The sequence below is a fragment of the Pantoea sp. DY-17 genome (assembly GCF_019795975.1).
Classification (GTDB): domain Bacteria; phylum Pseudomonadota; class Gammaproteobacteria; order Enterobacterales; family Enterobacteriaceae; genus Pantoea; species Pantoea leporis.
This window is the reverse complement of record NZ_JAIMIG010000004.1, coordinates 230,401-345,376: the sequence shown is the minus strand read 5'-3', so window position 1 is coordinate 345,376 and position 114,976 is coordinate 230,401. Positions and strand designations below refer to the sequence as shown.

Here is a 114,976-nt window from a genome sequence, read left to right as displayed (position 1 = left end):
ACAGCGGTTCCAGCGTCACCATCAATACGCCAACCGTTGGCCGCATTCCTAACGGCGCCTCGGTTGAACGTGAAGTGCCGAGTGATTTCCAGGACAACAGCGCGGTGATGCTGAACCTGAAGCGCCCGAGCTTTAAAACCGCTAACAACATTGCCGTGGCGCTGAATCAGGCATTTGGTGCCGGTACTGCGGTAGCGAAAAGCGGCACCAACGTTTCGGTCAACGCGCCGCACGATCCTTCCGCACGCGTGGCCTTTATGTCGATGCTGGAAGACGTGCAGATCAACGCCGGTAAACAGCCGCCGCGCGTAGTGTTCAACGCACGCACCGGCACCATCGTGTTGGGTGAAGGCATTGTGGTACGTGCCGCTGCCGTTGCCCATGGCAATCTCACCGTGACCATCGCCGAGCGCCCGAACGTCAGCCAGCCTGGCCCGCTCAGCAACGGTGAAACCGCGGTGACACCGGAATCGGATATCAGCGTCGATCGTGGTCGTGGTCAGATGGTTAACGTGCCGGCGGGCACCAGCCTGCGCAGCATTGTGAATACCATTAACAGCCTCGGCGCGGCGCCGGACGACACCATGGCCATTTTACAGGCGCTGCATGAAGCCGGCGCACTCGATGCAGAACTGGTGGTGATCTAAATGATTGATCGTATCTCAACCCCTTTTAGCCCGCTGGCCAACGGCATTGCGGGCGGCGCGAAGCCCAACAATCTGGAGCAGGCGGCCGAGAAATTTGAGGCGATGTTCCTGCGCACCATGCTGAGCGAAATGCGTAAAGGCACCGATGCGTTTGCCGGTGAAAGTGGCATGTTCAGCAGCCGCGAAGCGCGCAACCTGCGTGATTTTTATGATGATGCGCTGGCGCAGGAGCTGGCGAGTCAGCGCAGCACCGGCATCGCCAACGTACTCATTCAGCAGTTATCGCCAAAGTAGACTTAATAAACGCAGCATGAATGTCGCTCTGCCCAGGCAGAAACGGTGAATGCGAGAGGAAAACATGAGCATCATTAATATCGGTTACAGCGGCGCCAGTGCGGCGCGTATTGGCATGAACGTCACGGCGTTGAACATTGCTAATGCCGCTACCCGCGGTTACAGCCGTCAGCGCGTTGAGCAGCAGGCGATTGGCCCAATGGGCAATCAGCGCCTGGCGAGCGGCAACGGTGCGGAAGTCACGAATATCCGCCGTATGGCCGATCAATTTCGTATTGGCCAGGTTTGGCGTGCCAACACGCAAACCCGTTATTTCGACGAGGGTCAATCCTATCTCGGTGCGCTTGAGAAGCTGCTGGGCACCGACACCAGCGGCATCGGCGACGGTTTAGATAATTTCTTCAAGTCGTTGAGCGGCGCCAGTGAGAAGCCGGACAACCAGGCGATGCGCCAGGATGTGTTGACCGAAGCACGCGCGTTGTCGACGCGTTTCAACAATATCCAGTCGTTCCTGCAGAAGCAGCGCAGTAATAGCCAGCAGCAGCAGCGTGATTTGACCGTCTCAATCAACAGCGTGAGCGGCAACATCGCGGAGTACAACAAGCGCATCAAAGAGACCGAAGCGATGGGCGGCGATACCAGCATCCTGCGCGACCAGCGTGATGAACTGGTGAACGAGCTCAGCGGCTACGTCGACGTGCGCGCGCAGGAGAATGAGAAAGGCGAATACAGCTTGATGCTCCCTTCGGGTCAGCCGTTGGTTAGCGGCAGTGATGTGGGGAGCTTGTCGATGGAGAAGGACGCCAGCGGTGAGCCCTTCCTGCAGCTGAATTTTGCTGGCAGTAGTTATCAGGTGGATATGAAAACCGGTGGTGCGTTTGGCGCGCTGCATGATTATCAGGTCAATACGCTGAACGGCATTGAACAGAGCATCATTGGCATGGCGGAGTCGATGGCCAGCGCCTTTAACGATCAGTTGGCTCTAGGTTTCGATCTGAAAGGCAATGCAGGCAAACCGCTGTTTGATTTCGATATCAGTAATCCTAACGGCATGCTGCAGGTTAACGATCTCGCCTGGGATGAGCTGGCATTCTCCAGCGATGCAACCGCCACCGGCGACAATAAAAATCTGCTGGCGTTGATTGGCATTAAAACCAAAACCTTCACCATTCCGGGCATCGGCGAATCAACGCTGGATAGCGCCAGTGCGTCGCTGATCAGCACCGTCGGCATTAAAAGTCGCCAGAACCAAACCGAACTCACGGCGGCGGCTGCACTGTTAGAAGATGCGGTGATGCAGCGTGATAGTTATAGCGCGGTGAACTACGACGAAGAGTACGTTGGCCTCACTAATTATACCCAGGCCTATCAAGCGAATATGAAAGTGATTGCCACTGGCGATCAAATCTTCACCGATCTGCTGGCCCTGTTCTAAGGAAAATACCATGCGAGTGAATAGCTTCAGTTTCTCCAGCACCATGTTAAACAGCATGGGGCGCAATACGACCCAGCTCAATAAACTGATGATGCAGATTACCGAGCAGAAGCGGGTGCTTAATCCTTCTGACGATCCGATTGCCAGCACGCAGCTGTCGCAAATCCGCCGTGAACAAGTGGCGATTGGGCAGTACCAAAGCAATATCGAGCGTTTAGGCCATAGCCTGGGCCAGCAGGAAACGCTGGTCGATTCAAGCAGTAAGCAGTTACTGAACATGCTGGATAAGTTGCGCGAAGCCAACAACAGCAGTCACGGTGCAGTCGATATGGCCGGTTACGCGACCGAGCTAAGCGCCATGAAAGAGATGCTGGTAGAGCAGATGAACAGCCGTGACGAAAGCGGACGCTATCTGTTTGCCGGTACCAAAACCAATCAGCAGCCGGTAATGCGTGATGCGACGACGGGTGAATGGATTTTTGCCGGTAACCACGAAAGCAACAACACACCGGTCGCGAACGGTGTACTGATGAAATCCAACACCGATTTAGCGGCGGCCTTTGGCGATGATCTGAAGCTGCTTAACCAGCTTGAGACATTGTTAGAAAAAATGTCCGATCCGACCGTCGCACCAGAAAGTTATGCCGACGAAATGACGGCGATGATTGGTCAGGTACAGAGTACGTCCGATAATGTTGCCGCGATTTTCACCGAACTGGGTGGACGTCAGAACAATATGGCGTTGCTGCAGGATGTGCATCTGGATAGCAAAATGATCCACGATGAAGTGGCGAATGGGCTGGAAGGACTGGATATTGCCACCGCGATGACCAATCTCAACAACTACACGATGGCCACGCAATACTCCTATAAAGCTTATGGTCAGATCTCCTCACTTTCACTGTTTAACCTGGGGTAATCGACATGATGCAGGTGGAGAATCGTCTGGCGCCGGGATTGCGCGCTCCCGCGCTGCACAGCGCACCGCTGACGGCAAAAGCGCCGGTCAGCAACGTGGCCAACACCCCCCCGCGCCAGAGCAGCAACTTTCCCGATGCGCCGCTGATCTCTTCTCAGCCGCTGCGCTACAACGTTCAACTGAATCAACAGCTGACGCGCGTGCAGCAGGCCGATCATTTTTTGCAGGCGACCGAAAGTCAGCTGCTGAAGGTGAACCACGCGCTGAGCCGTCGCGGCGATCGCCAGACGGCGTTAGCCGAAACGCAGACGTTGCAGTCGCTGCTGGCACAGCGTCAAACGCTGTCCGGCGGCAGTGTGAATCGCCAGCTGCAAGTATCGCTGGAGGGGAAATCACAGGTTAATTTCCAGCTGCGGGATGGTCGGGCATTAGTGAATAATCCCCAGCCGGAACTGCTGACGTTTTCCCTTGCAGGCCAGCAGCGCGAAATCAGCGCGGCGGCGATTGCCGCCGACAGTACGCCGCAGCAAACGTTACTGAGTCTGAACCAGGCGCTGGGCAAGTGGGGCATTCACGGCAAGCTGGATGCGCAGCGCGACATCCAGTTTCAGGTCGACGAGCAGCAATGGTCACGCGTGAACCAGCATCTCAGCGTGCAGGGCGGCGGCGAACGTTACCCACAGAGCCAGTTTTTTCCGGTTAAACCGCAGGCGGAAACCACACTGGAGGATGAAGTGGCACGCGTGCTGGCGAATCCGGCACAGCTGGAATCGCTGCAGCCCACGCTCGATAGCACGCTGGAGCAGCTGACCCGGCAGCGTAAGCAGCTCGTCCGCACGAAGGCGCTGGTGCAGCAACGTGTTGATAGTATGTCGAACTTCAACAGTGTGCAGGCGGATAGCCTCGCACAGGAAGTGGCGCAGCAGTTAGGGCAGCGTAATTATGGCCGTGTTGCGGATGCGCTGGGCGCACAAGCGAACGTGCCGCGCGCCACCGTGAAAAACGTGTTGGGCAGCGCAGCGTTGCTGCGCGCCTGAGGTTAATGTTGCTGGTTGATCATCAATCCTGACGGCATCACCAGCATGCGATTGCCTTCAAACTCCACGCTATTAAAAGTGACGCCGTTGTGAGCATTAAAGTTAAAGATGCTTTTAACCAACGGCTTATCTTTACTGGCGTGCACCATCAGCGGTTGATAGCTGTAAACCACGCCGTTCCGCGTATTCGCTTGAGGAGTCAACAATATTTTGGCGAGAAATTGCCGGGTGGCGATTTCGCTGGTCAGCGTCATTAATACACTGTCAGATTTCACGGCAAAAAACGGCACATACAGCTCTCGCTGACCGTCTTCCACATCGTAAATACCCATCTCAATACCGCTACCGGTAAAATCTTCATCAAATATCGTATGACTTGACCACGGCAACCAGCCACGTACTGCTGCGGTAATCAGCAGTAACAAGGTCAGCAGCGCCAGACTAAGGGTTGCAAGACGCCATTTCATTCAGCTTTCTCTCCATCTCTTCAGTGAGCAGTTTGCTCAAGGCTTGCTGGTTATCTTCGGCATTGAACACGGTCATCACTAACTGCTGATGTGTGCAGGCGCTTTTAAGATTCAACGTCAGATTGATCACATCGCTGCTGGCGGAATAGTAGATATCCATGCGGGTAGCGCGCTGCTGCAGCGTGGTGTTCAGCTGACGCAAGGTGTTGCCAAGGAGTTCGGAGATATCTTTTTGCCGGGTGCTGGCGTCGCGCGCGGTATTGGTCAGTTGCAACAAGCGGATTTGCGTTGCGCCTTCCAGCGGCAGCTGCGCCAGATAAGGTTGCTGCTGCAGTGACGAACGCCATATCCCCACCGCGAGCGCGATGAAAATCACCAGCGTTACGCCGAACAGCGCCATCCACAGATGAGGAGGTTTAGCGGCTGGCGGCGCTGCAGGAGTAGGCGCGGCTGACGGCGTCTCGGCGACAACGATGGGGGCGTGTTCGGCAGGTAATTCCGGCGGTGCGGTGGGCGGAGGTGAAGGCGGTGTCATGCTCAGTAGCTGTAGATCGCTCTCTTCGTCATCCTCTTCATTGACACGTCGCTGGAAATGGCAAAACTCGGCTTCGAGAATATAGCCTTTCTTCGGCACGGTTTTGATAATCAGCTGCTGCTTACCATCATCTTCCAGCGCCACGCGCAGTGCATGAATGGCATTCGGCAAGCTATTGCTGCCAATGACACGACGTTCCCATACCAGCTGATTCAGCTCTTCACGCGATAAAATCTGCCCGGCATGCTGAATCAGCACCACCAGCAGTTTCAATTGATATTCACCGAGTCGCCGCTGTTCGCCGCTCTCCTGGTGGATTAATGAAGCACTGGCAATATCGAGTAACCAGTGATTGATAATGCAATCTGACGTCATCGTTACTTTATTTCCCTTGGTATGGCGGGCATTGTTATCACCATCGTCGTCGCATCGAAAAAACGGGGTTAGACGTTAGTTATTTTATTATGCAAGACTAGTCTCAAAAAGAAGTGATTTCAATGCGTTGATTTAAGAACGATGAGATTTGTTGCAGAAAAAACCGGGAAAAAGGCTCTTAAGAAAAAGCATCATTCCTAAAAAATGATGAATAATAGCTATCAACACGATCCATTTTTAAATAAGTCGATATTTATTAGTGCGTTATCTATTTTTATCTTGTGCTTGTTTATGGTTTAATTTATTGGGTTACTCTGCCGCCTTTATTTCCCCTCTATATTTCATTCGCAAATAAATAATATTTTTTTCGCGAAAAGATTTTAAATGCATTTAAGAGATTCTATTAGCGTGCCGTTTTCTCCTGTTACTTGAAACGGAATCATCGGATTCCAACCTTTGGAGATAAACCTCATGTTAACTATGTTTACAAACTCAGCAGCTATGTCCTCAACTAACTCCATGAACCGTGCAAACTCTGCACTGTCCACCGCAATGGAGCGTCTGGGTACCGGTTACCGCATCAACTCTGCAGCTGACGACGCAGCTGGCCTGCAGATCGCTACCCGCCTTGATGGTCAGGCGCGTGGTATGGGCGTTGCGCAGAACAACATCTCGAAAGCCACTGCCATGATGCAGACCGCAGAAGGTGCTTTTGATGAAGTGAACAACATTCTGTTCCGCATGAAAGACCTGGCTACCCAGGCTGCGGATGACACCAACAACGCCGATGACCGTGGTGCGCTGCAGTCTGAGTTCGATGCACTGAACGCAGAACTGGGCAACATCATGAGCAACACCTCGTACGGCACAGAAAAACTGTTTGCCAGGGATGCAAGTGGTAATGGTGTTGGCAAAATGACGGGTGAGTTGCAATTCCAGATTGGTGCTTCTAAAGATGAAACGCTGAAAATTAACCTGAGCGGCGCGCTGGGTAAAGTCAGCAACGCACTGACTAAACTGTCTGCGTCAGGCATTTCAGGTGGCGCTGCTGCCGGTAACGCCATGCTGGAGAACGTAACGGCTGCACTCGATTCAGTGGGTTCAATCCGTTCAGATCTGGGTGCCAACATCAACCGTCTGGGTCATACCGCGGCTAACCTGGCCAACATGAAAGACAACACTGAGCTGAACCTCGGCATCATCCAGGACGCTGATTTCGCTGCAGAAGGTGCAAAAATGAGCCGTCAGCAGATGCTGATGCAGAGCAGCCAGCAGATGCTGAGTCAATCTAAAGGTATGGGCCAGATGGTTCTGGGCATGCTGGGCTAATCCTCCCTCATTAAGTATTGAAAAACACCGCTCTTGAGGCGGTGTTTTTATTTCCGCCTGCACAGGAATCGTCTTCCTGTATAGCGGAAAGGTTTTTTCCCTCATTTTTGCGTAACTATTTGAATAAAAACAAAAATAAAAACTGGCATGCTGTTTGCTATTAACAAGTCATTCGTAGGAGAAAAAAGATGAACATGAGTATGGATCCTTCCCAGTATGCGGAAATCCTCGCCCAGAACAGTATTGCTGCGATGCAGTCTCGTTTGGTGGCGCAGCAGAAAAAAGTCACTAGCGAGCAGAGTGCGTTAACGGAACTGAAAACGGCGCTAACGGATTTCCGTACTGCGCTGAAAGGCTTCGGTGCCAAGGGCGAGTTGGTGAAGAACAGCGCTAAGCCAAACATGGAAGGCTACGTCAACCTCAAAGCCAGCGCCAATGCCAGCAAAGGTCTTTATCAGGTTGAAGTCAAGGAGACGGCTGCCGCAAAGCAAGACTCGTTTAAGGATTTAACCGATGAGTCAGTCAAAAATGCCACCGGCACCATGAAGATTGAAGTGGGTGAAAAAGAGATCGTAATCGATCTGACTGACGTTGAGACCATGGCAGATCTGCGCGATGCCATTAACAAACACCCGGACAATCCGGGCGTCACGGCATCGCTGATGAAGGTCAACGGTGAAACCCGCATGTTGATGGGCAGTGATAAAACCGGCGATAAAAATAAATTTGAAATTACCGTTTTCGGTGATGAGGCTTTTAAGGAGGCGCTCAAGCCAACCCCTATTTCCCCTGCGCGTGATGCTCAGATCTCGATTGGCAGCATGGTCATCACGAGCGACTCCAACACCTTCAAAGACGTGATCCCCGGCGTTGAAATCAACGTGGTGCAGAAGACCGATCCGGCCCGTCCACTGGTAATCAGCGTGGAGAACGACGAGACGCAAACCAAAGAGCAGGCGCAGAAATTTGCGGATGCCTACAACGCGCTGTTCACCAAACTCGGGGAACTGACCAAAAGCGGTGGCGATAAAGATAAACGCGGCGCGCTGGCGGGCGATTCCGGCCTGCGCGTGCTGGAACAGCAGATGACGTCACTGCTGCGTCAAACCACCAATGGCAAAAGTCTGGGCGACTTCGGTATCTCAGCGGATAAAGCCGGCAAGCTCGAAATCGACAACGAAAAATTCCTTGAAGCGGTGCGTGATAACCCCGCAGCGCTGGATGCCATGTTCGGCGGCGCTGACGGCATCATCAAGAAGATGGACAAAAGTCTTGATAGCTTCCTCAGCACCTCGACCGGTTCCATCAAGAGCCGTCAGGAGTCGCTTGACCGCAAAAACACTCAACTCACTAGCAAAGCCGATCAAATCCAGATGCGCTATGACAGCAGCTATGCCCGCTACCTAAAGCAATTCTCGCGGGCACAGGCAGCCATGTCGCAGATGGAGAACACATTGGCGAACTTCTTCGGTTAATGAAGGTGACATATGTACGGTAATACTTCCGAAATTCATGGCTACAACGATGCGGATCTGGCGATCCGCACCGCCGCCGCCACGCCGCATCAGCTGGTGCTAATGCTGTTCACTGGTTTGCAGGACGAGCTGGTGCGTGCCAAAGGGCACGTTGCCGCGAAGCGTTTTGAGCGTAAGGCCAGCAGCATTTCTAAATGCATCGACATCCTCAATGCGCTCACCAGTGCGCTGGATTTTGAACGCGGTGGCGAACTGGCGCTGCGTTTGGCCTCCCTCTACGACTATTGCGTGTATCGCCTGTACGACGCCAGCCACAACTTGTCTGTTGCACAGATTGAAGAAGTGGAAGGCGTGCTGGTGACCTTGCGCGAAGGCTGGGAGGGCATGCAGCCATGAAACAGCAGTTTGTGGCGTTGGGTACGGCATTAGAGCAGGCCGCGCAGAATGATGATTGGCTGCAGGTCACGCAGATTGATAAGCAAATCAACGATCTGTTGTTGCAACTGCGTCAGCAAAGTCTCAGTGAAGCCACGTTAATGCAGGTAAAAATGCTCCAGCAGCGCCATCAGCAGGTTGCGGCGCAGTGCCGTGCGCGTGTGGAGGTGTTACGCCACAAACTGCAACAGCATCAATCGCAACGTCAGGCTCGGCAGGCTTACAGCCTGTTTGGCGATGAGCCAGGAGGGGCATGATGATCCCGTCACTCGCCTTTTTCGTTTTGCCAAACCGCGGTGCGCCCGCTGTTGCACCGGGTACGCCGGGCGCGACAGATCTGGCGAATGCGCCGCTGCCGCTGGTGCCGACCTTCATGCTCGGCGGCAGTGTGCCAGCGCCGGTTCAGGCTCCGCAGCGACAGCAGGATGAAATGGCTGCGCCAGCGGAAAGCAGCGATCCCGAACAGCTGATGCAGCTGTTGCTGGACCCAACGCTGACAGCGCCGATTGCCACGCCGCTGCCTCCGGTTATCACGCCACAGCCCGCGGTGACGACGCCGCAGCCCGCGGATACCCCGCCAACGCCTTTGCCGTTCAGCGCACCACCGCAGGCGCCTGAACAGGCTGTGGTGCGTCCCGTGGCACTGCCGCAAAGCGCCCAGTCTCCTCAACCGGCGATGCTGGCGGGACAGATGACGCCGCCGGCTGAAACGGCGCCGAGCCAACCGGTAAAACTGCGCTCGCCGCAGGATGCGCGCGATGCCAGCAAGCAGGTTGTGGCGATGATGCAGGCATCACCGGATGAGCCGCTGGCAAAAATGTTGCCCGCGCAAGTGATTGCACACAGCCAACAGCTGATCGCCGCTAACCAGACGAACGTCCAGCCAGTAATCAAAATGCAGGCCCCGCTGACATTACCTGAGGCCGCACACGAGAAAGCCGCGGTACTGCGTGAAGCCCTGGGCGATCGCCTGCAGATGCAGGTCGATCAACGCACGCAAAAAGCCACCATTCGTCTCGATCCGCCGAATCTCGGCAAGCTGGATATTTCCCTGCATTACGAGGGCGGCAAATTGCAGGTTCAGATTCAGGCGGCACAGCCTGACGTCTACCGCGCTTTGCAGCAGGTGAGTCAGGAATTACGTGGCGCACTGAGCGAGCAAAACCAGGTGGCGGTCAACGTACAGATTTCGCAGCAGCAGGGTGAACAGCGCCAGGCGCCGCGTCAACAGCCCGAACAGGACGTGGTGCTGAGTAACAACATTGCAGAAGTGACGGAAGAACAACGTCACCGCGATCTTTCCATACTGACAACGGTATAACTTAATGAAAACTAAAAATATTGCTCGCAATGTTGCGATGGTGCTGGGCAGCTCCGTGCTGACCGCCGCGCTGGTTGTAGCAGGCACTGAACTGATTCATCCCGCCAGCAACACCGGCGAATCCCAGGGCTTCTCTTCTCTGTTTGAGAAAAAAGAGGCACCGACACAAGTGCTTTATCTGGAAGTCAAAAACCAGGTCATCACCCTGAAAGGCAACGGCAGCAAAGAGCGTTATCTGCTGCTCGATCTGGCTTACGTCGCTAACAGCGATGAGAGCCTGAAAGCCGCTGAACACAACCTGCCGAAGATGAAAAGCGTGCTGGTCGCGATGTTCTCTGGCATGGAATATGACGCGGTGCGCACCATGACCGTTGATGACATCCATATGCAGATGATGGCGCGTTATGAAGGCGTGTTCGGCAGCGATCAGCCGTTCTCCGACGTGATGATCTCCAAAATGGTTTTCCAGTAAGGGGGATGTCATGAGCGTATTTAATGAAGTGACCGAACTCACGCCCGTCGAAGAGAGCCGCTATCTGCAGCAGTGGCTGCCGCTGGTTAAGCGCGTGGTGCGCCAGCTCTCGGCGCAAACCGATGCGGTGATGGATCGTGAAGATCTCGAGCAAATCGCCTTGATGGGCCTGCTGGAATCGCTGCGTCGATACGGCCATCCCGACGATCATTTTGCCGGTTACGCCTTACAGCGCGTGCGTGGCGCAGTGCTGGATCAACTGCGTCTGCACGACTGGCGTCCACGTCGTCTGCGTCAGAAAACCCACAAAATCAATGATGCGGTGCGTGAACTGACGCGCCGTCTCGGTCACGAGCCGAATGAAGAAGAGTTGCGTGTGCATCTAAAGCTCAGTGCCGAAGAAGTGCAGGAGTACCTGCTGCTGGAATCGGCCAGTGCGATGGAGAGCTTTGACGAGCTGCTGGCGGGCGAAGGTTTAGGTCTTGGCCAGGCGCTGAGCGGCCGCGCGTTAGAGGAAGAAGTAGGGATCCAGCGCACGCTGAAAACGGCACTGGCATCACTTTGCGAGCGTGAGCAGCTGATTCTGAGCCTCTATTACCAGCATGAAATGAGCCTGAAAGAGATCGCTCTGGTGCTGGAACTGACCGAAGCACGCGTTTGCCAGATCAACAAAAAGATCGGCGAAAAGATTAAACAATTCTTCGAGTAAAACATCATGCAAAAACTGATTGGATTAATTGTGGTGCTAGGCAGCGTGATTGGCGGCTATACGCACGCCGGTGGTTTGCTCAGCGCTTTCTGGCAGCCCGGTGAGCTGCTGATCATCCTCGGCTCAGGGGCCGGTGCGTTGGTGATTGGTAACTCCAAAACCGTATTAAAAGATATGTGGTCGCAGGTACGCGGCACCGTTAAAGGCAATATCTACACCGCAGAATTCCAGCAGCAGCTGCTGATGCTGCTGTATGAACTGCTGGAACTGGTGCAGGACGGCGGTCTGAAAGCACTGGATGCGCATATCGAAGTGCCGGAAAACAGCGAGATTTTCCAAAAGTATCCGCTGATTCTCGCCGATCGAAGCTTCATTTCCTTTATCTCGGACAACTTCCGTTTGATGGCAATGGGCAAGATTAACGAACATGAGCTGGAAGGGATTCTCGAATCTGAACTGCATGCGGTAGAAGAAGAGTTGCTCAAGCCGTCACGCTCCATGCAGCGTGTTGCTGAAGCGATGCCGGGCTTTGGTATCTGTGCGGCGGTACTGGGCATCATCATTACCATGCAATCCATCGACGGCTCCATCGCGCTGATCGGCGTGAAAGTGGCGGCCGCATTGGTCGGTACTTTCCTCGGCGTCTTCTTCTGTTACTGCCTGCTGGATCCGCTGGCGAATGCCATGGAGCAGAACCAGAAAAAGCGTCTGGCGGTGCTGGAGTGCATTCGTACCGTGCTGGTGAATCAGGTGGCGGGTAAGCCAACGCTGCTGGCGGTGGATGCGGGACGTAAAATGTTGCCACTCGATACCAAACCGACATTTGCCACGCTGGATGGCTGGGTCAATCAACTCACTGAAGGTGCGTAATGAAACACAATGCGCATCACACCACCATCATCAAACGCGGCGGCAAAAAGGCACACCATGCGCATCATGGCGGCGCGTGGAAAGTGGCCTTTGCGGACTTCACGTTGGCGATGATGGCGCTGTTTATGGTGCTGTGGATCATGGGCGCGGTGAGTGAAGAGGAGCGTAAAGAGATCGTCGCGCAATTGAACGGCACGTCGGTTTTTGATGGCACCAATTTCAATCCTTTTGACGTTGAGAACTCCGGCGGATCGGCGATTATCGGCGAAACCATGGCAATTTCCCCGCCGACGCAAACAGCGACTGTCAGCCAAGGTAAGGCTGACATCAGTTTGAACGCCGGCAGCAAGCCACAGGAAGATTTAGACAGCGTGCTGTCACGCTCGGATGCGGAGTTGGTGTTGTTACACAACCAGCTGCAACGGATGATCAACAGCTATAACGCGCAAAATTACCTGATGCTGGAAACCTTGCCACAAGGGCTGCGCATCCTGATTCAGGACGATCAGGATCGCATGATGTTCCCACGCGGTAGCGCGGTACTAACGCCATTCTTCCAGAAACTGCTGACCGAGCTCGGCCCGGTGTTTAACCGCATCGACAACAAAATCATGATCAGCGGCCACACCGATGCCGCGCAGTACAGTGGCAACGCCGCCTACAACAACTGGAATCTGTCGGGCGATCGTGCGCTGGCGGCACGCCGCGCGCTGGAGCGTGGCGGGCTGGAGAGTGCGCGCGTATTGCAGGTTAATGCCATGGCGTCACGCATGCCGCGCGATCATGACGATCCCATGAGTGCGCGTAATCGCCGCATTGAAATTCTGGTGTTAACCGATGCCGCTGCAGAAACCCTGTTCCAGTTTTATGGCCGCGAAGGGGAGAACGTTGTGAAACCTATCGCTGAGCGCCTGCGATAACCTGTCAGTGCCTTTGAATCGCTTTTTTTGATTCGGCCGGTGGCGAAATCCACCGGTTTTTTTTTGCATTAAATTCATGCCGCTTTGCGGCCTGGTGCGCATAAATGCGCGCCAGTTAGGGCGACCCTCATTCACCCGCACGAGATGTTAATTATGTTGCTAATAAATTTGGCTTTAGTTAGCTAAATCATTCTTTTTTGTGAATTTTGTTGGTGGGCGCACATTGCAATGCCACTTTGGTAAGCCACAATTAAGCATCGTGATTAACCGGAGAAAGAGTATGACTGCCAACCACTCCAGCCTGCTGTTACTGATGTCTTTCGCCGCCGGCACCTTTTCCGCTGGATCCTCCAGCAATCCGCAACATCTGATGTTATCGCTGCCGTCGGGCGGCGTGCCCAACAGCCCGCTGCCGCTGATCATCTGGCCCGGCATTGTGCCGTATGACGATGAAAATCCTACGGAAGACAGCGCTGCCTGGTTTGAAAAAACCTTTACCCGCAACGGCTGGCCCGCCGCATGGCGCGCGCCGATCTTCCCCTATACGCATTACCATCCGAACACCCATGAAGTGCTGGGTGTTGCGGCTGGTTGGGCGGAAGTGCTGTTCGGCGGTGATAGCGGTCGCATGGTGACGCTGCGTGAAGGCGATGCGGTACTGATCCCGGCGGGTGTCGGCCACAAACAGGTATTTGCCTCCGAGGATTTTTTCACCGTTGGCGCCTATCCTGAAGGCATGTCCCCGGAAACCGTGCGTGATGAGCCGTCGCGTTTACGTACGTCGAAGGAGAAGATCCAGCAGGTGCCGCTGCCATCCCGCGATCCTTTTACCGGTGGCGAAGGCGCGATGACGGAGATCTGGCTGCCAATCGCGCAGCAGCTAATGCACCAGTAAAGTGCAAAACAGCCATTTCCGTTGACGCGGCGCGTGTGCCTTACCGGGGCAAGCCTCTGGCACAGTTTGTGCAGGAGAGAGTGAGGTCCTCTGACAAGCGCCGGGTAAATCATGAAAGAAAGCTACCAGATAGCATCACAATTCTATGATGAGATGTGGCTGAGCGATGGCCAACACCGCGCTCACTACCAGCAATACTGGGAATGGTTACAACAGGCGGACAAAGAGGCAGTGGCGCGCAAACGTGAAGAAGCGGAACTGCTGTTTCATCGCGTCGGCATCACCTTCAACGTCTACGGTGATGACGGCGGCGCGGAACGTTTAATTCCTTTCGACAGCGTGCCGCGCATCATACCTGCCAGCGAGTGGGCGATGCTCGATCGCGGCATTCGCCAACGGGTACAAGCCCTTAACGCCTTCCTGCACGACATCTACCATCAGCAACTGATCCTCAAAGCCGGCATCGTGCCCGCTGAACAGGTGCTGGTGAACGATCAATATCAGCCCTGTATGCAAGGCGTCGATCTGCATCGCCACATCTACGCGCACATTGTTGGGGTAGACATGGTGCGCAATAACGACGGCGAATATTACGTTCTCGAGGACAATCTGCGCACGCCGTCTGGCGTCTCCTATATGCTGGAGAACCGCAAGATGATGATGCGCCTCTATCCGGAACTGTTCGCCGGGCAGCACATCGCGCCGGTAGAGCGTTATCCTTCGCATCTGCTGCAAACCCTGCGCGAAAGCTCGCCGGTCAACGATCCGGTGGTGGTGGTGCTGACGCCGGGCCGCTTTAACAGCGCCTACTTCGAGCACAGCTTCCTCGCGCAGCAGATGGGCGTTGAGCTGGTGGAGAGCGCCGATCTGTTCGTCAAAGATGGCGCGGTGATGATGCGTACCACCGCCGGGCCGTGCAAAGTCGATGTGATCTATCGTCGCGTTGATGATGCCTTCCTCGATCCTCTGGCGTTCCGCCCGGATTCGATGCTCGGCGTGCCGGGCTTGTTGTCGGTGTATCGATCCGGCAACGTGGTGCTGGCGAACGCGATCGGCACCGGCGTCGCCGATGATAAATCGATCTATCCCTACGTCCCGGACATGATCCGTTTCTATCTTGATGAGGATCCGATCCTCAATAACGTACCCACCTGGCAATGCCGCAAACCGCAGGATCTCACCTACGTGCTGGCCAACCTGGCGAAAATGGTGGTGAAAGAGGTGCACGGCGCAGGCGGTTACGGCATGTTGATTGGCCCGGTGGCGAGCCAGCAGGAGCTGAGTGATTTCCGCGATCGCCTCAAAGCGCGCCCGGAAAACTACATCGCGCAGGACACGCTATCGCTCTCCACGTGTCCAACCTTTATCGATAACGGCCTCGCGCCGCGCCACATTGATCTGCGCCCGTTTGCGCTGTGCGGCGCGGATATTCGTCTGGTGCCCGGCGGCTTAACCCGCGTGGCGCTGAACGAAGGTTCGCTGGTGGTGAACTCGTCGCAGGGCGGTGGCACCAAGGACACGTGGGTTCTGGAGGATGACGCATCATGCTAAGCCGCACGGCCAGTGGCCTCTATTGGATGGCGCGCTATCTTGAGCGCGCAGAACAACTTGCTCGCGTGTTAGACGTGACCAACCGTTTGTCGTTAATGCCGGTGCGCGGTGACCAGGGCGACGATCTGCTGCTGCCGCTTAATCTCACCGGCACGCGTGAACTGTTTGAAACCCTCAACGGTCGCTTCACCATGCCGCAGCTGTTCAACTTTTTCGCCCTCGACGATCGCAATCCGTGCAGCATTTTCAGCTGCTGGCAGGAGGCATGGAACAACGCGCATGCGGTGCGCGGCAGTTTGTCGTCGGAAGTGTGGGAGAGCATCAACTCGACGTGGATTGAGATGCGCAATACGCGGCGGCGCGGTATTACCAGTGCCAACGCCGATAGCTTTTTCGATTGGGTGAAAGAGCGCTCGCACCTGTTTCGTGGCGCGATGTTCGGCACCTTGCTGCGCGGTGATGCCATGAGTTTTATCCGCATCGGCACGCTAATGGAGCGCAGCGACGGCACCGCGCGTTTGCTGAGCGTCAATCAGCAACTGCTGGAACAACAGTCCGATTCGGTGCGCGAATATTATCGCCTCGATACCTTGCTGCGCGCGGTGTCGGCGCGTGAAGCCTACAACGCCATCTTTAAGCAGCAGCTGTTGCCGGATCTGGTGAATGAGATGCTGATCCTGCGCAGTGAAAGTCCGCGATCGCTGCACTCCTGTATTGATGAGATCGCTACCCAGCTCGAGCAGATCGGCAGCAGCGGCGAAGATCGTCCGCGTTATCTGATCACCGTGCTGCTGGCGGAAATCAGGTTTAGTACCTGGGAAAGCCTGACCCAGGAAGGGTTAACGCACTGGCTCAATGCATTCCTGACGCGCCTGAACGCGCTGGCAGACAGCATCAATCACACCTATCTGGAGGCGAAATGAGACTGAACATCGAGCACAAAACCCGTTACGCCTACGAGCAGCAGGTGACACTCAGCACCCAGTATCTGCGTTTGACGCCGCAAAATTCGGTGCATCAGCAAATTATCTCGTGGGATTTGGAGCTGCCCTGCGCAGCCACCTGCACGCAGGATGCTTACGGCAACGTGATGCATGTGCTAACGCTGGATACGCCGCATCAGCAGCTCGATATCGCCGCGCGCGGTGTGGTGGAGATCCTTGATGCCGGCGAGTGGGCACCCGATCCGGAGTGCGCGTTGTCGCCGCTGGTGTTTCTGCGCGCCACGCCGCTGACGCTGCCCAATCCTGAGATCCGCGAGTTTGCCCAGCGCTACTGGCGGCCGGAAAAGCCGCTCGCCAGCCTGGAAAAGTTGATGGATGAATTGCTGCTGAAGATGCCGTATCGTCCCGGCAGCACCCAGGTAACTGATACCGCCGCGAAAGTATTTGCCGCCGGCAGCGGCGTTTGCCAGGATCACAGCCACGTGTTTCTCGCCTGCTGTCGCACTCTGGGAATTCCGGCGCGCTATGTAAGCGGCTATCTCTATACTGAAAACGTTGAGCACGTCGCCACTCACGCCTGGGTTGAAGCCTGGCTGGATGGCAGTTGGCACAGCTTTGATATCACCAATAATACCCGCAGCACACGCCAGCATTTACGTCTGGCGGTTGGTGTGGATTATCTCGATGCCTGTCCGGTGCGCGGTATGCGGCTGGGCGGCGGCGGTGAAGATATGCTGGCGGTGGCTGCGGTGCTTCAGGTGCATGCGCAGCAGTAATCAGAACAGGCGTAACTATGACTTATTGTGTGGCAATGCGTTTATCGTCAGGGATGATTTTTGTCTCTGATTCGCGGACCAATGCGGGCGTCGATCATATTTCCTCATTCCGTAAATTGCATGTGTTTCAGGTCGATGATGAACGCACGCTGGTGCTGCAAAGCGCTGGCAATCTGGCTACCACGCAGAGCGTGCTGAGCCTGCTGCGACGGCATAACGGCGATAACGATCAACCCAATTTGCTGAATGGACGATCGCTGTATGATATTGCGCTGATGGTGGGTGAAACGCTGCGCGAGGTGATCAAGCGCGATGGCGAGGAGTTTGGCGGCACGCTGCTGCTGGGGGGACAGATTCGTGGCGAGGAGCCGCGTCTGTTCCAGATCTATCCGCAGGGCAATTTCATCGAAGCCAGCGTTGATACGCCTTATTTCCAGATTGGTGAGAGCAAGTACGGCAAACCGATTATTGATCGCGTGCTGCGCTATGAAACGCCGCTCAGTCAGGCGATGCAGTGTGCGTTGATTTCAATGGATTCCACGTTAGCGAGTAATATTTCGGTGGGATTACCGCTCGATGTGATGGTCTATCGCACCGACAGTTTCAGCGATAGCGAGCAATATCACATCACCGAACAGCATCCCTATTTTTCACAAATTCGTCAGCTGTGGAGCAAAGGATTGTTGAGCGTGTTTTCGCAGCTGCCACCGTTAAATCTCTAATTGAGTGGGGTCGCCATTTATGGCGACCCGATCTTTCACACCAACTCATTCAATTTTGCTGTCATATTAATGCCACTAATCCCTTTTAAACCTAATTTACGCAGGATTTTTATTTTATAGGTACTCACCGTTTTACTACTGAGTTGTAATTGTGAGGCGATCTCTTTATTTGTCATTCCCGACGCCAGTTTCACCAATACCATCAGTTCCCGGCGCGTCAGGCTCATCAATTTTTCACTCTCAATTAACTCGTTTACCTCGGCCGCTTCCTCCGTTACCGGATAAAAACGCTTACCACATTCCACCTCTTTTATTGCGGTAAGGAGAGTGTCTAAATTGCCGCGTTTACACACATAGCCTTCCACGCCTAATTGCAAACAACATCGTTGATAAAAAAGGCTTTCTGACGCGGTATAAACAATGATTTTGAGGTCTGGCAACGCGCGCTTAATGTCCGTAATCAACGGAATGCCAGCGCGCCCAGGCATGGTGAGATCGAGCAGCAAAACGTCCGGACGAGTCCTATGCAGCTCGGTAATTAACAGATCGCTTTTATTAGCAGTGCCAGCGATGGCGTAGTGATATGACTGCAGTAATGCCTGAATGCCCGTACAGATTAACGGATGGTCATCAACAATAAATACCGAATGAATCATATGTGTAGCCCAGAGGAAAAAATAAAAAATAAACGCAAAGTTAAAACACCCTTTAACAAACTATTTAACTGGTGTGACCAGATTAATTCACGCTGCTTAACAATAAGCTTTAAGTCATGTCTTGAATTTGGGGTTTTAAGGTGAGTTTTTGTTTTTTATGCGCAAGAACAATGCAAGTGGCTGCTTTTTAGGCTTTCACGGCGCCTTAGTCATAAATCTGAAAACAAGCCGTTTTAACGTCGAAGCGATAAACCGCTGCGTGTAAAAGGTGAATGATGTTTTCCGTTGATCAGCTTCTCGATACCTACTGGCCAGGTCATCAACCGGCAAACTGGCAGAAAAGCGCCCTGAAATGGGCCGTTCGCGAACATGAATTCCAGGCGTTTGCCGCCCGCTATCGTCATCTGAAAGGCGTGGATATGGTGGAGCAGGTACTGGAGCATCTTGATGTGCGCTGTGAACTGAGCGAGCGCGATTTGGAGCAGATTCCCACGCGTGGCCCGGTTGTGATAGTTGCCAACCATCCGCTCGGTGCACTGGATGGTTTAGCATTGCTGGCGGCGGTTTCGCAGGTGCGACGCGATGTGAAAATTGTTGCCAACCGCATGTTGATGATGCTGGAGCCGATCAACAACATGATGTTGCCGGTGGATAACATGGGCAATCGTACCAGCCGCGAACAGCTAACGCGCATGCAGCAGCATCTCGATAATCAGGGCGTGCTGATTATCTTCCCGGCGGGTGAGGTGTCGCGCCTTTCCAGCCGAGGCGTGCGCGATCGTCACTGGCATCACAGCTTCTTACGCCTCGCGGCCCGCGCTCGCGCGCCCATCGTGCCGGTGCACGTGGTGGGGCGCAACAGCCTGGCATTTTACGCCGCCACAAAAATTGCCTCGCCGCTCGCGTTACTGATGCTGGTACGCGAAATGTTTCGTCAGCGTGGTTCGCGCATTAAGTTGCACATCGGCGAACAGATCCCGTTTGCCAACTGGCATGATGGCCACACGCCGGGCAAAGAGCTGGCGAAGCGGCTGCGCAAACATCTGTATCGCATTGGTCAGGGACGACGCGGCTTGTTTCAGACTGAAGCGGCGATTGCGCGGCCGGAAGATCGCGCCGAACTGAAAAAAGCGCTGATGGAGAGCGAGCGACTCGGCACGCTGCCGGATGGCAAGCAGATCTACCTGTGGCGACGCAACGGTGCCAGCTGGGTGCCGCTGCTGCGTGAGCTCGGGCGCTTACGGGAAGTGGCATTCCGCGCGGTGGGTGAGGGCAGCGGGCGTCGTCGCGACCTCGATAAATACGATGACGATTACTATCACCTGATTCTGTGGGACGACGATACGCTGGAGATCGTCGGCGCCTATCGCTTTATTCCGGGCGCTGAGCAATTGGAGCGTCGTGGGCTGGAAGGCATCTACAGCGACAGCCTGTTCCACTACGACGAGCGCATGTTGCCGATCATCAATCAGGGGCTGGAGCTGGGCCGCAGTTTTATTCAGCCCGCCTATTGGGGCAAACGCGGCCTCGATTATCTGTGGATGGGCATTGGTGCCTACATCGCTAAATATCCCGAAACCCGCTACTTATTTGGTCCGGTCTCGATCTCGGGCGGCATGCCGCTGGCGGCGCGCGATCTGCTGGTGGCGTTCTATCGTCTCTATTTCCCTACCGAACTGCCGCTGGCGACTTCACGCCGCCCTTATCCAGCCTCGTTACCGGAAGTGCTGGCGCAGTTCACCGGCGATAACTACAGCGAAGATTTACGCCGGTTGAAACATCTGCTGGCGAATCTCGGCACCGCCATTCCCACGCTCTACAAGCAATATTCCGAGGTGTGCGAGCCGGGCGGCGTGCAGTTTATCGATTTCGGCAGCGATCCCGATTTCAATAACTGTATTGATGGCTTAGTGCTGGTGGATCTCACGCGGGTGAAGCCCGCACGTTATGAGCGTTATATCGGCATGCATCTGTGAATCGGTCGCGATGAATGGCGACCAGCTTCAATGTCATGGAATCGTCATCACGGTGTCGTAGGGTCTTAGCCGGACGGTTAGCGAAAGGCCAGAAACATGGCATCAATCACACTGCGCGGGCTGCGCAAATCCTTTGCGGCGCAGCCGGTATTACAAGACATCTCGCTGCAGATTGCGCAGGGAGAATTTATCGCCGTATTAGGCCCGTCGGGCTGCGGCAAAACCACCTTGCTGCGCCTGCTGGCCGGTTTTGAAACCGCCGATGCCGGAGAGATCCACGTGGGCGAACGCTGCTTCGCTGCGCCGGGCGTGCATCTGCCGCCGGAAGATCGTCAGCTTGGCGTGGTGTTCCAGAGCTACGCACTGTGGCCGCATATGACGGTGGCGGAAAATGTTTCCTACAGTCTGAAAGTGAACGGCGTCGCGCGTGCCGAGCGCGAGCGCCGCACGCAGCAGGCGCTGGAGCTGGTGGGATTGGAAGCGTTCGCCGCCCGTCGTCCCGCCGATCTCTCCGGCGGTCAGCGTCAGCGCGTGGCGCTGGCGCGCTGTTTAGTGGCGCAACCGACCTTAGTTCTGCTCGATGAGCCGCTCGCCAACCTCGATGTCTACCTGCGCGCCACCATGGAAGAGGAGTTCCGCCGCTTCCATCATCACAGTCACGCCACCTTGCTCTACATTACCCACGATCAGCATGAAGCGATGGCGCTGGCCGATCGCATCGTGGTGATGGATGCCGGCCGTGTGATGCAGTTCGCCACGCCGCAAACGCTATGGCGCGAACCGGCGAACGCCATGGTCGCGCGCTTTATTGACGACGGCAAAGTGCTGCCGATCAGCGATATCGAACCGCTCGGCGAGGGCCGCGCTTATGCCACCCTGTGCGGCCTGCGCGTGTCGTTACGCTGCGCGCCGCATCAGCGCCCGCAGCCGCAGGCGCAAGCCAGTTTTCACGCAGTCGATTTCCACTTAGCCGCGCCGGGCGAACCACAGTTTGCTGCACGCGTGCAGCGGGTGATCTATCGCGGCGGCCACCATCAGCTCAACGTGACGCCGCTGGCCGCGCCCGAATGCAGCATCACGCTGCTGCTGGCCGATCAGCCTTTACCCGTTGTCGACGCCACCGTGGGTGTGGCGCTGCGTGACGGCTGGATTCTTCCTTCTTAATCTTCTAAACCTTCAGGGAAATGCTATGCGTACGACGTTAAACGTGTTGATGTTAGCCAGTGGATTCGTGATCTCTGCCGCCAGCTTTGCCGACGAGGCGCCAGCAGGGAAATTGGTGGTTTATACCTCGCAGGCACCCGAAATTGCCCAGCAAACCATGGATGCGTTTAAAGCCGCCTATCCCAATGTGCAGGTCGAGTGGACGCGCAACGGCACCACGCAGTTAATGAACGTGCTGCGCACCGAAATGATGAGCGGCGAAGCCAAGCCGGATGTGCTGCTGATTGCCGACGCCATCAACCTCGGCGCGCTGAAAAACGAAAACCATCTCTACAGCTACAGCGATGCGCCGCTCAGCCACATCAATCCATCGTTCTACGACAAAGACAAAACCTTCTTCGGCACCAAAATCATCGCCACGGTAATTGCCTACAACACCCAGCATGCGCAGCCGATTGATAGCTGGAACGCGCTGGCGGTGGAAGCCAACAAAGGGCAGATTGCGGTACCAAGCCCGCTTTACTCCGGCGCGGCGCTCTACAAGCTGCACACCGATATCAACACGCCGTCGATTGGCTGGAGCTTCTACAAAAAGCTGGCGGCCATCGGCATCGCGCCGCAGGGCGGCAACGGCCCGGCGCTGAAGGCGGTCGCCAGCGGGCTGGATAAGTACGGCATCATCACCGACGCCGACGTGATTCTGGCGAAGAAAAAGGGTTCACCAGTGGATCTGGTCTATCCCAAAGAGGGCGTGTCGTATGTCACCGAACCGGTTGCCATCATGAAAACCGCGCACAACCTGCCGGCTGCTAAAGCCTTCGTTAACTTTATGCTTTCCGAGCCAGGCCAGAAGCTGGTGGTCGAGCAGGGCAACCGTCCGGTGGATGATCGCGTCTCAGCACCGGCAGGCTTCACGCCGATCAATAAAATCAAGCTGCTGTCGCCGGACGTGGCGAAAGCGATCAAAGAAGATGCGGCAGTGCGCGATCGGTTCAGCGCGCTGTTTGGTGGCTAAGCATGAGCGTGTTGAGCAACGAATGGCGTAACGCGGCGCGCAAAGCGCCGCGCGTTAACAGCGAACAGCTGATTCTGGCGCTGCTGGTGCTGCTGATTGGTTTGCTGTCGGTGGCGCCGCTGATGCGGCTGGTGTGGACCGCCATTGCGCCCAGCGGCGTGCCGGATATCGCACGCTTAACGCGCCTGCTGGCGAGCGATCGCGTGTTGATCGCCAGCGGCAATACGTTGCTCATCGCGCTCAGTTCTACTTTGATTTCCGTGGTGCTCGGCACCGCCGCTGCGTGGCTGGTGGCGCTTAGCGATCTGCGCGCCAAAACCGCGTGGGTGTTTGCGTTTATCCTGCCGCTGATGATTCCGCCGCAGGTGACGGCGCTGGCCTGGCTGCAGGCGCTGGCTCCGAGCAGTCCGCTGGCGCTGCTGTTCGCCACGCTTGAGTTGCCGTGGTTTGCGCCCGGCGAGCAGCCGCTTTACTCCTTAACCGGCATTGTGCTGCTGCTCGGCACGCACAATGCGCCGTTGGTGTTCCTCACCGTGCGCGCCGGTTTGCGCCGTTTGCCCGCCGATTTGGTGGAAGCGGCCCAGGCCAGCGGTGCGTCACGCGCGCGCATCCTGTTCACCATTGTGCTGCCGCTGGCGCGCCCGGCAATTTTTGCCGGTGCCGCGCTGACCTTCGTTGCGGCGGCGGGCAACTTCGGTATTCAGGCGATGCTGGGGATTCCGGCGCGCGTGCCAACGCTGATCACGCTGGTGTATCAGCAGTTGAATGGCATTGGTCCGAGCGCGCTGCCAAACACCGCGGTGTATGCGTTATTGATTGCGGTAATTACGCTGGCGGGCATGGCGGCCAGCGCCTGGTTGGGCGGACGCCATGATGTGCGCGTCAACGGTGCACCGCGCCTGTGGCAGCAATCGCTGGGGCGCGGGCGTATGGCGGTTGAGGGCGTCGCCTGGCTGTGGATGGCGCTGACCTTGCTGTTGCCGCTCAGCGCGCTGTTGATCACCGCGCTCACCAGCGGTTTTGGCCAGGCGCTGAGCTGGCAAACGCTGACGCTGGAGAACTTCTGCGCCGCGTTGTGGGGTTATCCGGCGGTGCGACAGGCGTTTCTCACCAGCCTCGGATTGACCACGCTGGCGGCGCTGATTTTAACGGTTTGCGCGCTGTTTCTCGCCTATTTCCTCAGCTGGCGGCGAACCAAATTAGTGCGCGGTTTGTGGCTGGCGAGTGAACTGACTTACGCGCTGCCGGGCATTGTCACCGGCGTAGCGGCGATGCTGTTCTTCCTGCGTCCGCTGCCGATCGTCAATGTCTCGCTGTATGGCACTGTGTGGATCATCCTTGCCGCCTATCTGGCGAACTTCCTCGCGCTGGTGCTGCGCCCAACGCTGGCCGGATTCGCCCAGCTGGAACCGGCATTAGATGAAGCGGCACGTTTGTGCGGCGCCGGTTTTCTGCGCCGCATGCGCGACATCTTATTGCCACTGGCGGCACCGTCGGCGCTGGCGGGCAGCGTGCTGGTGTTTCTCACCGCGCTGAATGAAATCCAGGTTTCGGTGCTGCTGGTCACCTCGCAAACGCAAACCATCGGACCGACCATCGTATTCCTTGATGAAGGCGGATCCGCGTCGCTGGCGGCGGCGGTGGGCTGCCTGATGATTGTGGTGGTTTGCTTATTAATGGCGGTTGCCACACGCCTGACGCGACGCTTGCCGCACGGCATTTTACCGTGGCAAGCGTAACGCCAGCCTGCCGTCAACGTATGATGATTTGTGAAGTATCCTACTGAACATTTTCTCGCCACTGCCGATAACTTACCTACCAACATTTGTCTGCGGATGAATAGCGCTTGTCAGCGCTGCGTATTTGCGCTTAAGTCTGCTTGATAATTAAGAATTTTCTTAAGTTTCGACGATACCAGCCCAGCAATAGGCGAATAACAATGAATAATAACTCTGACGTCATGTACCGACTTTTGGTACAGAGCGTGGTGGATTACGCCATTTACATGCTCAAACCCGATGGCACGGTGGCGAACTGGAATAGCGGCGCGCAGCGCGCCAAAGGTTACACGCCCGATGAAATCGTAGGGAAGAATTTTGCGCTGTTCTACAGCGAAGACGATCGTAAAAACGGCGCGCCACAGCGCGGACTGGCGACCGCGACAGCAAACGGGCGCTTTGAAACCGAAGGCTGGCGTTACCGTAAAGATGGCAGCGCGTTTTGGGCGCATGTGGTGATCGACGCTATCCGCGATGAGTTTGGTGAGCTGCTGGGTTTTGCCAAAATCACCCGTGACTGCACCGAGCAGCAAGAGCAGCAGCGCAAACAGCGCGAGCAGGAACAGCGCTTTCGCATGCTGGTGGAAGGCGTCAGTGATTACGCCATCTATATGCTCGATTTGGACGGCAACGTGGAAAACTGGAACGTAGGCGCACAGCGCGCGAAAGGCTACGTTGCCGAAGAGATTGTTGGACAGCACTTCTCACGTTTCTACAGCGCGCAGGAACGTAAAAACCACATCCCGGAAAAAAACCTCACCACTGCCTTCAAAACCGGTCGTTTCGAAGACGAAGGCTACCGGTACCGCAAAGATGGCAGCGCGTTTTGGGCACATGTCATCATTGACGCAATCCGTGATGATGCCGGCAAGCTGATTGGCTACGCCAAAATCACCCGCGACTGCACCGAACAACAGGCGCTGCTGCGTAAACAACACGAGCAGGAGAAGAACTTCCGTCTGCTGGTGGAAGGCGTGCGCGATTACGCCATCTATATGCTGGATGTGCAGGGCCGCGTGGTGAACTGGAACAACGGTGCACAGCGCGCTAAAGGTTATCTGGCTGACGAGATTGTCGGTCAGCACTTCTCGGTGTTTTACAGTTCAGCGGAACGTCATGCCAATGCGCCCGAAGCTAACCTCGGCATTGCGTTGAAAACCGGGCGTTTTGAAGATGAAGGCTGGCGCTACCGCAAAGATGGCTCGGCATTTTGGGCCCACGTTGTTATCGAAGCGATTTATGATGAAAACGGCAAACTGATCGGCTTCGCCAAAATTACCCGCGATATCACCGAACGGCGTGAGAACGAGCAGCAACTGCTGCGCGCACGGGATCTGGCGCAGTCGCAGAGCGCGAAAATGTCGGAGCTGTCGGGTTTTCTCGACACCATCATCAGCAATATTCCCTCATGCGTGATCGTTGAAGATGCCATCAGCCGTGAAATCCTGATGGTGAATGACAAAGCTGAGCAGCTGTTTGGCATTAACAAAGCGCTGATCATGCACAAGCGCCCGCACGAATGTATGTCGGCGGAGCTGGGTGATTACTTCAACAGCCTGGCGGATGTGGCGCTGCGCAGCGAAGGCATCCACTCGCGCGAACAGCTGCTGCTGACGGCGGGCGGCGAGCGCATTCTGCATACGCGTGCCACCACCATCAGTGGCAAAGATATGCGTCAGAACTACGTGATGCTGATTGTCGAGGACGTGACCGATCAGCGCGAAGCCGATGCGCGCATTCGTCATATGGCGCATCACGACAATCTCACCAGCCTGCCGAACCGCGTGCTGTTCCGCCAGAAGCTGAGTGAAGCGTTGCGCGTCGATAGTCAGAACCACCAGGTCAGCGCCACGCTGTGTCTCGATCTCGATAACTTCAAAAACGTCAACGATGCACTCGGCCACCAGATTGGTGATGACCTGCTGCGCGTGGTGGCGAAACGCCTGCGCAGCGCGCTGCGCGATCACGATACGCTGGCGCGCATTGGCGGCGATGAGTTTGCCATCGTGTTACCCAATGTTCGTGCTGCCGATGAAGCGGCGGTGGTGGCGCAGCGGCTGATCGAGGCGATTCGTCCGCCGATCAACGTTGAAGGGCATAATCTGTCGGTGGGCTTGAGCGTTGGCATCGCGCTCACCTCGCAGGCCACCAACACGCCGGAGCATATGCTGCGCTGCGCCGATATGGCGCTGTACGAAGCCAAACGTAATGGCCGTAATCGCTTCGAACACTTCACCATTGAGATGGACAATCAGGCGCGCAGCCGTCGCGTGATTGAGAACGATCTGCGTGATGCGATTTCTGGTCGTCAGCTCAAGCTTTACTATCAGCCGATTACCAACGAGCAGGGCATCATCGGCTATGAAGCGCTGATGCGCTGGCATCACCCGATCAAAGGGCTGATTATGCCGAGCGATTTTATCCCGATCGCTGAAGAGACTGGTTTGATTCACATGCTCGGCGCCTATGCGCTGTATGAAGCCTGCCGCGAAGCGCAGAGCTGGAACACCGAACAATCGGTGTCGGTGAACCTGTCGCCGCTGCAGTTTAAGAACAGCTCGCTGGTGTCGGTGGTGGAAGGTGCGCTGCGGGAATCCGGGCTGGCGCCGCATCGGCTGGAAGTGGAGATCACCGAATCAGTGCTGCTGGACGACACGCTCGGTAATATCCGCACCTTGCAGAGTTTGAAAACGCTTGGCGTGCAGATTGCGCTGGATGATTTCGGCACCGGCTACTCGTCGCTCAGTTATCTGCGTTCATTCCCGTTCGACAAAATCAAAATCGATAAGTCGTTTATCAACGATATGGGCGACAGCCGCGAGGCGCTGGCGATTATCCGCGCTATTACCGGCATGAGCCGCAGCCTCGATATTCAGATCACCGCTGAAGGCGTGGAGAACGGCGAGCAGTTTGCGAAGCTGCGCGAAGAGGGGTGTACGCTATTCCAGGGTTATTTCTTTGGCCGTCCGCAGCCATCGGAATTGCGGTTGAAAGAGTTGGAATAGGCATAAAAAAACGCCCGACATGTCGGGCGTTCTCTATTTTGCTGTGTGTAATCTTTATTATTATGCGCCGTGGCCGTCGACGGACATGTGGCCGAGATCTTTGTCCACCAGGAACAGGCCTTCGCCTTTGTTGCCGACCATCGCCAGTTTATCCAGCACGGTTTTGAACAGCTTCTCTTCTTCATGCTGCTCGGCAACGTACCACTGCAGGAAGTTGAACGTTGAGTAATCCTGCGTGGTTAAGGCGGTGTGCACCAGCTCGTTGATTTTTTTGGTAATCAGCTGCTCATGCTTCAGCGCTTCTTCCAGCACGTCGTTCAGTGAAGTCCAGCTAATCGCTGGCGCCGCAATGCTGCCCAGCACCGGCAAAGCGCCGGCATCGCTGACGTAATCGAACAGCTTCTGCATGTGCTGCATCTCTTCGCGAGAATGCATTTTCAGGAATGAAGCGGCACCTTCATAGCCTTTATCGCTGCACCAGGCGCTCATCTGCAGATAGAGGTTGGCAGAGAAGAATTCGAGGTTCAGTTGGTCGTTTAAACGCGAGGTCATTTCAGCAGTTAACATGGCTGAGTCCTTTTTAATTTGTCAGGTGAAGTACGGCGAATTATGCATCAATCTATACTTTTTTGTGAAGGGTTTTTCGCAAAAAGGTTGAATTTATCTTATTGATTGTAAATGGAATTATTCCACATGTTGAATGCGAGGAGTTCTCATTTTTGACTAATTTTCATTCACGCTGGATTGATTATAGCTGCGCATCGGGCGATGCTGAGGCTTGCCTTTACTTGTCAGGAGCTTAGCGGTGTCGAACGTCTTAGAGCATTACCATTTTCTGCATGAAATTCCCGAACTGGGTTTTCAGGAATTCAAGACCTCTGCTTATATTGCCGATCAGCTCGAGAGCGCCGGAATTAAGGTGACGCGCGGCATCAATAACACCACCGGCATGGTGGCGGAAATCGACAGCGGCGTGCCCGGTCCGGTGCTGGCGCTGCGTGCGGATATGGATGCGCTCGGCCATATCATTGATGGCGTAGCCTGTGCGCGTCACACCTGCGGCCACGATGGCCATTCGTCGGTGGTGCTGACGGCAGCGCAAGAGCTGATGAAAGAGGGCGCGATCAAGAAAGGGCGGCTCAAGCTACTATTCCAGCCGGCGGAAGAGCTCGGTGCGGGTGCGCTGGCGATGATTGAGGGCGGCGCGCTGGAGGATGTGGAGATGATTCTCGGCTTCCATGTGCGTCCGCTGGAAGAGTGTCATGTGGGACAGGCGACGCCAGCGGTGATTTACTCTGCCTGCAGCACGCTGGAAGCCACCATCAAAGGTGCACCGGCGCATGCGGCGCGTCCGCATTTGGGCGTCAACGCGCTGGATGCGGCGGTGCAAGCGGTACAGGCCGTCAACGCCATCCATCTGCCGCCGGGTTTGACCTGGAGCGTGAAAGCTACACGCTTTCTGTGCGATGCGGGCGTGACCAACTCGGTGCCGGATGAGGCGCGCGTGGTGTGGGATCTGCGTTCGCAGGAAAACGCGCCAATGGCGGTGCTGAAAGAGAAAGTCACGCTGGCGATTCAGCACAGCGTGGCGGCGCTGGGTGCCACGGCCGACGTGGTGGTGCTAAAAGAGATGCCAGCAGCAGAAATTCATGAAGAAGCCACGGCGGTGATTCGCGCGGCGATTGTCGACGTGCTGGGCGACGCCGGTTTGCTGGATACCAAAACCACGCCGGGCAGCGAAGATTTCTTCTATTACCCGGTGAAAAACCCGCAGGTGAAAGCCGGTTTCTGGGGATTGGGAACCAATCTGGTGCCGGGTTTACATCATCCTGAGATGCGCTTTGAGCTGAGCTCGCTGGAGATTGGGGTGAAGATCTTCAAGGCGGCAGTGGTGCGGGTGTTGGGGTGATTAGAGGGTTAGGGTGAGGGCTATTAGGGCACCGATTCCCCCTTTCTGCGAAATATTGTATGCTATGCCGCCTCAATGCTGACGGGATTCAGGACTGCCGCCAATGTAGATCGCACACCTCTTGCTGTGAACCGACGCCACTGCGTCGCCATTGGCCGCGTTATCCTGCGGAATGACCTCGAAACGATTTATTCGCAGCGCGCTGTCCGCGTGTTGCCCTTGAAGAAGAATTCACTCAATGTCTAATGCCTCCTTTTTAGAAGAAGTGGCGCGCCGCCGTACCTTTGCGATCATCTCGCATCCGGACGCCGGTAAAACCACAATCACCGAAAAAGTGCTGCTGTTCGGACAGGCGATTCAAACCGCCGGTACCGTCAAAGGCCGCGGCTCCAACCAGCACGCGAAATCGGACTGGATGGAGATGGAGAAACAACGTGGTATCTCCATCACCACCTCGGTGATGCAGTTCCCGTATCGCGACAGCCTCGTGAACCTGCTGGATACGCCAGGACACGAAGACTTCTCTGAAGATACTTACCGTACGCTGACGGCGGTTGACTGCTGTTTGATGGTGATCGACGCCGCGAAAGGTGTTGAGGATCGCACCCGCAAGCTGATGGAAGTGACGCGCCTGCGCGATACGCCAATCATCACCTTTATGAACAAACTCGACCGTGACATCCGCGATCCCATGGAGCTGCTGGATGAAGTGGAGAGTGAGCTGAAGATCGCCTGCGCACCTATTACCTGGCCGATTGGCTGCGGCAAGTTGTTCAAAGGGGTTTATCACCTCTACAACGACGAAACTTACCTGTATCAAACCGGTAAAGGCCACACCATTCAGGAAGTGCGCATTGTTAAGGGGCTGGCGAATCCAGAACTGGATGCCGCAGTAGGCGAAGATCTGGCACAGCAGCTGCGCGATGAGCTGGAGCTGGTGCAGGGCGCTTCGCACGAGTTCGATCAGGAGCTGTTCCTGAGTGGCGAGATCACGCCGGTGTTCTTCGGTACCGCGCTGGGTAACTTCGGCGTTGATCATATGCTGGATGGCCTGGTTAGCTGGGCGCCGCGTCCAATGCCGCGCAACACCGACGCGCGTTTGGTGGAAGCAAAGGAAGAGAAATTCAGCGGCTTCGTGTTTAAGATCCAGGCAAACATGGACCCGAAGCACCGCGACCGCGTCGCCTTTATGCGTGTGGTATCCGGCAAGTACGAAAAAGGCATGAAGCTGCGTCAGGTGCGTACCGGTAAAGATGTGGTGATTTCCGATGCACTGACCTTTATGGCCGGCGACCGTTCGCACGTAGAAGAAGCCTATCCGGGCGACATCATTGGTCTGCACAACCACGGCACCATTCAGATTGGCGACACCTTTACGCAGGGTGAAAACATGAAGTTCACCGGCATTCCGAACTTCGCGCCAGAGCTGTTCCGCCGTATCCGTCTGCGCGATCCGCTGAAGCAGAAACAGCTGCTGAAAGGGCTGGTTCAGCTGTCGGAAGAGGGCGCGGTGCAGGTGTTCCGCCCGGTACACAACAACGATCTGATTGTGGGCGCGGTCGGTGTGCTGCAGTTCGAAGTGGTGGTGGCGCGCCTGAAAAGCGAATACAACGTTGAAGCGATCTACGAAGCCATCAACGTCTCAACCGCTCGCTGGGTTGAGTGTGATGATGCGAAGAAATTCGACGATTTCCAGCGTAAAAATGAAGTGAACCTGGCGCTCGATGGCGGTGATAACCTCACGTATATCGCGCCAACCATGGTGAACCTCAACATCACTCAGGAACGCTATCCTGACGTGAGATTCCGCAAAACGCGCGAGCACTAATCGCCGTTGCCAGCAGGGCCTGTGATTTTCACTGGCCCTGTTTTGTTTGTTACAGACTCCTCCTAATTCCGCTGTTTTTTTCTCTTTTTGGCGATATATCAACCACAAGAGCCAGCAAAAGCTGTAATCCCTACTACTATTATCCTGTCGGACGAGAAAAGAGACCTTTCGGGTTTCATTACGTCCAGTAACTCAGCAACGCCGTTCGTTGCTGGCGCATCCGCGATAACGGATGAGTTAACTGATAGAAGGATGATATCGATGAATAAGACTAAGATTGCTAAAACCCTGATTGCTGCCCTGGCCGGTTCTGCTCTGCTGAGCGGTGCGGCGTTTGCAGATGAATCACTGTCGCAGAAAGCACAGCAAACCTCCGACAGCGCGGGTGCGAAGATCGATAGCTCTATGAAAAAAGTCGATGGCTATATGGATGACAGCGGCATCACGGCTAAAGCCAAAGCGGCGCTGGTGGATGATGACGCAATTAAAAGCACGGATATCTCCGTCAAAACGCACGATGGCGTGGTGACACTGAGCGGCTTCGTGGCTTCTCAGGATCAGGCTGAAAAAGCCGTCGCGCTGGTGCAGAAAGTCGAAGGTGTGAAATCCGTCAGCGACAAACTACACGTTAAAGACAGCAAAAATGCTTCTCTGAAAGGTTATGCGGGCGATACCGCAACCACCAGCGAAATTAAAGCTAAGCTTTTAGCAGATGATATCGTGCCATCACGCAACGTTAAGGTTGAAACCACCGACGGCGTGGTGCAGTTATCAGGGGAAGTGGCGAATCAGGCACAGTCCGATCGTGCTGAGAAGATCGCCAAAGCCATTGAAGGCGTGAAAAGCGTGAAGAATGACCTGAAGGTGAAATCTTAACGCGAGCGACTCGGCACCAGCAGGTGCCGTTTCGTAATAAAAACAAAGGTGTAAATAAGCAGTTCGATTTTCACAATGGTAAAGGAGAGGCTTATGTTTCGTTGGGGTATTATCTTTCTGGTCATCGCTCTGATTGCTGCGGCATTAGGTTTCGGCGGTCTGGCGGGTACGGCAGCATGGGCAGCTAAAATTGTCTTCATTGTCGGTATTATTCTGTTCCTCGTGAGCCTGTTTACCGGGCGCAAACGACCCTGACTACTTGCGTCTCAATAGACGCTAACCCGCGAGTCACCTAAAGCGGAGACCGGTCTTGTGCGGCATACTACGAAGCCGCAACGATTGCAGAAGCAATTGGTCAGGGAACGACAATGACTGGTTCTCCGGGATGCTGCTTCGGCGACTCCCTCAGAGCAAGCAACACTGAGGGACATCCATTGGGCACACGTATACCGTTGACATTAGGTTCATTCGAACCGCTGGCTTTAACTCCTTTCAAATCAAATAAAATTGCCTTGGTGTGCGAAGGCGGCGGTCAGCGCGGCATCTTTACCGCAGGCGTGCTGGACGAATTTCAACGCGCAGGCTTCAATCCTTTTCAACTGTTACTCGGCACCTCGGCCGGGGCGCAAAACCTGTCGGCTTTTGTCTGTGGCCAGCCTGGCTACGCGCGACGCGTGATCTCCCGTTACACCACCAGCAAACTGTTCTTTGATCCGCTACGATTCGTGCGCGGCGGGCATCTTATCGATCTCGATTGGCTGATCGATATCACTAAACAGGAATTCCCGCTGGCGCTCAACACCGCCGAAGGGCTGTTTGCCAAAGGCAGCGAATTCTATATGTGCGCCTGCCGCAGCGACGATTACCGCGCCGAGTACTTCAACCCGATCAGCACCAACTGGCACGACATCCTAAAAGCGTCCAGCGCGATCCCCGGTTTTTACCGCAGCGGCGTGCAGATGGACGGCGTGAGCTATCTTGACGGCGGCATCAGCGATGCCATTCCGGTACGCGAAGCTGCGCGCCGTGGCGCGGATACCATTGTGGTGATCCGCACCGTGCCGTCGCAGGTGTCGTACACGCCGAAGTGGTTTAAACGCATGGAACGCTTTTTGTCCGACAGCGCATTGCAGCCGATGATCAACATCCTGCATCAGCATGAAGAGAGCTATCGCGAAATTCAGCAGTTCATCGAGCAGCCGCCGGATAATCTGCGCATCATCGAAATCTGTCCGCCGAAACCGCTGGCGAGCATGGCGCTTGGCAGCCGCTTGTCATCGCTGAATCAGGATTACCATTTAGGCCGCCGCAGCGGGCGCTATTTCCTCGCCACGCTTGGTCAATGGCTAAGCGATGCTGAGCCGCTGGTGCGTTCAACCACGGTTACGCCGCCGGCAGCGGTGGCGAATGCGCCTGACAATCGCCCGCTGATTACGCCCGCGCTGGCGGAAAACGATGCCGATTTTGATAAAGGCTCGCTGGCATGAGGTTTATCGACACGCATTGCCACTTCGATTTCCCGCCGTTCGTTGATGATGCGCACGCCAGCATTGCACGCGCTGCGCAAGCCGGCGTGGAACGCATCATTGTACCGAGCGTGGATGCCAGCCGTTTCGCGCTTGTGACGCAACTGGCGCAGCAGCATCCGGCGCTATATGCCGCGCTGGGTCTGCATCCAATCAATATTGCTGAGCATCAGGAAGATGCGCACCTTGATGAATTAGCGCGCTGGCTGAAAAAGCCGGATAGCAAGCGTGTGGCGATCGGCGAGATCGGCCTCGATCTTTATATGGACGATGCGCAATTTGCCAAACAGACGCGGCTGCTCGATAAGCAGCTCAAGCTGGCGAAGCAGCACGATCTGCCAGTGATTTTGCACTCGCGCCGCACCCACGATCAATTAGCGCTGCATTTACGTCGTCACGATCTGCCACGTCGCGGCGTGGTACACGGTTTTGCGGGTAGCCAGCAGCAGGCGGAGCGCTTTATTCAGCTTGGCTATGCCATTGGCGTTGGCGGCACCATCACCTATGAACGCGCCAGTAAAACCCGCAACACCATCGCCAACCTGCCGCTCAAGGCGTTATTACTGGAAACCGACGCGCCCGATATGCCGCTGCACGGTTTTCAGGGCCAGCCCAATCGTCCGGAGCGGGCGCGCAATGTGTTTGACGTGCTGTGTCAGTTACGCAGCGAATCCCCTGAAGAGATCGCCGATGCGCTTTGGCATAACAGCCAGCAGCTGTTCGCCTTGCCTGCCTGATTCTCACCCGACAGATTCTGCATTTACGCTGCCTTACGCCTGATTAGCTACATTGATAAAGCTGAGAGTACACTTTTGCGTCCATTTTTGTGATAATAATAACAATGGCCATCACGGCGCATTCCCGCCTGGTTAGCGATTATTTGTGATAATCATCACTAAATAATTGTATTTAAATGACAGGTTTTCTTTTTCGTGTGACGTGAAGCGCAATTCATTGTCACGGTAGTTGTTAGAATTATCACATTTCCCGGTGGGTTGTGCCCGCCGATCTGAATTTTGGAGAGCATCATGACCGACTTGAAAGCAGCAGCACAGCGCGCATTGCAACTTATGGATTTAACCACCCTGAACGAAGACGACACCGACGAGAAGGTGATCGCGCTGTGCCGTCAGGCGAAATCCCCAGCCGGTAACACCGCTGCCATCTGCATCTATCCGCGTTTCATCCCGGCAGCACGTAAAGCGCTGCGCGAGCAGGGCACGCCGGAAATCCGCATCGCCACCGTCACCAACTTCCCGCACGGCAACGATGACGTTGAGATCGCGCTGGCCGAAACCCGCGCGGCCATCGCCTACGGCGCTGACGAAGTGGATGTGGTGTTCCCGTATCGTGCGCTGATTGCCGGCAACCGCGATATCGGTTTCGAGCTGGTAAAAGCCTGTAAAGAAGCCTGCGCGGCGGCGAACGTGCTGCTGAAAGTGATTATCGAAAGCGGCGAGCTGAAAGACGAAGCGCTGATTCGTGCCGCTTCGGAAATCGCTATCGATGCGGGTGCCGATTTCATCAAAACCTCCACCGGTAAAGTGCCGGTCAACGCGACGCCAGAAGTGGCGGCGATCATGATGCAAGTGATCCGCGACAAAGGCGTGAAGCAGCAGGTTGGTTTCAAACCGGCGGGCGGCGTGCGCACTGCAGAAGACGCGGCGCTTTATCTGCAGCTGGCGGACGACATTCTGGGTGAAGGCTGGGCGGATGCGCGTCATTTCCGCTTCGGTGCCTCCAGCCTGCTGGCAAGCCTGCTGAATACGCTGGGCCACGAAACCGCGACCAGCAAAGCCGGTTATTAATCTCTTTCGCTGATGGTTCTGCGATTCGTAGCGGCGCGATTTATCGCGCTGGTTTTTACGCTTCAGCCCCGACTTAACATCGCGCGATAAATCGCGCCGCTACGGCAGGTGCAAGCTGCCGTATCATTTCAATTTCTATCCCTTCAGGGAGGCAACCGTGTTCCTGCCACAAGAAATTATTCGTAAAAAACGCGACGGCCAGGCGCTGAGTGAAGCGGAGATTCGCTTCTTCATCAACGGCGTGCGCGACAACAGCGTTTCGGAAGGTCAAATTGCCGCATTGGCGATGACCATCTATTTCCATGATATGACGCTCGACGAGCGCGTGGCGCTGACTATGGCGATGCGCGACTCCGGCACGGTGCTGAACTGGAAATCGCTGAATCTCAACGGCCCGATTGTTGATAAACACTCCACCGGCGGCGTTGGCGATGTCACTTCGCTGATGCTCGGCCCGATGATAGCGGCGTGCGGCGGTTATGTGCCGATGATCTCCGGGCGCGGCCTCGGCCACACCGGCGGCACGCTGGATAAACTGGAAGCGATTCCGGGCTTTGATATCTTCCCGAGCGACGATCGTTTCCGCCAGATTATCAAAGACGTCGGCATCGCGATTATCGGTCAGACCAATTCGCTGGCGCCGGCCGACAAACGTTTTTACGCCACGCGCGATATCACTGCCACCGTGGACTCCATCCCGCTGATCACCGCGTCGATCCTCGCCAAAAAACTGGCGGAAGGATTGGATGCGCTGGTGATGGATGTGAAAGTGGGCTCCGGCGCCTTTATGCCGACCTTTGAAGCCTCAGAAAATCTGGCGCAGGCGATTGTTGGCGTCGCCAATGGCGCAGGTTGTAAAACCACCGCGCTGCTCACCGACATGAATCAGGTGCTGGCTTCTACCGCCGGTAATGCGCTGGAAGTGCGTGAAGCGGTGCAGTTCCTGACAGGCGAGGCGCGCAATCCGCGCTTGCTGGAAGTGACGATGGCGCTGTGCGCGGAAATGCTGATCTCCGGCAAACTGGCTGAGAATGACGCCGATGCGCGCCAAAAGCTGCAGCAGGTGCTGGATAACGGCAAAGCCGCTGAAGTATTTGCCCGCATGGTGGCGGCGCAAAAGGGTCCGGTAGATTTCATCGAGCGCATGGACAGCTATCTGCCCGCGCCAACGCTGAGCAAAGCGGTATACGCCGATGGCGCCGGTATCGTCAGCGCAATGGATACGCGTGCGCTCGGCATGGCGGTGGTTGCGCTCGGCGGGGGGCGCCAGCGCGCCAGCGACAGCATTGATTACAGCGTGGGCCTGAGCGACATGACCACGCTCGGCACGCAGATTGACGCACAGCGTCCGCTGGCAATTATCCACGCCGCGTCGGAAGCGCAGTGGCAGCAGGCCGCCGCCGCCGTTAAAGCAGCCATCACGCTGAGCGACACTGCGCCAGCGATCACGCCGGTAGTTTATCGTCGCATTAGCGAATAACTGGCGCTTCTTCGTGCCAGGCAGCGGCCGTTCGGGTATACTGATCTGATCGCTTTTTTTTGACTTGTCATCGCGCATTGCGCAGGAGACTTGCATGAAACGTGCTTTTATTATGGTTCTCGACTCCTTCGGGATCGGCTCCAGCAAAGACGCCGATAAATTCGGTGATGAAGGATCGGACACGCTCGGCCATATCGCCGAAGCCTGTTTCGAAGGCCGCGCCAATGAAGGTCGCGAAGGCCCGCTGCACTTACCGAACCTGACCAAACTGGGCCTCGGCAAAGCGGCTGAGCTCTCTACCGGTCGTTTCCCGCCAGGCCTCGATCCCAACGCGGAAATCATCGGTGCGTATGCTTACGCCAGCGAATTGTCGTCCGGTAAAGATACGCCGTCGGGCCACTGGGAAATCGCTGGCGTGCCGGTGCTGTTTGATTGGGGCTACTTCAGCGATAAAGAGAACAGCTTCCCGCAGGCGCTGCTGGATATTCTGGTGAAACGTGCCGATCTGCCGGGATATCTCGGTAATTGTCACTCATCGGGCACGGTGATCCTCGACCAGCTCGGCGAAGAGCACATGAAAACCGGCAAGCCGATTTTCTACACCTCGGCGGATTCGGTTTTCCAGATTGCCTGCCATGAAGAGACCTTTGGCCTCGATCGCCTGTACGAACTGTGTGAAATCGCCCGTGAGGAGCTGACCAATGGTGGCTACAACATCGGTCGCGTGATTGCGCGTCCGTTCGTGGGCGACAAAGCGGGTAACTTCGAGCGTACCGGCAACCGTCATGATCTGGCGGTGGAGCCGCCTTCAGCGACCATGCTGAAAAAACTGGTTGATGAGAAGGGCGGTGAAGTGATTTCGGTGGGTAAAATTGCCGATATCTACGCCGAGCAGGGCATCACGCAGAAAGTCAAAGCCACCGGCTTAGACGCGCTGTTCAACGCTACCATTGAGCAGATGAAGAAAGCGCCAGATACTTCGATTGTGTTCACTAACTTCGTTGATTTTGACTCAACGTGGGGACATCGTCGCGATATCGCCGGTTATGCGGGCGGACTGGAGTTGTTCGATCGTCGTTTGCCAGAGCTGATGGAGTTGGTGCAAGAGGGCGACATTCTGATCCTCACCGCCGATCACGGCTGCGATCCAAGCTGGAAAGGCACCGAGCACACGCGTGAGCACATTCCGATTCTGATCTACGGCCCGAATGTGAAGCCAGGATCGCTGGGATACCGCGATACCTTCGCGGATATCGGTCAGACCATCGCAAAATATTTTGGCCTGTCCAGCATGGACTACGGCAAGAGCATGCTGTAAAACAGCGCCCCAAATTTAATAAGGAAAATAACCATGGCAACGCCTCATATTAATGCAGAAATGGGTGATTTCGCGGACGTCGTGCTGATGCCAGGCGATCCGCTGCGCGCAAAGCACATTGCGGAAACCTTCCTCGAAGATGTGGTGGAAGTGAACAACGTGCGCGGCATGCTGGGTTACACCGGGACTTATAAAGGCCGCAAGATTTCGGTGATGGGTCACGGCATGGGCATTCCATCCTGCTCGATCTACACCAAAGAGCTGATCACCGATTTCGGCGTGAAGAAGATTATCCGTGTCGGTTCTTGCGGCGCAGTGCGCGCAGACGTGAAACTGCGCGACGTGGTGATTGGTATGGGTGCCTGCACCGATTCCAAAGTGAACCGCATGCGCTTCAAGGATCACGACTTCGCGGCGATTGCTGACTTCGACATGGTGCGTAACGCCGTTGATGCCGCGAAAGCGCTGGGCGTTGATGCGCGTGTGGGTAACATCTTCTCCGCCGATCTGTTCTATACGCCAGATCCGCAGATGTTCGACGTGATGGAGAAGTACGGCATTCTGGGTGTGGAGATGGAAGCGGCGGGTATTTACGGCGTGGCAGCAGAGTTTGGTGCGAAAGCGCTGACCATCTGTACCGTGTCGGACCACATCCGCACCCACGAGCAGACCACGGCGGCAGAGCGTCAGACCACCTTTAACGATATGATTAAGATCGCGCTGGAGTCAGTGCTGCTGGGCGATTAATCTCTTTTCCCTCACCCTAACCCTCTCCCGCACGCGGGAGAGGGGACCAGTCGGCGCTTTTTTTCTCCCTCTCCCGGTGGGAGAGGGCCGGGGTGAGGGCACCATACCGCACCATCCCGTAAACATCTGACACACTTTTACCCAGGCTTGTGCATCTTCGTGCTGGCTCTGAAACAATCTCTGCTTATCATTAGCGTGATAACAAAGAGACTAAGCCCACCTGATGAATTTCCGTAATTTCGAAGCAGAAGAAAAGCTGTTTGCCCGCCGTGCGATTGTCGCTTTTGCCCTGGTTGTCATCTGCTTTACCATTTTAGGCATCAACCTGTATCGCCTGCAGGTCGATCAGCACAGCTATTACCAGACGCGTTCCAACGAAAACGACATCAAAATGATCCCCATCGCGCCCACGCGTGGATTGATCTTCGATCGCAACGGCATTCCGCTGGTGCGCAACGTCAGCTGGTATGACATTCACATCACGCCGTACAAAATCGACAACATGCAGGAAACGCTGAAAGAGCTGACGCCGATTGTCGATCTTACGCCGGAAGAGATTGAAACCTTCGAGCACGAGCTCAAACAGAACAGCCGCTACAAGCCGGTTGAACTGAAAGCGGAACTGACTGACGAAGAAGTTGCGCGCTTCGCCGTCAATCAATTCCGCTTTAGCGGCGTCACCGTCGATACCTATCAGGACCGTGAATATCCTTACGGTGCCGACCTGGCGCACGTGCTTGGCTATGTTTCGAAAATCAACGATAACGACTACAAACGCCTGAACGCAGAAGGCGTTGGCGAGAACTACGCGGCTGACCACAACATCGGTAAGCAGGGCATTGAAGGCTATTATGAATCGCTGCTGCACGGCAAAACCGGCTATCAGGAAGTGGAAGTGGATAACCACGGCCGCATCGTGCGCGTGCTGAAAGAGGTGCCGCCGGTGGCCGGTCAGAACATCACGCTGACGCTCGATCTGCATCTGCAGCAGTACGTCGAGAGCCAGCTAGCCGGGCAACGTGCGGCGGCGCTGATTGAAGATCCGCACGACGGCAGCGTGCTGGCGATGGTTTCCGCGCCGAGCTACGATCCCAATCCGTTCGTCAAAGGCATCAGCTACAAAGCCTATAAAGCCCTGCTGCAGGATAAAGATCTGCCGCTGATCAACCGCGTTACGCAAGGCTTGTATCCACCGGCGTCCACCGTGAAGCCTTATATGGCGATGTCGGCGCTGCTGACCAAAGTCATCACGCCGAGCTTTACCCTATTTGGCGCGCCGACCTGGACGCTGCCGGGCACCGATCGTAAATATCGCGACTGGAAAAAAACCGGTCACGGCATGCTGGACGTCACCAAAGCCATCGAAGAGTCGGCGGACAGCTTCTTCTATCAGGTGGCGTTTATGATGGGCATCGATCGCATCCACACCATGCTGAGCCAGTTTGGCTACGGCAAATCGACCGGCATCGATCTTAACGAAGAGTACGCTGGATTGCTGCCGAGCCGCGAATGGAAGCAGAAGGTGCACAAACACGTGTGGTATCAGGGCGATACCGTTTCAGTGGGCATTGGGCAAGGTTATTGGGTGGCGACGCCGATTCAAATGGTGAAAGCGATGGTGGCGCTCATCAACAACGGGCGTGTGATCAATCCCCATCTGCTGGAGAAATCACAGCGCGGCAAGGAGGTGCAGCTCTACCAGGCAAAACTACCGCAGCCGCAGATTGGCGATGCTAAATCGCCGTATTGGTCGCTGGTGCGCCACGCGATGTTCGGCATGGCGAATGCGCCGAACGGCACCGGCTACAAATACTTTCACACCGCGCCGTACGGCATTGCGGCGAAATCCGGCACCTCGCAGGTATTCAGTCTGAAACAGAATCAGGTGTATAACGCCAAAATGACGCCGATGCGCCTGCGTGACCACATCTTCTACACCGCGTTTGCGCCGTTTAACGATCCCAAAGTGGCGGTGGCGTTGATTCTGGAAAACGGCGGCAACGAAGGCGTCACGGCGGCACCGCTGATGCGTAATATTCTCGACCACATCTTTATGCCGGAAGCCTCACCGCCGCCGGTGGCGACGGCGGCGCAGTAAACCATGCGGCCATGGCAGGTTATTGTCATGCCGCATAGTTTGTGGGGTCGCGGTGCATTGCGACCTGCAACGCATCACTCCTCTCGCAATGTCGCGGTAACATGCCCAATCGCGCGTACCACTTCGCTGGAACTGTCACGAATATCCGCCATCATGCCTCCAGCTTCCTTCGCCAACCCCACGCCCTGATCGGCGCGTTTCAGGTTGGAGGCGATACCTTTCAGCGCTTTCTCGGCCAGCGTATGGTTCTGCTGCACCATGTTCTCAATTTCGGTGGTGGCGCGATTGATGTTGGCCGCCAGCGTGCGCACTTCATTGGCCACCACGGCAAAGCTGCGACCATGCTGACCGGCACGCGCCGCTTCCACCGCGGCGTTCAGCGCCAGCAGGTTGGTTTGATCGGCAATCCGGCGAATACTCTCAACAATGGCGCCAATGCGATCCGACGACTGACTCAGATCGTTGATATCACCAGAAATGCCGTGCAGCTCGCCCGCCAAATCATTCATGGTCTGCACGCTGTTCTCAATCACCGTGGCGCCAAGGCGCGTGCTTTCGCTGGTTTGCAGTGCGGTTTGATACGCCTGCTGCGCCGCGTCGCGCTCTTGCTGATTCTTCTCCACCTGCGCGGTGACATCGGTAGCGAACTTCACCACTTTGTACAGCTCGCCGGTTTCGTTAAACACCGGGTTGTAAGTGGCGCGCAGCCACACCGTTTGGCCGCGTTTATTTACGCGCTGGAACTGGCCGGAGATAAATTCGCCCTGATTCAGCTTGTGCCAGAAGCGGCGATATTCGTCGCTGTTGCGCATCTCCGGCGGGCAGAACTGGCTGTGATGCACGCCGATCACTTCTGACGCGTTATAGCCCATGGTTTTCAGGAAGTTGTCGTTGGTCATCAACACTTCGCCCTTGAGATTGAAGGCAATCACCGCCATCGAACGCTCAATCGCGGTGGTCATGGCGCGCTGCTCTTGCGCGTCCATGATGCGCGCGGTGATATCGCTCGCCAGCTTGACGATTTTGATCACGCGGCCGCTGCGATCCTGCACCGGCACGTAATTCGCCTCCAGCCAGATAGGACGGCTGTGTTTCGCCACGCGCAGGAATTTATCGCTGAAGCCTTCGCCGCGATTCAGGCGTCGCCAGAAGTCGCGGTATTGCGGTGAGTTAAGCATATCGGCGGTGCAGAACATGCTGTGATGCTGACCAACAATCTCTTTGAGCGTGTAACCCATGCGCTCGAGAAACAGCTCGTTGGCGGTAAGGATCTTCCCCTCTGGGGTGAATTCGACCATGGCAATGGCATCTTGTAATGAACTGAGCGTTGCCTTGCTGTGACCGCGTTTTTGCCACGCAAGGCGTGACAGTATTCCTGATGTAATAGTGCTGAACATGGTGGACCTTATTATTGGTATCGGTTGTCAGCAAGGTTATCGGCACAAGCGACTAAAAATTCACCTATACCAGCGATAGGCGAATGAATTTTTACCGGTTGGTCTGGAGGTTGCTGTAAAAGGCATCAGTCAGCTGATTTTTGCCGAAAAGCGTTTGACGGTGCCGCGCGAGTAGGGTTTAATGCGCCCCGTTGCCCGGATAGCTCAGTCGGTAGAGCAGGGGATTGAAAATCCCCGTGTCCGTGGTTCGATTCCGCGTCCGGGCACCAACATTCTGAAAACCCAGCTTATGGCTGGGTTTTTGCTTTTCTGGGTTTCATCACTCTTCATACAACCTTGCGACGATTACGGCTCGATGCGGTGCTTGAGTCTCTGTATCTCAAAAGCAGGAAAGTTTGTTCTAAGCGGTTGGACGCTCGTTCCAAGCATCGGTGTACTGGATGTTGCCATCCACAATTCGCCACGTGATTTTTTCATACTGCAAACTGACGCTTTCCGTATGGTTTAGTTTGTCATTGCCTGCAAGCTTCACATTTGCCACGCCGCAGTTAACGCCGGTGACTTTCACGTTTTCCATCAGCACTGTGTAATAGCAAACCTCCTGGCCAGCATCGCTAATGTTATAGAAGCGAAGTTCAGCGCTTTTTAGCGTCTGCCCGGTGGCTGCTGCCTTGTACAGATAAGGCGTGGAGCTATCCACTTCTTTCTCAATCATCATTGATGAATGCTGGCGCGTACCGGTGATCCAAACGTTAGATCCGTCCACTGGCAGGTTAATGCCATGGCTCATGCCGATAATTTCAATGCTGCCTTCACGATCATGAACATCAACAGATCCTCGAATATCTGCGCCACCATCATCTTTAAGCCACATATACGGAGGGATTGGTATTTTACTTGCTCCTTATTTTTTTGATTAACTTCATGGTTATTAAGTAAACAGCCGTGGTGATGGACACCACGATGACAACATCAATGTAGAAATAGGCGTCGTAGAGAGTTTCAATGTTGGATTCGCCGCTTATTAACACGGCAACCTTTCGGGCGAAATTCTGTGAGATGTACGTTTCAGCGCCACCGAGCGATCTGCCCACAGCCAGCGTTACTAGTATGAAGAAAACGCATTTTGCGGCCCTACGGGCAAGTGTTTGAGCCATTGGCAACAACCTCAATTAATCCTCGGGCCATCAGCGAAGGCTTGCCTGGCACGGGCACCATTAATGTGTTCATAAACGCCTGGCGGATACGCGCATAATCGGAGTTGTGGGGGATGGTGATGCAACCTTCTGACACGGTTCCCGGATGAAGCCGGAACAGTTCGCGGCGCACGCCCTCATACCAGGTTTCGTCGTCAATGGCTGCATCCTCCCGATAGAGTGCAAACCATTCACTTCGGCCAAAGGCCACGCCTTTCGTGTACTTGTTCCAGGCGTCCTGTAATTCCGCCTTTCGCTTACCAAAGAAACCACCCGCGCCGCGATCGACAACCCAGTATTTCCCGGGTGGCAAAGGGCCGTCCCCCGAAACTGCGCCGCATCTACCTCGATTTCGATAAGCACCATTACCAGAAAATGCCATGAAAACGCCGACGCCATAGATGTTTAATGGTGCGTATTCCGCGCCGTTCAGAATAAGTGTTCCATTCAGTGCCATCGTTCCCTCAATATCCATGTAATAACTTTGGGTGATAGTAACAATGAATGGAATATAGTGCCAAAAATTGTTAGGGATTCTTATGGGTTGATCTAACGTTTTGAACTAATGATTTTTTGAATGGTGCGGTTGGGGTTGTTTAATATGACCTATAAATCAATATTTTAATTGAGTTAATGCCAGGGGAGGGTTACTTAAACTAGCACTGCTACTTCAAGTGCCAGTGGTGATATCGCCAGATTGATAACAGGAGCTTTTGTAACTACAGCAACTTTGGCTAAAAGAAATTCCTGAAGAGCGGATGCAAATCGTGGCATCCGGTGTTTTAAACTTTCATCCAATGCATGACCGTAAATTGCAGGTGCTGAACATAGGCTTTGATTTCTACCAGTTAGATAACATCGTGAAGTTCATCAGTGAGAACATTGGACTGTTGGGCATCGCAGCGCTGGCAATCCGCTTCGCGCACGAACAGCGCTAAGCGACCACCTGAATCATGCGCGATACCTGCGGCATTGCCCTTGTTGACCGGCAGAATGTTGGGCATCAGGCGCTTCCAGGCAGCATCAACTTCGCGCTGGAATTTGAGCTCTTTTTGGGTGCGCTCGTATTCTTGTTTTACCCAGAGTTCGGCGTAGCGACGGCGTTCGGCGTCGTTACGGGCTTTAATACCTAGTGTGGTGACAGGGTCTAAATTAGTGGAATGAACTCTTCGGATACTTTCCTTCAAAAAAAGATATCTATCATACTCACTATTTGATAATCCCCATTTTTCACATAACATTTCGAAAGATATTTTTTTGTTTCATTTAAATATGCATGTTCCTTATAAGTTGTTTTCTCTTTCGCTTGAATAACACCAGAGTGGATTGTAGTTAATATGACTAAGTATGCTATTCATACTCGCATGAATATCCTTATTTTTTATATTGTTTACTTGATTCATTTTTAATTTAAAAAAGAAATTCAGTTAAGGATTAAGTGATTGCCGAAAAATAAATAGAATCTGGGCAGGTATTGCACTAAACCCACCAGTCATTGTGTTGTTGATTGTCTTTGAAATCTTTAGTATTTATACATGATTGCCTAAGTTATGGTTGAAAAACAGACTCGCTGGAGGACATCAAAGTGCATGTAAGTAGCTTAAAAATAGAGAATTATAGGAAGTTTGGGGATTCTGATAACCTTATAGGGCTTGTCGACTCTAACAGTAGTAATGCTAAAGATAACATCGTAGCATCATCTACAACTCTAGTTATCGGAAAAAATAACTCTGGGAAAACTACCGTCACAAAGGCTCTTGAGTTAATAATATCAGATTCTGATCGAATTACAGGTCATGATTTTAATTATAATTACATTAACGCAGTCGTAAATAAGCACATTTCACAAGACTTCACAGTATCACCTAAAATGAGATTTGAAATTGTAATAAACTTTGACAACAGTGAAAATGATTTTACTGGTGCTTTAGGGGCATTTATAAATGCTAAGGCGGCGAAAGAAAATGGTATAAAAGTAGCAAGGGTACTTATAGAGTATCAAGTTAAGGAAATATCATCATATAATGAAAGGGTAAAGCAATTATTTGAAGGCATTAGCAGTGGAGAAGTAAATCATGCTGTTCTTTTTAGAAAGTATATAGATATCATTTCTTCGCTTCAATTCAAAAAAATTGTAAGGAATTCAGCTGGCAGAGTTATTGATAAGGTATCCCCAAAAAATATAATTGACTTGAGAGTTATTTCTTCTGCAAAGAACATACACGACAGAAAACTTTTGACGAGATCTTTCAATAAAATAATTAAATTTATGTATGAGAATAATAAAGAAGATTATAATGCAATACTAAATTTAGTTGAAAAAAATAATGATGCCCTAACAGGAGATATTAAACTCAAGCATCAATCGGGAGTTGAGAGCGTTCTTGAGCAAATACTATCTGATAAAAAAATTGGTATTGACCTACGCTCAGACCTGACTTTTGACAAGCTAATGACTGATCTTGTGACCTATGAACATAAAGATGGCGACTATATGGTGCCTGAGGGGCAATTTGGTCTTGGATATGCTAGCTTAGTTAGTATTATTGGAGAGATTATTGACTACGCCAATCAAGGGTTAAAATCAAATAAGCAAAGCAGGATTCGACTGTTGTGCATTGAGGAACCAGAAGTGTTTATGCACCCACAGATGCAAGTAAATTTTGTAAGGCACATTCAAGAGGCATTATTGGCGATTTTTGAACTGGCACAAAAAAGTATCAATTCAATAAAAACACAATTACTAGTCACCACTCACTCATCTCATATACTTAATAGCATTATTCATGGAAGCAATACCTTCGACGAAATCAACTATATATATTTGAAAGAGGGCAATGCAGCAAATCTAATACTTAAAGATAATGACATTTGTGATGGTAAATCTGTTGAAGAAAAAGAACATTTCGAGTTCATAAAAAAACACATTAAACATCAAGTTCCAGAATTATTTTTTTCAGATGCAATAGTTTTAGTTGAAGGTATTACTGAAGAGAGAGTCTTAAATTATTATATTGAGTCGGATAAATTACTTAGCAGAATGCATATATCTGTATTTAGAATAGATGGTGCTCATGGTAAGGTTTATGAAAAATTGCTGTCAAGGTTAAAAATCCCAACATTAATAATCACTGATGTTGATTATAAGTATGATACTGGCGAGGATTTAATTGGTGACGAATCAAGTGATGAAACAATTAGTCAAGAAATAGGTCAGATAACCAATATTGATAATAATTGGATTACAACTAATGCAACACTAAAGCATTTTTTTAATAGCAACAAAATTAAGGAGTTTAACGAGTTTTATTCAAAAGACAAATTGATGGTTGTTTACCAGAAAGATGGTGTAACTATCACTGATAAGGGTGAAGAATTTACTTATTTCGCAAGGAGTTTTGAAGAGGCTATATTACTTGAAAACTTTGAAAATGAAATGCTATATGATGTTTTGGAGGGGATCTCTAAAAAAGTTATACGTGAAATGGTTGGCATGCCAAAAGATTACATAAAGCTGGCACACAATTCTAGTAAGATACAAAAGTTACTCACGTCGAATAAAAGCGACTTTTCAAACTCAATGATATATTCGTTGGTTACTAAAGAAATCAATAGACCTGTGTTGCCTGTATATATAAACGAAGGCTTAAAGTGGCTTAGCAATACATTAGCGAGCAGGGAGGTTGATGATGTCCTATAAAATTGATAAGACTCAAAAAGATATCGAAGATTCAGTAAGCTGTAAGCTTCTCAATCACGTCCGAGACTTTGAGTCATTTTATTTTATTGCTGGCGCTGGCTCTGGGAAGACGCATGCATTGATCGATAGTGTCAATGAAATTATTACTTCCAAACATAATGAATATGGGGTGACGGGCCAGAAATTACTATGTATAACTTACACTAATAACGCTGTGGATGAGATTAAAAGTAGGATTGGTGACGTCAATTATGTGGTCATTTCAACAATTCACTCATTCCTTTGGGAATCGATTAATGTACATATGCAGGAATTATTGGAAATTCATGTGGATTCTATCCAGCTTGAAATCGATAGAATTGAATTTGAAATATTCCAAAATGAAGACTCATCTCCTTCAGTCCAAAAGTTGCGTGATTTGGGGCGCGATAAGTTAGACGAAATTATTGAAGTCCTACTCCTAGATGAAAGCCGTTTTTATGAATGTTATTACTCTAAGGCTAGTGTTTTTTGGGGGTACTTGATTGAAAATTTCGGGGAGAACTTAGTATCAAGCATTAAAAAAGATTACAGGGAAGTAGGTCGTGCTTTAGCTAGTCTGTTAAAAGTTAAAAAATTTACAGGTTGTATTACTAAAATCAAATGCAATGATTTAGAGTATCAAGAGGTAAAGTATTTCAGTAATAGAAATCTTGAGGTTTTACACAAAAACATAATTGGTCACGATACCCTGCTTAAATATTCATGCGATATCTTCAAAAAATATGAGTTGCTGTCTGAAAAAATAATAGACGCCCATCCGTTTGTGTTTATAGATGAATTTCAAGATTCAAAATGTGAAATATTAGATATATTCATCGATTTAAATAAATATGCCAAAAAAAATAATAAAAAATTCTGCCTTGGCTTCTTTGGTGATCCACTTCAAGCTATCTATAATAATGGAAAGCACATTTTAAATCCTGATATGTTCTTAGTAGATAAAAATATCAATCGAAGATCTCATCAAAATATTGTGTCTTGTATGAATAAGATAAGAGGTCAAAGTCATTTAATTCGTCAGGAACCTATAAAAATACATAACAACACTTGTGATCTTTCATTGAGAATTGAAAGTGAAGTAAATTATCAATATGATTTTGTCCTAAATGAGATTAAAAGTGGCATAGAGAAATGGAATATAAATAAAAATAATAAACTGACTTGCTTAGTGCTTAAAAATAGTATGTTGGCCGAGTTATGCGGCTTTAAGGATATTTTCAACTTAATGTATGAACTCTACTGCTTGGAGTCACCTAAGGGCTTTGAAAAAGTCAGTTCTGAGTTTTTGTTCAATAACAAAAAAAATGCTGGAAATCTTCCTCTATTGATATTCGAAATGCTTCTTCCAGTTTATATTATTAAGCATGACGAGAGCGCATCCCTTGAAGAGGTTTTTGAAACAAATCTGACTAATACCATCAGCCTAAATGAATTAATAGATAGCGTTCGATTTTTTAATGAATTAGAATTTAATAATTTATATGAATACATTCACAATGCTTTATCCAAAAAGAATGGGTTGTTATCTCCTAGCAATAATTTAGTGAGTGTAATTGAGTTTGTAGTGGGTTATAAAACCCAAGACTTGAATGAATTAATTGATTGTATATATCAGAAAGTTAAGCTACGGAAAGGAGATGAGGCCAAAAAAATACTATCCAATATTTTCATGGTTGACATAAAACAAGTTTATGCTTGGATTTCATATGTTTTACAGGACTCGGTAAATCAAGATGTTCAATTTATGACATGCCATGCATCAAAAGGATTGGAGTTTGATAACGTAATTGTTTTCCTGGATGATACATTCAATAGGAAGCGCGGCTATATTTCAAACTTATTCAATTCGGACCTTGATGTTATTTCCAATGATGATATTGAGGCAGCAAGGAGACTGTTTTATGTTTCATGCTCAAGAGCGATAAAAAACCTTCAAGTGATATTGTATACTGATAATGAGATATCAAACACTTCAATTTATGACATTTTTAAATGTTAAGAAAGATTTTGTTTTATCCTAAAAAGCCCCGTCAGGGGCTTTGATTAGAAAGAATTACCTGCATAGTCGCTATTTTTTTCTTCACGAGGAGGTGTTGAATCACTCCTTTCTGACCTATAAACCATCGCCTGACCAATCTTGAATCAATCGACCTTAATCAGTCTGTCTTTAAGGCTAACCCGCTGTTCGCCTGCATGATCACCTTTATTAAGGGTGAAAATGTCAGACGTCAGGTTGCTGAAAGTAAGTCCAAGCAGCACTTTTGATCCTCATCTACGGCTTTCTGGCAGCGGCTTATAAGATCCGTTGTTCCTTACCAACGACAGTGGCAACAAAGCGCACATAGGTTGGGCTGTCAGTGGGGCCCCTCAGCGCATTCATCCCTGAAGGATAAATGCTTCCGTCATGAAGCGCGGATAGCTATGCCGCGCTAGCTGGTTAGTACAAAGAACCTCAACACAAAGGTGATATCCGCATTAAGAGGTTGAGCGGATCGACCAAAGGTTAACTCCAGAAATCAGCCTAACCACAGCAGCTATGTCCAAATAAAGAATCGCTTGTCGCCCACAACCATCCTTCATAAATTCTCTTACACCCCAACCCAATTATCGTAGGTCGCAGAGATGAGTGAGTTCGTCATAGAAGAGTGGAACAAAGAGGGTTATCTCATCAGCACGGATGAAAATAAACTGGACCTCGCCGCCATACACCGTTATCTCACCACTTCGACATGGGCAGCAGGCATTGATGAAGAGACGGTTTATGCTTCGGTACAAAACAGCCTTAACTTTGGTCTTTACCATCAGGGCGAACAAATTGGTTTTGCGCGGCTCATCACGGATTACGCCACCTTCGCTTATCTGTGCGATGTTTACGTGCTCGACGCGTATCAGGGAAACGGCCTGGCACGCTGGTTGATGGCGTGTATTCATGCGCATCCGGTTTTTGCGCGGCTGCGCAGAATTACGCTGTTCACCAGCACGGCGCCGTGGCTGTATGAAAAGTTTGGCTATCAACCGGTTAACCAGCCGAATTACGCGTGGACGATTACCCGGCCTGATATCTACAAAAATAAAGCGTGATAAATCTCACAGCGCCAGCTGAATCGCCTGCACCTCATCCTCCTGCTGCGCCGGCCGCGCGCAGCAGATCAGCACTTCATCATCCGCCACTTGCGCGCTCGGTGGCGTTGGGTAAGTCACCGCGCCTTGCAGCAGTTTGGTTTTACAGCTGCCGCAATGTCCGGCGCGACAGCTGTACGCTGGGCTCAGGCCACGCGCTTCAGCCAGCTCAAGCAGCGAACCGGTATCCGGCGTCCAACGCGCCTCTTTCAGTGAATCCGTGAACTTCACCGGCACCGATTGGGTTGCTATCGGCAACAGCGGTTTTGCTTCTTTAACAATATCGTTGGTGCGCTGCAGCGACGACGGCCCAAAGGCTTCGGCGTGAATGCGATCGTCGGCGATATTCAAGGCGCGCAGCCCGTCGTACAGCGCCTGGGTAAATTGCGGTGGACCGCATAGATAGAAGTCGTAATCGTTAAACGGCAGCACCCGCGAGAGCAGCGCCATATCGATGCGGCCGGCAAAATCGTAATCAACATCCGGTTCTGCATCCGCCGTCTGGCTCAGCACGCGCACCAGTTTCACCGCGCCGTGCGCCGCCGCCAGCAACTGGTCGATTTCTCGCACAAAAGGGCGCTCGGCTTTGCTGCGCGCCGACTGGAACAGAAACGTGGGGCGCAGGCGCTGTTTGCGCTCTCCTTCGTATATCAGATGTCGCAGCATCGCCAGCATCGGCGTGATGCCCACGCCAGCGGCAAGCAGCACCGCCGGACGCGGTTCGCTGGCGTCGAGAGTAAAATCACCCGCCGGCGCACGCGCTTCCAGCGTATCTCCGGTGTGGAGATGATCGTGCAGGTAGCACGAAACCACGCCATCGCGCTTGACGCTGATGCGGTAAAACCCATCCGATGGCGCGACCGAAAGCGTGTAGGCGCGCATCAGCGGCTTATCCGTACCGGGCAACTGCAGGCGAATCGGCAGATGTTGACCGGCCAGATGCGGCAACAGACCCGCGCCATCATCCGGCACTAAATGAAACGAGCGGATCGTGGCGCTCTCATCCACCACCTTAATCACCTTGAACGGACGCCAGCACGAAGCCAGATCTGCTGCACGCAGGCGTTCGGCGGCGGCTTGCCAGTCGCCGGTCATCAGCGAACTGGGTGCGACGCCATCCGGCGGCGTTAACCAGCGTAAGGCGAGGGCGGCACGACGACGCACGATACGGCGCGGGCGAAACGTCCACAGCCGCTCGGCACCCTGAAAAGCGGCGATCTCGGGCGAGTCGAGAATCACTTCGGCATCGCCGCTCAGTTGCAGCGTGTCGCCGCTGGCGTAATCAACAAACAGCAATCCCGCTTTGCCATTATGGTGAATGTTGCCCAGCGTGGAGAAAAACAGATTGCCGTTGAAGTCGGGAATGGTCAGCAGACCACTTTCGCTCACGCGCACGAAACCCGGTTTGCCGCCGCGATGCGAGGCATCAACCTGGCGTTCGGCATAGGTGGCGACGTAGAAGGTATCCGCCGCGCCGATGCTGGCGCGCGCGGCATCATCCAGCGCGCTCAGGGTTTCCACCTCACCGCGATAAGGTTCGGCGGGATGGTGCGCAAAGTGAAAGTCACGCAGCTGGATATAGCGCGGGCAGTTGCCAAAACTCTGTTCCACTTGCACGCGAAAACCAGCGCCAATCGCCTGCAGCACGCCGTTCATGCGGTTACGTCGCCGCGTGTGCAGTTCGATGCCGAGCAGCCCAATCGGCGCGCCATCCTGCATGCCCGCCGCCGCGGGATCGCCTTGATGCGGACGCGCTTCGATATCCAGCGTGGTGGCATTCGGCGAGAAGATAAAACCGGGTTGGCCTTCCAGCAGCGTGGCCCACGCATCGCCGTGCGCATCCACGCTGCCCGCCACAATAAACGGCAGCTGCGTGTAGAAGTCGCGGTGTTGATCGGGCATGTGATCGCGGATCACGCGCTGGCCAACGTCCGCCATGCGTTCCGCCACGCCCGCCTGTTGCTGAAGTGCAATTTCACCCTGATGCCAAACCGGCCGTTTCTTGCTCATGATGGTGGACTCAGGCGATGCTGCGCAGGCCAGCTGCAGTTTGAGGGAAGGGCACAAAGCCCGGCAGCGCTTCGATGCGACGCAACAGCGCGTTCACCGCCGGATAGCCGGAGAGATCGACATTGCCTTCTGGCGCACCCACGATATAGCTGTACTGCGCGACGTCGGCGATAGTCGGGCGATCGCCAACCAGCCATTCACGGCCTTCAAGATGCTGCTCAATGCGTGACAGCACCAGATGCGCGCGGGCAATCACCTCTTCTGGATTGAACGGGCGGCCAAATACGGTAATCAAACGCGCCGCAGCCGGACCAAAGGCGATATCACCGGCTGCCACGGTGAGCCAGCGCTGTACCGCCGCCGCGCCCAGCGCATCTTCCGGCAGCCATTCGCTGCGACCGCTTTTCTTCGCCAGATAGACCAGAATGGCATTGGAATCGGCAATAAACACGCCGTTATCTTCCAGCACCGGCACCTGACCAAACGGATTCATGGCGAGGAATTCCGGCGTTTTGTTTTCGCCAGATTTGAGATCAACATCGATGACTTCATGCGGTAAATCCAGCAGCGACAGGAACAGACGTGCGCGGTGAGCATGACCAGAAAGCGGGAAGTGATAGAGTTTCATGTTGCGGTTCCTTAGGTGTTGCTCGGGATAATCCCGAGCCTTGCCATAAGGTTCGCACAGACAATTTAGCGGCAGAATAGCCGGGTTAGCGAAGTCATTGTTGCGAAAAATGGAAGAATCGTGCCGGAGCTACTTCTTAGCTTCCACGCCTGGCGTAGCGGAGCGAATCAAATACTGTTCGGTCACGTCCGGCAAATGCGTCAAGGTCCAGTCGGCCATGGCGATTTCCTGCTCGCGGATGCGCGAGAAGATATCGGCACTTTCGTGATCGTTGAGATGCTGCGCCGCCGCAATCAGTGAGGTGTAGCTGGCAATCTCAAGGTGCTCAAACACGTGGCCGCTGATCGCGCCTTTCACCACTTCATCTTCCACCATCACGCCGCCAATCGACTGACCGAAAGCGGAGATTTTGCCGGCGAGGTCTTTCAATACCGATTGAGAAGTGGAGTAGCGATCGATCACGCTCTGCACCAGCGTCTGATGTTCACGGGTCTCAACAATATGCTGCTCGATACGCAGTTTAAGGTCGGGATAGTGTTCAAGGCGCGAGGCCATTTTTTCCAGCATGCTTTCAGCCTGTTTTTCCATGGCATGGGCATCTTTTACCCAATCGAGAAAGTGCTCTTCGCTGTTGTGGCTCATAATATTTTCCTGCCAAATAAATAAAAGGAGATTGCGGCTGTTGCCGAATTACCGGCCAGCCGCAATAACGTTATGCGGGAGATTTATCGACGACTCGACGGCTTTTTTTACCGCCTTTTCGTCCCGCTTCAATCGCACGCTCTGGATTATTACGAAAATTGCCGCCGCTTAATTGGCCGCCTTTTTTACCCGCTTCGCGGGCTCTTTCCGGGTCCATGGCAAAATTGCCAGAACCGCCACGTGGTGCTGTCATAATGAATACCTCAGATAAAGGGGATAACGCATATTTCATTTGCTACTTAAGGTTAGCTCTAAAAGCCAAACGTACAACCAGTTGCAATTAGGAATTATCCTAATAGGATTGAAATCGTTAAGTTATTTTACATACTTAAAATAATTTGATTTGGCAAAAAAGATAATTAAAGCTTCGCGATTAATGGGTGAGAGAAAATAATTGACCGCTGCGCTTATAATTTTTTTCTCTTCCAACGTGATGAAATGAATTAAAATTCCTGATGCTTTTATTTTTTTCTTAGAGAAAGAGTGGCGACCAGATCATTAGCCATAATCTTAAAAGGGGTTTTATAAATATAAATGCTAATAAAAAAGGGATTATTTTAAGCGAAGCGCACTATTTCTGCTTTTTAACCATAAATAGTGCGTTGGGATTATTTTACCAGCACCTGCGCACCGGCGTTTTTCTCCAGTCGCATTACATCAAATAGCGACAGCAGCACCAACAGCGCCACACCGGCGAAGGCGATATGAACATCGCTTTGCGCAATTTCGCTATGCTCCTGCCACAGCATGGATGCGCGCAGGAACAGCGCCGCCAGCGCAATACCCGCGCTCATGCTGAACTGGAAGAAGATGCTGAACACCACCGAGGCATCGCTCATCTTGTTTTGCGGCACATCGGCGAAGCCCAAGCTGTTGTAACAGCTGAACTGCAGCGAGCGCGACAGCCCGCCAACAAACAGAATCGCGGCAATCGCGAAGTAGCCCAGCGACGGATTGAGCAGCAAGCAGCCGAGCATCGCCGCAAGGCTGATCATGCCATTGAACATCAGCACGCGACGAAAGCCCCAGCGCTTCATTAACCAGGTTGTCGCTGGCTTCATCGCCAGGTTTCCGGCAAATACCCACAGCACCATCGCACCGGCCTGCGCCGCGCTCCAGCCAAAGCCAAGCTGAAACAGCAACGGCAGCAAATAGGGCACCGCGTTGATTGAGGCGCGGAACAACGAGCCGCCAATCACCGCATTGCGGAAGGTGGCAATTTTCATCGCGCTAAACGGCAGCAGCGGCTGCGCATGGCGGAAGCTGTGACGATACGCCAGCCAGCTGCACAGCATGCCCAGCAGCAGCAACGGTATGCCAAAACTGAGATGCATCTGCCCGAGCGCTTCCAGCGCGATAATTAATGAGGTGCAGGCGGTGGCGGTAAGCACAAAGCCGCGCACATCAAACGGCCGCCGCTGTTCGCTTTTAAACTGCGGCACCAGATAAGCGGTGGCGATAATGGCGAGGATGCCGAGCGGAATATTGAGCCAGAAAATCCACGGCCAATGCCCGTAGGTGACAATCAAACCGCCCAGCGGCGGGCCGAGCACCGGCGCAATCAAACCCGGCCAGGTAATAAAGGCGATGGTTTTCACCATGTCCTTTTTCTCCGTGACGCGCAGCACTACCATGCGACCGACCGGCACCATCATCGCGCCGCCAATGCCTTGCAGAATGCGACTCAGCGTGAACATCGCGAGCGTGTCGCTCAATCCACACAGAATCGACGCGAGGGTGAAAATCAGGATGGCGCTGGCAAACACCGTACGCGCGCCAAAGCGCTCTGCCAGCCAGCCGCTCATCGGAATAAATACTGCCACCGCCAATAAATAGGCGCTGACGCCAATGTTCAGCGCCACCGGGCTGGAAGCGAAGTCGCGCGCCATCTGCGGAATCGCGGTGGTAATCACCGTGGCATCGAGGTTTTCCATAAAGAAGGTCACGGCAACCAACAACGCTAACAGCAGGGTGCGATGGGAATTCGGTCTGGCTTCTCTGCCTGAGTCGATCATGCGAGGTCCTGCGAAAACAGAAGGATGCAAAGACTTTTAATGAAAAGCGCAGCAGGTGCAAATCAAAATCACAGAATGCATGAGTCGTAGCGGCGCAATTCATTGCGCGATAAATCGCGCCGCTAAGCAATGTGCGATGACAGGATGCGCACTGGATAAAATCAGATGGCTTCTGCCACAGTAGCTTTTGCCTCAATAAACGCTATCACCGCTTTCGTCACCTCTGCCGTATTCGCTGTGCCGCCAACATCCGGTGTCAAAATGCCCTGAGCACAGACATATTCAATACCTTGCATAATCAGCGCCGCAGCATCCCGCTCGCCGAGATGCTCCAGCATCTGCACCGCCGTCCAGAAAGTGGCGATCGGGTTGGCGATGCCTTTGCCGGTGATATCAAACGCCGAGCCGTGAATCGGTTCGAACATCGACGGGAAGCGACGTTCAGGATCGATATTGGCGGTGGGCGCCACGCCTAAACTGCCCGCCAGCGCGCCGGCCAGATCCGACAGAATATCGGCGTGCAGATTGGTGGCGACAATGGTATCGAGGCTCTGCGGATGCAGCGTCATGCGATGCGTCATCGCATCCACAAGCATCTTATCCCACTGCACATCCGGGAACTCCTGCGCCACTTCAGCGGCAATCTCATCCCACATCACCATGCCGTGACGCTGGGCGTTGGATTTGGTCACCACCGTCAGCAGCTTGCGTGGGCGTGACTGCGCCAGTTTGAAGGCATAACGCATAATGCGCGTCACGCCAACGCGGGTGAAGATCGCCACTTCGGTGCCGACTTCTTCCGGCAAACCACGATGCGCGCGCCCACCATTACCGGAATATTCGCCTTCTGAGTTTTCCCGCACAATCACCCAGTCGAGATCGCCGGGGCCGCGATTGCGCAGCGGCGAGGTGACGCCCGGCAGAATTTTGGTCGGACGCACGTTGGCGTACTGGTCAAAGCCCTGACAAATTGGCAAACGCAAACCCCACAGCGTGATGTGATCCGGCACGTCGGGCGCGCCGACCGCACCAAAGTAAATCGCATCAAACGTCTTCAGCGTTTGCAGGCCATCTTCCGGCATCATTACGCCGTGTTGCTTGTAGTAATCCGAGCCCCAGTCAAAGGTTTGCACCGTAAACGTCAGCTGCGGATCGTGACGCGTCAACGCGTGCAGCACGGCTACGCCAGCAGAGATCACTTCCGGGCCAATACCATCCGCAGGAATCGCGGCAATTGAGTAGTTACGCATGATGTTTCTCCAGTTAGGTCAATGTGTATGAGGATGAGCAAGCTCTGCGGGATGCGGTGTTTTGCCGCGGGCAGAGAGAATCAGAACTACAATCGCCGATAGCACCAGCAGCCCGGCAACAAAATAGAGTCCCCACGTATAGCTGCCCGTTTGCTGACGGATCACGCCAATCATCATCGGGCCGACAAAACCGCCAAGGTTGCCGATAGAGTTGATGGTGGCGATGCCCGCGGCCGCCGCGGGACCGCTCAGGAACAGCGTCGGCATGCTCCACAGCGGCGGTTTGGAGGCGCTGATGCCGACGGTGACCAGCGTCAGGGCGATAATCACCGTAAACAGCGTGCTGACGTTCCCGGCATAAATCAGTCCGGCAGCCGCCAGCAAACAGGCACCGATAACATGCCAGCTGCGCTCTTTGGTGCGGTCCGAATGGCGCGCCCACAGAATCATGCCGATCACGCCCAGTACCGCCGGGAAGGCGTTGAGGAAACCAATTTCTATTGAGGACGCGCCGAAGCTGCGGATGATTTGCGGTGACCAAATGCCCAACGTGTACAAGCCTGCGGATGTGCCGAAATAGACCAGCGCCAGCGCTAACACACGCTTATCGGCCAGTCCGCGCCAGGCGCTGCTGTGGCTTTGATTGGCCGCGCGCGCCTGTTCTTCGGCCTGCATGGTCTTTTCCAGCCACGCCCGTTCTTCATCGGTGAGCCACTTGGCTTTCGCCGGGCGATCGGTGAGGTAAAACAGCACCACGATGCCGAATATCAGTGCCGGTATTGCTTCCAGCACAAACATCCATTGCCAACCGGCGTAGCCAAGCAGGCCATGCATCTCCAGTAATGCGGCGGAAATGGGCGAACCTAACGCAGTGGAAAGTGGGGCCGCAGCCATAAAGATGGCGGTGACCTGCGCTCGTTTCGCCGCCGGGAACCAGTAGCTGAGATAGAGGATGATGCCGGGGAAGAAACCGGCTTCTGCCACGCCAAGCAGAAAGCGCAGCAGGTAGAAGCTGGTGGTGCCCTGCACAAATGCCATGCAGCCGGACACCAATCCCCATGTGATCATGACGCGCGCAATCCAGATGCGGGCGCCGACTTTATGCAGAATTAAATTCGACGGTACTTCAAATAGAAAATAACCGAGGAAAAAGATTCCAGCGCCAAAGCCAAATACCGTGGGCGAGAAACCTAAATCCTGATTCATAGTTAATGCAGCAAAACCAATATTGACGCGATCGAGAAAAGCGATGAAGTAGAGCAGCATGATGAAGGGCACAATGCGTAACGTCACTTTACGCATCACCCTTTTTTCGAGGTGAGAGTTCATATTAAAGTGCTCCAGATTGTGTAGGGTGGTGTTATTTTTTGTAATCGAGTTCAGTATGCAGTTTTACTTTGGCTTATCATCAGATGTGGATTATATAAACTATTTGCATAATCAACGGGTGAGGGGAATGTGGATATAAATCAATTGCGTTGCTTTGTTGCGGTCGGTAAAGAACTGCATTTTGGTCGTGCCGCACAAAAGATGGAAATGATGCCTGCGTCACTTTCTCGCTTCATTCGTTTACTGGAAGAGGACCTCGGCGTGCGTCTGTTAAATCGATCGACGCGTAATGTTTCATTAACTGCCGAAGGCGCGCTCTTTTTTGACGACGCCAGCAAATTAATCGATCAATTTGATGCGCTGGCGAAACGTTTTAAAGTGGGATTAAAAGATGAACGCCGCACATTACGTATTGGCGCGATTGATAGTGCCGCGCGTGGATTAGTTCCGGCGTTACTTAATTTATTTGTTCCGCTGCATCCGCACAGCGATATTCATATTATTGAAGACAAAACCATTAATTTAATTCCGAAATTAAAGTCGGGTTGGCTGGATATGATTTTTATTCGCGAGCCGCAAAGTATTGATGCGTCATTAGCGGTGCGCTTTATCACGCGCGAAAGCTGCGTGCTGGCGGTGCCGATTCAGCATGTGCTGGCGGATCGTGAACGGGTGGCGGTGGCTGATTTTCAACACGAAGCGATGATCATTCCAGACCGGCGCACACGCCCGCACAGTCACGATCTCACCATGAGCTTGTTTAAACTGGCGGGATTCACGCCGCACATCGCGCAGTTTGCTGAAGAGAAGCAAACCATCCTGAGCCTGGTTGCTGCGGGGCTGGGATTGGCGGTGGTGCCCGCCTCGTATCGCACCATGAACAGCGACAGCGTTAGCTATATTGCGCTGGATCTGCCGGAGCAGATTAAAGGATTGCCATTGAGCATTGCCTGGCAGAAGGGCAACGAAGATCGGTTTCTGCGCGAGATGCTGCGCCTGTTGCATGAGCATCAGCGTGAGCTGACGGATAAGTTGTGATTTCCCTCACCCTAACCCTCTCCCAGAGGGAGAGGGAACTGGCCGCTGCGGAGTCTAACAATTCCCTCTCCCAGAGTGAGAGGAAACTGGCCGCTGCGGAGTCTAACAATTCCCTCTCCCGCCTGCGGCAGAGGGCCAGGGTGAGGGGCAATGCGCACTTTCCACCCTGTGGCTAATTCCCACCACTCTCTCTATGATGAAAACTTTCCCGCGCCAATGTCGGGAACGATCAATGAGTTAGGGAAAAATTGCGCGATGACCATTTTAAACGACCTGGATTTGCGGCAGCTGGAAGCCTTTTCGGCGGTGATCTCTGCCGGTAGCGTCACGGCGGCGGCGAAGGCGCTCAATCGCTCGCAGCCGGCGGTGTCGCGTTTGATTCAGGAGCTGGAACAATCGCTGGGTTATCCGTTGTTTATCCGCAACGGGCCGCGCATTCATCCTTCGGAAGAGGCGCTGCAGCTGCATCAATACGTGCAGAAAGCGCTGCTCTCACTGCAGCAGATTCGCCTGCGCGCGCAGGAGATCGCCCATCAGCAGCATCGTCCGCTGAGCATCGCCGCCACGCCGGCACTGGCGGCGGGTTTGCTGCCGCAGGCGCTGGCCGCGCTGAACCTGCAGAATAAAGTGCAGATCATCAGCGAATCCGCCGTGCAGACGGCGCATGCGGTGATCACTGCCGAAGCCGATCTCGGTTTATGCAGTTTGCCGCTGGAGCATCACGCGGTGGAGCTGCACTGGATTGGCCAGTCGCAATGCGTGGTGGCGCTGCCAGAGCATGACGAGCTGGCGGCGCAATCTCAGCTGTCGTTAAGCAGCCTGGCGGGACGCCGTTTGATTGCACCGTGGAGCCCGCAGCGGTTGCGCGGGCGCTACGAAAAGGCGCTGAAAATGGTCAAAACGCCGCTGCACGAAACCATCGAAACCAACTCCTCCGCCAATATTCTTGGCTGCGTGCGCGCCGGGCTGGGCGTGGCGATTCTCGAACCGGTCACCGGTTGGGGCATGCCGCTGGCCGGTGTGGCGATTCGTCCAATTGAGGAGGATATTCCCTACTACTTTGGCGTGATCACGCCGCAGGGAAGACAGATTTCAGCTGCCGCGCAGGCGCTGGTTGAGGCGTTAGCCAGCGCGGCCGCCGATTTGCTGCCGGGTTTTGAGCGTCTGCCCGCCAGCGAGCATCCGCGTATTATGCGGTTGATTAATCAGGATTAAATATCTCACCCCAATCGTATTTTGTAGCGGCGCAATGTTTTGCGCGATAAATCGCGCCGCTACGGAATGTACGTGATTTCAGTCATCAGCTTGCGTATGAAAATCTTCTTTTAAAAGCCTTATAACATTTCCGGCATAAGATATAAGAAATCCATTGGTCAAAAGCTGAGCGCGATTATTGACTCTGTTTTAGGGCAAGAGGATTATGCGAAACCTTAGCTCTTACTATGTGATTTAGTGATTAATGACCATTAACTATGTGTTATCAGGATAATGGAAATGCACAATCACTTACGCGATTTGGTGGTTTCGTCCGCACCCTGGCCGCCGCTTATTTCTGGGAAAACATGTATGACTTATGCCGCCGATGGCCTTGCCGCGCTGGAAGCTCAGCTTCAGCAGGATCTGGAATATCTTGAACTGCCCGCTAAATCCTGGGTGCCCGAGCGCACGCAGGATGGCGCACCCGTGCGTGACGTGGTGGTGATCGGCGCGGGCATGTGCGGGCTGGCGGCGGTGGCGAAATTGCAGTTCAGCGGCATCAGCAATGTGGTGGCGTATGACGCCACACCCGCTGGGCTGGAAGGTCCGTGGGTGACCTTTGCGCGCATGGAAACGCTGCGTTCACCGAAATCTCTACAAGGCCCGGCGCTCGGCATGGCGCAACTGACGTTCCGCGCGTGGTTCACCGCGCAGTGGGGCAAAGAAGCCTGGCAAGCGCTGGATAAAATTCCCAAAGCGCAGTGGATGGATTATCTGATTTGGTATCGCAAGGTGCTGAATCTGCCGGTGCGCAACAATGTGCGCGTCACCCACATTGGCTTTGCTGGCGATCTGATTGCGCTCGATGTAAGCGGTGCCGAAACCGGCCGCATATACACTCGCCGCTTGGTGCTGGCCACCGGACGTTCTGGTCTTGGCGGCTTCGCCGTGCCGGATTTCCTGCAAGGTATTAGCCGCCAGTTCTGGGCGCACTCCGCCGACGACATTGATTTCGCTGCCCTGCAGGGCAAACGCATCGCGGTGATTGGCGCAGGTGCATCGTCAATGGATAACGCCGCCACCGCGCTGGAAAACGGCGCGGGCGCGGTGGATCTGCTGATTCGTCGTAAGCAGATGCCGCGCATCAACAAAATGACCGGCATCGGCAGTCAGGGCGTGGTGCACGGCATGCATCAGCTGCCGGACGCGTGGAAGTGGAAGTTTGTCGATTACACCGCCACCACGCAAACGCCGCCGCCGCGCTCATCGACGCTGCGCGTATCGCGTCATGCCAATGCTCGCTTCTTGCTTGATTGCGGCATCAAAGCGGTCAAGCAAGAGGTCAATGGGCTGCTGATCGAAACCACGCAAGGCGCGCTGCGCTACGACTACCTCATTGCGGCTACCGGCTTTAGTAACGATTTCCACGACCGCCCGGAGTTTGCCGCGCTCGCGCCACATATCCGCAGCTGGCGCGACGGACGTTATCAGCCCGAAATGGGCGCGCCGCGGGCCAATCTGCTGGAAGCGCCGGATCTCGGCCCCGCCTTTGAATTTCGCGAACTGACACCAGGCGCATGCCCGCTATTGGCGCACATTCACTGCTTCAACGATGCCGCGATGCTGACGCACGGCAAAGTCTCCGGCGATATTCCGGCGGTGAGCGCCGGTGCCGATCGTCTGGTGCGCGGCATTACCGCTTCGCTGTTTGCTGAAGATGTCGAGCAGCATTACGCCAACTTACAGGCTTTTGACACCCCTGAATTGCAGGGCGATGAATGGGTGGATTCCACGCCCTTACTCAACCAGGAGAACGCGCAGTGAGTGACGCAATTGATCGCGCAGTCGGCTTAAACGCTGAAGATGTGCTGTACGGCACGCGCCGCCTGCGTCCGGAATTTGTTGACGGCGCGGAGCAGTGCCGCATCTCGGTGCTGGCACCCAACGACGATCAGGGTTTAGCGCCGGATGTACGTTTTGCGCTGGCGCAGCGCATGGCGCAGCTGAATAACGATGCCGCGCTGCAACAGGATTATCAGACGCAGCTGGCGGCGTTGCAGCCGTCAGAGGCGCTGCTGGCGCTGGCGGCAGGCGCCACCGATCTGCCAGAACCGCTGGCGAGCATCGCGCGCCACGCCGATCTCATTACCCAGCAGCCAATGCACGCCACGGAGCAGCACATTCGCCTGCTGGAGCAGACCGGATTGAGCAATCCGCAGATTGTGGCGCTCTCCGAGCTGATCGCTTTTATTAACTTCCAGACGCGCGTCGCGGCCGGATTACGTTTGCTGAGGTCTGCATGATTCCGTCGGTTAATCTCAAGCCGCTGCACTGGCATCCGTATATTGCGCCGGTTGAGGTAGAAGAGGCCACGCCCGCGCAGCTCGATGCGATGAAAGTGACGCCATCCAACAAGAAAATCTCCGAATATGTGCGCACGTTAGCGCACGATCCCGACAGCTACGTGGCGCGTACCGTGCTCTTCAACGCCATTATGTATGTCGATGGCGGGCTGGATCGCGCGGATCGTGAACTCGGCGCGCTGGGCGCGTCGATCGTTAACGGCTGCAAATATTGCGCGGTGGTGCACGCGCGTCGCCATGCGCAGCTGGCCGAAAGTGATGCAGTGGTGAGCGCCATCTACTTTGATCGTGCGGATGTGCTCGGCGAGCGTGATGCGGCGATCTACCGTTTTGCCCGCCGCCTGTCGGTGACGCCGTCAGAAGCCAGCGCCGAAGATATGGCGGCACTGCACGCGGTCGGCATGAACGATCAGGAGATTATCGATCTGATCCACGCCATCGCCATTTTTGGCTGGGCTAACCGTCTAATGCATGTGCTTGGCCATGCTGACCTGAACAAATAAGGGCTGCTGCATGTTAGAACTCAACGATATTAAGCTCTCTTACGGCAGCACGCCGATCCTGAAAGGTGTCGATTTGTCGGTGAAACGCGGCGATGTGGTGTCGATCATCGGGCCAAGCGGCACCGGTAAAACCACGCTGTTGCGCTGCATTAACTATCTGGCGAAACCGGCGTCGGGCACCATTCAGCTCGATCAGATCCGCATGGATTATCAGGCACCGGATAAAGCGGCGATCCAGGCGATCCGCCTGCGCACCGCGATGGTGTTTCAGCAGTTCAACGTGTTCAAAAACATGACGGTGCTGGAAAACGTGATGGATCCGCTGATCGTCATTCAACGCAAAAGCAAACAGCAAGCGCGCGATATCGCCGTGCAGGAGCTGGAGCGCGTCGGATTGGGCGCCAAACTCGATCACTATCCGTCGCAGCTTTCCGGCGGTCAGCTGCAGCGTACCGGCATCGCCCGCGCGCTGGCGGTGCGTCCTGATGTGATGTTGTTTGATGAACCGACCTCATCGCTCGATCCGGAGCTGGTGGGCGAGGTGCTGAAAGTGATTAAAGATGTGGCGTCCTCCGGCATTACCTCGCTGCTGGTGACGCACGAAATGCAGTTCGCCAAAAGTATCTCGAACCGCATCGTCTTTATGGATCAGGGCGTGGTGGCCGCGCAGGGCAGCCCGACTGAGATGTTTGATAATCCAACCCTGCCGCGACTTGCTCAGTTCCTCAATTCAGAACGCGTATTCTAATAATTAAAGGAATCAACGACATGCCTGCAATCAAAACCACTTTACGTCGCCTGGCCGCGCCTGGCATCATCGCGCTGGCACTCATCAGCGGTAACAGCTTCGCCGACGCGGTGCGCACCATCAAAATCGCCACTGCGGCGGAGTCTAAACCGCTGTCGTGGGGCGCGATTGGTCACGAGCCGCAGGGCTACGAGCCGGACGTGCTGAAAGCCATCAACGCTAAACTGCCGCAGTACAAATTTGTGATGGAAGGTGCGGCGGATATCGCCCAGGAAACGGGCCTCGCCACCGGCAAATATGACATGGCGACCGGCGGTTATTACAAAGCGCCAACGCGCAGCAAACAGTTCCTGATTCCGGATGCGCCGATCGGTGCCAGCCTGATGAAGATCTACAGCCGCAGCGATAGCACCATCAACAGCATGAAAGATCTGGTCGGCAAGAAGATTGTGCCGGTTACCGCCGGCGGCGGCGTGTACAAATTCGTGACGCAGTGGCAGCAGGACAACCCGAACGACAAAGTTGAGATCAAAGCTTCGAGCGCTGGCGTGCCTTATCCGGATCGTCTGAAAGAGGTGCAGCGTGGCAAATATGATGCGCTGATCCTGCCTTCGAACCTCGGCGAGCAAACGGTGATCGACAACCAGAAACTGGCGATCAAAGCCAGCGAGCCGGTTGCCATCAACAACACTTACGTGCTGATTCACCGTTCTGCCGAGAACCAGGCGCTGAACGATGACATCAACAAAACGCTGCAACAGCTGAAAGCGGACGGCACGCTGGATAAGCTGGCGCAGAAGTGGTTTGGCGAAGACGTCACGAAGTACATGAAGTAAGGATTCACTAAAGCTGCGCCCGGTGCTGAGCCGGGCGTTGCTTCATTGTTAGCAGGAGTGTTTCACCGTGAATCTGACTTCGATGATTCCCGAGCTGCTCTCGGCGCTGCCGTTGACGCTTGGCATAATGTTTGTCGCGATGATCGTCGGGTTCTTCCTGGCGCTGATCGCCACCGTGTTCCGCGTGCGCCGCATCCCGGTTATCAGCCAGTTTGTGGATTTGTACGTCTCATACGCGCGCAGCGTGCCGGTAGTGCTGCAGCTGTTTGTCGCGTTTTATGGCTTGCCGCTGGTGGCCGAGCAGTTTGGCTTCAGCGATTTTGTCACTGCCAACATCGCGGCGATGATTGGCCTGAGTCTGTATCACGGCGGTTATCTGTCGGAAGTGATGCGCCCGGCGTTTCTAGCCGTGGAGAGCGGCCAGCATGACGCCGCCGACAGCATGGGCTACAGCTTCCGCCAGAAAATGCTGCGTATTGTCGGTCCGCAAGCGGTGCACTATGCGCTGCCGGGTTACGGCAATGCGATTATCTATCTGATTCATAACGTGGCGCTGGTGATGTACATCGGTGCGGCGGATGTGATGGCGACTGCGCATCTGATCATGGAACGCGACTACAACCAATATCAGTTCGGCACTTATCTGGTGCTGGCGGTGCTCTATTCGCTGCTGTGCGGCGTGGCCTGGTTGATTATCCGTTTCTTCGAACAACGTCACGCGAAGTACAGCTCGAAAACTGCTGCACGCGTCAAATTCACCAGCGTCTGATAAGGGAGAGAAACCATGTTTGATCTTGAGGTTTTACTGCCGGACTTCTGGAGCATTCTCGATGCGGTGCCGGTGACGCTGCTGATGGCGGTGACGGTGTTTATCTGTTCAACGCTGCTCGGCGGGCTGTTTGCCTTTATTGAACATCGCCGCATTCCTGTGCTGCGCCAGTTGGTGATCGCTTACAAGATCGCCTTCAAAGGCGTGCCGATGGTGGTGGTGATTTTCCTCGCCTATTACGGTTTGCCGCCGGCGCTGGATTTCGTCGCCACGCTGATTGGCGTGAAAGTGAATGCGCACTCGCTGCCGAACTGGGTGATCATCATCGTCGCCCTGAGCGCCTGCGTCGCGGCGTTTCAGGCGGAAGTGTGGAAGGGCGCGCTCAACTCCTTTGATAGCGGACAATCGGATGCGGCGCTGTCGCTCGGTTACAGTGGCGGCCAGCTGTTCCGCCGCGTGATGTTCCCGCAGATTATCGTGGCGGCGATTCCCGATCTGGCCAACGCCTTTATGGTGATCATGAAAGCGCTGTCGCTGGCGTTTGCCATCGAAGTGGTGGATATCTTCGCCCAGGCGCAACTGACCGCGGCGCTGAATTTCTACTACCTCGAAGCCTTCCTGGTGGCGGTGGTGTTTTACATGGTGATTGCCTATGTGGTGACCAAGATCGCCGATAAGATTGAGGCGAGATTGCGGGTACGGACCTGACCAAATCCGCGCGATAAATCGCGCCGCTACGATCAAGTGCGCCCAACCGTAGCGGCGCACTTTGTTGTGCAAAGAAGCCATCGCCAAATCACTTTCATTCTGCAAGTTACTTGCAAAATGAAAGTCACTCTGCAACAGTATCCGGCATCAAACCGATGCGGGATAGCCAACCTTGAAAAACCAACCGCTCTACAACATGCCTTGTCCCATCGCGCGCAGCCTTGGGCGCATTGGCGATGGCTGGAGCATACTGATTATGCGCGATGCGCTGGCCGGTTTTACGCGCTTCGATGAGTTCCAGAAAAGCAGCGGTGTAGCGCCCAACATATTGTCGCGGCGGCTGAAAGAGCTGGTGGACGATGGCTTGCTGGAGAAGGTGTGTTACAGCACCAGCCCGGCGCGCTTCGAATATCACCTGACGGCCGTCGGTCGCGATTTTCGCGGCGTAATTCTGGCGCTCACCGAGTGGGGCAGCACGCATTTCTCGCCGGAAGGTCGCCAGATGCAGCTGGTGGAAAGCGCTACGCAGCGTCCGGTGAAGATGCAGCTGGTCGATAGCGAAAACGGCCAGCCGCTGACGCTGGATAACTATCAGATGGTGCCCGGCCCGGCAGCGGAGCCGATGATGCACTATCGCCATGATTATCTGCAGAAAAAACGCGCTGGAGATAACACCCAGAAATTTGCGCCGCCGCCGCTGCACCAGCCGCAGTCATAACGCTAACGCGCAAGTAAGCATCCGCAGATTAAGGAATGAAAAATGAAACGAATTGTCATTACCGGCATGGGGCTGGTATCGCCGCTGGGCTGCGGCACGGAAGCGGTTTGGCAGTCGCTGCTGGCGGGAAAATCGGGCATCAGCGCCTTGCCGCCAGAGATGGTGCAGGATATCGCCTGCAAAGTGGCGGGACAGGTGCCGACGCTGGAGCAGGATCCCCAGCACGGTTTTAATCCCGACGGCATTATCGCCGCCAAAGATCGCAAGAAAATGGATCGCTTTATCGAGTTCGCGCTGGTGGCGGCGCATGAAGCGCTGACGCAAGCCAACTGGTTCCCGCAGGACAGTGCGCAACAGCAGCGCACCGCCACGGTGATCGCCACCGGCATCGGCGGCTTTAACGAAATCGCCAACGCGGTTGAAACCACCGCCGAGCGTGGGCCGCGTCGCTTGTCGCCGTTTACCATTCCTTCGTTTCTCGCCAATCTGGCTGCCGGACACGTTTCGATTGCACATGGTTTTCGTGGGCCAATTGGCGCGCCGGTGACGGCGTGCGCGGCGGGTGCGCAGGCGATTGGTGATGCGGCGCGCTTGATTCGCAGCGGCGAAGCGGATATTGCGCTGTGCGGCGGCACCGAAGCGGCGATCCATCGCGTGAGCCTGGCCGGATTTGCCGCAGCGAAAGCGATGTCGGGCAGCTTTAACGATCGTCCAGAGCAGGCTTCGCGTCCGTTTGATCGCGACCGCGACGGTTTTGTGATGGGTGAGGGCGCGGGATTGCTGGTGATTGAATCGCTGGAACATGCGCAGGCGCGCGGCGCGACACCGCTGGCGGAGCTGGTGGGTTACGGCACCAGCGCAGATGCTTACCATCTCACCGCCGGCCCGGAAAATGGTGAAGGGGCACGCCGGGCAATGGAAACCGCGCTGGCGCAGGCGGGCATTACGGCGAGCGAGGTACAGCATATCAATGCACATGCTACGTCGACGCCGGTCGGCGACAAGGGCGAACTGGCAGCAATTAGCTCGCTGTTTGCTGGCAGCAAGGTAGCGATCACCTCCACTAAATCGGCCACCGGACATCTGCTCGGTGCGGCGGGCGGCGTGGAAGCGATCTTCTCGATTCTGGCGCTGCGCGATCAGGTTGCTCCGCCGACGCTCAATCTGCAGCATCCGGATGAAGCGGCTGTTGGGCTGAATCTTGTGGCACTCAAGCCACAGCCGACGGCAATGACCTATGCGCTTTCCAACGGTTTTGGCTTTGGCGGCGTGAATGCCAGTTTGTTGTTTAAAGCCTGGCAATAGGTTTCCTATAATGGACCGACGATAGCGCGCAGGAATCGCCCCTTTGAGCACTGAAAATGAAACCCAGCAGCTGGCGGAAGAGCTCCGTAAGATGGTCAGTCATTTGGTACGTAACGTCCGCGTCAGCACCGCGACCGTGCGCACCTCGCAATATGAAACCTTAGATCTGCTCGACAGCCATGACGCGCTTTCTATCGCCGATCTCGCGCGGCTGCGCGGCGTGAAGCATCAAAGCATGCGATTAGTGATTAACGAACTCGAGGCGCAAGATTTGGTGCTGCGACAAAAAAGCGCGCAGGACGCGCGGGCGCAGGTGATTGTGCTGAGCGATCAGGCGCGCGCTGCGTTGGCGGCCGCACGTCAACAGCGTGCCGACTGGCTTGCGGTGCGCATCAATGAAACACTCGACCAGCAGGATCGCGACGATCTGCAAAAAGGGCTGGCTGCGTTACGCAAACTGCTTTAACTGCGTCATCACCGCCGCCAGCGTGTTCATGCCCCAATGTTCCGCGTATTTTCCCTCTTCAATTCGCACCATATCGATCACCGCGATCGTTACAGGTAAACCGGTGGGTGCGATGCCCATCAGCGATCCGCTGTGAACGCCGGTTATTGTTTTGCGCGTGGTGACCCAATCGCGCTCGGCGATTTGATCTTCAACGTGCACCTGAAGATGGGAGAAAGCGGGGCGCAGGATCTGATCGAAGGTGTGCCAAAGACTTTCGCGATCGCTGGGCGCGCCGGCTGGCGCTGAGCGGTTAATGAAGTTTTCGCCGACGAGCTGATCGAAAGCCTGGCGATCGCCTTCGGCAATCACCTGCTGATTGAAACGACGCACAACGGCTTTGTTATGTTCTGACATGGTGAGCCCCCGCTGAATATGTACAGTTTGACTGTATATATTTAACGGCAAGTGGGGAAGGCGAGTTTGTCAGGTTGTGCGGTGATTATGCTGCGCGCTGATGCCCTCACCCCGGCCCTCTCCCACGGGGAGAAGGAGCAAAAAGTTCCTCGCCCGCTTGCGGGAGAGGGCTAGGGTGAGGGAAAAAGCGCACCCAACTCAGCGCTTACTCAGCGCTTCCCACAATCCCAGCAGATAGGTGGTGCCTAGCGCGCGGTCGTACAAACCGTAGCCCGGACGGCCGGTTTCGCCCCAGATAAAGCGGCCGTGATCCGAACGGATGTAGCCATCGAAGCCGTTGTCATGCATTGATTGCAGCACTTTATACATATCCAGCGAACCGTATTCGGTTGGGTGCGCGCACTCGTAGAAATCTTTATCCTGGATAATCTTGATGTTACGCACATGGGCGAACGGAATACGTTTGCGGCGCGAGAACTCCGCCAGAATGGCGTACACATCATTACTCGGATCTTCGGCAATCGATCCGGTACACAGCGTGATGCCGTTAGCCTCGGAATCGACCACGTTACAGATCCAGTCGAGATCGTCGCGGTTCTTCACCACGCGCGGCAGGCCGAAGATCGAATACGGTGGATCGTCCGGGTGGATCGCCATCTTCACGCCCACTTCTTCACATACCGGGATCACCGCTTTCAGAAAGTAAGCGAGGTTTTCACGCAGCTTAGCGTCATCAACATCTTTGTATTGGGCAAACAGATCCTGCACTTTTGCCAGACGTTCCGGTTCCCAACCCGGCAGGGCGAAACCATTGGCGTTGCCCAGCACTTCCTGCACCACTTCGTCGAGGCTCTTATCAATGCCTTTCTTCTCGAACGCCATGGTGAGCGAGCCGTCTGGCAGCACGTAGTTCATGTCGGTCTTCATCCAGTCGAACACCGGCATGAAGTTGTAGCAAATCACTTTCACACCCGCTTCGGCCAGGTTACGGATGCTCTGCTGATAATTTTCGATGTAACGATCGCGGCTTGGCAGACCGATTTTGATGTCGTCGTGAATGTTGACGCTTTCGATCACTTCCACGGTCAGCCCGGCGGCATGCACCTGCTTAACCAGCGCGTTAATTTTCTCTTTCGGCCAGGTTTCACCTACCGGCACGTCATACAGCGCGCCCACGACGCCGCGCACGCCCGGCACCTGACGAATATATTCCAGCGAAACTTTATCTTCTTTCGGACCAAACCAACGCATTGTCAGCTGCATAATGTCATCCACCGTTATCGTGTCTGTGATAACTGATAAACTACCATTCTAGTAAACATCATGACAGCACAGCGCGGCCACTAAGCCTTGATCCGCGTCACAGAACACAATTTATGCATCAGTGATGCAGCACAATTTCACCGAAATGCTCTTTGTATTTAAATAATTCCAAATCAGATCGCAGACCCAATTTACGCAGTGCAGTCTGTTTTTGCCCGCTGATGGTTTTACGGCTGCGCGCATATTTTCCGGCGATTTGCGTAATGCTTAATCCATCCAGATAGCAACGGATCACCTCGATCTCACGTGGGCTGAGATTGCGCAGCAGCAGCGTGATATCTTCGCCAGTTTGACGCGGCAATAAATAGTCATGCATTTCCCGATCGCTTTCCTGAAACTTATCCATCTCCAGCAGCATATCGGCGGTGAGAAAACGCTTGTTACGGCATACCTGATGCAGGGCGGTAATCAGCACTTCCTGGTCTTCACTTTTACCCACAAAGCCATGCACACCCGCTTTTAACAGCAGTTGCACTATTGCCGGTTTTTCTACTGCCGAGGAGATCAGGATTTTCAAATCGGGATATCGCGCGCGCAGCTGTTTCACCATCTGCAGCCCGTCGAGTTCGTCCTCGCCAAGCATGTAGTCCAGCACCAGCACGTCCACTGAATGACGCTGCAAAAATGCCATCAGCTGCTGGCGTTGCGAAAAGGCGCCAGCCAGCTCCAGCAGCGCTTCCTGCGCCAGACGATACTGAATTGCTTTGCCGATCAGTGGATGATCGTCTAATACGACAACCTGCCAGATTGCATCTTGTTTCATGGTTTCACCTCATTATCAGGATTATTTTTTAGTGCGTGGAGGAAGATCGCTTCCAGTTCGGCCACTGCTGTAGCGACTGCGGGAATCAGCTGCTGCAGAAACGCACTCTCTCGTTGTTCGGCTGCCTGCTCGGCGGCAAGGCAACTCTGTTGTAAGCTTTCAGCGCGCAGTAATTTGGCGCTGCCAAGTAATTGATGTGCAGCGTGGTGTGCACCAGGGAAGTCCTCCGCCATGGCCGCTTGCTCCAGTTGTGCAAGATCGCGCGCATTTTGCTGCTGAGCGGTGGTGACCAGATCGCGCCAGGCTTGCGGATCATTGGCCGCGAGGTTTTCCAGGGTAAGCAGGGTTTCATTACGCATGCTGCTGGCAGCGCTGCCGGTGACCACTCGCAGCAGCTGGGTGCGCTCCAGCGGTTTAAACAGGCAACCATCCATACCAGCCTGCGTCGCGAGTTGTGCAACACGCTCTTCTGCCATCGCCGTCAGGCCATAAATCGGGACTGCGCGGCGATTCATTAGCTTCTCCTCAATACGTAACTGGCGGGTAAATTCAAAGCCATCCATGCCTGGCATATTGCAATCGGTGATCACACGATCAACGTCATGTTCGCGCCACAGTGCCAGCGCCGCTTCACCGTCCTCTGCCACTAACACATGATGCCCGGCGTAACGCAACTGTTGTGCCAGCAGCAGGCGATTGGTGGCGTTGTCATCCACAACCAGCATTCTTAAGGATGCGTGCACAACGTCATCAACTGGCTCAGCTTCTGCTTCAGTCAGCGTGGCGGGCTGGGCGATGAAGCGCAGCATAAATACGCTGCCCTCATCGGGCTCGCTCTCTACATGCAGCTCGGTTCCCAGCATCACCGCCAGACGGCGACAGATATTGAGACCCAGTCCGGTGCCACTGACGCGATTAGTGCCCTGATCCACCTGAACAAAGGGCTCGAAAATCGCCTTTTGCTGTTCTGGTGTGAGACCAACCCCACTGTCGCAGACTTCCAGTACGTATTCGGGTTTAGTGATATCTGCCTGGTAAAGCGCCACTTCAACTTCACCCCGCGCGGTAAACTTAATGGCATTGCTGACCAGGTTCGCCAGGATCTGCTTCAACGCCACGGGATCAAACAGCACGCTGTCCTGATCGATATCCAGCATGACATTGAGCGCCAGCCCTTTATTTAGCGCCACCTGACGGAATAGCGCTTCAGTGTCGTAAACCACATCGCTCAGTGACATCGGCATGTGGCGAATGCTGAAATGACCGGATTCGATTTTCGCCAGGTCGAGAATATCGCCGACCAGCGAGAGCAGTGAACGGGAAGATTCCCACGCCAAATCGATATTCTTTTGCCGCTGCGCTTCGTCGCTCTGACCTAAATGTTCAATCTCCAACAGGCCAATCAGTGCCGCCAACGGCGTGCGGATTTCATGGCTCATATGTGAAAGGAAAGTACTTTTCGCCTCGCTGGAGCGCAGTGCCGCACGCTTCGCTTTACGCACGTCTTCTAACAACGTTTCGATCGTGTGCAGTTGGTTGCTGATTTCGCGCTCGTGCTGGCGCTGCCTCGCCAGCGACGATTTCAGCAGATGGTTGCGCCACAGGAAAAACAGCAGGCAAATGCCGGCCACCGCAGCAATACGCAGCACGTAACTGCGATAGCTCTGCCAGGACGTGCTGGTGGCGGGCGGCGTGTACTTGATCCAGCGCTCCATCAGTGACTGCATGGTTGGCTGCGGAATATCGGACAGCGCTTTATTCAGGATGGAATTCAGATGCTCATCTGCCACATTGGTGGCCATCGCCATGCGAAACATCGGCAACGGTGCGACAAACGCCACTTTGAAGCGATCGTTGAAGTGGTTATTCAGCAAATATTGCGCCGATTCGTAGGGCACGATAAAGCCGTCAACCTCTTTGTCCTGCAGCTGCCCGAGGGAGTCGAGCGAAACCGCATTTTCACTAAAATCGATGGTTGGCCAGCGGCGACGCAGATCAAAGCGATAATAAGAACGCTCGTAGATGCCGATGCGTTTCCCTGTCATCTCATCGAAACTGTGCCAGTTACTGTCGCTGCGGGTCATCACCACCCAAGGCGAATAGACATAAGATCGCGTGTATTGAATCTGCGGGCTCTGCTTTGACGCGCCGTCACTCACCACAATCAGGGAATCGCGTTGATTAACCAGCGCATCGCGCATATTGCTCAAGCCCCGCATTGGGTTGTAATGAAAACGAATACCGGTGCGTTGCGAGATGAGATTTAACAAATCAACGCTGAGTCCGGCGACACGCTGTTTGCTGTCGAGAAAGGTGAAAGGCAGATGTGTAGGGTCGTAATTCACCGTGATGTCGCGGTGCTCCGCCAGCCATTTTGCTTCGGCTTCGCTAAGGTCCAAAGGATGATTCTTCACCACCGACCGGTAATCAAGCCCCCAGGCTTCGGCAATTTGTACGGCATTACGTAGCGGGATATTTTTAAGAATTTCATTAATGGCGTCGATCAGCTCAGCATTGTCCGCGCGGGCGGCAAAGCGTGCATCCACATCGTTCATGTAAGGCGTGCTATGGCCTTCAATGATGTTCTGCAAGCCGCGCTGCGACAAATAGCGCTGCGTGGCGGAGTTACTCCAGAACACCATGTCCTCATTAAAAGCGGTATCGGTATAGGCCCAGAGCGGCGGTGAGGCGGGCGCTAATGTGGCTTCGGGATAGCGTTTATGCAGCAGCGCTTTCAGTTCGTCGTCACCGTAGTACATCAGGCGGTAGCGGCTGTCATTCAGCTGACGATCAAATTTTGCCTGGCGGCGGCTAATCAACACGCTTTGCGCCAGCGAATAGGGAATACTCAGCGCCAGTTTGGTTTCATGATTAGCAGCCTGCGGGTAGTAAGGAATTAAATCGACTTGCTTGTTATTGAGCGCGTTAACCAGATCGAGACGGGTGTTATAGCGCTTAACTTCGACCGGGCGATTCAGCGTTTTCGCGATGATGGCCAGATAATCGGCGGACAGTCCTTCAAAGGTGTCCTCTTCGAATTCAACCGAATAGGGCGGTAACGTGTGGCTCCATACGCCAACGCGCAGCACCGAATGACGTTTTAGCCACTGTTGGCTCTCTGCATTCAGCGTCACTTCAGGGGAAACCAGACCGTAACGCGGCGTGAATTTTAAGGTGGTGGCGCTCCAGGCCGACAGGCAAAAGCCCAACAAAAAAATCATGCTAAAAATGCGTTTGCCCACGAATTGATTCTCAGTTTTCTTTGCTGCTTTAGGCACTGCCGTGCGGCGGTGCGGCCCTCTGGCTGCGCTTTAATGCGCCAGTGACCCTTCACAGCGGCACGAAGCTCAACGGTTATTAAATGCTTTTTAAGAAATTTCTTACGTATGTAGGCGGGGCTTACTACAGGCTGGTACTTAAGTAAGTTAAGTCAGCTGTTTTGACAGGAAACTTTCGACGTAACTCCTGAAGTTTCTCCAATTTGCCGCTGCTAATCGGCTTTTCATTTGTTTTATTTACAGAAACTTCCCGGCAGGCAAAATAGCGCTTATTTCCTCTCCTTCAGCCAACCATGTCAGAAGAAGCGCTGCGTCAGCAGATTCAGAACCTGAAAAAGCATAATGCGCGGTTAAAGCGTATAGCGCATGACGCGCGTAATAAGCTGAGTGCAGCGCTGGATGGAACCGGTTTATGTTTGTGGCAGCTGGATATTCCCAGCGGCAAGCTGGTGATTTTTAATCGTCGCTGGGGTGCGATGCTGGGTTTTCAGCCGAAAGAGACCAAAGCGCAGTTCGATGTGTGGCGCGAACGCCTGCATCCGGATGACGCCGACGAAGTGCTCAAAGCTTTTTACGATCACATTGAAGGGCGTGCGCCTTATTACGAAGCGCTGCACCGCATGCTGGGCAAAAACGACAACATTAAATGGGTGCTGGATCGCGGACGCGTTACCGAATGGGACGCAGCGGGCAATCCGCTCAAAGTCACCGGCACGCACATCGATATGACCAAAGAGAAGCAGTACGAAGCGCAGCTCTCATCGCTGGCGCATCACGATCCGCTAACCGGACTGACTAATCGCCATGCGCTAAATACGCAGTTCGGCAGGATGAAAGCGCTGGGCCCGCTGTGCGTGGCGTTTATCGATCTTGATAACTTCAAACACGTCAACGATACCTTGGGACATCGCAGTGGTGATGAGGTGTTGATTCAACTGAGCCAGCGCATCATCGACGTGGTGCCGCCAAACGTGGTGATTGGCCGACTCGGCGGCGACGAGTTTGTGCTGCTGATGCCGTTCCTGATCGACTATCCGAAAGTGCGCATTATGATGCAGGCGGTGCTGGATGCTGCGCTGACGCCGTTTGATATCGATAACGGCCATGCGCAGATTGGTGCGTCGATTGGCATTGCGCAGGTGCAGGAACGTGACAGCTTTGATGAAGCGCTGACGCGGGCCGATGAGGCGATGTATCAAATTAAGAAGAATGGTAAGCAGGGGTTTGGGTTGGCGGGGTAGTTTTTACCCTCACCCGCAGGCGGGAGAGGGGACCGATCAAGCGAATACGTGTGGATATGTGGCAGCGTTTCCCTCTCCCCGGGCCGATCGAGCTTACATGTGGCAGCGTTTCCCTCTCCCTGTGGGAGAGGGTCAGGGTGAGGGCATCAAGCCGCACCAATCTCAATCCGCCAGCAAATGCCCATACATGGTCATCAATCTGCGGGTGACGCCATTAGTCCAGCCGAAGCCGTCCTGCAGCGGATATTCGCCGCCGCCACCCGGACGGGCGCGATCGCCGCTGATGTCATACTTCTCCACCAGCTTATGATGCAGTGAATAGAAATTATTTACCGTATTCAGCCAGTTAACGGCAATTTCTGTCGCCAGCGTCTCTTCACCGTAGTGATTCAAACCGACCACCGCCATCCACTGCAACGGCGCCCAGGCATTGGGTTTATCCCATTGTTCGCCGCTCTCCACCATCGAGGTTAACAAGCCGCCTTGCGTCAGTAACAGATGGCGCAGCGCAACGGCCTGCAGGTGCGCCTGCTCAGGCGAGGCGAGGCCGAGGAACAGCGGCACCACCGCAGCAGCGGTGAAGGCGCCAAAGCGTTCGCGACGCCAGTCGTAATCGCGGTACACCCCGGCAGTGTTATCCCACAGATAGCGATGAATCGCCTGCTTACGCGCATCGGCTTTTTTCTGCCACGCCAGCGCCGTGAGCTCTTCACCTTTAGCGTGCGACAGCGTCGAAATCATCAGCTCCAGCTTGTAGAGGAACGCGTTGAGATCGATCGGAATAAATTGCGTGGTACGGATACTCGCCAGACGCTGCGGATCACGCAGCCAGCGTGAAGAGTAATCCCAGCCCGATGCGGCACCGGCACGCAGATCGCGATAAACCTCGTTGGCCGGACGACCTGATTTCTTCGCGGTTTCAATATCTTCCAGCCACGACTCATCGCGCGGCGTGTCGCGATCGTCCCAGTAACGGTTGAGCAGCGAACCATCTGGCATGCGCACCACGTGGCGATAGGCCTGATGCGGCATCAGCTCACCCGCGCCGTCCATCCAGAACTGGTACTCTTTCATCAGCTGATCGAGATAGCGTTTCGCACCGCGAATGCCATCCTCTTCAAACAGTTCCACCATCAGCGCAAACACCGGCGGCTGCGAACGGCTGAGGTAGTAAGTACGGTTGCCATTCGGCACGTGACCGTAGTTATCAATCAGCCAGGCGAAGTTATCCGCCATATGACGCAGCAGATCGTCACGGCCTGCATCGGCGAGGCCGAGCATGCTGAAGTAGGAGTCCCAGTAATAGGTTTCTCCAAATCGGCCTCCGGGCACCACGTAAGGTTTTGGCAACGGCAGCAGCGATGAGTGTGCCAAATGTTGCTGTGGCATTTTGGTTAACACCGGCCACAGATCGTCAATATGTTCGGTTAAGGTTTTATCTGGATTGGAAACATAAAAACTCTCATTCACCTGAGGTGAATAAAAATGTTCGTGCACGAATGCTTCCAGATCAAAATCCGCTGCGCGTTTACGGCGACGAAAACGGATTAAAATATCCAGCGGATCGAATTTTGGTGCGCAGTCCGGAAACGTTTTGCTGTCAGCAAATATGTGCGATGTCTGTACCTGCTCAAACAGTTCCATGTAGCGATCGGCAGGCGTCAGCGCATCCGGCGCGGGCAAACCTTCAATCAGCTCGGGTTCCGGCTCCGAATCCTGCATACCTTCGCGAACGAACTCGTGAGGATTATATTGATACTCCAGTTCAGCATCAGCGCGTCGATCCTCGAAAGCGTTATATTGCTGTTGGTTAGTATTAATAGCAGCCTCCTGGTAAATTCTTGAATGCGTAAAGAACAAATTATAGAGCTCTGAACGGGCGAAACAACAATGCGATTTATCTATGAACGTAATAAATCATGTCGATGGATCCGGTGTTTTTATGATTTTTCAGTGATTACAACGGACTATATTTCAGGAAATGAAAGCGGCTTTTAGGATGGATGTTTAGATAGCTGCACAGAAATATCTGTATTTAAGAAAATCGCTAAAATTTGCGCAAAAAAGCGTGGGGTGGCTTGATCAATTTATGGCAAACGCAGCGGAAATAGAGCTGTATTTCCCTCACCCTAACCCTCTCCCGCAGGCGGGAGAGGGAACCGATCGAGTTAACATGTGGCAGCGCCTCACTCTCCCACCGGGAGAGGGAACAGATCGAGCTAAAATGTGGCAGCGACTCCCTCTCCCTGTGGGAGAGGGTCGGGGTGAGGGCATCAGGCCGCACCTTACTTCTGCAACGCCGCCTTTATCACGTCCGCATACGGCGTGGTGGGGCGGCCAATCAGTTTGCTTAGCGTATGGCTATCGTCAAACAAACCGCCTTTTTCGGCGCCGGCATCTGAATCTGCCAGCATCTCTGACAAGCCCTCTGGCAAACCGGCACCTTTCAGCGCGGCGGCAAATTCGGCTTGTGGCAGATTGATGTAATCCACTTGCTCGCCAGACTGTTTAGCAATCTCGGCGCTGAACTGCGCCAGCGTGTAGCTGTCGTCGCCAGCCAGTTCATACACCTTGCCCGCCTGATCGTCACGGCTGATCACTTCGGCCGCTGCCGCCGCATAGTCAGCGCGCGCCGCGGAAGCGATGCGACCTTCGCCGACCGCACCAATAAAGGCATGATGCGCCAGCGCGGGCGCAATACTCGCCGCGTAGTTTTCGGTGTACCAGCCGTTACGCAGCAGCGCGAAAGGAATGCCCGAGGCTTTCAGCTGGGCTTCAGTCGCACGATGCTCAACGCCTAAACCCAACGGCGAGGTATCGGCATGCAGTAAGCTGGTGTAGGCGATAAAGCCAACGCCAGCGGCTTTTGCCGCATCGATCACCGCCTTGTGCTGCACTTCACGCTGGCCGACTTCACTGGAAGAGATCAGCAGCAGTTTATCGACACCGGCAAAGGCGCTTTGCAGCGTTTCCGGTTGGCTGTAATCCGCCGCTCGCAGCGTTACGCCCAGCGCCTGCAGATCGGCTGCTTTCTCGGGCGAACGCACCGCCGCAATGATTTCGCTAGCCGGCACTTTTTTCAATAACGCGTTAATCACCAGACGGCCCAGTTGGCCTGTGGCACCTGTAATCGCAATCATGTTGTTCTCCTTTTGAACTGGTATGAAAACAGCCTAAGCGATAAACTAACTTTTAGTAAGTACTTACAGATTTGTTAGTTTGGAGAAGCTGAGTTAAATGTCTGAAAAGTTGAGTGAAAAATTTACGCGCGGTGAGTTGCTTAACGTGAATTGCCCGTCACGCGACGTGTTGAAGCGCATTACCAGCCGCTGGAGCGTACTGATTTTGCTGGCGCTGCGCGAAGAAACCCTGCGTTTTAGCGAACTGCGCCGCAAGATTGGCGGCGTCAGCGAACGTATGCTGGCGCAGACGCTGCGCTATATGGAAGAGGATGGTTTTGTGGAACGCATTGCCTATGACGTGGTGCCACCGCACGTTGAGTATCGTTTGACGTCGTTAGGCCGCGAAGTGGAAGGGCAGGTGACCGGACTGGCGGATTGGCTGGAGAGCAATGTGCATCGGATTTTGAAGGCGCATTGAGAAGGGCCGCCATTTATGGCGACCGCCGCACCCTCAAGCGCGTAAATACTTCTCAAACCAACCCAGCGTGCGGCTCCATGCTAATTCGGCGGCGGTTTTGTCATAACGCGGCGTCGAATCATTGTGGAAGCCATGATTCACACCGGGATAAACATAGCCTTCATAGATTTTGTGATTGGCTTTCAACGCCTCTTCATAGGCTGGCCAACCTTCGTTGATGCCTTTATCCAGCGCGGCGTAGTGCAGCAACAGCGGCGCTTTGATGCGCGGCACATCTTCCGCTTTAGGCTGACGGCCGTAGAACGGTACCGCGCAGGCCAAATCAGGAAACGCGACGGCCGCCGCATTGGCTACGCCGCCGCCGTAGCAGAAGCCGGTGATACCCACTTTGCCGGCGCCCTCTTCGTGGTGCATCAGGAAATCAATCGCGGCGAAGAAGTCATTCATCAACTTGGTGGGGTCGACTTTGGCCTGCATCACTTTGCCTTCGTCATCGTTGCCCGGATAACCGCCCAGCGAGCTCAAACCATCGGGCGCCAGCGCGATGTAACCGGCTTTCGCTACCCGTCGCGCCACGTCTTCGATATAGGGATTGAGGCCACGATTCTCGTGCACCACTACCACCGCAGGCACTTTGCCGGATGCATTGGCCGGTCGCACCAGATAGCCGCGCACCTCGCCGTGACCTTGCGGTGACGGATAGTGAATGTATTCCGGTTTGATCGCCGGATCGGTAAATTCCACCTGCTGCGCCAGCGCATAATTGGGGCTCATGGCGCTGAGCAGCGTGGCGCCGGTCATGCCGGCGATGGTGAATTTCGCCGCCATCGCGATAAATTCGCGTTTGCTGATTTTGCCGTGCGCGTAGTAATCGTAAAGCTCGAGCAGTTCCTGAGGGAAATCCTGTGCAGTAAGACGGGCCATAACCTCTCCTTCGCTGTTTAACTGGTTGATTACTGCTCTAAAAAAGCACAGCTTGTCGCCGCTGGCAAATACCATGCCGCAGTAGGTTAACGTCACTGCGTTTACATCACCTGTTTAATAAACAGCAGAAATATATCTTTTTGTTCTAAAAATATTAGCTTTTAATTAACAATCCTGATCGTCCTGCGCTGTCCGGAAATATTTACATGCTCAACGTATTTACCGTAAATAACGCCATTTTTCTTCGCACTAAAAAATAAATAAATGAAGTGCTTACCTGATAAGCACAGCGGGAATAGGCGGAAAACAATAACAATATTGTCACAATGAATGAGGGTGATTAACCTTAACGTCGTGATTTTTAAAGTATTAGTTTCTGCTGAAAACAATGATCGAAATCAAAAAACACTGTTATAGTTTTACCGACTTCCCCTGTATCTTTTTGTTCGCATCACTTCCTTTTACATTGGCGCGACATTTCTTTAAGCACGGCGAAATAACCGCTGCGCTCTGCTTGTTAATTATAAGTAAAAATTCGGTGTAATTTGTGGCAATGAGGTAAGCAATGTTTGGATTAGACGCCTTTCATCTGGCCAGGATTCAGTTCGCATTTACTGTTTCCTTCCATATTATCTTTCCAGCCATCACCATCGGTCTCGCCAGTTTCCTGGCGGTGCTTGAAGGGATGTGGCTGAAAACCCGTAACGAGACCTATCGCGATCTCTACCATTTCTGGTCAAAAGCGTTTGCCGTTAACTTCGGCATGGGCGTGGTATCCGGATTGGTGATGGCGTACCAGTTCGGTACTAACTGGAGCGGTTTCTCACAGTTTGCTGGCAGTATCACCGGCCCGCTGCTCACCTATGAAGTGTTAACCGCCTTCTTCCTTGAAGCGGGCTTCCTTGGCGTGATGCTGTTTGGCTGGAACCGCGTCGGTCCAGGCTTGCACTTCTTTGCAACCTGCATGGTCGCGCTCGGCACCATCTTCTCCACCTTCTGGATTCTGGCGTCAAACAGCTGGATGCATACGCCGCAGGGCTACATCATCCAGAACGGCATCGTGGTACCGGAAGATTGGCTGAAAATTATCTTCAACCCCTCGTTCCCTTATCGCTTGTTCCACATGTCGGTCGGTGCCTTCCTGGCCAGCGCCTTCTTTGTCGGCGCGTCGGGCGCATGGCATTTACTGCGCGGTAACGACAATCCAGCGATTCGTAAGATGTTCTCGATGGCGCTGTGGATGGCGCTGATCGTGGCGCCGATTCAGGCGATGATCGGTGATGCGCACGGCCTGAACACCCTTGAGCATCAGCCTGCGAAAATCGCGGCAATTGAAGGACACTGGGAAAACAAGCCGGGTGAAGCCACGCCGCTGATTCTGTTCGGTGTGCCGGATATGGAGCAGGAGCGCACCAAGTACGCACTGGAAATCCCGTACCTCGGCAGCCTGATTCTGACGCACAGCCTGGAGAAGCAAATCCCTGCGCTGAAGAGCTTCCCGAAAGAGGACCGTCCAAACTCCACCATTATCTTCTGGTCATTCCGCGTGATGGTGGCGCTGGGCCTGCTGATGATTACGCTCGGCGTGGTGTCTTTGTGGCTGCGTTTCAAAGGCCGTTTGTATCACTCGCGTCCGTTCCTGTGGTTCACGCTGCTGATGGGTCCATCGGGTTTGATCGCCATTCTGGCCGGTTGGTTTACCACCGAGATTGGGCGTCAGCCGTGGGTGGTATATGGCGTGCAGCGCACCATTGATGCGGTCTCGGCGCATGGTGATATGCACATGAGCATCAGCCTGCTGGCGTTCATTCTGGTCTACTCGTCGGTGTTTGGTGTCGGTTACCTCTACATGATGCGTCTGATCAAAGAGGGTCCGGTGACCGGCGAAGGTAAAGAGGTTGATCACGGTGGTCCGGGTCAGCATCACACGCCAGCGCGTCCGTTGTCGGCGGCCAAAACCCATAGCGAAAAGAGTGGGGAGCACTAAGATGATCGACTTTTCAATTATCTGGTTTGCCATCATCGTGTTTGGCACCTTGATGTACATCGTGATGGATGGTTTCGATCTCGGCATTGGCCTGCTGTTGCCGTTCAATAAAGATCCCATCGAACGCGACATGATGGTTAATACCGTTGCTCCGGTTTGGGATGGCAACGAAACCTGGCTGGTGCTGGGCGGCGCGGCGCTGTATGGCGCGTTCCCGCTGGCCTACTCGGTGCTGCTGGATGCATTGTCGATTCCTTTGACGGCGATGCTGATTGGCCTGATCTTCCGTGGCGTAGCGTTTGAGTTCCGCTTTAAAGCCACGCTAGAACACCGTGCGTTCTGGGATAAGTCATTCATTGCCGGTTCACTGCTGGCCACCTTCAGTCAGGGCGTGGCCGTGGGCGCGATCCTGAATGGTTTCCCGGTGGTTGGCCGTGAATATGCGGGTTCAGCGATGAGCTGGTTAGCGCCGTTCCCGCTGTTCTGCGGCGTCGGTCTGGTCATCGCCTATGCACTGCTGGGTTGTACCTGGCTGATCATGAAAACCGAACACGATCTGCATCGTAAGATGTCTGCGCTGGCGACGCCGCTGACGCTGACGTTGCTGCTGGTGGTGGGCATTATCAGTATCTGGACGCCGCTGACGCACGCGGATATCGCGCAGCGCTGGTTCTCGCGTCCGAACCTGTTCTGGTTCCTGCCGGTTCCGGTACTGGTGGTGCTGTGTTCGTGGGGGATTGTGCGCGCCATCAAACGTGAAGCGCATTACTCGCCGTTCATCCTGACATTGGCGCTGATTTTCCTTGGCTTCTCGGGCCTCGGTATCAGCATCTGGCCGAACATCATTCCACCGTCGATCACCATTTGGCAGGCGGCGTCTCCGGCGAGCAGCCAGGCGTTTATGCTGGTGGGCGGCCTGCTGATTATTCCGGTAATTCTGGGTTACACCTTCTGGAGTTACTACGTGTTCCGCGGAAAAATCAAAGCCGACGAAGGATACCATTGATATGAAAACCGAGGTCAGCAACATGAAAACTCACTCTGAAACGAAGATTCCGTGGTGGAAGCAGGTGATGTGGCTGGTAGTCATTTACGGCGCGAGCGTGCTGGCACTCGGTGTGGTGGCATCACTGTTTCGTATGATGATGACGGCAGCGGGCATGCGTTCGCACTGAGCCCGCGCACCGCTTCAAGCAGTTGATATCACCGAAAGGTCTTCATTCGTGACGACCTTTTTTCTTTTCATGCGCGATAAAAACGTTAGTAACCTAAGCAATTAATGCTTTTCCCGTTGCGCTACCTTTACTCTTCCTTACGTTGGTAATACGTTTTTGTTATATTTATGTGACGAATAACGCAAATTCATGACGTTAACCACCTCATTCGATTATCAAAATCATGCTCAGCCTGAATGTAAAAAAACAGTACATCAACGATCTGGTGGACTGGATAGAAGCGAACCTGACCGACGAGCTCAACATCGATCTGATTACCCTGAAATCCGGTTACTCCAAATGGCACATGCAGCGCATGTTTAAAGAGATGACCGGACAAACGCTGGCGTCCTACACGCGCAAACGTCGTCTGACCATGGCGGCGATGGCGCTGCGTCTGACCAGCATGCCGCTGATCGATATTGCGGTGCGCTTTGGTTTTGATAATCAGCAGAATTTTACCCGTGTGTTTAAAAGTCACTTCTCGATGACGCCGGGTGCTTATCGTCGCATTCCGGAAATGCTGATGAAGGATTTCCACAGCCGCATCTCCACGCAGCGTGAGTGGGTCAATGCGCGTCTGGCGCAGAAGCCGGAGATTCAGCTGTGTGGCGAAGTGATTGAGTGGGAATGCCGTTTCGGGGAATACATCGATCATCAAAATCATGTGGTGGCGCAGCATACGCGCGATTTCATCGCTTTTGCCGGTCAGCATGTGAACCGCGGCTGGCTGGGCTTTCAGTTCAGTCCGGGCGTGCATTCTGCCGACCAGCAACACATCAGCCTGTTCCAGGCGCTGGAGAGTCAATACGCCGATGTGCTGCCGCGTAACGTGCAGAACTGGACCGGCGAGAGGGGTTTGTATGCGGAGATTGACTGGCACGGCGCGCCGGAAGAGATCAACTCATTCACCGCGGAGATTTACTACAACCATTTGCCAGCGCTGGGCGTAGCACGCCGTGCGGGCAAAGATTTGCTTAAGCTGGATCTGAAATACAGCACGCCCGATCTGCTGCAAGGCACCTTCTATATTCCGGTGACGGATAAGTAATGCATAATTCGTGCGGTAAACCGTGACAAACCGCACGATTTTATAAACTCACTGGCGTAATGAGCGTAAAATTCTTCATCGAAACCTGATTGGCCGCGTAAATCACCAGCCGCCACACATCAGGCTGGATAATCACCTGCATTTCTGGTCCATTCCGGGCCGCTATAGTGAACAGACAAAAAAATTATGCGACTTCTACCGTTGTTCCTCATGACAGCGCTTGTAGCGTTTTCTTCGCTGGCAAGTGCACAAATGGCTGAGCCTTTTTCACCGCCGGGCGGACTGCATCCGCATCAACCGCATTGTGCGCAGCATGAAATTCTGGGCGACAATGTGCTGCCGAAACATAGCCAGGATGATGGCAGTTTCGTGACCTGCGGCAATCACCAGGCGTAATCCGGTTTTAAAATCCGTGACCGCTGCAATCTAAGCGCGGTCTCGGCAGTCAAACGCATCTATGTATTGCGCAATAAATTGCGCCGCTACACTTCCTGCTTGTCATTTGCACCTTATCCCTCACAGCTCTTCATCGTAGCGGCGCGATTTATCGCGCTGTTTTAACATGCCAATTTTCCAATAGCATTTTTCGGCATTGCGTCGAAGATATATCATAACTATTCTCTCCCCATCAGATGAGAATGACTTTCACTATCTTTTAGGGAGACACCACTTGCAAACTCACCCTTCCGAACGCGCGCCACGTCGTGTGCGCAATGAACTGCGTTTCCGCCACATCAGCGTGGTCAGCAAGACGCTGATTGCCGGTGAATTCTGGCGCATTGTTTTCAACGGCAGCGATCTGGCCGGCTTCAACTCGCCATCGTTTGACGATCACATCAAAGTGTTCTTCCCGGAACATGCTGGTGCAGAGCTGGCGCTGCCGCAGATCACCGATGAAGGCATCGTTTGGCCGAATGGCGTGCGTCCTGCCGCGCGTGATTACACGCCGCTGGAATTTAACGGCGTCGATTCTCTGACCATCGATTTCTACATCCACGACGGCGGCGTTGCCAGCAGCTGGGCAAGCCAAGCCAAAGTGGGCGATCGAATCGCGATGGGCGGTCCGCGCGGTTCGTTGGTGATACCGGCGGATTACGCCTGCCAGATTTACGTCTGTGATGAGACCGGTCTGCCCGCCTTTAAACGTCGTTACAGCGAAATCCAGGCGCAGGAAATTCATCTGCTGGCCTATGCCGATGAAGCCACCGGCCGCGATTATCTCGGTGATCTGCCAAATGTGCAGGTGAGCTGGTTGGGCAGCGGCACCATGCAGGCCGATAACCTGGTATCAATAACGGCACAGCTGGATAAGATTGCGCTACCCGCCACTGAATACTTCATCTGGCTGACGGGCGAGGGCGAAGCGGTGAAACTGCTGAGCGATTACTTCACCCAGGGACGCGGTGCACATACCGATTTCGTGCGCGCCGTAGCTTATTGGCATCAGAAATAACGCCAACGCCGCGCGCGCTGCCGCCTGTGTTGAATTTTGCCAGGTGGCAGACTACTATCAACCTCCCTTAATTAGCGCTCAGGAAGGCAATGAAACAGCAGCGGGATTTTCCATGGCAGTCCGATCACGCACAGCGCACCGTCTGTGCAGGCGCACGCAAGAAGCGTCGGGAGCGGATGCTGGATGCCAGCGATATCCGCTTGTTAATGCTGCACTTTCTCGCCATCAGCTCTGCGCACGGGTATGAGCTGATCAAATCGGTTGAAGAGCTCTCCAAAGGGGAATATTCACCCAGCCCCGGCATTATCTATCCTAACCTGACGCTGCTCGAAGAGATGGATGCGATTCGCGTGGTCGATGCGCAGGCATCGCGTAAAGCCTATGCGCTGAATGAAGGCGGCGAGGCGCTGCTGGCGGAGAATCGTGACAATGTGAATGCGATTATCGAGCGCTTAACCTCGCTGGCGATTCTGGTGAATAACCGCAGCATTCCGCAGGTTGAACAGGCGATTCATCTGATCAAACACACCTTGAATCATCGTCTGGCGCAGGAAGATATTTCGGATGAGGCGCTGGAGATCGTGATCAGCGCGCTGCAGGAAGCGGCGGAAAAGATCGCTAAAAGTTAGCAGGTCGCCATGAATGACGACCTTAGGTGCGTGTACATCCGTTTATTCCGATAACGCACGAACCCCAAATCAACTCTTCTTCTTATCCACATGCCCCAACGCGCGATCCGGCCAGCAGAGGTCGCGCACGCGCTGCTTCAGCGCTGCCGCATCCGGGAATCCGCCTTCCTGCTTACGCTCCCAAATCACCTGACCATCAATGGTAATCTCAAACACGCCGCCGGTTCCCGGCTGTAGCGTTACCGCGCTTAAATCCTCGGCAAAGGTATGCAGCAACTCCTGCGCCATCCAGGCGGAACGCAGCAGCCAGTTACATTGTGTGCAGTAATGAATGGTAATCGCCGGTTTCTGTGACATAACGTGTCTCATTTAGATAATGAAGTTAACAAAATGTGCGGTCCAAGATACATCTTAGCTTACTGCTAGTTGATAATGATTACCACTTGCATTACATTCCTTTCGACATCATTTATTACAAAAAATAAGTCCATAATTTTTACGGTCTTTTAACCAAGGCCCGTACTTTCCGGCAGCAAGCAAGTGAGCGAATACTAACAATTAACCAGGTATTTCGCGCATGTCTTCACTCTTTCAGGGAACGGCCCAGCAACGTCTTTTCAAAGTTGCCATCTTATCTTCAGCTATTCATGCCGCTTGCAGCTTTGCCGCCAGCGATAGCACCAGCAATGAACCGGTTCTCACCGTCACCGCGCCAAAACCGCAGGCCGGCAATAAAACCACCATCACAGCACAAGAGCTGCAAAAACGCGGTGCGAACGATTTCGGTTCGATCATGCGTTATGAGCCGCTGATCAGCGCCACCGGATCCAGCGGCGGATCCTCTGCCGGCAAAAGCGGTTTCGACCGCGCGGGTTACACCGGTTACAACATTCGTGGTCTGGAGAGTAATCGCGTCGGCATGGATATCGACGGCATTCCGATTCCGGATGCCACCGGCCGCCCTTACGTCAGCCGCACCGGCAACAACACCTTTGGTATTGGCCGCGATTACATCGATCCCTACCTGTTCGGCAGCGTTGATATTGAGAAGGGCGCCACGGCGGTGGATCAGCCGAATACCTCGATTGGCGGTAACGTCTCGTTCCACAATAAAACTGCTGACGATTACCTTAGCAGCGACAAAAATACTTATTTCGGTTACCAGAGCGATTACGACTCATCGAATCGCAGCTGGCACAACGGCATCACCGCCGCTGCTGGCGATGACGAGCTGCGCGGCCTATTTGTTTACAGCCGTCGCGATGGCCAGGAAACCCGCAACAACAGCGACGTGAAACAGGCTTATCCGGCCAACTGGCACTCTGACGCCTTTATGACATCCGGGATCTGGCAGCCGAACGATCAGCACAAGCTGAGCGCCACCTTTGATTACTATCACAAAACCAACCACAGCCATTACGATACCTGGGACACCAGCGGCAACACCGTTTGGGGCACCGCGCAGCAGCAGAGCGATACGCGCCGTTGGGGCATCAATCTGGCGGATGAGTGGACGCCGTATAACGACTTTATCGATACGCTGACCACGCGCCTTTACTGGCAGCAAACTCAGGCGCACGACAATACCTATCTGCCGACCAGCGCGAGCGAGTACGGCTTTGTCTATTCCGATTTCAACGTCGATAGCTATGGCTTCGACACGCGCGGCACCAAAACGCTGGGCCGCCACGAGCTGAGTGCCGGTGTCAATGCGCGCCTGGACTACAGCGAGCGTCCGTTCCGCCAGGAACCAGCGCCGAGCGCCTTTAGCGCCATCACCCAACCGCAGTCTGACAGCCGCACTTTCGCGGTGGCAGGATACCTGCAAGACAAGATCAATTTCGATCTTGATAGCCACAACTTCGCGGTCATTCCCGGCGTGCGCGTAATGTATCAAAGCACCAAGCCGAAAAATCTCGGCGATCTCACCACCGGCAGCACGGTGCTGACCGAAGAGCAGGTTGATGCGCTGTATGGCAAAACTAACTCCGATACGCAGGTGCTGCCATCGCTGACCTTCCAGTACGATTTAACGCCAGCGCTGACCACCTATCTGCAATACAAACGCGGCGTGCAGTTCCCCACCACCAGCCAGCTGTATGGCTCATGGAACCTGGGTTCCAGCTATGCGGGTAGCGCGCAATATGCGCTGATTGGTAACACCGATCTGAAAACCGAAACCAGCAACAACTTCGAGTGGGGCCTGAAAGGCCAGGCGACAGAAGGCGTAACGGTCAACACCTCGGTGTTCTATAACCAGTACAAAAACTTCATCGCCTACACCCGCTATCGCCGCGCCACCAATCCGGAGATGTTCGTCAACGTTCCGAGCAACATCTACACCAGCTATCAGGCTGAAAACCGCGATAAGGCCTACATTTATGGTGCTGAGATATCCACCAAAGTGAATTACGGCACCTGGTTCCCGCAGGTCGATGGCCTGAGCAGCACCTTTGCGCTGGGCTATAACGAAGGTAAATCCAAGTCCAGCTACGCCGGTGACAAGTACATCGATCTCGATAGCGTCGCGCCACTGAAAGCGATTGTTGGCCTGGCGTGGGATGACAAAGCGCGCGGCTACGGCGCCGCGCTAACCGCCACCTTCGTGAAAGGCAAGCAGGCCACGGCGACCAACCGCGAAAGCTACACCAACACCGGCACGGCGATCACCGATTCCACCACGGAATATATGCGCGTGCCGGGTTACGGCATGGTGGATGCAACGGCTTACTGGCAGGCGACGAAAAGCGTCAAGCTGAGCGGCGGTATCTACAACATTACCGATCGCAAATACTGGGATTACACCAGCAGCCGCACGCTGACCAGCAGCAACGCCCAGGAACGCAACGACATCAACCTGGCGGTGATGCCAGGCCGCACCTTCCAGTTGGGTGTGAACGTCGATTTCTAATCCCTTTTCGCCCTGCGGCAGCGCAGGGCATTTTCATGGAGCAAGGCAATGAACTCACGTTACGATCACTATCTGGCGCTGAAAGGCGAGCATCCGAAAAAGTACGCGCGCGATTTCGCCGCGCTGATGGGCATTGGCGAAGCGCAGCTGTGTGAAGCGCGTGTCGGCCAGGATGCAAAGGCGTTAAAAGCCGATTTCCCTACGCTGCTGGCAGCTCTGGCGGCAGTAGGTGAAACCAAAAGCATCACCCGCAATGAATATGCGGTTCACGAGCAGGTGGGCAAATATGAAAACCTGCACCTTGGCGAACACGCCGGACTGATTCTCAACCCGCGCGCGCTCGATCAGCGTCTGTTCCCGCATCAGTGGCACAGCGCGTTCTTCTTGCGTGAGCAGAGCGCCCACGGTGAACGTCAAAGCATCCAGATTTTTGATCGCCACGCTGATGCGGTGCTGAAAATCTACACCACCGACAACACCGATTTCGCCGCGTGGGATGCGCTGATTGCGGCGTTTGTGTTGGAGAACGCGGCGGCGCTAGATCCGCAGCCCGCCAGCGCGCCGCAATACAGCAGGATGGTTGATGCCAGCAAAGTGGAAGCCGAATGGCGCGCCATCACCGATGTGCATCAGTTTTTTGGCCTGCTGAAGCGCCACAACATCTCGCGCCCGCAGGCGTTTCGCGCGGTGGCGGACGATCTAGCGCGTCAGGTGAGTAATGACTCGCTGGCGCAGCTGCTGGATCTGGCGCAGCAGGATGGCAATGAAATCATGATTTTTATCGGCAACCGTGGCTGCACGCAGATCTTCACCGGCGCGGTGCAGAAGCTGATGCCGATGGATAACTGGATCAACATTTTCAATCCCACCTTCACGTTGCATTTGATGGCGGATCACATCAGCGAAAGCTGGGTAACGCGCAAACCGAGCGGCGACGGCTTCGTCACCAGCCTGGAACTTTTTGCCGCCGACGGCACGCAGATCGCGCAGTTGTACGGTCAGCGCAGCGAAGGCACGCCGGAGCAGGCGCGCTGGCGCGAGCAGGTGATGTCGCTGGAGGCGTTAGCATGAGAAAACTTCTGTTGCTGCTAACTGCGCTGGCGCTGCCCGCTGTTGCGGACGAGCGGGTGATCTCGATTGGCGGTGACGTCACGCAAATTATCTATGCCTTGGATGCGCAGCAGGATCTGGTAGCGCGTGACAGCACCAGCCAGCATCCAGCGCAGGCCAACAAGCTGCCGGATGTCGGTTATATGCGGCAGTTGAATGCCGAAGGGATTCTGGCGCTGAAACCGACGCTGGTGCTAAGCAGCGAGCTGGCAAAACCGTCGCTGGTGCTGCAGCAAGTGGCGCAAGCTGGCGTAAAAGTGGTGGATGTCACCGGCAAAAACAGCCTCGACGCCATCGCGAAAAAAATCGCTACCATCGGCAAGGCGCTGCATCGTGAAGAGGAAGCCAACGCGCTGATCGAGAAGGTCAACAAGCTGCGCGCGCAGATCCCACAAAAACCGTTGCCGATCAAAGTGCTGTTTATCATGGCGCACGGCGGTATGCGCACTCAGGCGGCGGGCGCACAAACCGGCGCGGACGGCGCGATTCGCAGCGCGGGTCTGATCAATGCGATGGCGGCGGTGCCGCACTATCAGCAGCTGTCGCAGGAAGGTGTGATTGCGGCGGCACCGGATTTGATCGTGGTGGGTGAAGATGGCCTGCGTACGCTGGGCGGCGAAGAGAAAGTGTGGTCGCTGCCCGGTTTGGCACTGACGCCAGCCGGTCAGCATCGCGCGTTGCTGGTGGTGGATGAGATGGCGCTGCTGAGCTTTGGTCTTGATACGCCGGGCGCGATTATCAAACTGCGCCACGCAGCCGAAGCGGCTTCCCCGTCATACTTCGAGCCGCAGGCGCGTTAGCTGCGTGTTCTCACCCCAGTCACTTACTTGTGTAAGCTCCTGGGGATTCGAACACTTGCTGCCTTCCTGCACCTTGAATTATTTAGGGGAAAAATATGGCAACTACATCCGTGATGCGCTGGCTCGGTTTGATGGCCATCAGCACGCTGATATTAATGCTGATGGCGGCCAACTTCGGCGCGATGCCGCTTTCAATGCGCACTTTGTTGCGTGCGCCGCTCAGCGATATGGCGTGGCAAATCTGGATCAACATCCGCCTGCCGCGCGTGCTGCTGGCGGTGCTGCTCGGCATGGCGCTGGCGGTGTCCGGCGCGGTGATGCAGGGATTGTTTCGCAATCCGCTGGCCGATCCCGGTTTGCTCGGCATCAGCAGCGGAGCGGGTTTAGCGGTAGCGATATCGATCGTTATCCCGCTCGGCTTGCCGCCGCTGCTGGCGCTGTGGCTGCCAACACTCGCCGCCTTTATGGGCAGTTTGGTGGTGACGCTGCTGATCTTCAGCTTTAGCCGTATGGCGCTGGGCAATTTGTCGCGCTTGCTGCTGGTCGGGATCGCCATCAACGCCTTATGCGGTGCGGCGGTCGGCGTGCTGTCGTGGCTGAGTAACGATCAGCAGTTGCGTCAGTTGGCGTTGTGGGGCATGGGCAGTTTGAGCGCGGCGCAGTGGCCGAGCCTGGCGGTGTGCGCGGTGCTGATTCTGCCGGCGCTGATAGCGATTCAGCTGCGCGCGCGTCGTCTCAATTTGCTGCAACTCGGCGAAGAGGATGCACATTACATGGGCATCGACGTTAAGCGTACGCAGCGTCAGCTGCTGGTGCTGAGCGCATTGCTGGTAGGCACCGCCGTGGCGGTGAGTGGCATTATCGGCTTTGTCGGTTTAGTGGTGCCGCACCTGATGCGTTTCTGTCTCGGCAGCGATCATCGCTGGATGCTGCCCGGTTCGGCGCTGGCGGGCGCGATTTTGCTGCTGCTGGCCGATACGCTGGCGCGCACCGTGGTGGTGCCGGCGGAAATGCCGGTGGGCCTGTTAACCAGCCTGCTGGGCGGCCCGTGGTTTCTCTGGCTGATTCTGCGTGAGCAAAGGGGGATGAATGAATGACTGCATGCAGGCGCGCGGGCTGCGATTTAGCCACGGCTCACGCGCGTTGATCGACGACGTTTCCCTGACTTTGCAGCCTGGCGAAATGATCGCGCTGATCGGCCCCAACGGCGCGGGGAAATCCACGCTGCTGCGCTTGCTGACCGGCTTTCTCACGCCGCAAGCGGGCGAGTGCTGGCTCGGCGATCGTCCGCTAAACAGTTGGCCGCGCGAACCGCTGGCGCAGCGCCGCGCGGTGATGCGTCAGCAAAATAGCGTCAGTTTTCCGCTGCCCGCCGCCGATGTGGTGGCGATGGGCCGCGCGCCCTGGCCGCGCGCTCAATCCAGGGCGGTGATCGACGAGGTGATGCACATTACCGGCAGCCTTGAGCTGGCACAGCGCGATTATCGATCGCTTTCCGGTGGTGAACAGCAGCGCGTGCAGCTGGCGCGCGTGCTGGCTCAGCTGTGGCACGATGACGGGCCACGCGGCTGGCTGTTTCTCGACGAACCCACTTCCGCGCTGGATCTGTTCTGGCAGCAGCACAGTTTGCGTTTGCTGCATCGTCTGACGCGCAACGGACGCTTCAGCGTTTGCACCGTGCTGCACGATCTTAACCTCGCATCGCTGTGGTCGGATCGCGTGCTGTTGCTGCATCAGGGCAAGCTGGTGGCGGAAGGCGCACCCAATGAGGTGATGACCGAACACACGCTGACGCGCTGGTATCAGGCGGAGTTGGATGTAGTGGTGCAGGATGAGAAGGGCAGGCCGCAGATTCAACTGCGTGCCTGAGACCGTAGCGGCGCGATTTATCGCGCTCTGTGAAAAGACGCGCCATAAATTGCGCCGCTACGTAATGTGCGATTATCTGCAATCGACGATCAATCTGCCGCGTACTTTACCGGCCAGCAGCTGCTCGGCACCTTCGCGCGCTTCGCTCAGCGGAATCACCTTGGTTAACTGCTGCAACAGGTCGCCATCCACCAGTTCCGCCAGGCGCTGCCACGCCTGCTGCCGCAGCGGTTTTGCGCACATCACGCTATCCACGCCCGCCAGCACCACGCCGCGCAGTATGAACGGCGCGACGCTGGTCGGCAGATCCAAACCTTGCGCCATGCCGCACGCCGCGACCACGCCATCGCGCTTGATGCCCGCTAACACATTGGCCAGCGTGTGGCTGCCGACGCTATCAATCGCCGCCGCCCAGCGCTCTTTCGCCAGCGGTTTGCCCGGCTCGCTCAGCTCTGCGCGATCGATAATCGACGTCGCGCCCAGCGTGTTGATCAGGTAATCGCTGTCGCTGGCGCGACCGCTGGAAGCAATCACCTCATAGCCGAGACGTGCCAGCAAGCTGACGCTGAAGCTGCCAACGCCGCCACTCGCGCCGGTGACTAAAACCGGGCCGTGCTGCGGCGTGATGCCCTGTTTTTCCAGCGCCAGCACGCACAACATGGCGGTGAAGCCCGCGGTGCCAATTGCCATGGTTTGTAGCGGGCTGAGTGCGGCCGGCACTTTTACCAGCCAGTCGCCCGAGACGCTGGCTTTCTGCGCCAGTCCGCCCCAATGCTTTTCGCCTACGCCCCAGCCGGTGAGCAGCGCCACATCGTCCTGCTGCCATTCAGCATGGCGGCTGCTGATCACCCGACCAACAAAGTCGATGCCCGGCACCATCGGGAATTGCCGCACAATCGGGCCTTTGTTGCAGATGGCGAGCGCGTCTTTGTAGTTGAGCGTGGAGTAGCTTACTTCGAGGGTGACATCCTGATCGGGCAGTTGTTTTTCTGACAGATCTTTCAGGGATGTGCGATATCCCTGTTCATCATTTTCAATGACCAATGCCTTGAACATGCAGCCTCCGGCTGGTTGAGGAAAGTGGGGGTATAGTACTCCTTTTTTGCCCTCACCCTAACCCTCTCCCACAGGTGGGAGAGGGAACCGATCCAGCTCACCTTTATACCGGCTCGGACGGCGCCCTCGCCCGCTTGCGGGAGAGGGCTGGGGTGAGGGGCCGCGCAGCGGTTGTTCCGGCAAAAAAAAGATGACATGATTGCGCCCCAGTTAGTGTTCAACTCCCAGATTGACTTCGCCGAGGAAACCTCCTCATTGCTGTGCCATCGGCACCCACTCATCCTCTCTCAGGGATTTGTGTTATGAACCCATTGAAAATTGCTGCCAGCGTTGCTGTAGCGCCAACCCTTAGTCTTAACACTGCGCGCGACGTGGTGACGCTGGACAATACCGACTTTACCGATGTCGCTGCGGTCGTGATCACCTTGTCGGACACGCGCAGTGGCGTGCTGACGCTATTGCGCAAGGTCGGCTTTAATCTGCCGGTGTTTGTCGCCAATGCGTTCGATGAAGAAGTGCTGAAGCTGCCGGGCGTCACAGGGGAAATCAACGGCGCGCCAGAAGAGTGGGACGCGCTGGAGGACGCCGCGCAGGCGTATGAAGCCGAGTTGCTGCCGCCATTTTTCGACACGCTCACGCGCTACGTCGATATGCAGAACAGCACGTTTGCCTGCCCGGGACATCAGGGTGGTGCCTTCTTCCGCAAACATCCGGCGGGACGTCAGTTTTATGAGTTCTACGGCGAGAACGTCTTCCGTTCGGATATGTGCAACGCCGACGTAAAGCTCGGCGATCTGCTGATCCACGAAGGCTCAGCCAAAGATGCGCAGAAGTTCGCGGCGAAAGTGTTTAACGCCGACAAAACCTACTTCGTGCTTAACGGCACCTCCAGCGCCAATAAAGTGGTCACCAACGCGCTGCTGACGCGCGGCGATCTGGTGCTGTTTGACCGCAACAACCACAAATCCAACCATCATGGCGCACTGATTCAGGCGGGCGCCACGCCGGTGTATCTGGAAGCGGCGCGTAATCCGTTTGGCTTTATCGGCGGCATTGATGCGCACTGTTTTGACGATGCTTATCTGCGCGACCAAATCGCCAAAGTGGCGCCCAATCGTGCCAACGATCAACGTCCATTCCGCCTGGCGATTATTCAGCTCGGCACTTACGACGGCACGGTGTACAACGCGCGTCAGGTGGTCGATCGCATCGGACATCTGTGCGATTACATCCTGTTTGATTCGGCGTGGGTTGGCTACGAGCAGTTTATTCCGCTGATGGCCGGCTGTTCGCCGCTGACGCTGGAGTTGAACGAGAACGATCCGGGCATTTTTGTCACGCAGTCGGTACACAAGCAGCTGGCCGGTTTCTCACAGACGTCGCAAATCCATAAGAAAGACAATCACATCCGTGGGCAGCAGCGTTTCTGTCCGCACAAACGCCTCAACAATGCGTTTATGCTGCACGCCTCAACCAGCCCGTTCTATCCGCTGTTTGCCGCGCTGGATATCAATGCCCGCATGCATAAAGGCGAGGCCGGACGCAGCATGTGGCACGAGTGCGTCACCATCGGCATTGATGCGCGTAAAGCGATTCTTGAACGTTGCGAAATGATTCAGCCGTTCCTGCCGGAGAAAGTGCACGGCAAGCTGTGGCAAGCGGTGGAAACGGAAGCCATCGCCATCGATCCGGCATACTTCAGCCTTGAGCCGGGCGCAAAGTGGCACGGTTTTGAAGGCTATGCGCAGGAGCAGTATCTGGTGGATCCCTGCAAGCTGCTGCTCACCACCACGGGGATTGATGCCGCCAGCGGTGAGTACACCAGCTTCGGCATTCCAGCGACCATTCTGGCCAACTATCTGCGCGAGAACGGCATCGTGCCGGAGAAGTGCGACCTCAACTCGATTCTGTTCCTGCTGACGCCAGCAGAAACGCCGGAGAAGATGGCGCATCTGGTGGCGATGCTGGTGCAGTTTGAGCAGCACGTGCGCGAGGATGCGCTGCTGGCGGAAGTGCTGCCGAGCGTGTATCGCAAGAATATTGAGCGCTACAAAGGCTACACGCTGCGCCGCTTGTGTCAGGAGATGCACGATCTCTACGTCAGTTTTGACGTTAAGGATCTGCAGAAAGCGATGTTCCGCTCAGCCTGCTTCCCACCGGTGCAAGTGAATCCGCAGGATGCGCACCAGGCCTATATTCGTGGCGAAGTGGAGTTGGTGAAGATTGCCGATGCTGAAGGGCGCATAGCGGCCGAAGGCGCGTTGCCATATCCGCCCGGCGTGTTGTGCGTGGTGCCAGGCGAAGTGTGGGGCGGCGCGGTACAGCGCTATTTCCTCGCGCTGGAAGAGGGCATCAATCTGCTGCCGGGCTTCTCGCCAGAGCTGCAAGGGGTTTACACCGAAGAAGATGAGCACGGGCGTAAGCATCTGGTGGCGAATATGATGGTGAGCTGATTGCACTTGCCCTCACCCTAACCCTCTCCCGCAAGCGGGAGAGGGAATGTTTAGGTGGTGCGCGTAATTATTTCTGTGCTGGATCGGCCCCTTCTCCCGCGGGCGGGAGAAGGTTGGGATGAGGGACAAACCGCACCAGCTTAATACCGTCGATAACTGCGCTGCGCCTGGCTCACTTTATACAGATAACGCCGTGATTCTGCCGATGGATGGTTGGTGGTCAGCGTCTGGTAAACTTCCGTCGGCGACATACTATTTATTGACGAGAACGCGCGATCCTTATCGCTGGAGAACACGCGTAGCACGCTGCCCGCGCCGCCGTTGTACGCGGTGATCACCGCATAACGCCGTGATGTCGGATCCTGAATCCCACCTAAATAACTTCTCTGCAGCAGCGACAAATACGCGGTGCCCGCATCAATATTATTCTCAGGATCAAGCAGATAGCTGCGGCTCGGTTTGCCACCTTTGCCCTTCATACGGAACACATCAACACCGGCGGTATGCTGCACCACCTGCATTAACCCCAGCGCATCAGCGTGGCTCACCGCATACGGGTTGAAGCTCGATTCAATCTGCATAATCGCCAGAATCAGTGACGCATCCACGCCATATTGTTCAGCGGCTTTACGCACCATTGGCAGATATTTGTGCGCACGTTTGTCGAGGTGGTTTGGCACCATCGGAATGGTAACCGACCAGATGACGTGCAATCCGGAGGTGCGTTTCTGCAGTTTGTTTTGAATCAGATAATCAGCAAAGCTGCTGGCGCGGCCCTGCCAGCGGATCGGCTGGCCGGTATTATCCAGCACCTGGCCGTACAGCAGCGGCTCTTTACTGATTTGAATATCGTTGGCATCGGAGTAGAGATCGACATTGCCCGGATCTTCGCCAATCAACAGCGTGGTGATGATCGCCTGACGCAGGCTAGCCATCGGATCGGTGCCGGAAATGGTCTCAATGGTGATGCTACCGCTGTCAAAGTTGATGTGGCTGCGGGTGTAATAACCGTCGCTATATTTGACGTAATCTTTCGGTCCGGCGATCAGAACTTCATTGATTCCCCAAATGTTTTCAATATTGTGGGCAAACTGGCCCATCAAAATATCGAAACCGTTGGTGTCCTTGACCCACTCTTCATGAAACTGCGATTTTTTTTGTCCGGAGCAGGAGACCAAAAGTGGTGCAATCACCAAGAGCGCTATCAGTTTTTTATTCATTGTTAATGCGTGCCTGAATCGAAAAAGAGGGCCTCAAAGGGAAGCCCTGAACGGTTATTTTTCTGGCGGGGTGTAACCTTCAATGTGCACATCTTTGCCTTCGAACAGGAAATTGATCATCTCCTTCTCCAGCACTTTGCGATCTTCCGGGTTCATCATGCTCAATTTCTTCTCATTGATCAGCATGGTTTGCTTGGACATCCACTGCTGCCAGGCCTCTTTGGAGATCTCATTAAAGATGCGCTTACCCAATTCGCCAGGATAGAGCTGAAAGTCCTGACCTTCAGCGTCGCGTTGCAGATAAGTACAAAAAATGGTGCGGCTCATTACTCTTCCTCTTCGGTCACGTCTGCTCGACGCGTAAGCTGCTGGGGATGGCGCAATTCATGCAGCAAGCGCTCAACCGGCGCCGCCAAACCCACTGACGGTGGTTGCGCTAAGTTATACCAGAGACCGCCCGCTTCATCCATCAGCGACCCAGCGGAAGGCTTTGCGAGCCACATAGGCACAATGTCTAAGTGGAAATGGCTAAAGGTGTGGCGGAATGCGGTGAGCTGCTGCGGTTTAACATGAATGCCGCGCTCAGTTAGCCAGTCAGTTAGCGCTTGCTCACTTGTAAACTGCGGGAAGCAGAACAGTCCGCCCCACAGGCCAACCGGCGGACGCTGCTCTAACCACACGTCATCGCCATCCTGCATCATCAGCATCCAGCCGCTACGTTCTGGCAAGGTCTGTTTGGGTTTCTTACCGGGATACGCCGCCCAGCTGTTGTTGGCATAAGCTACGCATCTGCTGTTGAGCGGGCAGATTTCACATTTAGGGCGTGAGCGAGTACATACTAATGCGCCAAGGTCCATCATCGCCTGATTGAACTGGCTTACGCCTGCCGCTGGCGTCACATCTTCGCTGATCTGCCATAGCCGTTTTTCAACCTCCTTTTTACCCGGCCAGCCGCCCACCGCGTAGCAGCGCGCCAGCACGCGTTTTACGTTGCCATCCAGAATTGGGAAGTGCAGACCGAGCGACAGCGATAACACCGCGCCCGCGGTAGAACGGCCAATGCCCGGCAGTGCTGCGACATCGTCGAAGTTTCGCGGGAACTCGCCGCCGTGCTTCTCCACCACCTGTTTCGCGGCTTTGTGCAAATTGCGCGCGCGCGCGTAATAGCCGAGACCGGTCCACAGATGCAGCACTTCGTCCAGCGGTGCCGCTGCCAGATCGGCCACCGTCGGGAAGCGCGCCATAAAGCGTTCAAAATAGGGAATGACGGTAGCAACCTGGGTTTGCTGCAGCATCACTTCAGAGAGCCATACCTTGTACGGCGTTTTCTCCTGCTGCCACGGCAGGGTTTTGCGACCAAAGCGCTGATACCAATCCAGCACTTGTTGCGCGAACGTCGGCGCTTGCATCATAAGAAGGAAATTTTCCGTGTTTACTCTACAATCAGGCAGGAATTCCAGCACAGAGACCTCAGGGTGTAAACCGGAACATTGCAAAGGCTTGCTTCTGCTTCCTAACTTTGCATAATGCCCGTTTCCCAGAACAGGCTAACCAGCAGGCTTCAACATGATTAATGACGTCATCACCCCAGAATTTGATGAGAACGGGCGGCCATTACGCCGTATCCGCAGTTTTGTGCGCCGTCAGGGGCGCTTAACGAAAGGACAGCAGCTCGCGCTCGATAATTTATGGCCGGAGATGGGCGTGGAGTTCCAGCAGGAGCCGCTGGATCTGGTGACGCTGTTTCGCCGTGACGCGCCGGTAGTGCTGGAAATCGGTTTCGGCATGGGCGCCTCGCTGGTGACCATGGCGCAGAACAATCCACATCAGAATTTCCTTGGCCTGGAAGTGCATGCGCCGGGCGTGGGTGCTTGCCTGGCGTCGGCGAAGGAAGCGGGCGTGGAGAACCTGCGCGTAATGTGTCACGACGCGGTAGAAGTGCTGCAGAAGATGATTCCGGATAACTCGCTGCGCATGGTGCAGCTGTTCTTCCCGGATCCGTGGCACAAAGCGCGCCATAACAAACGTCGCATCGTACAGGTGCCGTTTGCTGAGCTGGTGATGCGCAAATTGAAGCTGGGCGGCGTGTTCCATATGGCGACCGATTGGGAAGCCTACGCCGAACATATGTTGGAAGTGATGAGCAGCATCGACGGATATAAAAATCAGTCGGAAAGTAACAATTACGTGCCGCGTCCGGAAACGCGTCCGTTAACCAAGTTTGAGCAGCGCGGGCAGCGACTGGGCCATGGCGTATGGGATCTGATGTTTGAGAGGGTGAAATAATGGCCGTACAGCGTAGCCGTCGTTTGCGTAAAAAACTGCATATTGATGAGTTTCAGGAATTAGGCTTCTCCGTCGCCTGGCGTTTCGCCGAAGGCACCACCGAGGAGCAAATCGACGCCACTGTTGATCAGTTCATTAATGAAGTGATCGCGCCGAACGGTCTGGCGTATGACGGCAGCGGTTATCTGGTGTGGGAAGGTCTGGTGTGCTTGCAGGAAACCGGCAAATGCACCGACGAGCACCGCGAGCTGGTGCGTAAGTGGCTGGAAGCTCATAACCTGACGGATGTGCAGGTGACTGAACTCTTCGACGTTTGGTGGGACTAAAGATCGTATCGGGCTAGCTTACTTGCCCTTTTTGCACCGGGCAGTGCTCGCATTCCTCACGTACTTATGTACGCTCCGGATGCTGCGCACTGGCCGGCACAAAAATGGCTGCGACGCTCAACGCCCGACCTTTCAGCGCGTAAAAAAGGGAGATTTCATGGTTCGTAAGGCACTTATCGCCGCGCTGCTGCTGGCGGCAACTCAGGCTCAGGCTGCATACGAGTGCAGCGTCAAGCCACAGGATGATGTGATCATTAAACCCCAGAGCGTGCAGGTGGTGGGAACCAACGGCAATCTCGAAATCACTCCGCAGGGTGACGTGCAGTTTAATGGCCAGAAGGTCAACGTTGATAACGCCGCGCGCCAGAAAGCCATCGACTACCAGACCGCGCTGCGTCGCGATTTGCCGTGGATCGATAGCGGCGCAACCTCGCGTCTGGAACGCAGCCGCGTGGCGCTGGATAAAGTGATTGTCGACAAGCTCGGCGCGAACAGCAATGTGCGTAACCGTCTTACTAAACTGGATGGCCAGCTCAAGCAGCAAATGAACCGCATTATTGAGCATCGTCCAGACGGACTGACGTTCCATCATCAGGCTATCGATCAGGTGCGCGCGGAAGGCGAGAAGCTGGTGCAGAGCACGCTAGGCGGCATCATGCAGGATAGTCTCAACGAAATGGGCAGCAGCCAGGCGGCGAGTGGCAGCAATCCACTGCAGGCCATTATGGGCAACCTTGGCGGTTTACAACAGTCGGTACAGGCGGAGTGGAACAAGCAGGAGCAGGATTTCCAGAACTTTGGCCACGAAGTATGCAACCGCGTAACCGTGCTGGAAGAGCAGCGCAAAGGACTGATGCAGAACGTTAAAAGCTAATGATTTGCTTCAGCTAACAAAGCCAGCCCAGTCCCGGCTGGCTTTTTGCTTTTAAGATGCACTGCATTTAAGAACCTTAGATTCGGGACGAATCTGATAACCGTAAAAACACCAAAATAATAAAGATGAAAGTGAGTTAGCAACTCATTGAAATCATTTATTTTTAAGGAGTTTTTATGTTATTTTTTAACGCCTCTGCTTCCAGTAATACCCCTTCACCTCACACCGTGCATATTCAATCCGACTGGTATAACGATGCGCAGAAGCGATGGGAAGGCAGTGCGCATTCGCCAGATACCGTTGCAGTCATCATCATGGTCAATGGTAAAAACCCAATAAGTGTGCCAGTGAGTGGCGGCCGTTTTTCCTGGGCGCCTTCTCAACCCATGCCTGACGGTGAACATGTGCTGACCTTTGTTGCCGTTGATCGCGCTAATAACCAAAGTGATATCGTTTCGGTCAATTACAACATTGATACTATCGCGCCTGACAAGCCGCAAATTACTGCAATCGAAGACTATGCAGCGGGTGGAATACATAACGGCAATAGCATTAAGCGACATGGTTACACCAACGACGCAAATCCTGTCGTGCGTGGCGAGGCAGAGGCAAATAGCCTGGTATACATCTACAACAAAAACAGCAAAACGCCCCTGGCTTCGGTAACCGCTAATCAGCATGGCAAATGGGAGGTGGAAGTGAACCTGCCTAACGACGGTGCATATGAGTTGAGTGCCGTGGCAGAAGACCGGGCAAATAATCGCAGCCAGCCGTCGCTGAAGTGGCCATTTCAGCTTGATACCGAGAAACCGGATAGCGCCACCATCAATTACTTTGAGGATGATGTTGGTTTGTATCGCGGACAGTTCGATCTCATCCGGGCCACTGACGATCGCCGCCCTGAGCTGTACGGCACTGGCGACCCTAATGAATATGTACGCGTTCAATACGCCAGCAAAAACGGCAGTTGGGTAACAACCGCGACCGTTGCGGTAGACAGTGATGGCACCTGGCTGTGGACTCCACCGCAAAATCTCTCCGATGGCGAATGGAATTTTCGCGTGCGTAACATTGATCATGCTGGCAACGTCAGTAAATGGAGCAGCACCGTCACGTTGCTGATTGATACCACAACAATTCAGCCCCTCATTATGCAGGTGCTCGATGATAGGGGACCCATTGAATCGGTATTCCCAGGGCAACATACCGACGATGCACGTCTGGATTTTATCGGTAAGGCCGAAGTTAACAGCCTGGTGATTCTGTATCAGGATGGTACGGCGGTGGGATCGGCTTATGCAAATAGTCAGGGTGACTGGAGAATGACTCCGCAGCAAGATATGCGTGCAGGCTTGAATAATTTTGGTGTGAAGGCGATAGATGAAGCTGGGAATGAAAGTTCCTACTCTGCAAATTATCCGGTGAGATTCATCCCGTCACCCCAATATCAAGCCAATTATGAAAGTGAATCAAGAGATGATGGGAATGGGACGAGCTATTTGCCCATCCCAGGAGAACGCCACATTTATGATGTCGCGAGCTGGTTAAATACTTATCCGTCTCATTATCTGGTGAAAGCGGCAAATATTATTTTTTCGGGTGAAAACCAGATAATTGATTTTGCTGCGCTAAGTGCACGTGTGGAAGGTTTGCAGAAAATAGATATAAGTGGCAAAGGTAATAATCTGCTTAATCTCGATCTGCACTCGTTACTGAATGAAGGCGGTGAGGGGCTATTTATTAACGACGATAGTCAGCAATTGATGATTGATGGCGACATGGGCGACCGCATCACGCTTGATCGCACGCAATTCAGCGACGGCTGGTTAACTTCGCAGAATAAAGTCCAGATCGGCGGGGAAAACTGGACACTGTTAACCAATAGCCAGGCGCATTACACACTGTTAGTGAATCAGGAAATTGAAATTACTTACGGCTAATACGTAAAAAAGATGCCCGGTATAAGCCGGGCATTTTTCATTACTCTTCCGTCAGGAACAGTTCCAGCAGCGAGTTCAGGAACAGTTTGCCTTTCTCAGTGATCTGCCAGCTCTCCGTGGTTTCCTCCACGTATCCTGCACTTATCGCCGCATCGATTTGCGGGCGAATCACCTGCTCATCCATGCCGGTATAGCGGCGGAAATCGGCGCGCGGTGCGGCTTCCAGCAGACGAAAACGGTTCATAAAGAATTCGAACGGCTTGTCGTTCTCGGCCACGTCGTGCTGCTTATCGAGATAGTTGCCTTTCATAAAGCCGCGCGGATGACGGGTTTTCACCGTGCGCACGATGCGACCATCGGCTTGCGTCAGCTTACCGTGGGCACCACAGCCAATCCCGAGGTAATCCCCGAAGCGCCAATAGTTGAGATTGTGCTCGCAGCGATAACCCGGTTTGGCATACGCCGAGGTTTCATATTGCTGATAACCTGCGGCGCTCAGCAGTTGATGACCTTGCTCAAAAATATCCCACAGCGCATCGTCATCAGGCAGTTTTGGCGGGCGCGAACCGAATAAGGTGTTCGGCTCAATCGTCAGCTGATACCACGAGAGATGCGGCGGATTAAGCGCAATCGCCTGGCGCAGATCATCCAGCGCTTCCTCCAGTGACTGATCCGGTAAGCCGTGCATCAGGTCGAGGTTAAAGCTGCGCAGGCCTAATCCTTCCGCCAGCTGTGCCGCGCGCACGGCTTCTTCCGGCCCGTGAATGCGGCCTAAACGCCCCAGCTTCTGCGGACTGAAACTCTGCACGCCAATCGAAATACGGTTAATACCGGCTTTCTGGTAGGCGCTAAAGCGATCGGCTTCCACGGTGCCTGGATTGGCTTCCATGGTGATTTCTGCATCGGCCGCCAGCGGCAACCGCGCACGCACGCCGTCCATTAGCATCTGCATCGCATTGCTGCTCAGCAGGCTTGGCGTACCGCCGCCGATGAAAATCGTGCGCACTTCACGGCCGCCGGTCAGCGGTAAATCCTGTTCGAGATCGTTGAGCAGGTGCTGCACATACTCAATGTGCGGCACCTCGCCTTTTAACGCGTGAGAGTTGAAATCACAGTACGGACACTTCTGCACACACCACGGAATATGGATGTACAGGCTTAATGGCGGCAACGTAGGTGAAAACTCAGGCATTGCGCATCGCTTCCAGCAGCAGCGTCAATGCTTTACCACGGTGAGAGACGGCGCGCTTTTCGTCTTTACTCAGCTCTGCCGCCGTTTTACCCAATTCAGGGACATAAAAGATGGGATCGTAACCAAAACCGCCTGCGCCCGCTGCCGCGCGGGTGATTTCCCCGGCCCAGCTACCGTGGAACACCAGCGGCGTGGGATCGGCGGCGTGACGCAGGTAAACCAGCACGCAGTGGAACTGCGCCTGACGTTTGCCATCCGGCACGTTTTCCAGCGCCACCAGCAGCTTGTCCAGATTCTGCTGGTCGCTGGCATCAACGCCCGCATAGCGCGCGGAGTAAATGCCCGGCGCGCCGCCCAGCGCATCAACCGCCAGACCGGAATCGTCGGCAATCGCCGGTAAACCGGTAATCTCAGCCGCATGACGCGCTTTCAGGATGGCATTTTCGATGAAAGTCAGGCCGGTTTCTTCGGCCGAATCAACGCCGAGTTCGGTTTGCGCCACAATATCAAGTCCGAAGGCCGCTAACAGATCGGCCAGTTCGCGGACTTTGCCGGGATTTCCGGTCGCGAGTACAACTTTTTGCATAACAGTTCCAGATAGACGAATTACAGCAAATACCAGAGACCTGGGAACAGGTCCATGCCGAGGAAATTCAGCGCGTACAGCACCAGAATCACAATCATGGCAGAGAAATCGATACCGCCCATCGCCGGCAGAATACGGCGAATCGGTGACATCAGCGGTTCAGTCAGCTGCATCAGAACCTGATCCACCGGGCCGCGACCCTGGCTGATCCAGCTCATCAGCGAACGAATGATGATCACCCAGAACACCAGATAACCGGCGGACTTCACCAGCGACAGCAGGCCAACCAGCAGGTTGGTGGGATCAACGGAGAACACGCCGACCTGAATCAGCAGCAGGATCGGATATTTCAGCGTGGTCAGCACAAAGGCCAGCAGCAGCGATGCGGTATCAATCGGGCCAATGGCCGGGATGACGCGGCGCAGCGGCTTGATAATCGGTTGGGTGATCTTCACGACAAACTGCGCCAGCGGGTTGTAGAAGTCACAGCGCGACCACTGCATCCAGATGCGCAGCAGCAGCACCATCACGTACAAATCGATCAGCGTTTTGACTAAAAACGTCAGTGTTAACATGAGGTTCCTCAATTATTGTTGTGAAGGTCGCGCATAATCCCGCGCGCCAAAAACGGCGGTGCCAATACGCACCATGGTGCTGCCCGCGGCGATTGCCGCGTCCATATCGTCGCTCATTCCCAGAGAAAGCGTATCGACGTCAGGATAGTCCTGTTTTAAGGTTTGAAACGCGGCGGCCATCTGCTGACACACCGCCAGTTGCCGTGCGTATTCTGACTCTGGCGCCGGAATCGCCATCAGCCCACGCAAGCGCAAATTCGGCAGTGCGGCGATCTGCTGCGCCAGCTCCGGCAACGCCTCCAGCATGATGCCAGATTTGCTGTTCTCGTCACTGATATTTACCTGAATTAACACGTTGAGCGGCGGCAACGACGCCGGGCGCTGATCGTTCAGACGTTGCGCGATGCGCTGGCGGTCCACGGTGTGGCACCAGGCGAAGTTTTCCGCCACCAGACGGCTTTTATTGGATTGCAGCGGGCCGATAAAGTGCCATTGCAAATCAGGATGTGCGGCCAGCTCAGCCACTTTTTCAACCCCTTCCTGCACGTAATTCTCACCGAACGCGTGTTGTCCAGCGGCAATGGCTTCTGCGACCGCGCTCGCAGGTTTGGTTTTGCTCACTGCAAGCAGCGTAATTTCTTCTGGCGCGCGGCCGCAACGTGCGGCGGCGGCGGCGATACGCTCACGCACTTGCTGTAAGTTGTGCTCAATGGAAGTCATAGTCAGGAGAAGCTAAATGGAGTTGGATGAAATAGTGGCCCTTAGTGTAAAGCATAACGCCGCCGATCTGCACCTTTGCAGCGGACATTTGCCGCACTGGCGGCGACAAGGCGTGCTGGAGCCGATTCCGCAGCAGAGCGCGCTGGATGGCGGCTGGCTGGAAGCCTTTATGCAGCAGTGGCTCACGGCGTCGCAGCAGGCCGAGCTGGAGGAGAACGGCCACGTTGACTTCGCCATTACGCTTGCCAGCGGCATACGGCTGCGCGCCAACCTGTTTATGCAGCGTCACGGCTTATCGCTGGCGCTACGGCTGATTGCCAGCCAGGCGCCCGAACTCAGCAGCCTGCATCTTCCCGAGGTGGTGAGCCAGCTGTTACAGCTGGAAGAGGGGCTGATTTTAATTACCGGCGCCACCGGCAGCGGCAAATCCACCACGCTGGCGGCGATGGTGGATTGTCTGAATCGTCAGCAGGCGCGGCACATTCTGACGCTGGAAGATCCGATTGAGTTTGTGCATCGCAGCCAGCGCTCGCTGATTCAACAGCGCGAAGTAGGTGCGCACTGCGCCTCGTTTCAACACGGGCTGAAAGCCGCGCTGCGTGAAGATCCTGATGTGATTCTACTCGGTGAACTGCGCGACAGCGAAACCATCCGCCTGGCGCTCACTGCAGCAGAAACCGGACATCTGGTGCTGGCTACGCTCCATACGCGCGGCGCAACCCAGGCGGTTGATCGGCTGGTGGATGTCTTTCCCGCTGAGGAGAAAAACCTGGTGCGCACTCAATTAGCGGGCAGCCTGAAAGCGGTGCTGGCGCAACGTTTAGTGCCGGCAAAAGCGGGCGGGCGGATTGGCTTGTTTGAAGTGTTGGTGGCGACGCCAGCGGTGGCGAACCTGATCCGCGAAGGCAAGATGCATCAGTTGCCTGGCGTGTTGCAAACCGGCGCGCAGGCGGGCATGCAAACCTTTGCGCAGAGCGAGCAGGGGCGTCAGGCGGCGGGGATGATTTGAAGAGATCCAGATAGGCGCTCAAAGGCGGAAAACCAACCCATTGTAGCGGCGCGATTCATCGCGCATATTTATGCCGCTGCCCTGCTCATCCGTGGCAATGCGCAATAAGTTGCGCCGCTACGCTATGTGCCAGATCTGGATGGCTTTAATGCGTATCAAACCAATCTTCGAGGATAATCACCGCGGATTGGGAATCAACCTGGCCTTTCTGCAACGCGCGAAAGCCGCCGCGTTCAAACAGATCGGCACGCGCTTCAACGGTGCTCAGGCGCTCGTCCTGCAGCTCGACGCGTACGCCAAAACGACCATGCAGGCGATTGGCGAACTTACGTGCGCGCGCAGTAAGTTCCTGTTCGGTGCCATCCATATTCAGCGGCAAGCCCACTACCACATAATCGGGCTGCCACTCTTTCAGCAGCTTTTCGATCAGCTTCCAGTCCGGCGTGCCATCCTGCGCTTTTAGCGCCGTCAACGCGCGCGCGGTGCCCGTTAATTGCTGACCGACAGCAACGCCGATGCTTTTGGTGCCGAAATCGAAGCCCAGTAAGGTTTCACTGGCCATCAGGCGTGCCCTGCATCGGTGGCAATGTTGTGAATATCGACGCCCAATCCGCGTGCCGCTTCACGCCAGCGTTCAGCGATGGGCGTCTGGAACAGAATATTGGTGTTAGCGGGTGAGGTGAGCCAGGCATTCTCCAGCAACTCCTCTTCCAGCTGACCTTTCTCCCAGGCGCAATAACCCAGCGCCACCAGCACATTATCGGGCTGTGAAGTGGTGCCGATCGCTTCCAGCACATCACGTGAGGTGGTGATCACCGTGGTGTCTGAAATACGAATGCTCGAGGAGTAAATGCGCTGCGCCGAGTGCAGGATGAAACCACGATCTTCCGCCAGCGGACCACCGGCAAACACTGGCTTGTCCAGTTTGATGGCAGGATCGCGTTCGGATGCGCTAATTTTAAGCTTTTTAAGGATGCCTTCGACCGTCAGGTTGTCCATTGGCTTATTAACGATCAAACCCATGGCGCCATCTTCATTGTGCTCGCAGATATAGACTACCGAGCGTTTGAACAGTGGGTCCTGCAGCGACGGCATCGCAATTAGAAAATGATGCTGTAAATTCATTATCACTCGTATACCAAAAATAACCGGCGCAGCCGCGGCAGCGCCGGTTTTGGGTGTTCACGGAGTGGAGACTCCGACGGCATCAGCCCAGGCGTTTCTCAATGGCATCCATCAGCATGCCAGTGATCGATATCGGGAACGCGGCCTCGATTTCACGTACGCAGGTTGGGCTGGTCACGTTAACTTCAGTCAGTTTATCACCGATAATATCCAGGCCGACAAAAATCAGCCCTTTGGCTTTCAGCGTTGGGCCAACGCGACGCGCAATTTCCCAGTCGCTGTCGCTCAGCGGACGCGCTTCACCACGGCCACCGGCTGCCAGATTACCGCGCGTTTCGCCGCCTTGCGGAATGCGCGCCAGGCAGTAAGGCACAGGTTCGCCATCCACCACCAACACGCGTTTGTCGCCGTCTTTGATCGCCGGCAGATAGTTCTGCGCCATGCAGAAGTACTGGCCGTGATTAGTCAGGGTTTCGGTGATCACGCCGAAGTTGGCATCGTCCTGTTTCACGCGGAAGATCGAGGCGCCGCCCATGCCGTCCAGCGGCTTAAGGATCACGTCGCCATGCTCCTGCCAGAAGGCGCGCAGCTGCTCTTTATTACGCGTGACCAGCGTATCTGGCGTCAGGTCGGCGAACCATGCGGTATACAGCTTCTCGTTGCAGTCGCGCAGGCTCTGCGGTTTGTTCACGATCAGCGTACCTTGCTCTTCTGCGCGTTCCAGCAGGTAAGTGGCATAGATAAATTCGGTGTCGAACGGCGGATCTTTACGCATCAGCACCACGTTAAGATCGGCCAGCGGGATATTCTGCTCGCTGCCAAACGTGTACCAGTTGTCGTAGTTCTGCTCAACGCTTAGCAGACGCGTGCGTGCGTAAGTCACACCGCCGCGCAGGGAGAGATCGCCCATCTCCATGTAATGAATTTCGTAACCACGGCGCTGTGCTTCCAGCAACATGGCGAAGCTGGTGTCTTTTTTAATATTGATGGACGAAATCGGGTCCATAACGATGCCAAGCTTAATCATTATTCTCTCCTAAATGGGGAAGCATTTACCCCGAAAGCGTTGTGCTGTGAAGTTACGTTCGAACCCGAAAGTATCGCTTAACCGAGGTCACCAAACCTCACCTGAAGTGCCGTAATGGCGGTGAGTGCGGTGGTTTCGGTGCGCAACACGCGGGGTCCAAGCAGAATATCGGTAAAACCCTGCTGTGCGGTCATGGCAATTTCATCGGCGGTTAAGCCACCTTCCGGCCCAATCAGCAAGCGCAGGCGCTCTACCGGCTGCGGCAGCGTGTTGATGCTGTGGCTGGCGCGCGGATGCAAATTGAGCTTCAAACCGTCTTCGGCTTCCGCGCACCAGGCTTGCAATGTCATCGGCTCGCGAATTTCCGGCACACGATTACGGCCGCACTGTTCACAGGCGGCAATCGCGATTTTCTGCCATTGCTGAATTTTTTTTGCCAGCCGCTCGGCATCCAGCTTTACGCCGCAGCGTTCAGAAAACAAGGGCGTAATCACATTCACGCCAAGTTCGATCGATTTCTGGATAGTGAATTCCATTTTTTCACCGCGCGACATCACCTGACCGAGATGTAAATGCAGCGGGGATTCACGGTCATCAGCCTGGCTGGCAAGGACCCTTACTTTTACACGCTTTTTATCAGCCTGGGTGATTTCGGCGCTAAAAGTCAGATTACTGCCATCAAACAGCTCAATTTGCTGACCGGCCGTCATGCGCAGCACGCGTCCAACATGGTTAGCGGCATCTTCATCGAGGAAGACTTCACTGTTAACTTCGAGAGATTCGGGATGATAAATGCGAGGTATACGCATGCGGTTCCTGCCAGCGTTATGCCGTGTCAGCGGACACGGCGCAATCGAAAAAAGCTAGTGTAGGGTAGCGCTTTTAGCGCTGGCAAGCCTGCTGTACGTAGGAATTGTGATTTCCCTGCACTTTGGCGATGCGATTGTCGCGCTCACACTCCCAGCTCGTTACCGGATATTGCTTATCCCACGCGGTAAACAGCTGGGTTTGCTGACGCGACAGGCGCAGGTGATATTGGTCGCGCATATAGAAGTAAGTGCGGGCAATGGCGCCACGCGCACGCTCCGGCGGCTGCGCCAGTTTCTGCTTAAAATCGACCTTCATGCTGCATTGACCGTACTGCTGTTCGCCGCCGTTCCATTGGCTGTACTGGAAATTATTGCGGTCGCCGTTCACTTCACCAATCGCCGGCTGCAGGTTATGCAGATCGCTCTCGATGCGGCGGTAATCGGCATCTTTGCTGCAGCTTTTGCGGCCGCCGTTTTGCCAGCACTGTCGCTGGTGGCCGAACTCCCACGCGGGCATCACATGTTCCCACTCAATGCGTTCGGCGCGATTGGCGTTCTTACGCACGCTGTAGCCGCAACTGCTTAGATCCGGTACGCCCTTTTTGCCGTGCCAGCTGATTTTGCAGCCGCAGTAAAAGTCGGCGGGCGCATCAGCGTTGATCTGCGCGGCATAGGCTTTGGCCTGACTAAAATTGTTTTGATGATAGTGAGTGAAACTGAGGCTGTAAGCGCTAAGCGGGGCAACTAACAAGGTAAGTAACAGCAACGTTTTGCGAGACATATTCCAAAAATTAACCTGGTCCTGAAAAAGGGCGGCAGGGTAACAGAATGATGACGCACGGGATATGAGATTAGGCTAGGTTGCTGAACTAATTCGATAAAAACTCACCGGGTTGCAGCAGGGATTTGCAGTGCACACAGCGATATTCGCTTTCTCCGCGCAGCACGCGATTATGGCGCCGTACGGTGAGCTGATGCTGCTGACAGCGGCAGCGATAGGGGAAGGTGTTGCTGCGCACCGAGGCGATTTCAAACTGGTGGGTGCGGCGCGCAGGCACGCCAAGCACGCTCTCCATCATCCATTTCCACTCTTTGCCGTGCGGCGGCACGCGGCCAAAGGTTTTCCACACCAGCAGATGCGCCAGTTCGTGCGGCACCACTTCATCAACGAATGCCTGCTGATTCTCCAGCAGCAGCACCGGATTGATGCGGATTTCCCACTTCTCCAGCCATGCGGTGCCCGCAGCGGTGCCGCGCTGCTGATAAACCAGCGAGGGCTCATCAAAGCGGCGTTCCAGCTTCTCGTTGGCCAGCTGTAAATAGTGGCGCAGCGAGCGCATAACGGCTTGTTGTAAGGCGATGGGAAGGCGCGGTGTTTTCATGGGGGGCAGCATAAAAGGTTGCCGGAACGATCTCAAATAAAAAGGGCTGCCAATTGGCAGCCCTTGCATTCGCTCATCGGGATTACTTCTGACCGATATCGCGCAGTTTTTTGCCGGACATCAGGTTGCGCTCGATGTGCTCCAGCGAGACGTTTTTGGTCTCTGGAATCAGCGCCAGCGTCAGCAGAATGAAGAACACGTTCAGACCGGCGTAAACCCAGAAGGTTGGCGCGTTGCCCAGCGTATTCAGCATGGTCAGGAAGGTAGCACCGACAATCATGTTGGCAATCCAGTTGGTCGCGGTGGACACCGTGATACCGAAGTCGCGGCCTTTCAGCGGCTGAATCTCGGAACACAGCACCCAAATCAGCGGGCCAGCAGACATCGCAAAACCAATGATGAACATCAGCAGCATCGCCACCGCGAAGTATTGCGCTTCTTGAGAATGGATGCCGATGTGCAGCATGGTGCCGAGAATGCCCATACCCAGCGCCATCACCAGGAAGCCCAGCAGCAGCGTAGGTTTACGGCCCCAGCGATCCACCAGACCGATAGCTATAAAGGTCGCCAACACGTTCACCAGACCAACAATGACCGTGCCCCACATTTGCTGCGTGGTGTTGGCAAAGCCAGCGATTTCGAAGATCTTCGGTGCGTAGTACATGATGACGTTCATGCCGGTGAACTGCTGCATCACCTGCAACAGCACGCCAAGGAACACTGCGCGGCGGAAGTTGCTATTGCTCTGGAACAGCTGCCAGCCCGACTGTTTAATTTTCAGGCTTTCACGGATTTCATCCAGTTCACGTTTGGCTTGTTCACTGGTATCACGCAGACGCGATAACACGCGCTCAGCACTGCGGAAATCACCTTTAGCCGCCAGCCAGCGTGGGCTGTTGGGCAGGAAGAAGACGCCAACCAGCAGCAGTACCGCAGGAATGGTGATGATGCCCAGCATCCAGCGCCATGCGCCAGCGTCGCTGAACGCGGTATCCGAGAGATACGCTGCCAGAATACCTATGGTGATCATCAGCTGATACAGCGAAATCATACTGCCGCGAATCTTCTCTGGTGCGATTTCAGAGAGATACAGCGGCGCGGTGTAAGAGGCAACACCCACGGCCAGGCCAAGCACCACGCGTGCGGCGATCAGCATTTCTGGGCTGGTTGCACCCGCAGACCACAGTGAACCAATAACGAAAAGAATCGCACCGGCCATCAGGCTCTTTTTACGACCCAGACGCGATGACATCCAGCCGCTGCCCACCGCACCGACTGCAGCACCAAACATCATTGAGCTGACGATCCACTCTTGCTGGTGGGCAGTGACGTTAAAATCTTTCGCGATGAAAGGCAGAGCACCGGCGATAACACCGATATCCAGACCAAACAGCAAGCCGGCCAGCGCCGCTAAGAAGCAGACAAACAAGGTCATGACCTTATTTGAAGTTCTGCTCTTGTGATTATTACCAGGCATGAAGCCTCCAAAGTTTATCCATCGTTGTTGTTATCAATGTTATGAAACCTGTCGGCGGAAAAAAGTGAGTAAGATCACACCAGTGTAATCGGTTACACACGCTGAAACCCTGCAATCCAGCATTTTCCGCCCGAAATAGTTACGTAACCAGTAAGGTATAGCACCCTTTAAGTTTCTGACATCGCACTAAATACCGGCTATCAGACGACGCTGAAAATAACGCATTTTCAGAGTAATAACTACGCTGAAAAATCTCTAAATTGCCGATTGATAAAGGATTTCAAAATGTAATCGTTATCACTAAGTTGTAAGCGAGGTGAAAGAAGTGTAGACGGCGGAGAAAAATGTGCCTGACGATGCAAAGGCATAAAAAAAAGCCCGCCAAAAGCGAGCTTCGATGTCAAATTGTGCAGCGTCGCCCTCTCCCGTGGGAGAGGGCCGGGGCGAGGGCATCAGCCCGCAGAGTAGTCTATTACTTCAAACCCGCCGCTTCGCGCAGCTGCGCGGCTTTGTCAGTCTGCTCCCACGGGAAGTGCTCACGACCAAAGTGACCGTATGCTGCGGTCTCTTTGTAGATCGGTTTCAGCAGATCCATCATCTGAATCAGGCCGTATGGACGCAGGTCGAAGAACTCGCGCACCAGCAGCGTCAGCTGCTCGGTGGAGACTTTCTCGGTACCGAAAGTTTCAACCATGATCGAGGTTGGCTCAGCCACGCCGATGGCGTAAGAAACCTGGATTTCACAACGGTCAGCCAGGCCAGCCGCGACGATGTTTTTCGCCACATAACGTGCAGCGTAAGCGGCAGAACGGTCGACTTTTGACGGATCCTTACCTGAGAACGCGCCGCCACCGTGACGCGCCATGCCGCCGTAGGTATCAACGATGATTTTACGACCGGTCAGACCGCAGTCGCCCATTGGACCACCAATGACAAAACGGCCAGTTGGGTTGATGTGGTATTTGGTGCTGGCGGTGATCCACTCAGTCGGCAGAACCGGCTTGATGATCTCTTCCAT

The 114,976-nt window shown here is 54.6% G+C and carries 110 protein-coding genes, 1 tRNA gene and 2 pseudogenes (2 of these 113 running past the window's edge); 71 read left to right on the top strand and 42 right to left on the bottom strand.

Features of this window, described 5'->3' with window-relative positions:
* From K5Y33_RS18425 to K5Y33_RS18405, 5 genes are all read left to right on the top strand, one after another.
* On the top strand, positions 1-647 hold the 3' portion of the coding sequence (locus tag K5Y33_RS18425; protein WP_246862565.1) for a flagellar basal body P-ring protein FlgI. It extends 418 nt beyond the left edge of the window; the window shows 647 of its 1,065 coding nt (coding positions 419-1,065); the start codon falls outside the window, past its left edge; its stop codon occupies positions 645-647.
* On the top strand, positions 648-941 hold the full coding sequence (locus K5Y33_RS18420) for a rod-binding protein (protein ID WP_137386505.1): 294 nt from the start codon (positions 648-650) through the stop codon (positions 939-941). It abuts the gene before it with no gap.
* A 64-nt stretch (positions 942-1,005) separates the two neighbouring features.
* Positions 1,006-2,376 (top strand): flagellar hook-associated protein FlgK, encoded by a 1,371-nt coding sequence (flgK, locus tag K5Y33_RS18415; RefSeq protein ID WP_222234828.1) that lies wholly within the window; start codon positions 1,006-1,008, stop codon positions 2,374-2,376.
* 10 nt (positions 2,377-2,386) lie between these two features.
* Positions 2,387-3,295, top strand: coding sequence for a flagellin/flagellar hook associated protein (locus tag K5Y33_RS18410; RefSeq protein ID WP_222234826.1), 909 nt, complete (start codon positions 2,387-2,389; stop codon positions 3,293-3,295).
* A gap of 5 nt (positions 3,296-3,300) precedes the next feature.
* The gene (locus tag K5Y33_RS18405; protein WP_222234824.1) at positions 3,301-4,332 is read left to right on the top strand and encodes a hypothetical protein; all 1,032 of its coding nucleotides are present in this window, start codon (positions 3,301-3,303) and stop codon (positions 4,330-4,332) included.
* Between the two features lie 2 nt (positions 4,333-4,334).
* Here K5Y33_RS18405 and K5Y33_RS18400 read toward each other — a convergent pair whose 3' ends face one another.
* Positions 4,335-4,799, bottom strand: a complete 465-nt coding sequence (locus K5Y33_RS18400; RefSeq protein WP_222234822.1) for a hypothetical protein — start codon at positions 4,797-4,799, stop codon at positions 4,335-4,337.
* Positions 4,774-5,709: a transcriptional regulator gene (locus K5Y33_RS23770; RefSeq protein WP_222234820.1), complete on the bottom strand. Its 936-nt coding sequence runs from the start codon at positions 5,707-5,709 to the stop codon at positions 4,774-4,776. Before K5Y33_RS23770 ends, K5Y33_RS18400 begins: the two co-directional genes overlap by 26 nt.
* A gap of 471 nt (positions 5,710-6,180) precedes the next feature.
* Between K5Y33_RS23770 and K5Y33_RS18390 the strand changes: the two genes are divergently transcribed.
* The 14 genes from K5Y33_RS18390 (at position 6,181) to K5Y33_RS18325 (ending at position 18,128) form a co-directional block, all read left to right on the top strand.
* Complete coding sequence (locus K5Y33_RS18390; protein WP_137386499.1) at positions 6,181-7,038, top strand: flagellin; 858 nt, start codon at positions 6,181-6,183, stop codon at positions 7,036-7,038.
* Between the two features lie 188 nt (positions 7,039-7,226).
* Positions 7,227-8,513 carry a flagellar filament capping protein FliD gene (gene fliD / locus K5Y33_RS18385; RefSeq protein ID WP_222234818.1) on the top strand — a complete coding sequence of 429 codons (1,287 nt, stop codon included), beginning with the start codon at positions 7,227-7,229 and terminating at the stop codon, positions 8,511-8,513.
* Positions 8,514-8,525: 12 nt separating this feature from the next.
* Positions 8,526-8,909: a flagellar export chaperone FliS gene (gene fliS / locus K5Y33_RS18380; RefSeq protein WP_222234816.1), complete on the top strand. Its 384-nt coding sequence runs from the start codon at positions 8,526-8,528 to the stop codon at positions 8,907-8,909.
* On the top strand, positions 8,906-9,205 hold the full coding sequence (locus K5Y33_RS18375; RefSeq protein WP_222234814.1) for a hypothetical protein: 300 nt from the start codon (positions 8,906-8,908) through the stop codon (positions 9,203-9,205). The genes fliS and K5Y33_RS18375 overlap by 4 nt, the downstream gene beginning before the upstream one ends.
* A complete protein-coding gene (locus tag K5Y33_RS18370) occupies positions 9,202-10,269 on the top strand; it encodes a flagellar hook-length control protein FliK (protein ID WP_255610365.1) in 1,068 nt (355 codons plus the stop codon). Before K5Y33_RS18375 ends, K5Y33_RS18370 begins: the two co-directional genes overlap by 4 nt.
* A 4-nt stretch (positions 10,270-10,273) precedes the next feature.
* Complete coding sequence (locus K5Y33_RS18365) at positions 10,274-10,741, top strand: flagellar basal body-associated FliL family protein (protein WP_137386494.1); 468 nt, start codon at positions 10,274-10,276, stop codon at positions 10,739-10,741.
* 10 nt (positions 10,742-10,751) lie between these two features.
* Complete coding sequence (locus K5Y33_RS18360) at positions 10,752-11,450, top strand: FliA/WhiG family RNA polymerase sigma factor (RefSeq protein ID WP_137386493.1); 699 nt, start codon at positions 10,752-10,754, stop codon at positions 11,448-11,450.
* 6 nt (positions 11,451-11,456) lie between these two features.
* Positions 11,457-12,320: a flagellar motor stator protein MotA gene (gene motA / locus K5Y33_RS18355; RefSeq protein WP_137386492.1), complete on the top strand. Its 864-nt coding sequence runs from the start codon at positions 11,457-11,459 to the stop codon at positions 12,318-12,320.
* Positions 12,320-13,240, top strand: a complete 921-nt coding sequence (gene lafU / locus K5Y33_RS18350; protein WP_137386491.1) for a putative lateral flagellar export/assembly protein LafU — start codon at positions 12,320-12,322, stop codon at positions 13,238-13,240. The genes motA and lafU overlap by 1 nt, the downstream gene beginning before the upstream one ends.
* Before the next feature lie 280 nt (positions 13,241-13,520).
* Complete coding sequence (locus K5Y33_RS18345) at positions 13,521-14,135, top strand: cupin domain-containing protein (protein ID WP_110867284.1); 615 nt, start codon at positions 13,521-13,523, stop codon at positions 14,133-14,135.
* Between the two features lie 111 nt (positions 14,136-14,246).
* Positions 14,247-15,686, top strand: coding sequence for a circularly permuted type 2 ATP-grasp protein (locus tag K5Y33_RS18340; RefSeq protein ID WP_101761811.1), 1,440 nt, complete (start codon positions 14,247-14,249; stop codon positions 15,684-15,686).
* The gene (locus tag K5Y33_RS18335) at positions 15,680-16,609 is read left to right on the top strand and encodes an alpha-E domain-containing protein (RefSeq protein ID WP_101761812.1); all 930 of its coding nucleotides are present in this window, start codon (positions 15,680-15,682) and stop codon (positions 16,607-16,609) included. The genes K5Y33_RS18340 and K5Y33_RS18335 overlap by 7 nt, the downstream gene beginning before the upstream one ends.
* A complete protein-coding gene (locus K5Y33_RS18330; RefSeq protein ID WP_101761813.1) occupies positions 16,606-17,406 on the top strand; it encodes a transglutaminase family protein in 801 nt (266 codons plus the stop codon). Before K5Y33_RS18335 ends, K5Y33_RS18330 begins: the two co-directional genes overlap by 4 nt.
* 17 nt (positions 17,407-17,423) lie before the next feature.
* Positions 17,424-18,128, top strand: coding sequence for a proteasome-type protease (locus K5Y33_RS18325; RefSeq protein WP_222234812.1), 705 nt, complete (start codon positions 17,424-17,426; stop codon positions 18,126-18,128).
* 35 nt (positions 18,129-18,163) lie between these two features.
* On the opposite strand, the gene K5Y33_RS18320 is transcribed toward K5Y33_RS18325, so the two are convergent.
* Positions 18,164-18,784 carry a response regulator transcription factor gene (locus K5Y33_RS18320; protein WP_101761815.1) on the bottom strand — a complete coding sequence of 207 codons (621 nt, stop codon included), beginning with the start codon at positions 18,782-18,784 and terminating at the stop codon, positions 18,164-18,166.
* 275 nt (positions 18,785-19,059) lie between these two features.
* Here K5Y33_RS18320 and K5Y33_RS18315 point away from each other — a divergent pair, with 275 nt between their 5' ends.
* The 5 genes from K5Y33_RS18315 (at position 19,060) to K5Y33_RS18295 (ending at position 27,722) form a co-directional block, all read left to right on the top strand.
* Positions 19,060-20,760, top strand: a complete 1,701-nt coding sequence (locus K5Y33_RS18315) for a lysophospholipid acyltransferase family protein (protein WP_222234941.1) — start codon at positions 19,060-19,062, stop codon at positions 20,758-20,760.
* 96 nt (positions 20,761-20,856) lie between these two features.
* Positions 20,857-21,924 (top strand): ABC transporter ATP-binding protein, encoded by a 1,068-nt coding sequence (locus K5Y33_RS18310; protein WP_222234810.1) that lies wholly within the window; start codon positions 20,857-20,859, stop codon positions 21,922-21,924.
* A 49-nt stretch (positions 21,925-21,973) separates the two neighbouring features.
* Complete coding sequence (locus K5Y33_RS18305) at positions 21,974-22,939, top strand: ABC transporter substrate-binding protein (protein WP_225608357.1); 966 nt, start codon at positions 21,974-21,976, stop codon at positions 22,937-22,939.
* A gap of 2 nt (positions 22,940-22,941) precedes the next feature.
* A complete protein-coding gene (locus K5Y33_RS18300) occupies positions 22,942-24,678 on the top strand; it encodes an iron ABC transporter permease (RefSeq protein ID WP_222234808.1) in 1,737 nt (578 codons plus the stop codon).
* Between the two features lie 200 nt (positions 24,679-24,878).
* Entirely contained in the window at positions 24,879-27,722 is a 2,844-nt protein-coding gene (locus K5Y33_RS18295; RefSeq protein WP_222234806.1) for a bifunctional diguanylate cyclase/phosphodiesterase, read from the top strand.
* A 60-nt stretch (positions 27,723-27,782) separates the two neighbouring features.
* On the opposite strand, the gene ftnA is transcribed toward K5Y33_RS18295, so the two are convergent.
* Positions 27,783-28,289, bottom strand: coding sequence for a non-heme ferritin (ftnA, locus tag K5Y33_RS18290; RefSeq protein ID WP_101761821.1), 507 nt, complete (start codon positions 28,287-28,289; stop codon positions 27,783-27,785).
* Between the two features lie 238 nt (positions 28,290-28,527).
* Here ftnA and K5Y33_RS18285 point away from each other — a divergent pair, with 238 nt between their 5' ends.
* From K5Y33_RS18285 to mrdA, 11 genes are all read left to right on the top strand, one after another.
* Positions 28,528-29,631 (top strand): amidohydrolase, encoded by a 1,104-nt coding sequence (locus K5Y33_RS18285; RefSeq protein ID WP_137386483.1) that lies wholly within the window; start codon positions 28,528-28,530, stop codon positions 29,629-29,631.
* Between the two features lie 238 nt (positions 29,632-29,869).
* Entirely contained in the window at positions 29,870-31,459 is a 1,590-nt protein-coding gene (prfC, locus tag K5Y33_RS18280; protein WP_101761823.1) for a peptide chain release factor 3, read from the top strand.
* A 261-nt stretch (positions 31,460-31,720) separates the two neighbouring features.
* Entirely contained in the window at positions 31,721-32,335 is a 615-nt protein-coding gene (osmY, locus tag K5Y33_RS18275) for a molecular chaperone OsmY (RefSeq protein ID WP_101761824.1), read from the top strand.
* 93 nt (positions 32,336-32,428) lie between these two features.
* Positions 32,429-32,590, top strand: coding sequence for a DUF1328 domain-containing protein (locus tag K5Y33_RS18270; RefSeq protein ID WP_007893192.1), 162 nt, complete (start codon positions 32,429-32,431; stop codon positions 32,588-32,590).
* 179 nt (positions 32,591-32,769) lie between these two features.
* A complete protein-coding gene (locus tag K5Y33_RS18265; RefSeq protein WP_110867276.1) occupies positions 32,770-33,822 on the top strand; it encodes a patatin family protein in 1,053 nt (350 codons plus the stop codon).
* Positions 33,819-34,598 (top strand): TatD family hydrolase, encoded by a 780-nt coding sequence (locus K5Y33_RS18260; RefSeq protein WP_222234805.1) that lies wholly within the window; start codon positions 33,819-33,821, stop codon positions 34,596-34,598. The genes K5Y33_RS18265 and K5Y33_RS18260 overlap by 4 nt, the downstream gene beginning before the upstream one ends.
* 291 nt (positions 34,599-34,889) lie before the next feature.
* On the top strand, positions 34,890-35,669 hold the full coding sequence (deoC, locus tag K5Y33_RS18255; RefSeq protein WP_192412100.1) for a deoxyribose-phosphate aldolase: 780 nt from the start codon (positions 34,890-34,892) through the stop codon (positions 35,667-35,669).
* Between the two features lie 157 nt (positions 35,670-35,826).
* Positions 35,827-37,149, top strand: a complete 1,323-nt coding sequence (gene deoA / locus K5Y33_RS18250) for a thymidine phosphorylase (protein ID WP_222234803.1) — start codon at positions 35,827-35,829, stop codon at positions 37,147-37,149.
* A 94-nt stretch (positions 37,150-37,243) separates the two neighbouring features.
* Positions 37,244-38,467, top strand: a complete 1,224-nt coding sequence (deoB, locus tag K5Y33_RS18245; protein ID WP_222234801.1) for a phosphopentomutase — start codon at positions 37,244-37,246, stop codon at positions 38,465-38,467.
* Positions 38,468-38,500: 33 nt separating this feature from the next.
* Positions 38,501-39,214, top strand: coding sequence for a purine-nucleoside phosphorylase (deoD, locus tag K5Y33_RS18240; protein WP_008103284.1), 714 nt, complete (start codon positions 38,501-38,503; stop codon positions 39,212-39,214).
* 223 nt (positions 39,215-39,437) lie between these two features.
* A complete protein-coding gene (gene mrdA / locus K5Y33_RS18235) occupies positions 39,438-41,312 on the top strand; it encodes a penicillin-binding protein 2 (protein WP_222234799.1) in 1,875 nt (624 codons plus the stop codon).
* 74 nt (positions 41,313-41,386) lie between these two features.
* On the opposite strand, the gene K5Y33_RS23765 is transcribed toward mrdA, so the two are convergent.
* The gene (locus tag K5Y33_RS23765) at positions 41,387-42,709 is read right to left on the bottom strand and encodes a PAS domain-containing methyl-accepting chemotaxis protein (protein WP_110867273.1); all 1,323 of its coding nucleotides are present in this window, start codon (positions 42,707-42,709) and stop codon (positions 41,387-41,389) included.
* Positions 42,710-42,902: 193 nt separating this feature from the next.
* Here K5Y33_RS23765 and K5Y33_RS18225 point away from each other — a divergent pair.
* Positions 42,903-42,978 (top strand) — tRNA-Phe (locus K5Y33_RS18225).
* Between the two features lie 131 nt (positions 42,979-43,109).
* On the opposite strand, the gene K5Y33_RS18220 is transcribed toward K5Y33_RS18225, so the two are convergent.
* The 4 genes and pseudogenes from K5Y33_RS18220 to K5Y33_RS18205 all read right to left on the bottom strand — a co-directional run.
* Positions 43,110-43,601 carry a type VI secretion system tube protein TssD gene (locus tag K5Y33_RS18220; RefSeq protein WP_222234940.1) on the bottom strand — a complete coding sequence of 164 codons (492 nt, stop codon included), beginning with the start codon at positions 43,599-43,601 and terminating at the stop codon, positions 43,110-43,112.
* Between the two features lies 1 nt (position 43,602).
* Positions 43,603-43,866 (bottom strand): hypothetical protein, encoded by a 264-nt coding sequence (locus tag K5Y33_RS18215; RefSeq protein WP_222234798.1) that lies wholly within the window; start codon positions 43,864-43,866, stop codon positions 43,603-43,605.
* A complete protein-coding gene (locus K5Y33_RS18210) occupies positions 43,844-44,362 on the bottom strand; it encodes a DUF2778 domain-containing protein (RefSeq protein WP_222234939.1) in 519 nt (172 codons plus the stop codon). The genes K5Y33_RS18215 and K5Y33_RS18210 overlap by 23 nt, the downstream gene beginning before the upstream one ends.
* A gap of 412 nt (positions 44,363-44,774) precedes the next feature.
* Positions 44,775-45,146 (bottom strand): annotated as a pseudogene (locus tag K5Y33_RS18205) (TIGR03759 family integrating conjugative element protein); the annotation flags it as partial.
* A 344-nt stretch (positions 45,147-45,490) separates the two neighbouring features.
* On the opposite strand from K5Y33_RS18205, the gene K5Y33_RS18200 reads away from it, so the two are divergent.
* Positions 45,491-47,605: an AAA family ATPase gene (locus K5Y33_RS18200; protein WP_222234794.1), complete on the top strand. Its 2,115-nt coding sequence runs from the start codon at positions 45,491-45,493 to the stop codon at positions 47,603-47,605.
* Positions 47,592-49,646, top strand: a complete 2,055-nt coding sequence (locus K5Y33_RS18195; RefSeq protein WP_222234792.1) for a UvrD-helicase domain-containing protein — start codon at positions 47,592-47,594, stop codon at positions 49,644-49,646. The genes K5Y33_RS18200 and K5Y33_RS18195 overlap by 14 nt, the downstream gene beginning before the upstream one ends.
* A 44-nt stretch (positions 49,647-49,690) precedes the next feature.
* On the opposite strand, the pseudogene K5Y33_RS18190 reads toward K5Y33_RS18195, so the two are convergent.
* A pseudogene (locus K5Y33_RS18190) lies at positions 49,691-50,042 on the bottom strand (DUF3577 domain-containing protein).
* Positions 50,043-50,269: 227 nt separating this feature from the next.
* Between K5Y33_RS18190 and K5Y33_RS18185 the strand changes: the two are divergent.
* On the top strand, positions 50,270-50,728 hold the full coding sequence (locus tag K5Y33_RS18185; protein ID WP_222234791.1) for a GNAT family N-acetyltransferase: 459 nt from the start codon (positions 50,270-50,272) through the stop codon (positions 50,726-50,728).
* Positions 50,729-50,734: 6 nt separating this feature from the next.
* On the opposite strand, the gene K5Y33_RS18180 is transcribed toward K5Y33_RS18185, so the two are convergent.
* The 7 genes from K5Y33_RS18180 to K5Y33_RS18150 all read right to left on the bottom strand — a co-directional run bounded on the left by K5Y33_RS18180 (position 50,735) and on the right by K5Y33_RS18150 (position 58,701).
* The gene (locus K5Y33_RS18180) at positions 50,735-52,777 is read right to left on the bottom strand and encodes a pyridoxamine 5'-phosphate oxidase family protein (RefSeq protein ID WP_222234789.1); all 2,043 of its coding nucleotides are present in this window, start codon (positions 52,775-52,777) and stop codon (positions 50,735-50,737) included.
* Between the two features lie 10 nt (positions 52,778-52,787).
* A complete protein-coding gene (locus tag K5Y33_RS18175; protein ID WP_222234788.1) occupies positions 52,788-53,405 on the bottom strand; it encodes a glutathione S-transferase family protein in 618 nt (205 codons plus the stop codon).
* A 129-nt stretch (positions 53,406-53,534) separates the two neighbouring features.
* Positions 53,535-54,047 carry a ferritin-like domain-containing protein gene (locus K5Y33_RS18170; protein ID WP_137386456.1) on the bottom strand — a complete coding sequence of 171 codons (513 nt, stop codon included), beginning with the start codon at positions 54,045-54,047 and terminating at the stop codon, positions 53,535-53,537.
* A gap of 70 nt (positions 54,048-54,117) precedes the next feature.
* A complete protein-coding gene (locus K5Y33_RS18165; protein WP_101761861.1) occupies positions 54,118-54,300 on the bottom strand; it encodes a general stress protein in 183 nt (60 codons plus the stop codon).
* 415 nt (positions 54,301-54,715) lie between these two features.
* Positions 54,716-56,122, bottom strand: coding sequence for an MFS transporter (locus K5Y33_RS18160; RefSeq protein ID WP_222234786.1), 1,407 nt, complete (start codon positions 56,120-56,122; stop codon positions 54,716-54,718).
* A 161-nt stretch (positions 56,123-56,283) separates the two neighbouring features.
* Positions 56,284-57,372, bottom strand: a complete 1,089-nt coding sequence (locus tag K5Y33_RS18155; RefSeq protein WP_222234785.1) for a tartrate dehydrogenase — start codon at positions 57,370-57,372, stop codon at positions 56,284-56,286.
* A gap of 18 nt (positions 57,373-57,390) precedes the next feature.
* Positions 57,391-58,701: an MFS transporter gene (locus K5Y33_RS18150; protein ID WP_101761864.1), complete on the bottom strand. Its 1,311-nt coding sequence runs from the start codon at positions 58,699-58,701 to the stop codon at positions 57,391-57,393.
* Between the two features lie 129 nt (positions 58,702-58,830).
* Here K5Y33_RS18150 and K5Y33_RS18145 point away from each other — a divergent pair, with 129 nt between their 5' ends.
* The 12 genes from K5Y33_RS18145 to K5Y33_RS18090 all read left to right on the top strand — a co-directional run bounded on the left by K5Y33_RS18145 (position 58,831) and on the right by K5Y33_RS18090 (position 69,352).
* Positions 58,831-59,739, top strand: a complete 909-nt coding sequence (locus tag K5Y33_RS18145; protein ID WP_222234784.1) for a LysR family transcriptional regulator — start codon at positions 58,831-58,833, stop codon at positions 59,737-59,739.
* 255 nt (positions 59,740-59,994) lie between these two features.
* Positions 59,995-60,954, top strand: a complete 960-nt coding sequence (locus K5Y33_RS18140; protein ID WP_192236355.1) for a LysR family transcriptional regulator — start codon at positions 59,995-59,997, stop codon at positions 60,952-60,954.
* 351 nt (positions 60,955-61,305) lie between these two features.
* A complete protein-coding gene (locus tag K5Y33_RS18135) occupies positions 61,306-62,760 on the top strand; it encodes an NAD(P)-binding domain-containing protein (protein WP_222234782.1) in 1,455 nt (484 codons plus the stop codon).
* Complete coding sequence (locus K5Y33_RS18130; RefSeq protein ID WP_222234781.1) at positions 62,757-63,239, top strand: hypothetical protein; 483 nt, start codon at positions 62,757-62,759, stop codon at positions 63,237-63,239. The genes K5Y33_RS18135 and K5Y33_RS18130 overlap by 4 nt, the downstream gene beginning before the upstream one ends.
* Positions 63,236-63,802 carry a peroxidase-related enzyme gene (locus tag K5Y33_RS18125; RefSeq protein ID WP_110867262.1) on the top strand — a complete coding sequence of 189 codons (567 nt, stop codon included), beginning with the start codon at positions 63,236-63,238 and terminating at the stop codon, positions 63,800-63,802. Before K5Y33_RS18130 ends, K5Y33_RS18125 begins: the two co-directional genes overlap by 4 nt.
* 10 nt (positions 63,803-63,812) lie before the next feature.
* Entirely contained in the window at positions 63,813-64,550 is a 738-nt protein-coding gene (locus K5Y33_RS18120) for an amino acid ABC transporter ATP-binding protein (protein ID WP_222234780.1), read from the top strand.
* Positions 64,551-64,570: 20 nt separating this feature from the next.
* The gene (locus K5Y33_RS18115; protein WP_101761871.1) at positions 64,571-65,386 is read left to right on the top strand and encodes a transporter substrate-binding domain-containing protein; all 816 of its coding nucleotides are present in this window, start codon (positions 64,571-64,573) and stop codon (positions 65,384-65,386) included.
* Positions 65,387-65,468: 82 nt separating this feature from the next.
* Positions 65,469-66,155 (top strand): amino acid ABC transporter permease, encoded by a 687-nt coding sequence (locus K5Y33_RS18110; RefSeq protein WP_154155525.1) that lies wholly within the window; start codon positions 65,469-65,471, stop codon positions 66,153-66,155.
* Positions 66,156-66,170: 15 nt separating this feature from the next.
* The gene (locus tag K5Y33_RS18105) at positions 66,171-66,863 is read left to right on the top strand and encodes an amino acid ABC transporter permease (protein ID WP_192412085.1); all 693 of its coding nucleotides are present in this window, start codon (positions 66,171-66,173) and stop codon (positions 66,861-66,863) included.
* A 172-nt stretch (positions 66,864-67,035) separates the two neighbouring features.
* Positions 67,036-67,581: a helix-turn-helix domain-containing protein gene (locus K5Y33_RS18100; protein WP_222185486.1), complete on the top strand. Its 546-nt coding sequence runs from the start codon at positions 67,036-67,038 to the stop codon at positions 67,579-67,581.
* A gap of 42 nt (positions 67,582-67,623) precedes the next feature.
* Positions 67,624-68,886, top strand: coding sequence for a beta-ketoacyl-ACP synthase II (gene fabF / locus K5Y33_RS18095; protein WP_222234778.1), 1,263 nt, complete (start codon positions 67,624-67,626; stop codon positions 68,884-68,886).
* Positions 68,887-68,929: 43 nt separating this feature from the next.
* On the top strand, positions 68,930-69,352 hold the full coding sequence (locus K5Y33_RS18090; RefSeq protein ID WP_222234776.1) for a MarR family winged helix-turn-helix transcriptional regulator: 423 nt from the start codon (positions 68,930-68,932) through the stop codon (positions 69,350-69,352).
* Here the strand turns inward: K5Y33_RS18090 and K5Y33_RS18085 are convergent.
* The 4 genes from K5Y33_RS18085 to K5Y33_RS18070 all read right to left on the bottom strand — a co-directional run bounded on the left by K5Y33_RS18085 (position 69,335) and on the right by K5Y33_RS18070 (position 75,055).
* Positions 69,335-69,748, bottom strand: coding sequence for an ester cyclase (locus K5Y33_RS18085; protein ID WP_222234775.1), 414 nt, complete (start codon positions 69,746-69,748; stop codon positions 69,335-69,337). The genes K5Y33_RS18090 and K5Y33_RS18085 overlap by 18 nt on opposite strands.
* 198 nt (positions 69,749-69,946) lie before the next feature.
* On the bottom strand, positions 69,947-71,011 hold the full coding sequence (gene uxuA / locus K5Y33_RS18080) for a mannonate dehydratase (RefSeq protein ID WP_101761877.1): 1,065 nt from the start codon (positions 71,009-71,011) through the stop codon (positions 69,947-69,949).
* A gap of 118 nt (positions 71,012-71,129) precedes the next feature.
* Entirely contained in the window at positions 71,130-71,834 is a 705-nt protein-coding gene (locus tag K5Y33_RS18075) for a response regulator transcription factor (RefSeq protein WP_222234774.1), read from the bottom strand.
* Positions 71,831-75,055, bottom strand: coding sequence for a transporter substrate-binding domain-containing protein (locus K5Y33_RS18070; RefSeq protein WP_255610362.1), 3,225 nt, complete (start codon positions 75,053-75,055; stop codon positions 71,831-71,833). Before K5Y33_RS18070 ends, K5Y33_RS18075 begins: the two co-directional genes overlap by 4 nt.
* Positions 75,056-75,405: 350 nt before the next feature.
* Here K5Y33_RS18070 and K5Y33_RS18065 point away from each other — a divergent pair, with 350 nt between their 5' ends.
* Positions 75,406-76,353, top strand: a complete 948-nt coding sequence (locus K5Y33_RS18065; RefSeq protein WP_222234770.1) for a sensor domain-containing diguanylate cyclase — start codon at positions 75,406-75,408, stop codon at positions 76,351-76,353.
* 162 nt (positions 76,354-76,515) lie between these two features.
* Here K5Y33_RS18065 and treF read toward each other — a convergent pair whose 3' ends face one another.
* Entirely contained in the window at positions 76,516-78,174 is a 1,659-nt protein-coding gene (gene treF / locus K5Y33_RS18060; RefSeq protein WP_052026007.1) for an alpha,alpha-trehalase TreF, read from the bottom strand.
* Between the two features lie 464 nt (positions 78,175-78,638).
* Positions 78,639-79,493, bottom strand: a complete 855-nt coding sequence (locus tag K5Y33_RS18055; protein WP_110867251.1) for an SDR family oxidoreductase — start codon at positions 79,491-79,493, stop codon at positions 78,639-78,641.
* A gap of 97 nt (positions 79,494-79,590) precedes the next feature.
* Between K5Y33_RS18055 and K5Y33_RS18050 the strand changes: the two genes are divergently transcribed.
* Positions 79,591-79,953 (top strand): helix-turn-helix domain-containing protein, encoded by a 363-nt coding sequence (locus tag K5Y33_RS18050; protein ID WP_101761882.1) that lies wholly within the window; start codon positions 79,591-79,593, stop codon positions 79,951-79,953.
* 33 nt (positions 79,954-79,986) lie between these two features.
* On the opposite strand, the gene yghX is transcribed toward K5Y33_RS18050, so the two are convergent.
* Positions 79,987-80,877 carry a YghX family hydrolase gene (gene yghX, locus K5Y33_RS18045; RefSeq protein WP_222234768.1) on the bottom strand — a complete coding sequence of 297 codons (891 nt, stop codon included), beginning with the start codon at positions 80,875-80,877 and terminating at the stop codon, positions 79,987-79,989.
* 565 nt (positions 80,878-81,442) lie between these two features.
* On the opposite strand from yghX, the gene K5Y33_RS18040 reads away from it, so the two are divergent.
* The 4 genes from K5Y33_RS18040 (at position 81,443) to K5Y33_RS18025 (ending at position 85,129) form a co-directional block, all read left to right on the top strand.
* Positions 81,443-82,864 (top strand): cytochrome ubiquinol oxidase subunit I, encoded by a 1,422-nt coding sequence (locus K5Y33_RS18040; protein WP_101761884.1) that lies wholly within the window; start codon positions 81,443-81,445, stop codon positions 82,862-82,864.
* Between the two features lies 1 nt (position 82,865).
* Positions 82,866-83,870, top strand: a complete 1,005-nt coding sequence (gene cydB / locus K5Y33_RS18035) for a cytochrome d ubiquinol oxidase subunit II (protein WP_064738586.1) — start codon at positions 82,866-82,868, stop codon at positions 83,868-83,870.
* Position 83,871: 1 nt separating this feature from the next.
* Positions 83,872-84,039 carry a DUF2474 domain-containing protein gene (locus K5Y33_RS18030; protein WP_101761885.1) on the top strand — a complete coding sequence of 56 codons (168 nt, stop codon included), beginning with the start codon at positions 83,872-83,874 and terminating at the stop codon, positions 84,037-84,039.
* 223 nt (positions 84,040-84,262) lie between these two features.
* Complete coding sequence (locus tag K5Y33_RS18025; RefSeq protein WP_222234766.1) at positions 84,263-85,129, top strand: helix-turn-helix domain-containing protein; 867 nt, start codon at positions 84,263-84,265, stop codon at positions 85,127-85,129.
* Positions 85,130-85,324: 195 nt separating this feature from the next.
* Here K5Y33_RS18025 and K5Y33_RS23825 read toward each other — a convergent pair whose 3' ends face one another.
* Positions 85,325-85,381 carry an SEC-C metal-binding domain-containing protein gene (locus K5Y33_RS23825; protein WP_137386906.1) on the bottom strand — a complete coding sequence of 19 codons (57 nt, stop codon included), beginning with the start codon at positions 85,379-85,381 and terminating at the stop codon, positions 85,325-85,327.
* Between K5Y33_RS23825 and K5Y33_RS18015 the strand changes: the two genes are divergently transcribed.
* The 3 genes from K5Y33_RS18015 (at position 85,382) to K5Y33_RS18005 (ending at position 87,211) form a co-directional block, all read left to right on the top strand.
* Positions 85,382-85,525, top strand: coding sequence for a hypothetical protein (locus K5Y33_RS18015; protein ID WP_162129952.1), 144 nt, complete (start codon positions 85,382-85,384; stop codon positions 85,523-85,525). It abuts the gene before it with no gap.
* A 274-nt stretch (positions 85,526-85,799) separates the two neighbouring features.
* Positions 85,800-86,582, top strand: a complete 783-nt coding sequence (locus K5Y33_RS18010; protein ID WP_222234765.1) for a siderophore-interacting protein — start codon at positions 85,800-85,802, stop codon at positions 86,580-86,582.
* A gap of 89 nt (positions 86,583-86,671) precedes the next feature.
* Positions 86,672-87,211, top strand: coding sequence for a PadR family transcriptional regulator (locus tag K5Y33_RS18005; RefSeq protein ID WP_101761889.1), 540 nt, complete (start codon positions 86,672-86,674; stop codon positions 87,209-87,211).
* 69 nt (positions 87,212-87,280) lie between these two features.
* Here the strand turns inward: K5Y33_RS18005 and K5Y33_RS18000 are convergent, their stop codons facing one another.
* Positions 87,281-87,568, bottom strand: a complete 288-nt coding sequence (locus K5Y33_RS18000; protein WP_101761890.1) for a SelT/SelW/SelH family protein — start codon at positions 87,566-87,568, stop codon at positions 87,281-87,283.
* Positions 87,569-87,788: 220 nt separating this feature from the next.
* Between K5Y33_RS18000 and K5Y33_RS17995 the strand changes: the two genes are divergently transcribed.
* The 5 genes from K5Y33_RS17995 to K5Y33_RS17975 all read left to right on the top strand — a co-directional run bounded on the left by K5Y33_RS17995 (position 87,789) and on the right by K5Y33_RS17975 (position 93,901).
* Complete coding sequence (locus tag K5Y33_RS17995) at positions 87,789-90,122, top strand: TonB-dependent receptor domain-containing protein (RefSeq protein WP_222234763.1); 2,334 nt, start codon at positions 87,789-87,791, stop codon at positions 90,120-90,122.
* Between the two features lie 48 nt (positions 90,123-90,170).
* Entirely contained in the window at positions 90,171-91,193 is a 1,023-nt protein-coding gene (locus K5Y33_RS17990; RefSeq protein ID WP_222234761.1) for a hemin-degrading factor, read from the top strand.
* Positions 91,190-92,032, top strand: a complete 843-nt coding sequence (locus K5Y33_RS17985; protein WP_222234759.1) for a hemin ABC transporter substrate-binding protein — start codon at positions 91,190-91,192, stop codon at positions 92,030-92,032. The genes K5Y33_RS17990 and K5Y33_RS17985 overlap by 4 nt, the downstream gene beginning before the upstream one ends.
* Positions 92,033-92,127: 95 nt before the next feature.
* Entirely contained in the window at positions 92,128-93,129 is a 1,002-nt protein-coding gene (locus K5Y33_RS17980; RefSeq protein ID WP_222234757.1) for an iron ABC transporter permease, read from the top strand.
* Complete coding sequence (locus K5Y33_RS17975) at positions 93,122-93,901, top strand: heme ABC transporter ATP-binding protein (RefSeq protein ID WP_222234755.1); 780 nt, start codon at positions 93,122-93,124, stop codon at positions 93,899-93,901. Before K5Y33_RS17980 ends, K5Y33_RS17975 begins: the two co-directional genes overlap by 8 nt.
* A gap of 72 nt (positions 93,902-93,973) precedes the next feature.
* Here the strand turns inward: K5Y33_RS17975 and K5Y33_RS17970 are convergent, their stop codons facing one another.
* Positions 93,974-94,957, bottom strand: coding sequence for an MDR family oxidoreductase (locus K5Y33_RS17970; RefSeq protein WP_110868031.1), 984 nt, complete (start codon positions 94,955-94,957; stop codon positions 93,974-93,976).
* 302 nt (positions 94,958-95,259) lie between these two features.
* Between K5Y33_RS17970 and K5Y33_RS17965 the strand changes: the two genes are divergently transcribed.
* Positions 95,260-97,410 carry an ornithine decarboxylase gene (locus K5Y33_RS17965; protein WP_222234753.1) on the top strand — a complete coding sequence of 717 codons (2,151 nt, stop codon included), beginning with the start codon at positions 95,260-95,262 and terminating at the stop codon, positions 97,408-97,410.
* 140 nt (positions 97,411-97,550) lie between these two features.
* Here the strand turns inward: K5Y33_RS17965 and mltC are convergent, their stop codons facing one another.
* From mltC to mutY, 3 genes are read right to left on the bottom strand one after another with little or no spacing between them, the layout of a single operon-like run.
* Positions 97,551-98,630, bottom strand: a complete 1,080-nt coding sequence (mltC, locus tag K5Y33_RS17960) for a membrane-bound lytic murein transglycosylase MltC (protein ID WP_222234751.1) — start codon at positions 98,628-98,630, stop codon at positions 97,551-97,553.
* A 54-nt stretch (positions 98,631-98,684) separates the two neighbouring features.
* Positions 98,685-98,957: an oxidative damage protection protein gene (locus tag K5Y33_RS17955; protein ID WP_007890330.1), complete on the bottom strand. Its 273-nt coding sequence runs from the start codon at positions 98,955-98,957 to the stop codon at positions 98,685-98,687.
* Positions 98,957-100,042, bottom strand: coding sequence for an A/G-specific adenine glycosylase (gene mutY, locus K5Y33_RS17950; protein ID WP_222234749.1), 1,086 nt, complete (start codon positions 100,040-100,042; stop codon positions 98,957-98,959). Before mutY ends, K5Y33_RS17955 begins: the two co-directional genes overlap by 1 nt.
* Positions 100,043-100,196: 154 nt before the next feature.
* On the opposite strand from mutY, the gene trmB reads away from it, so the two are divergent.
* The 4 genes from trmB (at position 100,197) to K5Y33_RS17930 (ending at position 104,056) form a co-directional block, all read left to right on the top strand.
* Positions 100,197-100,916: a tRNA (guanosine(46)-N7)-methyltransferase TrmB gene (gene trmB, locus K5Y33_RS17945; RefSeq protein ID WP_222234747.1), complete on the top strand. Its 720-nt coding sequence runs from the start codon at positions 100,197-100,199 to the stop codon at positions 100,914-100,916.
* Positions 100,916-101,242, top strand: coding sequence for a YggL family protein (locus K5Y33_RS17940; protein WP_008107231.1), 327 nt, complete (start codon positions 100,916-100,918; stop codon positions 101,240-101,242). Before trmB ends, K5Y33_RS17940 begins: the two co-directional genes overlap by 1 nt.
* Positions 101,243-101,399: 157 nt before the next feature.
* Entirely contained in the window at positions 101,400-102,116 is a 717-nt protein-coding gene (locus tag K5Y33_RS17935; protein ID WP_110868028.1) for a DUF2884 domain-containing protein, read from the top strand.
* Positions 102,117-102,292: 176 nt separating this feature from the next.
* Positions 102,293-104,056 carry an Ig-like domain-containing protein gene (locus tag K5Y33_RS17930; protein ID WP_222234745.1) on the top strand — a complete coding sequence of 588 codons (1,764 nt, stop codon included), beginning with the start codon at positions 102,293-102,295 and terminating at the stop codon, positions 104,054-104,056.
* Between the two features lie 40 nt (positions 104,057-104,096).
* Here the strand turns inward: K5Y33_RS17930 and hemW are convergent, their stop codons facing one another.
* From hemW to K5Y33_RS17910, 4 genes are read right to left on the bottom strand one after another with little or no spacing between them, the layout of a single operon-like run.
* On the bottom strand, positions 104,097-105,248 hold the full coding sequence (hemW, locus tag K5Y33_RS17925) for a radical SAM family heme chaperone HemW (RefSeq protein WP_222234744.1): 1,152 nt from the start codon (positions 105,246-105,248) through the stop codon (positions 104,097-104,099).
* Complete coding sequence (locus K5Y33_RS17920) at positions 105,241-105,834, bottom strand: XTP/dITP diphosphatase (RefSeq protein ID WP_101761904.1); 594 nt, start codon at positions 105,832-105,834, stop codon at positions 105,241-105,243. Before K5Y33_RS17920 ends, hemW begins: the two co-directional genes overlap by 8 nt.
* A gap of 20 nt (positions 105,835-105,854) precedes the next feature.
* Positions 105,855-106,409 carry a YggT family protein gene (locus K5Y33_RS17915; protein WP_008107240.1) on the bottom strand — a complete coding sequence of 185 codons (555 nt, stop codon included), beginning with the start codon at positions 106,407-106,409 and terminating at the stop codon, positions 105,855-105,857.
* Between the two features lie 12 nt (positions 106,410-106,421).
* Entirely contained in the window at positions 106,422-107,129 is a 708-nt protein-coding gene (locus tag K5Y33_RS17910; RefSeq protein WP_101761905.1) for a YggS family pyridoxal phosphate-dependent enzyme, read from the bottom strand.
* Positions 107,130-107,145: 16 nt separating this feature from the next.
* Between K5Y33_RS17910 and K5Y33_RS17905 the strand changes: the two genes are divergently transcribed.
* Entirely contained in the window at positions 107,146-108,138 is a 993-nt protein-coding gene (locus K5Y33_RS17905; RefSeq protein WP_222234742.1) for a type IV pilus twitching motility protein PilT, read from the top strand.
* Between the two features lie 145 nt (positions 108,139-108,283).
* Here the strand turns inward: K5Y33_RS17905 and ruvX are convergent, their stop codons facing one another.
* From ruvX to metK, 8 genes are all read right to left on the bottom strand, one after another.
* Positions 108,284-108,700 (bottom strand): Holliday junction resolvase RuvX, encoded by a 417-nt coding sequence (ruvX, locus tag K5Y33_RS17900; protein ID WP_061720236.1) that lies wholly within the window; start codon positions 108,698-108,700, stop codon positions 108,284-108,286.
* Positions 108,700-109,263, bottom strand: coding sequence for a YqgE/AlgH family protein (locus K5Y33_RS17895; protein ID WP_137386422.1), 564 nt, complete (start codon positions 109,261-109,263; stop codon positions 108,700-108,702). The genes ruvX and K5Y33_RS17895 overlap by 1 nt, the downstream gene beginning before the upstream one ends.
* Positions 109,264-109,345: 82 nt before the next feature.
* Positions 109,346-110,290: a glutathione synthase gene (gene gshB / locus K5Y33_RS17890; protein WP_110868023.1), complete on the bottom strand. Its 945-nt coding sequence runs from the start codon at positions 110,288-110,290 to the stop codon at positions 109,346-109,348.
* 77 nt (positions 110,291-110,367) lie between these two features.
* Positions 110,368-111,099, bottom strand: a complete 732-nt coding sequence (gene rsmE, locus K5Y33_RS17885; RefSeq protein ID WP_008107252.1) for a 16S rRNA (uracil(1498)-N(3))-methyltransferase — start codon at positions 111,097-111,099, stop codon at positions 110,368-110,370.
* Positions 111,100-111,172: 73 nt separating this feature from the next.
* Positions 111,173-111,880, bottom strand: coding sequence for a deoxyribonuclease I (gene endA, locus K5Y33_RS17880; protein ID WP_192236412.1), 708 nt, complete (start codon positions 111,878-111,880; stop codon positions 111,173-111,175).
* A gap of 88 nt (positions 111,881-111,968) precedes the next feature.
* Positions 111,969-112,481 carry a SprT family zinc-dependent metalloprotease gene (locus K5Y33_RS17875; RefSeq protein ID WP_137386420.1) on the bottom strand — a complete coding sequence of 171 codons (513 nt, stop codon included), beginning with the start codon at positions 112,479-112,481 and terminating at the stop codon, positions 111,969-111,971.
* An 82-nt stretch (positions 112,482-112,563) separates the two neighbouring features.
* On the bottom strand, positions 112,564-113,958 hold the full coding sequence (locus K5Y33_RS17870; protein WP_110868021.1) for a sugar porter family MFS transporter: 1,395 nt from the start codon (positions 113,956-113,958) through the stop codon (positions 112,564-112,566).
* 472 nt (positions 113,959-114,430) lie between these two features.
* Positions 114,431-114,976, bottom strand: partial view of a methionine adenosyltransferase gene (metK, locus tag K5Y33_RS17865; protein WP_061720231.1) — the end only. The gene runs 609 nt beyond the window's last position; only the last 546 of its 1,155 coding nucleotides appear in the window; its start codon lies beyond the right edge, outside the window; its stop codon occupies positions 114,431-114,433.

What these genes read in the sequence shown, in the direction of transcription:
- K5Y33_RS18140 (WP_192236355.1), top strand. Translation starts at nt 59,995, where the DNA reads ATGACCATTTTAAACGACCTGGATTTGCGGCAGCTGGAAGCCTTTTCG.
- K5Y33_RS17870 (WP_110868021.1), bottom strand. Translation starts at nt 113,958, where the DNA reads ATGCCTGGTAATAATCACAAGAGCAGAACTTCAAATAAGGTCATGACC.
- K5Y33_RS18210 (WP_222234939.1), bottom strand. Translation starts at nt 44,362, where the DNA reads ATGGCACTGAATGGAACACTTATTCTGAACGGCGCGGAATACGCACCA.
- K5Y33_RS18215 (WP_222234798.1), bottom strand. Translation starts at nt 43,866, where the DNA reads ATGGCTCAAACACTTGCCCGTAGGGCCGCAAAATGCGTTTTCTTCATA.
- K5Y33_RS17955 (WP_007890330.1), bottom strand. Translation starts at nt 98,957, where the DNA reads ATGAGCCGCACCATTTTTTGTACTTATCTGCAACGCGACGCTGAAGGT.
- deoC (WP_192412100.1), top strand. Translation starts at nt 34,890, where the DNA reads ATGACCGACTTGAAAGCAGCAGCACAGCGCGCATTGCAACTTATGGAT.
- K5Y33_RS18405 (WP_222234824.1), top strand. Translation starts at nt 3,301, where the DNA reads ATGATGCAGGTGGAGAATCGTCTGGCGCCGGGATTGCGCGCTCCCGCG.
- K5Y33_RS18185 (WP_222234791.1), top strand. Translation starts at nt 50,270, where the DNA reads ATGAGTGAGTTCGTCATAGAAGAGTGGAACAAAGAGGGTTATCTCATC.
- K5Y33_RS18105 (WP_192412085.1), top strand. Translation starts at nt 66,171, where the DNA reads ATGTTTGATCTTGAGGTTTTACTGCCGGACTTCTGGAGCATTCTCGAT.
- prfC (WP_101761823.1), top strand. Translation starts at nt 29,870, where the DNA reads ATGTCTAATGCCTCCTTTTTAGAAGAAGTGGCGCGCCGCCGTACCTTT.
- K5Y33_RS18335 (WP_101761812.1), top strand. Translation starts at nt 15,680, where the DNA reads ATGCTAAGCCGCACGGCCAGTGGCCTCTATTGGATGGCGCGCTATCTT.
- K5Y33_RS18300 (WP_222234808.1), top strand. Translation starts at nt 22,942, where the DNA reads ATGAGCGTGTTGAGCAACGAATGGCGTAACGCGGCGCGCAAAGCGCCG.
- trmB (WP_222234747.1), top strand. Translation starts at nt 100,197, where the DNA reads ATGATTAATGACGTCATCACCCCAGAATTTGATGAGAACGGGCGGCCA.
- K5Y33_RS18170 (WP_137386456.1), bottom strand. Translation starts at nt 54,047, where the DNA reads ATGAGCCACAACAGCGAAGAGCACTTTCTCGATTGGGTAAAAGATGCC.
- K5Y33_RS18055 (WP_110867251.1), bottom strand. Translation starts at nt 79,493, where the DNA reads ATGATTGCGATTACAGGTGCCACAGGCCAACTGGGCCGTCTGGTGATT.
- cydB (WP_064738586.1), top strand. Translation starts at nt 82,866, where the DNA reads ATGATCGACTTTTCAATTATCTGGTTTGCCATCATCGTGTTTGGCACC.
- K5Y33_RS18040 (WP_101761884.1), top strand. Translation starts at nt 81,443, where the DNA reads ATGTTTGGATTAGACGCCTTTCATCTGGCCAGGATTCAGTTCGCATTT.
- K5Y33_RS23765 (WP_110867273.1), bottom strand. Translation starts at nt 42,709, where the DNA reads ATGTTCAGCACTATTACATCAGGAATACTGTCACGCCTTGCGTGGCAA.
- K5Y33_RS18295 (WP_222234806.1), top strand. Translation starts at nt 24,879, where the DNA reads ATGAATAATAACTCTGACGTCATGTACCGACTTTTGGTACAGAGCGTG.
- K5Y33_RS17895 (WP_137386422.1), bottom strand. Translation starts at nt 109,263, where the DNA reads ATGAATTTACAGCATCATTTTCTAATTGCGATGCCGTCGCTGCAGGAC.
- K5Y33_RS18330 (WP_101761813.1), top strand. Translation starts at nt 16,606, where the DNA reads ATGAGACTGAACATCGAGCACAAAACCCGTTACGCCTACGAGCAGCAG.
- K5Y33_RS17980 (WP_222234757.1), top strand. Translation starts at nt 92,128, where the DNA reads ATGGCAACTACATCCGTGATGCGCTGGCTCGGTTTGATGGCCATCAGC.
- endA (WP_192236412.1), bottom strand. Translation starts at nt 111,880, where the DNA reads ATGTCTCGCAAAACGTTGCTGTTACTTACCTTGTTAGTTGCCCCGCTT.
- K5Y33_RS17975 (WP_222234755.1), top strand. Translation starts at nt 93,122, where the DNA reads ATGAATGACTGCATGCAGGCGCGCGGGCTGCGATTTAGCCACGGCTCA.
- fliD (WP_222234818.1), top strand. Translation starts at nt 7,227, where the DNA reads ATGAACATGAGTATGGATCCTTCCCAGTATGCGGAAATCCTCGCCCAG.
- K5Y33_RS18310 (WP_222234810.1), top strand. Translation starts at nt 20,857, where the DNA reads ATGGCATCAATCACACTGCGCGGGCTGCGCAAATCCTTTGCGGCGCAG.
- osmY (WP_101761824.1), top strand. Translation starts at nt 31,721, where the DNA reads ATGAATAAGACTAAGATTGCTAAAACCCTGATTGCTGCCCTGGCCGGT.
- fliS (WP_222234816.1), top strand. Translation starts at nt 8,526, where the DNA reads ATGTACGGTAATACTTCCGAAATTCATGGCTACAACGATGCGGATCTG.
- deoD (WP_008103284.1), top strand. Translation starts at nt 38,501, where the DNA reads ATGGCAACGCCTCATATTAATGCAGAAATGGGTGATTTCGCGGACGTC.
- K5Y33_RS17985 (WP_222234759.1), top strand. Translation starts at nt 91,190, where the DNA reads ATGAGAAAACTTCTGTTGCTGCTAACTGCGCTGGCGCTGCCCGCTGTT.
- K5Y33_RS18000 (WP_101761890.1), bottom strand. Translation starts at nt 87,568, where the DNA reads ATGTCACAGAAACCGGCGATTACCATTCATTACTGCACACAATGTAAC.
- yghX (WP_222234768.1), bottom strand. Translation starts at nt 80,877, where the DNA reads ATGGCCCGTCTTACTGCACAGGATTTCCCTCAGGAACTGCTCGAGCTT.
- K5Y33_RS18125 (WP_110867262.1), top strand. Translation starts at nt 63,236, where the DNA reads ATGATTCCGTCGGTTAATCTCAAGCCGCTGCACTGGCATCCGTATATT.
- K5Y33_RS17965 (WP_222234753.1), top strand. Translation starts at nt 95,260, where the DNA reads ATGAACCCATTGAAAATTGCTGCCAGCGTTGCTGTAGCGCCAACCCTT.
- deoB (WP_222234801.1), top strand. Translation starts at nt 37,244, where the DNA reads ATGAAACGTGCTTTTATTATGGTTCTCGACTCCTTCGGGATCGGCTCC.
- K5Y33_RS18420 (WP_137386505.1), top strand. Translation starts at nt 648, where the DNA reads ATGATTGATCGTATCTCAACCCCTTTTAGCCCGCTGGCCAACGGCATT.
- K5Y33_RS18120 (WP_222234780.1), top strand. Translation starts at nt 63,813, where the DNA reads ATGTTAGAACTCAACGATATTAAGCTCTCTTACGGCAGCACGCCGATC.
- K5Y33_RS18150 (WP_101761864.1), bottom strand. Translation starts at nt 58,701, where the DNA reads ATGAACTCTCACCTCGAAAAAAGGGTGATGCGTAAAGTGACGTTACGC.
- rsmE (WP_008107252.1), bottom strand. Translation starts at nt 111,099, where the DNA reads ATGCGTATACCTCGCATTTATCATCCCGAATCTCTCGAAGTTAACAGT.
- K5Y33_RS18110 (WP_154155525.1), top strand. Translation starts at nt 65,469, where the DNA reads ATGATTCCCGAGCTGCTCTCGGCGCTGCCGTTGACGCTTGGCATAATG.
- K5Y33_RS23770 (WP_222234820.1), bottom strand. Translation starts at nt 5,709, where the DNA reads ATGACGTCAGATTGCATTATCAATCACTGGTTACTCGATATTGCCAGT.
- K5Y33_RS17990 (WP_222234761.1), top strand. Translation starts at nt 90,171, where the DNA reads ATGAACTCACGTTACGATCACTATCTGGCGCTGAAAGGCGAGCATCCG.
- K5Y33_RS18175 (WP_222234788.1), bottom strand. Translation starts at nt 53,405, where the DNA reads ATGAAACTCTATCACTTCCCGCTTTCTGGTCATGCTCACCGCGCACGT.
- fabF (WP_222234778.1), top strand. Translation starts at nt 67,624, where the DNA reads ATGAAACGAATTGTCATTACCGGCATGGGGCTGGTATCGCCGCTGGGC.
- K5Y33_RS18070 (WP_255610362.1), bottom strand. Translation starts at nt 75,055, where the DNA reads ATGATTTTTTTGTTGGGCTTTTGCCTGTCGGCCTGGAGCGCCACCACC.
- K5Y33_RS18305 (WP_225608357.1), top strand. Translation starts at nt 21,974, where the DNA reads ATGTTAGCCAGTGGATTCGTGATCTCTGCCGCCAGCTTTGCCGACGAG.
- K5Y33_RS18195 (WP_222234792.1), top strand. Translation starts at nt 47,592, where the DNA reads ATGATGTCCTATAAAATTGATAAGACTCAAAAAGATATCGAAGATTCA.
- hemW (WP_222234744.1), bottom strand. Translation starts at nt 105,248, where the DNA reads ATGCCTGAGTTTTCACCTACGTTGCCGCCATTAAGCCTGTACATCCAT.
- mutY (WP_222234749.1), bottom strand. Translation starts at nt 100,042, where the DNA reads ATGATGCAAGCGCCGACGTTCGCGCAACAAGTGCTGGATTGGTATCAG.
- ruvX (WP_061720236.1), bottom strand. Translation starts at nt 108,700, where the DNA reads ATGGCCAGTGAAACCTTACTGGGCTTCGATTTCGGCACCAAAAGCATC.
- K5Y33_RS18410 (WP_222234826.1), top strand. Translation starts at nt 2,387, where the DNA reads ATGCGAGTGAATAGCTTCAGTTTCTCCAGCACCATGTTAAACAGCATG.
- K5Y33_RS18270 (WP_007893192.1), top strand. Translation starts at nt 32,429, where the DNA reads ATGTTTCGTTGGGGTATTATCTTTCTGGTCATCGCTCTGATTGCTGCG.
- K5Y33_RS17875 (WP_137386420.1), bottom strand. Translation starts at nt 112,481, where the DNA reads ATGAAAACACCGCGCCTTCCCATCGCCTTACAACAAGCCGTTATGCGC.
- gshB (WP_110868023.1), bottom strand. Translation starts at nt 110,290, where the DNA reads ATGATTAAGCTTGGCATCGTTATGGACCCGATTTCGTCCATCAATATT.
- K5Y33_RS18360 (WP_137386493.1), top strand. Translation starts at nt 10,752, where the DNA reads ATGAGCGTATTTAATGAAGTGACCGAACTCACGCCCGTCGAAGAGAGC.
- K5Y33_RS18340 (WP_101761811.1), top strand. Translation starts at nt 14,247, where the DNA reads ATGAAAGAAAGCTACCAGATAGCATCACAATTCTATGATGAGATGTGG.
- K5Y33_RS18085 (WP_222234775.1), bottom strand. Translation starts at nt 69,748, where the DNA reads ATGTCAGAACATAACAAAGCCGTTGTGCGTCGTTTCAATCAGCAGGTG.
- K5Y33_RS18180 (WP_222234789.1), bottom strand. Translation starts at nt 52,777, where the DNA reads ATGAGCAAGAAACGGCCGGTTTGGCATCAGGGTGAAATTGCACTTCAG.
- K5Y33_RS18115 (WP_101761871.1), top strand. Translation starts at nt 64,571, where the DNA reads ATGCCTGCAATCAAAACCACTTTACGTCGCCTGGCCGCGCCTGGCATC.
- uxuA (WP_101761877.1), bottom strand. Translation starts at nt 71,011, where the DNA reads ATGCAGCTGACAATGCGTTGGTTTGGTCCGAAAGAAGATAAAGTTTCG.
- K5Y33_RS17970 (WP_110868031.1), bottom strand. Translation starts at nt 94,957, where the DNA reads ATGTTCAAGGCATTGGTCATTGAAAATGATGAACAGGGATATCGCACA.
- K5Y33_RS18390 (WP_137386499.1), top strand. Translation starts at nt 6,181, where the DNA reads ATGTTAACTATGTTTACAAACTCAGCAGCTATGTCCTCAACTAACTCC.
- K5Y33_RS18030 (WP_101761885.1), top strand. Translation starts at nt 83,872, where the DNA reads ATGAAAACCGAGGTCAGCAACATGAAAACTCACTCTGAAACGAAGATT.
- K5Y33_RS18400 (WP_222234822.1), bottom strand. Translation starts at nt 4,799, where the DNA reads ATGAAATGGCGTCTTGCAACCCTTAGTCTGGCGCTGCTGACCTTGTTA.
- K5Y33_RS18325 (WP_222234812.1), top strand. Translation starts at nt 17,424, where the DNA reads ATGACTTATTGTGTGGCAATGCGTTTATCGTCAGGGATGATTTTTGTC.
- K5Y33_RS18015 (WP_162129952.1), top strand. Translation starts at nt 85,382, where the DNA reads ATGGCTGAGCCTTTTTCACCGCCGGGCGGACTGCATCCGCATCAACCG.
- K5Y33_RS18315 (WP_222234941.1), top strand. Translation starts at nt 19,060, where the DNA reads ATGTTTTCCGTTGATCAGCTTCTCGATACCTACTGGCCAGGTCATCAA.
- K5Y33_RS18065 (WP_222234770.1), top strand. Translation starts at nt 75,406, where the DNA reads ATGTCAGAAGAAGCGCTGCGTCAGCAGATTCAGAACCTGAAAAAGCAT.
- K5Y33_RS17910 (WP_101761905.1), bottom strand. Translation starts at nt 107,129, where the DNA reads ATGACTTCCATTGAGCACAACTTACAGCAAGTGCGTGAGCGTATCGCC.
- K5Y33_RS18005 (WP_101761889.1), top strand. Translation starts at nt 86,672, where the DNA reads ATGAAACAGCAGCGGGATTTTCCATGGCAGTCCGATCACGCACAGCGC.
- lafU (WP_137386491.1), top strand. Translation starts at nt 12,320, where the DNA reads ATGAAACACAATGCGCATCACACCACCATCATCAAACGCGGCGGCAAA.
- mltC (WP_222234751.1), bottom strand. Translation starts at nt 98,630, where the DNA reads ATGAATAAAAAACTGATAGCGCTCTTGGTGATTGCACCACTTTTGGTC.
- K5Y33_RS18375 (WP_222234814.1), top strand. Translation starts at nt 8,906, where the DNA reads ATGAAACAGCAGTTTGTGGCGTTGGGTACGGCATTAGAGCAGGCCGCG.
- K5Y33_RS17915 (WP_008107240.1), bottom strand. Translation starts at nt 106,409, where the DNA reads ATGTTAACACTGACGTTTTTAGTCAAAACGCTGATCGATTTGTACGTG.
- K5Y33_RS17935 (WP_110868028.1), top strand. Translation starts at nt 101,400, where the DNA reads ATGGTTCGTAAGGCACTTATCGCCGCGCTGCTGCTGGCGGCAACTCAG.
- K5Y33_RS18050 (WP_101761882.1), top strand. Translation starts at nt 79,591, where the DNA reads ATGTCTGAAAAGTTGAGTGAAAAATTTACGCGCGGTGAGTTGCTTAAC.
- K5Y33_RS18155 (WP_222234785.1), bottom strand. Translation starts at nt 57,372, where the DNA reads ATGCGTAACTACTCAATTGCCGCGATTCCTGCGGATGGTATTGGCCCG.
- K5Y33_RS17905 (WP_222234742.1), top strand. Translation starts at nt 107,146, where the DNA reads ATGGAGTTGGATGAAATAGTGGCCCTTAGTGTAAAGCATAACGCCGCC.
- K5Y33_RS18320 (WP_101761815.1), bottom strand. Translation starts at nt 18,784, where the DNA reads ATGATTCATTCGGTATTTATTGTTGATGACCATCCGTTAATCTGTACG.
- K5Y33_RS18345 (WP_110867284.1), top strand. Translation starts at nt 13,521, where the DNA reads ATGACTGCCAACCACTCCAGCCTGCTGTTACTGATGTCTTTCGCCGCC.
- K5Y33_RS18260 (WP_222234805.1), top strand. Translation starts at nt 33,819, where the DNA reads ATGAGGTTTATCGACACGCATTGCCACTTCGATTTCCCGCCGTTCGTT.
- K5Y33_RS17920 (WP_101761904.1), bottom strand. Translation starts at nt 105,834, where the DNA reads ATGCAAAAAGTTGTACTCGCGACCGGAAATCCCGGCAAAGTCCGCGAA.
- flgK (WP_222234828.1), top strand. Translation starts at nt 1,006, where the DNA reads ATGAGCATCATTAATATCGGTTACAGCGGCGCCAGTGCGGCGCGTATT.
- K5Y33_RS18370 (WP_255610365.1), top strand. Translation starts at nt 9,202, where the DNA reads ATGATGATCCCGTCACTCGCCTTTTTCGTTTTGCCAAACCGCGGTGCG.
- K5Y33_RS18160 (WP_222234786.1), bottom strand. Translation starts at nt 56,122, where the DNA reads ATGATCGACTCAGGCAGAGAAGCCAGACCGAATTCCCATCGCACCCTG.
- K5Y33_RS17940 (WP_008107231.1), top strand. Translation starts at nt 100,916, where the DNA reads ATGGCCGTACAGCGTAGCCGTCGTTTGCGTAAAAAACTGCATATTGAT.
- K5Y33_RS18075 (WP_222234774.1), bottom strand. Translation starts at nt 71,834, where the DNA reads ATGAAACAAGATGCAATCTGGCAGGTTGTCGTATTAGACGATCATCCA.
- K5Y33_RS17995 (WP_222234763.1), top strand. Translation starts at nt 87,789, where the DNA reads ATGTCTTCACTCTTTCAGGGAACGGCCCAGCAACGTCTTTTCAAAGTT.
- mrdA (WP_222234799.1), top strand. Translation starts at nt 39,438, where the DNA reads ATGAATTTCCGTAATTTCGAAGCAGAAGAAAAGCTGTTTGCCCGCCGT.
- K5Y33_RS18165 (WP_101761861.1), bottom strand. Translation starts at nt 54,300, where the DNA reads ATGACAGCACCACGTGGCGGTTCTGGCAATTTTGCCATGGACCCGGAA.
- K5Y33_RS18365 (WP_137386494.1), top strand. Translation starts at nt 10,274, where the DNA reads ATGAAAACTAAAAATATTGCTCGCAATGTTGCGATGGTGCTGGGCAGC.
- K5Y33_RS18135 (WP_222234782.1), top strand. Translation starts at nt 61,306, where the DNA reads ATGACTTATGCCGCCGATGGCCTTGCCGCGCTGGAAGCTCAGCTTCAG.
- K5Y33_RS17930 (WP_222234745.1), top strand. Translation starts at nt 102,293, where the DNA reads ATGTTATTTTTTAACGCCTCTGCTTCCAGTAATACCCCTTCACCTCAC.
- K5Y33_RS18025 (WP_222234766.1), top strand. Translation starts at nt 84,263, where the DNA reads ATGCTCAGCCTGAATGTAAAAAAACAGTACATCAACGATCTGGTGGAC.
- motA (WP_137386492.1), top strand. Translation starts at nt 11,457, where the DNA reads ATGCAAAAACTGATTGGATTAATTGTGGTGCTAGGCAGCGTGATTGGC.
- ftnA (WP_101761821.1), bottom strand. Translation starts at nt 28,289, where the DNA reads ATGTTAACTGCTGAAATGACCTCGCGTTTAAACGACCAACTGAACCTC.